Consider the following 115,343-nt stretch of genomic DNA (forward strand, 5'->3'; position numbering starts at 1 on the left):
TGCTGCCACCAAAGCAGCACTGCGTGGCTTTGCCAAAGGTGTCGCACGTGACCTGGGCCCACGCGACATTACAGCCAACGTGGTTGAACCCGGCCCCATCAACACCGAACTGAACCCCGATGAAGGCGAAACCGCCGACATTATCCGCAGCTTTGTGGCCAACGGCACCTACGGCACCGTGCAGGACATTGCCGCCATGGTCACCTTCCTGGCCAGCCCGCAGGCCAGCTACATCAACGGTGCCGCCCTGCCGGTGGACGGTGGTCTGGAAGCCTGACCCCTCCGCACCACTCGGCATAAGATGTGGTGGATAGTCCCGCTTAGGGAATATCCACCACAATCCGCCCTTTTGTTCTGCCGTCCAGCAGGTCGGCCGCAGTCTCTGCCGCCGCCGACAGCGGCACCGTGCGCGAGACAGCCTGTAGTTTTTCAGTATCAATCAACTCTGCCAGCCTGGCCCATGCGACAACCCGCTGGGCACGTGGACACATGACACTGTCGATCCCAACCAATGTCACCCCCCGCAGGATAAACGGCGCAACCGTGGTGGGAAAATCCATGCCACCCGCAAGCCCGCAGGCCGTCACAACCCCCTGAGGCTTCATGGAGGCACAGACGGCTGCCAGAACCGCCCCACCGGCAACATCCACCGCGCCAGCCCAGCGGGCTTTTTCCAGCGGCCTGGGGGGGGCCTCAAAATGCGCACGCGACAATACTTCGTGTGCGCCAAGGGCGGTCAGATAGGCCTGCTCCTCCAACCGGCCTGTCACGGCCACAACCTCATACCCAAGCCGGGCCAGCAGCATGACAGCAATACTGCCCACGCCACCCGTAGCCCCGGTCACCAGCACCGGACCGCTGGACGGGCGCAGGCCTTCACGCTCCAGAGCCTGCACACACAACATGGCTGTAAAACCCGCAGTCCCCAGCGCCATGGCATGATACGCGCTCAATCCTTCAGGCAACGGCACCAGCCAGTCGGCAGGCACACGGGCACGCTGGGCCAGACCGCCCCAATGCAGTTCCCCCGCGCCGCAGCCGTTCAAAATCACCTCCTGCCCGGGCTGAAAAAGCGGGCTATCCGATGCCTCCACAACGCCCACGCAATCCACCCCCGGCACCATGGGCCAGGCCCGCACAACCGGCCCCCGCCCTGTCAGGGCCAGGGCATCCTTGTAATTCAGGGTGGACCAGCGGACACGCAGTGTGACCTCCCCAGGGGGCAGGGCCTCGTCAGCCAGTTGCCGCAGGGAGACCTGCTGCCCTCCGGTTGCGGTTTTTTCCACATACATCGCGTCAAACATGGTCTGTCTCCACAAGAGGCTATCATCTGGGGCAAAGGCTGGGGCCACAACGGGCCACCCCACTGTCAGTAACGGGCGACAGGCAGCCTGTTTCCCCACCCGCAACAGGGGCGGAGGCTTCTGGCCTCAATGAATAATTCTTCAACGGCTGACAAATAAATTCAAAGAGAACGCAGCAAAAGCACAGTGCCGCACAACAAAGCCAGGTGGCAGACACCACTGCTTGACAAGTGTACGCTCCCTCCCCGAACATCAAAATCGGGAGAGTAGAACTGTCCCCTTGCCCCATTTCCTGTTCCACCCGGATGGCTGCTCATCCTGCAGGCCTGGCGTGCAAGCTTGACGCAGACAGGACCGACAGGGGCCTGAACAGGAACAACAGGAAGACCATGACCAATATCGCCTTTGTCGGGACAGGGTACGTCGCTGATTATTATATGACCACCCTGCAGAACTATCCCGAGCTGACCCTCAAAGGTGTTTGGGACCGTGACCCCAAAAGGTTGCGCCAGTTCTGTGCCTTCTACGCGGTCGAACCCTACAACGGGCTGGAAGACCTGCTGCACGACAGTACGATTGATATTGTCGTTAACCTGACAACGCCCGAAAGCCATTTTACCGTCAACCGTGCGGCGCTGAACGCTGGCAAACATGTTTACTGTGAGAAGCCCCTGGCCCTGTCGGTGGAAGAGGCCGAAACTCTGGCTTTTCTGGCTGAACGCAAAAGCCTCCTGCTCTGTAGCGCCCCTGCCAATGGTCTGAGCGATGCCTTTGCCCTGACACGCGCACTGATGGAAAAAGGGGAAATCGGCCGCCCCAATCTGGTCTATGCGGAAATGGACGACGGACCAGTCTTTAGGGGCAACTGGCAGCAATGGCGCAGCCGCTCGGGCGCACCATGGCCGGGCCTGCATGAATTTGAAGTCGGCTGCACGCTTGAGCACGCGGGATATTCACTCAGCTGGCTGTATGGGTTGTTTGGGCCAATTGTGCATGTTGCCGCATCCTCCGCCCTGACCTTCCGCGACAAGGGCGTTGGTAGCCACCCGCTGGGGCCGGATTTTTCTGTCGGCTGCCTGACCTTCCGCTCCGGTGTGATTGCTCGGCTGACAAGCGGGCTGGCCGCCCCGCGTGACCGCTCCATGACCATCCTGGGGGACAGAGGAGCCATAACAATACGCGACCTGTGGGACAACCGCTCGGCCATCACCCTGCTACGCAACTACCGGCGTACCTTGCTGGATATTCTGACTGATGGGTTAGAGAACAAACTAGGCCGCAAACTGCCGGTACGTTTTGAGCGTGGTCGCTCTGTCCGTTACCCCAAGCAGGAGCAGATTGCCCAGGTGCCGCCCTATCCATCCAAAATCGACTTTGCACGAGGTATTCAGGCACAGGCCGAGGGTATTCGGTCCGGACAGGCTCCTGTCTTCTCCGGTCGTGTTTCCCTGCATCTGACAGAAGTCATTCTGGCCCTGAGCAACGGGCTACACGACCATACCGTTAAAAATTTACCCTGAGAGAGCTGCTCAAAAACAGCGTCTGAAATCTTTTTTCTATTTTTAACAAACGATTATTTTGAAAGCATCTTTAAGAATCTTTACCCCCGGCCACAACCGGGGGCTGAGCCCGCACCTGCTCCAGAATACGCAGGGTTTCTATACTGTCCGCCAATGACATAGCAGGGCACGCCCCCTTGCCTTCGGCCACAGCCTGACTAGCCGCCGCAATTTCAAATTGCAGACCATAACCGTCAAACCCACAGTCATACCGACGGACACCTGGCAGCCAGAGTCTTTTAGCCACTTTGGAAAAGAACCTTAAAGGGCCAGACCCCAATGGCAGCAAAGATACGCCCCACGCAGGCAACGACCCAAGCACCAGCAACTGGCGGCTGGAAATACAATGAGGCTGTACAACCAGCGTCCCCTTGCTGCCTTCGATCATAAACAGGTTCGTACCATCCCGATCAAAGCCGCAGGTCAGATGGGCTTCCACCGCACCAAAGCCGAGCACCATCTCCGCGGCCTTGTCCACGCCGCTTGGTGCTGCCCACCAACGCCCCCGCACCCGATCAGGGTAACCCAGAAACGACAGAGACAGCGAAACCAGATAGACCCCCAGATCAAGCAGGGAGCCACCCCCCTGCGCCGGATCATAAAAACGGCTTTCAGGATCATACGGGTGCACAAATGCCAGATCAGCCCGAATACGCTTTATGCTGCCGATTGATCCTGACTGTATTGTGCTTTTTACCAAATCCATGACTGGCAGAAAACGTGACCACAGGCCTTCCATACAGAATGTGCCCTGCTGCACAGCCAGAGCGGACAGACGTTTGGCATCATCCACCGTATTCACAAGCGGCTTTTCAACCAGAACACCTTTACCACCAGCAAGGGCTGCCTCTGCCATGGCGTAATGCGTTGCATTGGGTGACGCGACGTAAATGGCCTGCACGGCAGGGTCCTGCACCAGCGCAGCAACATCCCGACACACATGGCCACCATGCCAGGCAACAAAAGCCGCAGCCCTGTCGGGCGAGCGAGATGCAACCGCCGCCAGAAATGCACCGGGCACATGGGCCATGTCCTGCGCAAAATGCTCGGCAATTGTGCCCGTGCCAATAATACCCCAGCCAACCTGCGGCACCCCCGGCCTGACACCTTTATGATCCTGCGCGCCCACACTCATGCCCTGAGCCCCGTCTGCTTTGCCACCATACGCCCTACTCCCTTGCCTCAAACCGCTGCATCACTTCCCAGAGAGCCATCGCAGTGGTGGAAACAGCCATACCCATCTAGCAGACAAAACAAAAAATACATTAGCCGCAACAGCGTGAAAGATTTATACTATGGCCTGAAATTCTTAATTCCATACCTGACCGGACACCATCTTGCTCCTGTTTATGATGGGCCTTCTGGGCCTTTTCTTGCTGATAGCCGTCAGCATTCTGATTTCCCTGTCGGAAATTTCCTTTGCTGCCGCCAGGGAGGCACGCCTGCGCACCCAGGCCGAAGGGGGCAACCGCAAGGCTCAGGCGTTTCTGGCCCTCCGCCGCAACAGCGGACAGGTTATGACGGCAATCCAGATCTGTCTGAATGGTGTGGGTATTCTTGGCGGTATCGTCAGTTCCGAGATGTTGACCCCCCCGGTCTCGCAATGGCTGCTGGACTGGCGCTTTACCCCCTGGTGGGCACAAAATCTGGCCTCCACTTTCAGCTTTATTTTTGTCACCAGCGCCTTTGTGCTGTTTGCCGACCTGCTGCCCAAGCGGGTAGCCATGAACAGCCCCGACAAGGTTGCCCTGTCTGTGGGCTGGTTCCCTCGGGTTGCGCTGAAAATCCTGTATCCCTTTGTTCTGATTTTCTCCCATATTTCCGACGCTTTGCTGCGCGCTCTCAAAATCCCTGCGGCATCAGCGGTTGAGCCTGTCACGCCGGAAGACCTGCACGCCATTCTGGCCGCAGGCACGGCCTCGGGTGCCCTGTTGCAGCAGGAGCACCAGATGATCGAGAACGTTCTGGCCTTGCAGGACCGTTCTGTAACATCCGCCATGACCCCGCGGGATGAAATTGTCTTCCTCGATATTCAGGACACCACAGACCATAATTACGACAAGGTCCGTGCCGCCCCGTACTCGCGCTATCCGCTGTGCAACGGTGGGCTTGATAAGGTCATTGGCTCCATCCGTGCGGAGGACGTTCTGGCCTCGGTTGTTGAGCCCTCCCTTGCCAACAACACAGTCCGCAGCCACAGCAACCCCATAGCCCGCATGCGCCGCGAAGTGCTGTCGGTGCCAGAAACCCTGAACCTGTGGGACACACTGGCCCAGTTTGACAGCCATGGCACCGGCTTTGCCCTGATTGTGAACGAATACGGGCTTATGGTCGGGCTGATCACCTTTAAAGATATTATGGGTGTGCTTATGGACGGACTGGCCAGCCCGTTTGAGGACCAGGCCATTGTCCGCCGGGACGAAAACTCCTGGCTGGTCGATGGCGCTGCCCCCATTGGAGATGTCATTCGGGAATTGCAGATTATTGATCTGCCGACCCATGAACTGTTTGACACCATCAGCGGTTTTATTACGCACCGCCTGCGCCGCATGGCCCGCAAGACAGACCGTGTTGATGCCGCTGGCTTCCGGTTTGAAGTTGTGGATGTGGACGGTTTTCGCATCAACCAGCTTCTGGTTACGCGTATGGACAACAAACTCTGATATCCGCACAGGTTTTTATCAGGACACTACACAAACAGGCCCGGCACCCCATGCTGCCGGGCCTGTTTGCTTACTACCTGTTGATCAGCAGGAATACTCTGACACTGACCTGCTCTGTCGCTCGGCCCCTTACCCTGTAGCCTGTGCCAATATGCTCCTTTGCAAAGCATCGTAGGCACAACGTGAACAGCACTTTCTCCCGCACTTGCGTAAAGTCCATTCTGTCAACAGGCTCTATGTTTATGCCGTCATGCTGCGCCCCCCCGCTCACTTCAAATAGAAACAGGCCGACTGCAGTTTTCTGCACGTAAAATACAAGGGAACTGTCATAACGCTGCTGTCAAAGTTCCAGAACCAAGCACCTGAACTTGGCAATCAGGCTTTTACATCAGGGTAATCTTGTCTTTGCGGCATTTGATTGAAATCAAAAACAATCAACTTGAAAAGGAGTTCTTTTTTACAAGGCCTTTTCAAGACAGCTTTTACGGCAAGACCACACAACTTAATCCATAAAAAACGGGCTGCTCCCTGCTGGAAGCAGCCCGCAATCTAGCCGAAGCAACTATGAAATATGGTGTCAGGCTATATTAGAACGCAGCCTGCACACGAGCTGCCAGCGAGTTGCCGGTGCGGCCATAACCATCCAGACCGTTTGCCTGACCATTGCCACTGACGATGAAGTGGTTGAAGTCCAGCATGAAGCGGAAGTGACGGTTGGGGTACCAGTTCAGGCCACCAGACCACACGGTCTGCTGGTTGCCATGCACACCAGCGGCTGTGTCGTTCAGGTTTGCAACGCTGTAACGGCCGGAGATTTCAAGTGCACCCCACTGGCCATGTGCGGGATCGAATTCATGTTCGACACCCGGTGCGCCAAATGCAGCTTCCTTGATGTTGTAAGCACGCGGCTTGCCGAACAGGGTGTAGTTGGCTGCACCATAGTAGCCTTCAAAATTGGCTGTCTGGCGCTGTGCTGCGTTGGCAGCGTCGTTCCCGCGGGTAACACCAATGTGGTAGTATTCACCCTTCAGCACCAGTCGCTTCCAGCGGAAGCCCAGTTCCGGACCAGCAGCCCAGACAGAACCGACGTTGGGGATGGTGCCACTGCCCAGCAGCTTGGTCTGGGTCAGGTTAACTTCAGGCGTATCAGCAAAGGATGTGGTACGGCCACTGGCATTCTTGGCAACCTTGAAAGCCGAAATGGCGGAAATACCGACATGCACGTCGATATCCTTGGAGACATACGGACGACCGGCAACGCGGAAGGTCGCACCCGTCTGGCTGTCGGTGATACCGTAAGGATAGGTGGAGGTGGTGCTGCTACGCGCACCAAAGCTCTGCCCGGTGAAGTAACCGGCAATCCACCAACGCTTGTCGTAATGCAGGCCACCAACGCTAAAGCGGGCGTCACCAGCAGCAATGTTACGAACGATGTTGGTAATGACGGGGCGTTCCATCATTTCAAAGTCGTTCGAGCTTTCGGAATCTTCTTCCGTCACGCGCGGCTGGAAGTAACCAACTGTCAGAATGGTGTTGTGCAGACCAGCGTAGTTCAGGTTTGCTTCATACAGGGTCTGGTCGGTTGTTGCACCGTCTGCACCACCGGCACCAAAGTCGGGAGTCACATTGGCCACCCAGTCTTTGTAGCGGAAGGTGAACGGAATACGCATACGGCGGGAGTTTTCTGTCAGACCAGAAAAGTCACCCTTGTGTTCGCCAGCACGCGGAGACACGCCCATGAAGCCACCAAAGTCTTCATGGAAGGCAAGACCGACGGAGAACGCATATGCGCCGTCTTCAGAAGCAATGGTGAAGCGGCCTTTGGGAAAGCCCACGCGCATACCACCAATCTGCACTTCTTCGTCCTGTGCGGACGCAGCGCGGAAGTCTTTCCAGGACATGGCTTCACCACGATCCGACGGCGGTGTGCCAACGCCAGACAGAGCAGCCACATTCTTACGCGGTGCCTGTTCCCCGAACTGTACGCCAGATTCGTAGGACGAGGACGCAATGCGCGACGCATGCTGGCCATGGCGACCTGCAACTTCGTTCACACGCGTGTTCAGATGCTTCTGGTTGGTTTCGCTCGCAGCCAGCTGGTGCTTCAGGGTCATCATTTCCCGGCGCATCTGCAACATTTCAGAGCGCAGCGCGTTAATCTGTGCGTCGTCCGAAGATGCGGCCTCCGCCACGACAGGAGCAACACCAGCAAGCAAGAACGAAGCTATAGACGGGTATAAAAGTTTGCGACGCATCAGGGCCATTCCACAACAAAAAACGGTGAGCGATGAATACCGTGTCGGCCATTGCCTGCGTGTGACGCTTCAATGATGGTTGCATGACCATCGCATGAAAAAAGCGGCCTTGTTCTGCAGACCGCTTTTTCCAGCGTACACGGTATCTTAATTGTTAAAACAGTCCGTGCTGTCTATTACTTTCCGCTCTTCCAAGCAGAGAGGATGCTGTCCTTGACTGCGCCCGGCAGGGGCACATAGTCCAGCTTGGATGCAATGCTGTCACCGTTCTTGAAGTCCCACGCAAAGAACTTCTGAACAGCGGCATCACGCTCCGGGTTACGGGCGGGCAGCGGCACCAGCACGTAAGTTGCAGACACGATCGGCCAGGCGTTCTTGCCCGGTGTGCCCAGCAGACTTACAGCGAAGTGAGAAGCGTTTTTCCAGTCAGCACTTGCTGCTGCTTCGGAAAAGCTGCTCAGGCCCGCGGCCACATCCGTGCCAGCACGGTTGCGCAGGCGCACGGTCGTCAGGTGGTTGCGGCTGGCATAGGCGTATTCGACATAGCCGATTGCGCCTTCGGTGTTCCGCACGGTTGCAGCAACGCCATCGTTACCACGTGCACCCAGGCCACCCGGCCAGTTGATGGAGGTGCTGGCACCCTGGTTCTGCTTCCAGCTGGCAGAAGAGTCAGCCAGGTAGGAGGTGAACACAAAGGTCGTGCCCGAGCCATCAGCACGGTGGACGGAAGCGATGGCAGCGTCAGGCAGCTTAACACCGGGGTTAAGAGCTGCAATTTTGGGGTCGTTCCATGCCGTGATGTCACCAGCGTAGATACCGGCAACAACTTCACCGCTCAGCACCAGGGCATCAGCCTTGATACCGGGGATGTTCACAACCGGAACAATACCACCCATGACGGTAGGGAACTGGAAGAGCTTGCCCGTTTCCAGCTTGGCGGCGTCCATCGGCGCGTCGGATGCGCCAAAGTCCACGGTGCCAGCAAGGATCTGGTTCTGCCCGGCGCTGGAGCCAACGCTCTGGTAGTTAACGGTTACACCGGTTTCCGCCTTGGCGGCAGCACCCCATGCTTCATAAATGGGAGCAGCAAAGCTGGACCCAGCACCGGTCACACTTTCGGCACGTGATGCCACAGGGAGGGCTGCCAGAAAGCACGTTACTGCTGCCAGACACACTCCGGACCTGACTGAAAGACGCATTGTTGGATTTATCCCTTTAACAATGAAGCTTGCGACCGCATGCCGCGCCCCTGTTCCTTAAAGGAGACAACCCAGGAAAAGTGTGATGATTTCGGGACAGTTACGTTGCTATTTTATTACAATCCCCAGCCGCCAAAGGCAGCCATATCCGGCATGTCGTGCCCTGGCCTACAACACTTTCAATCGCCAGCCTCCCTTCATGCCGGGCGATGACATGTTGTACAATAGCCAGACCCAGCCCACTGCCCTGCACACTGGCCGCCGTGCGGGCCACACGGTAAAAACGCTCTGTAATACGGGGCAGATGGCGGGCGGAAATACCCGGCCCCGTATCAGCAACACTCAGCACGACACCGGATTTGGAAGGCCAGCCCACATCGGGCTTGGCGCGCTCGCACCCGACTGTAATACGCAATGTCTGCTCGGGCTGCCTGTCCTTGGTAGCCAGACCATATTTAAGCGCGTTTTCCAGCAGGTTCATCAACACCTGCAAAAGCTGGGCAATATCCCCTGCCACAGCAAGATTCTGGTCTGCCACAGGCTGGACATCCAGAATGACATCCTTGCCCGCCACCAGTCCCCGCGCTTCATCACTGAAGTGTTGGAACAGTTCAGACACAACAATAGTGTCACGCGGGCGGTGATGTTCCTGCATCTGCACGCGCGACAGATACAGCAGACTATCCAGCAGGCGCTGCATGCGGCGGGCCTGCGCGGCCATAATGTCCAGAAACTCCTTCTGAGCTCCGGGGTCGTCCGCTGCTGGCCCTTGCAGGGTTTCTATAAACCCCAGCAACGCTGCAAGAGGGGTCCGGAGTTCATGGCTGGCAAAGGCGACAAAATCCGTATGCTGCTTTTCCGCAACCACAGCCTCGGTCTCGTCATGCAGGGCGACAAATACCAGTGTGATCTGCCCGCCCGGATTTTTGCTGTATACTTCTGGCAAAAATGCTGCTGGCACAGTCTTTTTCAAAAACAGCGCCCTGACCACACGCGGCTGTGGCACGTCCAGCACCACCACGGCCTCGGTCGGCTGTGTGGTTTCCTGGCTTTGTGCTAGCAGTTTTTCCACCTGACTCTGAAACGCCGGGTGGCGCACAATACTGCCAATGCAGTTTTGAAACTGCCTGTTGGCTTCAGGTGAAATAATGCACGGCAGGCGGGTCTCATTCAGCACCAGAGATGCCGCAGGCAAACAGGCCATTACCTGTTTGAGCAGCATTTCCGGCGCTGTTGTGGGGCGTTTCTGTGCAATGGCAGGTTGCCGCCGGGCAGCCAGCCCCAACAGTCCACGCGACCAGACCAGCCCAGATAGCGCGCAGCCCCCCACAACCCCGTAGGCCGCAGCCAGCCAGGCCTGCATGTCAGATTCCTTCCAGACGTCCCGGAGCCAGATCACTCCTGATCGGCGGTTTTATCCAAAGCATAACCACGGGCACGCACGGTACGGATCAGGTCGCTCTCATCCCCTTCATTCAGGGTCTGGCGCAGCCGACGGATATGCACATCCACTGTCCGCAGTTCAACGTAGGAACTACGCTCCCAAGCATGCTTGAGCAGTTCCTCACGCGAGAACACCTGCCCCGGATGCAGCATCAGAAATTCCAGCAGCCGGTATTCTGTTGGCCCCAGAGACAACAGCCGCCCGTTACGCTCCACCTTGTGGGCCACGCGGTCCATTGTCAGGTCTTCAAACTGGATGGTCTTGTCTGGCGGCGGCAGGCGACGCAGCATGGCTTTGACACGCGCAAACAGCGTTTCCATACCAAACGGCTTGGTCAGATAATCATCCGCGCCGGTATCAAGCCCACGGATGCTATCTGCTTCCTCACCCCGTGCGCTGAGCATGATAATCGGCAGGGTTTCCGTGCGGGCCTGGCCACGCAGCCTGCGGCAGACTTCCAGCCCGGAAATGCCCGGCAGCATCCAGTCAAGCAACACCAGATCGGGCCGACGGTGGCGCACCTGATCGAGCGCTTCCTCCCCATCGGCAGCGTGGCGTACGGTGTAGCCCTGTTTTTCGAGATTATAACAGATCAACCGAGCGAGCGCCGGATCATCCTCTATCACCAGAAGGTCTGGCTTCTGCATTCCTGTTCTGCCTCATTCATATCTTTCCACAGGATATGACTTCCCGATTACAAAAGACAACTCCTCCCTGCCCTGTGGGAGGATACAAAGAGCACGAACAGCTTAAAATCCTGCCAGTTCCAACACTCACAGGCTTTGTGAAATTTTTATGAAGCACAAGGAAGACTTTAAATTGGAGACAAAAAAGCCTCCGCCACAAGGCGGAGGCTTTTTGCACCAAGACCGCTAAAAAGAAGGATCAGCCTTCAAAAGGGTCCTGCATCAGAATGGTATCGTCACGGTCCGGGCTGGTGGACAGCAGGGTGACGGGCGCACCCACCAGTTCCTCAATCCGGCGCACATACTTAATGGCCTGAGCCGGCAGGTCAGCCCAGCGGCGTGCACCGTGGGTGGTTTCCTTCCAGCCTTCCATGGTTTCATAAATCGGGCGGATACGGGCTTGAGCCGCCGGTGCGGACGGAAAACGCTCGGTCGGCTGGCCATCCAGTTCGTAACCAACACAGACACGGATTTCATCCAGCCCGTCCAGCACGTCCAGCTTGGTCAGAGCCAGACCGTTTACCCCCCCGACACGCACGGCATGGCGCACCAGCACGGCGTCAAACCAGCCGCAACGGCGCGGACGCCCCGTCACCGTGCCGAACTCGTGCCCGCGTTCACCCAGCCTGCGGCCGGTGTCATCAAACAGTTCGGTCGGGAACGGGCCTTCACCCACGCGGGTGCAGTATGCCTTGGCAATGCCCAGCACAAACCCGACTGCCGCCGGACCAATACCAGCCCCAGTCCCTGCATTGGCCGCAACCGTGTTGGAACTGGTCACAAACGGATAGGTGCCATGGTCCACATCCAGCATGACGGCCTGTGCGCCTTCAAACAGGATGCGGCGGCCCTGCCTGCGGGCATCGTCCAGAATATCCCACGTCGGGGCCATGAAAGGCAGCACCTTGGGGGCGATTTCCAGCAGGTAGGACAGCAGTTCTTCCTTGCCAAAAACAGGCGCACCCAGACCTGCCAGCAGGGTGTTGTGGTGCAGCAGAAGCTCATCCAGCTTCCAGTCCAGCGTTTCGGGCTCGGCCAGGTCGCACAGGCGGATCGCACGGCGGGCTACCTTGTCCTCATACGCAGGGCCAATGCCACGGCCTGTCGTGCCGATCTTGCGGTCGCCACGTGCGGCCTCACGCGCGCGGTCAAGTGCGCCATGGACAGGCAGGATCAACGGCACGTTTTCCGCAATCCGCAGGGTTTCGGGCGTAACAACCAGCCCCTGTGCCCCAATACGGCTGATTTCAGCCAGCAGTGCCTCTGGGTCCACTACCACGCCGTTGCCGATAATGCCCAGCTTGCCGCTGACAACGCCCGAAGGCAGCAGCGACAGCTTGTAAACCTGATCGCCGACAACCAGCGTATGCCCTGCGTTGTGGCCACCCTGAAAGCGCACCACCACATCCGCGCGGCTGGCCAGCCAGTCCACGATTTTTCCCTTGCCTTCATCACCCCACTGGGTGCCGATCACGGTTACGTTGGACATGGATGGTCTGCTCCTGAAAAGTCTGCCTGCTGGCCGGAAAAAAAGGGGTGTGCGCGGGTTAAGCTGCGCGTCAAGACACGGCGGCGCATGTCGCGCCGGAAAGGATATGGGCGCACCCAAGACGGCGTGCATCCTCCAGCGCCTGCGCGCCGGTGGTAAAACCGCCAATTGTGGCATAGCCCTGCTGGCGCAAACGCGCGGCCTCCGCCTGGTCTGCATCCTGTGCCAGATAAACACGCGGGCGCGCCGGAGCGGGTGGTGTCAGCCTGAACAGCACATTGGGCCGGAAGGTCAGACCACAGGCGGGCTCATCATCATTACACAGGTAGCGCCCACCCCGGCCCAGTTCTTCCGAACGGCCAACGGCAAACAGGGTCACGCATACACCGGTATGATATTTCCAGCCCCGGAACTCCACCGGGTCCACGGTCATGCGCAGGTCGGGGCAACGCTCCCTAAGGGCAGCCACCGTATCAATCAGCCGATCAGCAATGGCACGCGCACCCGGTAGCAGGGTGATCTGTGCCAGTTGAGCAACCGCATATTCCGCCGGGCCACTGGCTTCCAGCAGGGCAATCAATGTGGAGGCTAGCGCCCCGCCGTGTTCGGCCACGGCAGCGGCGTCCTTCCTGTCCAGTGCGCGCAGTACCTTGGTACGCTGGGCATCGGGCAGACCGGCCTCTTCCAACAGGGCGGGAACAAGCGGGGGCATTGTCAGGTCAAAGGAGACATCACGCACGCCAAGGCGGCTCAATGCCTCCGCCCCAACAGACATAACCTCGGCATCAGCTTCGGGCGTGTCCAGGCCGATCAGTTCCATCCCGGCCTGCATGACTTCGCGACCGCTTTCCTCCGCCGCGACGGGGGCCACAACCACACAGGTACCCGCGTAGGAAACACGCAGCGGGCGCACCACGCCCCGGGCACGGGTTGCCGCCATACGGGCGATCTGGGGCGTAATGTCGGGCCGCAGCACCATCATGCGCCTGCTGTCGGGGTCCATGACCCGGAAGCTCTGCTCGGCAAGGGCAGCACCTGTGCCTGCCAGATAGGTTTCCTCAAACTCCATCAGCGGAGGCCGGACGCGGTCATAGCCGTGCGAGGCAAAAACATCCATCAGCGCAGCAACACCCTGTGCCTCGGTGCGGGCATCGGGGGTCAGCAGGTCAACAAAACCGGCCGGCAGCAGGGCCGGGCCAAAGGGCAGGTCTTCGGTCATGCACCGGGCTATAGCATTCCCTGCCCTGCCCGTCATGTCTGCAAAATTATCCTGGCCACCCATTCCGCTGCTCCGCCTCAAACATCATTATGCGTCAGCAACGCCGGGCAGTGTTTCCCACCCCGCGCCAATAACACTCAGTACCCTCCGGCCCACCCCATCGGACCGCAGCACAATCAGATTCCTGTCCTCCAGCCAGCCCAGAAGGCGACGGGCACGGCCGTTGGATGCCGTGCCATAAACACGGGCAATATCAGCATCCGCCGGGCAGGGCTGCTGTTCGATCGCTGCACGGGCGAGGAACAGAAACACCCCTTGCAGGTCCTCCGGCAGGCCAGCAGCCAGGGATTCGGCCTGCTGCCAGTCCGACGATTCTGATAGGTCGCGGCTTACCCCACTGCGGGCCGTTGCCAGCAGGCGGCCAAAGCGGCGCATGTCCAGCGCATTACGCCCCAGGCCCGCAATACGGCACCGCACCAGAAAGTCCTGATACAGGACAGGGGCCGGGCGAAATGCAGCCTCCTCATCACCCAGCATATCGCGCAGGATGGCGGCCATCCCGGCCTCACGCTCAGCCTGCGAGGTCGGGGTCTCTAGCTCGTCCTCCGGCTCGGCCCGGTTCATCTGGGCCTCCCCATGAGCCGCAAGCTGGCTGAGCAGGTCGGGCTGAGGCACGGGGGCTGGTCTGCGGGCGCGGGCTGGCATGTCCTGCGCGGCTACGGGGGCCAGAATAAGATCATGCACCGGGGCTTCCGGCGGGGCAAAGGGGGCCAGCACCGGCCCGGCCGAGCGGCTGTCTGTTTCCACCACCCCGATCCGCACGACCGATGGCCGACGGCACAGGGCCGGGCCAAGGGCGACAAAGGTGCCCCGCTCCAGGTCGCGGAAGGATTCGGCCTGACGGCGCTCCATGCCCAGCAGGTCGGCTGCACGGGCCATGTCGATATCCAGAAAGGTACGACCCATCAGAAAGTTAGAGGCCTCGGCCGCAACATTCTTGGCCAGCTTGGCCAGCCGCTGGGTCGCAATAATCCCGGCCAGACCGCGCTTGCGGCCTCGGCACATCAGGTTGGTCATGGCCCCCAGAGACTGACGCCGCGCCTCGTCCGAGACTTCCCCCGCTGCTGCGGGGGCAAACAACTGGGCCTCGTCCACCACCACCAGCACCGGGTACCAGTGCTGGCGCGGCACCTCGAACATACCGCCCATAAAAGCGGCGGCCCAGCGCATCTGCTGGTCCGCGTCCAGCCCTTCCAGGTTCAGCACGACCGAAGCCCGATGCACCCGCATGCGCTCACCCGCTGCATGCAGGGCCATTTCGGAATGGTCGGCAGCCTCTATCACCAGATGGCCGAATTTTTCGGCCAGGCTGACAAAATCCCCCTCGGGGTCAATAATGGCCTGCTGCACCATGCGGGCCGACTGCTCCAGCAGCCGCCGCAGCAGGTGGGATTTGCCAGAGCCGGAGTTGCCCTGCACCAAAAGTCGTGTGGCGAGCAGTTCGCCAAGGTCCATCTGTGCCGGGCCACCCCCCGGCACATCCCCCATCGTAATCATGCTGTTCATGGTGTGAGGGAATACCGCCTAGCCCCGCCTTCCTGCAACCAGTCCAGCACGCCATGGGCCGCAGCGCGCCCTGTGGCAAGGCAGGCGTGAAGCAGGTAACCGCCGGTCGGGGCTTCCCAGTCCAGCATTTCCCCCGCCACGAATACACCGGGCAATGCACGCAGCATGTAGCCTGGGGTACAGGCCTGCCAAGCCACCCCACCGGCTGAGGAAATAGCCCGCCCGATTGCCGCAGGAGCCCCCAGCACCACCGGAGTGGCTTTGATCCGCGCGGCAAGGGAGTGCGGGTTTTCAGGCAGCAGCCCACCCTCACGCAGCAGACCAATTGCTGCTGGCGACAGGCGGAGCGCCTTGCGGAGGCGGTTTGACAGGCTCTCCCGCGCGCGGGTGCTAGCCAGTCTGCTGGCCAGTTCCCCCACATCCATTTCGGGCCGCAAATCGCACAGCAGCGTAGCCTGTCCATGGGCCTGCACATGTGCCCGCACAGCAGCGGAAAGAGCGTAGAGCGCTCCGCCTTCCAGCCCTGTCTCGGTAACCATCAACTCCCCGCGCACCCGTTGACCACCAAAAGTCACAGCCACAGGTTTAAGGGGAGCACCAGCAAAACGCTGGCTAAAAAGGGACGACCACGCCACCGTAAACCCGCAGTTGGCGGGTTGCAGGGGGGCCACATCCACCCCGCGCGCCTGCAACAAGGACACCCAGCCACCCGTAGCCCCAAGCCGCGGCCAACTGCCGCCCCCCAGAGCCAACACCAGAGCTTCGGCCTCTATATCCTGAGGGGGGCCAGCATCGCGCGTGTTCTGCACGACAGGCTGGCCTTGTGTGTTCCATCCCAGCCAGCGGGTATTGGCCGACAGGTCCACCCCCAAGCCCCGCAGGCGCTCAAGCCACGCACGCAGCAAGGGGGACGCCTTCATGGCAACAGGAAAGACCCTGCCGGAAGACCCTGCAAAACTGTCCTGTCCCAGACCAGCCATCCACTGGCGGATATCCTCCGCCCGCCAGGCATCCAGCGCAGGCCGCAGCCAGTCTGCTGCCGGGCCATATCTGTCACATAAGGATGCATGCGATTCGGAATGGGTAATGTTCAACCCACCCCGCCCGGCCATCAGAAACTTGCGGCCAAAGCTGGGCATGGCGTCGCACACACGCACGGCACACCCTGCCTGAGCCAGAACCTCCGCCGCCGCCAGCCCCGCCGGGCCACCCCCGACGACACAGACGCGCGGAGCCACCATTACACCAGACGCACAGGCAACAGGGTCATGCCCCTGCCCTGCCAGCAGCCCGCACGGCCTGAGCCAGACCTTCGATCTGCTTCAAAACGCTAGGGAGTGTCTGCTCGGTTGCCTGCCCGTTGGCATCCAGCGTGCCTGCCAGAGTCGCCAGCAGGGCAGACGCCACAACAGCGCCATCCGCAATTGTTGCGGCCTCGGCAGCCTGTTCTGGCGTGCGTACACCAAACCCGATGGCAATCGGCAGGGATGTTGCCGCCCGCAAACGGGGGATAGCGGCGGACAGGTCCTGCGCGCTGGCCGAACGTGTACCCGTTATGCCGGTAATACTGACATAATAGACAAAGCCAGATGCATGAGAGAGCACATAGGCCAAGCGCTCATCCGTCGTTGTCGGGGCCACAAGGCGGATGATGTCCAGCCCGGCCTGCGCGGCTGGAGCCTCCAACACATCGGCTTCCTCGGGCGGCAGATCAACAAGGATGATCCCGTCCACACCCGCGGCTACGGCATCCGTGCAAAAACGCTCGTAACCATAGGCCTCCACCGGATTGACGTATCCCATCAGGATAACCGGCGTTGCCTCATCCGTCCGGCGGAACTCCGCCACCATGGACAGGACACCCGCCAGTGTCGCACCAGCCCGCAGACCGCGCAGGGCAGCCGCCTGGATGACCGGACCATCTGCCGATGGGTCGGAAAACGGCATGCCAATTTCGATCAGGTCCGCCCCGGCGGCGGGCATGGCCTGAAACAACGCCTGTGATGTTGCCAGATCGGGGTCAAAAGCTTCCAGATACGGGATAAGGGCACCACGCCCCTGGGCGGCAAGTGCTTGGAAACGCGCGGCGATACGGCTCACAGTTCAACCCCCAGATGGCTGGCGACGGTAAAGATGTCCTTGTCCCCCCGGCCCGAAAGACAGATGACCATGACCGTATCCTTCGAGAGGGTTGGGGCGGTGCGGGCGGCGTAGGCAACGGCGTGGGCCGACTCCAGTGCCGGAATAATCCCTTCCATCTGCGTGCAGAGTTCGAACGCCTTGAGGGCTTCCTCATCCGTGGCACCGACATACTGGGCGCGGCCTACGTCATGCAGCCAGGAGTGTTCCGGCCCGACACCGGGATAATCCAGCCCGGCACTGATGGAATGGGCCTCGTCAATCTGCCCGTCAGCGTCCTGCAACAGATAGGTACGGTTGCCGTGCAGCACACCGGGGCGTCCACGCTCGATGGACGCCGCCGTCTTGCCGCTGTCCAGCCCATGGCCTGCGGCCTCGACCCCCACCAGTTGCACTGACGAATCGTCCAGGAAGGGGTGGAACATGCCCATGGCGTTGGACCCACCCCCGATAGCCGCCACCACAATGTCGGGCAGGCGGCCTTCGGCCTCCAGAATCTGGGCGCGGGTTTCGGTGCCGATCACGCTCTGGAAGTCACGCACCATGGCGGGGTACGGGTGCGGCCCGGCCACAGTCCCGATAAGCATGTAGGTGTTGGCAACATTGGCCACCCAGTCACGCATGGCCTCGTTCATGGCATCCTTGAGAGTGCCTGCCCCTGATGTAACCGGCACAACCTCGGCCCCCAGCAGGCGCATGCGAAACACGTTGGGCTTCTGCCGCTCGACATCGGTCGCACCCATGTAGATGACGCATTCCATGCCAAACAGAGCACAGACCGTAGCCGTAGCAACACCATGCTGACCGGCCCCGGTTTCGGCCACGATCCGTGTCCGCCCCATGCGCCGGGCCAGCAGGATCTGCCCCATGACATTGTTAAGTTTGTGTGACCCTGTGTGGTTCAGTTCCTCACGCTTGAGGTAGATGCGCGCACCCCCCAGGCGTTCGGTCAGGCGGCGGGCAAACCACAATGGGCTGGGGCGGCCCACGTAGTCCTTGAGGTAATAGTCAAGCTCGCTCTGAAAGGTGGGGTCGGCCTTTGCGGCCTCGTAGGCAGTGTCCAGTTCCAGCACCAGTGGCATAAGGGTTTCTGCCACAAAACGCCCGCCGTAGCGGCCACCAAAATGCCCTCTGTCATCCGGCTGGTGCCGGAAGGAATTGCCCTGCCCCTGGGCCGCTGCGGGCTGTGTCAGCTTAGCCATCGCCTGTTTCCGTCGCTCCTCTACCGCCATGCCAGACCCGGCCAGCGGGCCTGGCCAACGGGCTTAACAGATGCAGGACTGGCTTGCACAGCCCCGTTCCCTGCGATCTTGCCAGAATACAACAGCCTGCCGCATAGTCCTGCCCGCGCTGGAGCCCGTACGGCCTGTCTTTACCACGGAGGGGAGGCCGCCGGGCCTGACCTGACAGACCGAGGAGAATCGTATGTTCCTGGCCCACAGGCCCGGCATGACGGCACAGGCCGTTGGTACACCGCAGGACGCCGAAGGCGCGACCTGGCTGGACCTGCTGGACCCCACCCCACAGGAACAGATTCTGGCAGAACAGCTTTGCGGCCAGCCCCTGCCCGCTCTGGCTGACCTGAATGCGATTGAAAGTTCATCACGTATCAGTGTGCGGGGTGGGGCGGCTTTTCTGTCCTCCCCCCTGCTCAAACGGAACGGGCCGGAGTTCCAGACGACACCTGTCGGCTTTATCCTAAGCGAGAACAGGCTGTTCACCATCCGCTTTCAGTCCTATCAGGCGTTTGAAACCGTGGCCCAGCTTGTGGCGGCACATCCTGTTACACCCGCCACACCCCCAGCGCCGCCAGCAACACCCGAAGGGGAGCAACGCCCTGCTGCCCCGCTTGCCCTCAAGGCCGGGGAAATCCTTGTGGCGTTGATCGAAGCCATTGTGGACCGTCTGGCGGACATCCTAGAATCCGTGGGCGACCTGCTGGATACGCTCTCGCGCGATATTTTCCGCCCACCATCCGCCAGCCAGCCTGTCCGCAGCATGGCGCTGCGCCAGAGAGACCTGCTACAACGGGTGGGCAACTCCGGCAGCCTGTGCTCACGCATGCGCGATACATTGCTGGGTTTTGAGCGGATTTCCCTCTTCCTGAGCGAAAGCCGCAAAGTAGCAGCCTCGGCCCCGGCGGCCGGGTTTTCGCTCAGCACACGCCAGATCAGCATGGCCGAGCCCCCGCCTGACCCGCAGGCCAAAGCCGCACCCTACACCCTGCCCGGCGCGTTACGGACGCGCATTGCCACGGTCAGCCGCGATCTGTCATCGCTCGAAGCCTATGTCTCGCAGGCGCAGGACAAGGTTGAGTTCCTGCTTGATGCGACTCTGGGTTTTATCAATATCGAGCAGAACGGTGTCATGAAAATCCTGACCGTTGTCAGCTTCATCGGGGTAGCCCCGACGCTGATTGCGGGGATATATGGCATGAACTTCAAAGACATGCCGGAACTGAACTGGAGCTTTGGCTACTGGTATGCTCTGGGCCTGATGGCCGCGACCATTGCCCTGCCTCTGGCGTGGTTCTGGAAGAAGGGCTGGCTGGGCGGCATCAAATAAGCCACGCCCTACCCCACGCACCAAGCTGGCCTCCTGCGCGGCACTACGTCTTTATCTTGACAGAGGGGGCGCACATCAGCACAATGCGCGCACAAGCGGCTGGCTGACTTCACCTGCCCAGCACTTTTCCTATATGTCTGGTTCTTGCCGTCTTACCACCTGTCTATCGGGTGGCAGAGATGGCCGCTCCATCAGAGCGTGTCGCCACTTTGTCAGGCGCGAAAGACCCCGACCTTCCCCTTCTGAACTTCTTGCCAGTCAGGGCATGTCCATAATGCATCTTGCGGAACTCAAGGCCAAGTCTCCAGCCGACCTTCTGGCCTGCGCTGAAGACCTGAATATCGAAAACGCCTCATCCCTGCGCAAGCAGGACATGATGTTCGCCATCCTCAAGACCCTGGCCGACAACGACCAGGCGATTTATGGCGAAGGCACGCTTGAGATCATGCACGACGGGTTCGGATATCTCCGCTCGCCCGAATCGAATTACCTGCCCGGCCCGGACGACATCTATATTTCCCCCACCCAGGTGCGGCGCTTTGGCCTGCGCACAGGTGATACGGTGGAAGGCCAGATTCGCGCCCCGCGTGATGGCGAACGCTATTTCTCGCTGCTCAAGATCAACACGATCAATTTTGAGTCGCCCGATGCCGTGCGCCACCGCATCAACTTCGACAATCTGACGCCGCTGTACCCCGAGCGCCGCCTCCAGATGGAAGTGGAAAGCCAGGCCACAGCCCCAGAACCCAAGGCTGAAAAAGGCAAGAAGGGCGCACAGAAGGACTTTACCCCGCGGGTTATCGACCTTGTGTCCCCCATCGGCATGGGCCAGCGCGCTTTGATTGTGGCACCGCCCCGCTCGGGTAAGACGGTGATGCTGCAAAGCATTGCGTCCTCCATTGCTGCAAACCACCCCGAAGTCTTCCTGATCGTTCTGCTGATTGACGAACGGCCGGAAGAAGTGACCGACATGGCCCGCTCCGTACGCGGCGAGGTTGTGGCCTCGACCTTTGACGAGCCCGCACACCGGCATGTGCAGGTGACGGAAATGGTGCTGGAAAAAGCTAAACGCCTTGTTGAACACAAGCGCGATGTGGTGATCCTGCTCGACTCCATCACTCGTCTGGCCCGCGCCTACAACACTGTCGTGCCCTCATCGGGCAAGGTGCTGACAGGTGGTGTGGATGCCAACGCCCTGCAGCGCCCCAAGCGCTTCTTCGGTGCGGCACGTAATATTGAGGAAGGCGGCTCGCTGACCATTATCGCCACCGCGCTGATCGACACCGGCAGCCGCATGGACGAAGTGATCTTTGAAGAGTTCAAAGGCACCGGCAACTCCGAACTGGTGCTGGACCGCAAGCTGGCCGACAAGCGTACCTTCCCAGCCATCGACATCACCAAGAGCGGCACCCGTAAGGAAGAACTCCTGGTTGACCGTGCCACCCTGTCCAAAATGTGGGTGCTGCGGCGTATCCTGGCCCCGATGGGCACCATGGACGCCATGGACTTCCTGCTGGACAAGCTGAAATACAGCAAAACCAACAATGACTTCTTTGAAGCCATGAACAACTGAGGACGGTCACACCGTCCACATAACGGGGCCAGATGGCCCCGTTTTTGTATGCAGGCTGTTACGCTTTGAGAATCCGCAGCACCACGCTGCCGTCATCCTGGGCTGCATCTGCCAGCAGGGTGTGCCCCAGCAACTGGACCGAGCGTGTTACATTCCTGTGAGGCTCCTCCCCCATCAGCCTGACAACCAGCACCTGCCCTGCCACCATCTGGTCCAGGGCCAGGCGTACCCGCACAAAGGTCATGGGGCAGCGGTCAGCTGTAATGTCCAGCGCCCTGTCCTTCTGCACGGTGGACACCCCCCCTGAAAGACCACCTGGGCTGGAAAAATCACTGCTGGACATGGGGCAAATAGTCTCCATCGCTTGACCCGCAGGCTCGGGTCTGTCTTTTTTGCACCATAAGCCTGCGTATTTCGCCTTGTAAAATTGGACAAACACGTCCGACTTCGGCTACCTGAAACAGAGAGTGTAAAGTGATAGCATGAGGCAGGGTTTGTGACCTTGAGGGTACAGGCGGCAGAATCCCGGATCGAGCAGCTGTGTATCGAACACGGCCTTAAAATGACCGGACAGCGGCGCGTTATCGCCCGCGTCCTATCGGAAGCCGATGACCATCCCGATGTTGAGGAACTGTACCGCCGTGCGCTGGCGCTCGATTCCCGCATTTCCGTGGCAACAGTGTACCGGACGGTACGCCTGCTGGAAGAAAAAGGGATTCTGGAGCGTCGTGACTTCGGGGGTGGGCGTGCCCGCTACGAAGCCACGGAAAACGGACGGCACCATTACCATCTGATCGACATCAACAACGGTAAGGTTATCGAATTTGAAGACCCGGAGCATGAGGAACTGATGAGAAAAATCGCGGACCGTCTTGGGTTCGAGTTTGTTTCCATGCGTCTGGAACTGTTCGGGCGGAAGAAAGCCCCCGTTGAAAAGGCAGCCCCCGCTGCCTCCACCACAAAGGGTAAAAAGGCATGAGCGCCACCTCCCGCAGTGGTGGCGGACTTTCAGCCCTCGACCTTGACCGCACCAGCTTTCCCGAACTGCACGGCGGCAGCCTGAGTGTCCGTATTGCGGAAACCGATGATGAGCGCGATGCCGCTCAGGCTCTGCGCTACCGGGTGTTCTATGAAGAAATGGGAGCCAGGCCCGACGCCGAAACTCATGCCCTGAAGCGTGATATCGACGAATTCGATGCCGTGGCCGACCATCTGCTGGTCATTGACAACGCCATTGCCTCCGACGCCCGTGGGGTTATTGGCACCTATCGTCTGGTGCAGGGGGATGCAGCGGCCAAGATCGGTCGTTTTTATTCCTCCAGCGAATATGACATTACCCCTTTGCAGGAATTCCCCGGCAGGCTGCTTGAAGTCGGCCGGTCCTGTGTGGACAAGAACTACCGTGGCCGGGCCGCCATGCAGTTGCTGTGGCGGGGCATTGCCTCCTACATCTTCCTGCACCGAATCGACCTGCTATTCGGCTGTGCCAGCCTGCCCGGCACCGACCCGGACCGTATTGCTGGTGAACTGACCTACCTGTACCATAACCACTTGGCCCCACCCGCGCTGCGTGTGCATGCTCTAGGCGACCGCCGTATAGAAATGCTGCGGACCGACCCCCATACGCTCAATGTGCGTAAATGCCTTGCCGGCCTGCCCCCTCTGATCAAGGGTTACCTGCGGCTTGGTGGCTACGTGGGTGATGGTGCGGTCATCGACCCCCAGTTCAACACCACGGATGTTGCCATTCTGGTGAAAAGTGAACTGCTGGCCGACAAATACTACCGCCATTACGAACGCCGCCTGCGCGACGCACTGGACTAAGCACCCGACCAGCCCTGTTTTTCCGCCTGCCGGTGCCAGTCATCCGTATTCAGGCGGATGGTTCGGGGCCAACACAACGAAAACTCCATGACCCTGCCCCGACTCTCCCTGCGTCCGTTCTTGTCCAAGGGCCGGTTACAACGTGCAGGCCGTATGCTGGGGCTCGGGGCGCTCACCGCCCTGGCCCTGCCGCCTGTGCATTGCCTGCTTGTGCTGCTGCTGACCTTTGGTCTGTTCGGCCGCATGCTCAATACAGCACGGGATTGGAAACAGGCTGCATGGGCCGGGGCTTTTTTCGGCTTTGGGTTTTATACAGCCGGGCTGTACTGGCTGGTCAACGCGGTGCTGATCCGGGCTGACCAGTTCTGGTGGTTTGTCCCGTTCCCCTCCATGGGGTGCGCGCTCATTCTGGCACCCAGTGTCGCAGTGCCTGCTGCCCTCAGCCGACTGCTCCCCGCTGGTCTGGCCCGCCTGAGCCTGTTTGCCGCTATGTGGACCCTTGCGGACATGAGCCGGACATTTCTGTTCAGTGGTTTTACCTGGAATGGTCTTGGCACCAGCGTGGCTATCCCCGGCTTGGCGGGCGATATGCTGATACAGCCTGCCGCATGGATCGGGCAGGATGGCCTGACCTTGCTGCTGATGCTGCTGGCCATGCTGGGCGGATCTGCCCTGCTGGACAGTCTGCCTGCTGCATGGGTGCAAAAACTAGGGGCAAACCCGGCACCTGTATCATCCCCCCCAACACGCCGTCTGGTGCTCGGCGGTGGGGTTTGCATTCTCGCGCTCTGGGTCGGGCTGGGAAGTTGGCGCTACCTGAGCGTCAAACCCGTGGGGGAAGCTGGCCCCATTGCCGTAATCGTGCAGGGCAATGTGCCAGAAACCGACAAGGTCGGCCGCCGCAACCCGCGTGACATCTTCATGCGTTATCTGCGCCTGACCCGACAGGGCGTGGACCAGGCACAAACACTCCAGGCCAGCCTGACCCCAGATGGCGGACAATACAGGCCGATTGTTTTCCTCTGGCCGGAAACATCCTTTCCTGGCTACGACCTGTTGCAAGATAGCCCCCGGGCTCGGGCTGTCATTATGGAATGGGCGACAGGGGCCAATGCCGGACTGATCGGTGCGTTGCGGCGCGACACAAACGGTCGCTATCGGAACGCCATGTTCGCCCTTGCCCCCGATGGCGTGGTGGAGGCCATTTACGACAAGGCCCGGCTTGTACCGTTTGGCGAATATCAACCCCCTTTCCTGCCCCTACAGATTGTCCCGCAAGGCGGCATGGCCGCAGGACCGGGCCCGCAGACATGGCATCTGGCGAACGTGCCACCCGTTGGGCCATTGATCTGCTACGAGGTGATTTTTTCAGGCGATGTCACAAACAGGCACGACCGCCCCCGCTGGCTGGCCAATGTGACCAACGACGCCTGGTTTGGAAACAGCGCAGGCCCACGCCAGCATCTGACCTCTGTGCGGCTCCGTGCTGTGGAGGAAGGCCTGCCCGTTGCCCGCGCGGCAAATACTGGCATTTCAGTCAGTTATGATGGCCGGGGCCACCTGCTGGACAGGCTTGGCTGGGGTCAGGCGGGCACACTGGTCACAGCCCTGCCTGCAGCCCTGCCCTGCCCTCCCTTTGGGCGGTATGGCCAGGTAATTCCGCTCCTGTTATGTGCCTTGGTGATCGGGCTGGCTACAGCCACCAGAATCTTTAAGAAAAATTAAATTATGGATATAGACCAAGCACATCAACAATAAAGCCTAACCTGAAAAATAATTCATTCTAAATAACTCAAAGTTTTTTTGTCATAGTAATCTATTGCCTCTATAATTATCGTCTTGTCGGAATCGAATCTTTTCCTTTTCTCTCCACCAAATGAGGAAAAAAGTTCCTGTCGTGGCCTCAACAGAATGATCAGATGACTGAAAGTGTCACGATGTACTCACGCAACAGTTCTGTCGATGCCCATGTTGGCCTGCGCATTCGCCTGCGTCGGCTCCAGCTTGGGCTCTCTCAGGAAAAACTGGGAGAGGCTCTGGGCGTGACATTCCAACAGATCCAGAAATATGAGCGTGGGGCCAATCGGGTTGGGGCATCGCGGCTATACAACATGGCCAACGTGCTGGATGTACCGATCAGCTTCTTTTTTGATGACATGCAGCCCGGCAAACAGGCTCAGCCCATAACACCTTCGGCTGCTGCCTTTGCAGAAAAGCGTAAAGCTTTTGGGGCTGCGCAGCCCTGTGGTGATGAGCAATCCCTGCTGGCGCGCAAGGAAACGCTGGATCTGGTCCGTGCCTACTATCGTATCCAGCAGCCCGCTCTGCGGCAAAAGGTGCTGGAACTCATCCAGTCCATGACGGACGAGACCCAGAGCAAACCTTTCTGAAACCTCTTATGGCAGCACAGTCACTGCACTGCCATAAGAGCCGCATCAGCTAAGGCTGAACTTCATCAGAAGCTCTGATCGTCACCGCCCCAGTCACCACCGCCAAAATCACCACCAGCATCCCCGCCGCCCCAGTCACTGCCAAAGCTGGAATCCGGGGCCGCGCCACCACCTGCAAACGGGTCGGATGCGGCATCACCGTAGTTGTTGATAATGGTGTCCCCACCCGTAGGGGCTGCACCAAAGCCACCCGCCGCAGCATCATGATGGCCGCTGAACAGGCTGGTCAGGGCATTGGCCGCCAGCATACCACCGGCAACACCTGTTGCCGTTGTCAGAGCACTCCCCAGAAAGCCTGAACCACCCTGGAACATGCCAGGGCGCATACCACCGGGCATGGGCTGGGGCTGATACTGCGGTGCGGCTGTGCCGGGGTTGCCGCCCCAACCCGGAGGCGGTGCCGACTGCTGCGGCTGCTGGGCAGACTGCCCGCCCCCAAACAACCCACCGAAAAAGCCGCCGGACTTCTGCTGCCCGGCATTCCCCTGCTGTGCGGCCTGCACAGCCTGCTGGGCCTGCTGCAACTGCATCTGCAACTGCTGGATACGGTTCTGAGCCTGCACCAGAGCAGCCTCCTGCACCACAGCCATCTGGGTAATCCGATAGCGGGCTTCAGGGTATTTCTGGAACTGCTGGGCAATCAGCTGATCAGCCTGCTGGTCAACCGGGGGCAGGCTTGGCTGCGTGCCGGGCACGCTGGCAAAGCTCCCCTGCTGCACACCACCAACGCGGTTGAAAAATTTCTCGATAAGATCGCGTTCCTCGTCGGTCATTGCATACCTTCCTGCCCACACCGGGCGCATGATGTTTCAGCCTGCCTAGCAGGACAGTCTGTCCAACATGTGGCGCGCCTGCCCGCTGATGGCAAGAGCCTACGGTATGACAGTCTCCCTTGCCTGACAGCCTCCCTTCCCCCTGCCGCCATGGAACTGTAAGAGTAAGCGTACAGGTAGGCCCATGCGGGCCTTACTGACCGAACCGATACACATACGCGGAGTTTTTTCCTGACCATGGACCCGGCGTTTCCCCGCCCCACTGGGCGGCCTCTTTCCTTTCAGGACCTGATCCTGACCCTGCACCAGTTCTGGTCCCGTCAGGGGTGCGCCATACTCCAGCCCTATGATCAGGAAGTCGGCGCTGGCACGCTTTCCCCCCACACCACGTTGCGCGCACTGGGCAACAAACCGTGGCGCGCAGCCTATGTGCAACCGTGCCGCCGCCCGTCCGATGGCCGCTATGGGGAAAATCCCAACCGCCTGCAGCATTATTATCAATATCAGGTTCTGCTGAAGCCCACACCGGAAGAAAGCCAGAAGCTGCTGCTGGACAGCTACCGCGCCATCGGGATCGACCCCGACAAGCACGACATCCGCTTTGTGGAAGATGACTGGGAAAACCCGACCATCGGTGCCTGGGGCCTTGGGTGGGAAGTCTGGTGTGACGGGATGGAAGTCACCCAGTTTACCTACTTCCAGCAGGTTGGCGGTATTCCGGTCAGCGTGCCCTCCACCGAGCTGACATACGGGCTGGAACGCCTGGCCATGTATGTGCAGGGCGTGGAAAATGTGTACGATCTGGACTTCAACGGAGCAGGCCTGACCTATGGGGATGTGTTCCTGCGGGCCGAAAAAGACTACTCGCGCCACAACTTTGAATTAGCCAGCACTGAAAAACTGCTGCGCCACTTCGCCGACGCCGAAAAGGAAAGTGTCGCCCTGGCCGAAGCCGGCGTAGCCCAGCCCGCCTACGACCAGTGCCTGAAGGCAAGCCACCTGTTTAACCTGCTGGACGCCCGCGGTGTGATCAGTGTCAGCGAACGGGCATCCTACATCGCCCGCGTACGCACACTGGCAAAACTGTGCTGTGAAACCTGGCTGGCTGGCGAGGACCAATAACACCATGCCTGAACTGCTGATTGAACTCTTCTCTGAAGAAATTCCCGCCCGCATGCAGCAGCAGGCTGGCGAAACCCTGCTGCGCCTACTGGCCGAAGCCCTAGCCCCGCTTGGCCCGACCAACGCCACAGCCTACACCGGCCCGCGCCGCATTGCCGCCAGTCTGACTGTGGCTACCGAAGTCCCGGGCCGCACAGTGTCCGAACGTGGCCCGCGCGAGGGTGCCCCCCCCAAGGCGCTGGAGGGCTTTACCCGCAAGCATGGCGTTACCCAGGAGGCCCTGACCCTCAAGGACGGGTTCTGGCTGCTGGAGCGGGAAGAACCTGCTCTGGCCGCGCCACAGCATATTGCAGCTGTACTGCCCGAACTGCTGCGCCGCTTCCCCTGGCCCAAATCCATGCGCTGGGGCGCTGGCAGCAGCTTTACCTGGGTCCGCCCCCTGCGCCGCATCCTGTGCCTGCTTGATGGGCAGGTTGTGCCCTTTACCCTTGCACAGGGCGACGACACCGGCCATGGCCTGCAAGCCGCAGACCTGACAGAGGGGCACCGCTTCCTCAACCCCGGTGCTGTGGCTGTCACCAGCGCCGCACACTGGCAGGAAACCCTGCGCGCACGCCATGTCATGGTGGATGCCGCAGAACGACGTGAGAGCATTACCTCTGCCCTCAACGCGCTGGCCACCAGCGAAGGACTGAGCATTGTGCCCGATGCCGGGCTGGTGGAGGAAGTTGCCGGGCTGGTAGAATGGCCCGTACCTTTCCTTGGCCAGATTGACGACATCTTCATGGACCTGCCGCCCGAGGTCATGCAGGTGTCCATGCGCGTCAACCAGCGCTATTTTGCACTGCGTCAGGCCGACGGCAGCGCCGCATCCCGCTTTGCCTTTGTTGCCAACATCATCCCCAGTGATGATGGCGCACTGGTCGTAGCCGGGAACGAACGCGTGCTGCGCGCCCGCTTTGCCGATGCCCGGCATTTCTGGGATCTGGACCGCAAGCGGACACTGGAAAGCCGTCTGCCCCTGCTGGACAGCATTACCTTCCACGCCCGTCTTGGGTCTCAGGGTGAACGCGTGCGCCGCACCGTACGCCTTGCCGGACTGATTGCAGGCATGACAGGGGCACCCGTTGCCCTGTGCGAGCGCGCAGCCCTGCTGGCCAAAACCGACCTGACAACCGGCATGGTTGGGGAGTTCCCCGAACTCCAGGGCGTCATGGGCGGCTACTACGCCACGCATGATGGTGAGGCGGCAGAAGTCGCACAGGCCATAGGGGAGCACTACACCCCACGCGGCCCAGGCGACACCGTACCCACAGCCCCTGTTGCTGTCGTGCTGGGTCTGGCCGACCGGCTGGACATGCTGACAGCCTTTTTTGCTGCTGGTGAAAAACCATCAGGCTCGGGCGACCCCTTCGGTCTGCGCCGCGCAGCCCTGGGCATTATCCGCCTGATCCGTGAAAACGGACTGCGGCTTGATCTGGTCAAGCTGTTTACCCTGGCAGCGGAAGCCCTGCCCGCCGACCTGCGTGACGCCCCCGACCTTGCCCTGCTGCCGCAGTTCATGGCCGAACGCCTGCGCGTACAGCTCCGCTCCGAAGGGGCACGGCATGACTGCCTTGCTGCCATCTCGGTTGGCAATACAGACACGGATATCGTCCGTCTGCTGGCCCGCGCACAGGCCCTGCAGGCCATGCTGGAAACGGAAGATGGAGCCAACCTGCTGGCGGCAACCCGCAGGGCCACCAACATCCTGCGAATTGAGGACAAGAAGGACGGGCCGCATGAAGGCAGTCCCGACCCCGCCCTGTTCCAGCAGGAAGAGGAACGCGCCCTGTTTGCAGCCCTTGAGCGGGTTGAACCAGCCGTGGAAGCCGCCTTTGCGGAAGAGAAATTTACCGACGCCATGCGTGAGGCCGCAAGCCTGCGTCAGACGCTGGACAGTTTCTTTGCAGAGGTCACGGTCAACGCGCCAGAGGCTGCCCTGCGCCTGAACAGGCTGCACCTGCTGTTCCGCCTGGTGCGGATGATGCGGCTTATTGCCGACTTCAGCCAGATCGAGGGCTGAAAAACCACTCTGCCCGGTGTTTGAGCACCGGGCAGATGTTTAACATTCCATTCTTGCTACTTATTCAGACCATGACCCGGCACAACGCCATGGTCAGGACGTCGATCGCCCGCCGAAAAAGAGGCTGATCACCAGCAGAATAACAAAAATGAACAGTAAGGCCTTGGCAATTTCCGAAAGCCCGGAGGCCATGCCATGAAACCCGAGCAGGGACGCAACCAGGGCAAGGATCAGAAACAGCAGAACCCAGCGTAAAAAGGCCATTGGTTATCTCCGCTTCGCCACGCCAGAAAGGCGGGTGGCTTTTTGGATAGACCTTGTTAACGCATGAAAGCCGGGGGAGTTCTGCCCCCTTTGCTCATACTGACCATTACGCTGGCATTGGTCACAGAATTTTCAATGTGTGGTGGGCACGCCAATCACATCATAGCCCGCGCTGCCTGCGGCAGGACCGGGTGGGGGCGCATTGCCGACAACAATTGGCACCATGGTTTCCATCGTCGGGCCAAGTTCCCGCGCACTGATTGCCGTGCCCATGGCCCCGTTGCTGCCCGTACCGACAGCATAAAGCTCCTGCCCCGGCTTGAGCATAGCCGCAACACGTGTGGCTTCACCCGGTGCCAGATGAACCAGCGCATGGTTTTTAAGGATAACACCCGCAACCTGCCCGCCCATGGTGTACAGCGGCATCCAGATTTCACCATGCAGTACCAGATCCGACCCTGCGATCATCTCCGGGGAATGCTGGGGCATGCTGATAAACGTGTCACGCACGCTGCGGCCTTGAGCGCTGGTCACTTCAAATGCGCGGATAATGGGCAATGTCGTGCTTTTAAGCCCGCGCACCTGCACGGTATCACCAGGTTTGGCCAGCCCTGCAAAGGCGTGGCCTTCCTCTGGGGTGACAAAAACCTGCTCACCACTCTCCAGCACAAAACCTGTCACCGCACCGTTGGGTGAGAGCAGGAACTGGACAATCTTACCCGTAAAAACACGCAGGGGGCTGAGGTCATAAACCCCCTGGCTGGCAATTTCCCCAGGGCTGAGCGCTGGTGGCTGGCTATGGGCCGCCGGTTTGGGTGCCGCCGCATGGGCCAGAGGGGTAACAGCACAGGAAAACGCCAGCAGGGCTGCTGGCACAAAAGACTGATGGCGCATCACTCAACCGATAACAAAAGCACCGTTCCGCCATCAATAATGGCGGAACGGGCAATGACATGAGATTCGGTTGATATACTCGGCCATGAAAGGCCTTTCCCGCAAGAGCGGGAAAAGCGTGTCAGTGGCGGAAATGGCGCATACCGGTAAAGACCATGGCAATCCCGGCGGCATCGGCTGCGGCAATCACCTCATCATCGCGGATGGAGCCACCGGGCTGGATCACAGCCGTTGCCCCTGCGGCAACAATGGTTTCCAGCCCGTCAGCAAACGGGAAGAACGCATCCGACGCAGCAACGGAGCCCTGTGTCAGCGGGGTATCCAGCCCAGCGGCACGCGCGGCCTCCCCACTTTTGGAGGCAGCAATCCGGGCTGAATCAACGCGGCTCATCTGTCCGGCACCCACACCAACGGTTGCCCCGTTTTTGGCATAGACAATGGCGTTGGACTTCACATGCTTGGCCACACGGAAAGCAAACAGAAGATCATCCATTTCCTGACCGGACGGCGCGCGCTTGGTCACAACCCGCAGGCTTTCGCGCGTAATGCGGCCATTGTCGCGGGTCTGGGCCAGAAAGCCACCCGCAACAGAGCGCACAACCAGCCCCGCTGCTGCCGGGTCCGGCAGGCCGCCTGTCAGCAGCAGCCGCAGGTTTTTCTTGCGGGCCAGAAGTTCACGCGCGGCTTCTTCCGCATCCGGGGCGACAATGACTTCGGTAAACAGGGTCGAAATTTTCTCAGCCGTTTCCGCATCCAGCATGCGGTTCAGGGCGACAATGCCGCCAAAGGCCGACACCGGGTCACACTTCAGAGCCTGATCCCACGCGGCGGACAGCGTCGGGGCAACAGCCACACCACAGGGGTTGGCATGTTTGACAATGACCACCGCCGGGCTGTCAAATTCGGCCACAGCCTCAAAAGCCGCATCAGTATCGTTGATGTTGTTGTAGGACAGGGACTTGCCCTGCAACTGCACAGCCGTAGCCACACCCGGCCGGGTGCTGCCATCGCGGTAGAACGCCGCCTGCTGGTGCGGGTTTTCACCATAGCGCAGGCTTTCGGCCTTCTGCCCGGCCAGAATAAAGCGGTCAGCTAGGGGCTGGCCTGCCTGCTGGGCAAACCAGGCAGCAATGGCGGCATCATACGCAGCCGTGCGGGCATAGGCGGCACCAGCCAGGCTCCTGCGGAAGTCAAGCGACGTGCCACCATCGCCCAGCGCGTCGATCAGACCTTCGTACTGGGCCGGATCGGTCAGAACAACAACATGGCCATGGTTTTTGGCAGCCGCACGGATCAGGGCCGGGCCGCCGATATCAATGTTCTCGATGCAGGTTTCCGCATCCGCGCCAGATGCAACCGTCTTTTCAAAGGGGTAGAGGTTGACGGCAACCAGATCGATCGGGGCAATGCCGTGCTCTTCCATCTGCGCCAGATGGGCTGGCAGGTCGCGGCGGCCAAGAATGCCACCATGGATCTGCGGCACAAGCGTCTTCACCCGCCCGTCGAGAATTTCGGGGAAACCCGTGTGATCAGACACTTCCGTAACCGGCACACCTGCGTCACGCAGGGCCTTGGCGGAACCGCCGGTGGACAGAATTTCCGCACCCTGTGCGCTCAGCGCCCGGGCAAGGTCAAGCAGGCCGGTCTTGTCGGAAACAGAAATAAGAGCGCGCCGGATAGGCAGCGGTGTCTGGCTCATGGGGAGACCTTTCGCACGGCAAAAACGGAATGGGGCTAGCTGGCCACCATGTCATATGCGGGAAAGCAGCCAGAAAACCCAGAAAAACGAAGACACCCGCCTTAGCGGCGGGTGAATGTCCAGTAAAGCGGCTGACGGCCCGCCGCGATGGCCTTGGCCTCGTAACGGGTGGGGAACCACCCTTCCGGCCTGACAGTAGCGGGTTCAGGCGCGTCAAAATACGGTTGATCGGCCATGACCTCACGCACCCAGTTCTGGTAGGTCGGGTCGTCACTGGCCACACGCCAGACAGCACCGGGTTTAAGAACACGGGCAACGAGCGCCACGTTCTGCGGGTGCACAAAGCGCCGTTTGGCGTGCCGGGCCTTGGGCCAGGGATCTGGGAACATCAGAAACAACCGGTCCAGCACGGCATCGGGCAGGGCCCTGAGCACCAGACGGGCGTCATCATCCCATAGCCGCAGCATGCCAGGCACGGGGGCTGTTGCTTCCTGCCCTACCGGCACCAACCGGCTCAGCAGGGAGCACAGACCATTATGGAAAACTTCCGAGGCAACATAGCCAACGTCGGGGTGGGCCTGGGTCTGGGCCAGAACGTGCTCGCCCCCACCAAAACCCACCTCGAACCAGATCTGCTCTGGTGCCTTGTCAAACACCGCCGCGATCTGCGCCGCCCGCTCCAGCGGAAAGCGCATACGGGGCAGTGTTTCGTCCAGCAGTCGCTCCTGACGGGGGCGAAGCGGGTGGCCGCGCTGGCGGCCATACAGGCGCTCCGGTGGGGGTTTGACATCCACCGTATCAGGCTGACCGATAACCGGCTGGCCCTTGTCCTCCGTCATGATCGCTGCCTGCCCTCTATTAGCGCTTCAGCGCGGTACGCAGGGCGTCGACCAGATCGGTACGTTCCCAGGTAAAGTTATCCAGCGCATCATCAGGCGTACGGCCGAAGTGGCCGTAGGCAGATGTCACCGCATAGATCGGGCGGTTCAGGCGCAGGTGCTTACGAATACCGCGCGGCGTCAGGTCCATGACCTCACGCAGGGCTTCACCCAAGCGGGCTTCGTCCACATCCTTGCCGGTCTCGTCCAGGTCAACATAGACAGACAGAGGATGAGACACGCCAATGGCGTAGGAAAGCTGGATGGTGCAACGGTCGGCCAGACCGGCAGCAACTACGTTCTTAGCCAGGTAGCGGCAGGCATAGGCAGCGGAACGGTCCACCTTGGTGGGGTCCTTGCCGGAGAATGCGCCACCACCATGCGGGGCTGCACCACCGTAAGTGTCCACAATGATCTTGCGCCCGGTCAGGCCGCAATCCCCATCGGGGCCACCGATGACGAACACGCCGGTCGGGTTGGCATAAAATTCGTTCTCAGGCGGCATCCAGCCTTCGGGCAGGACTTCACGCGTCACATCCAGCAGGCCGGCGCGCAGGACGGACTGGTCCAGCCCCAGATCATGCTGGGTGGAAATGACGACAGACGTTGCCCCGACCGGGCGGCCGTTGACGTAGCGCAGGGTCACCTGGCTTTTGGCATCGGGCTGCAGGCCTGCCACGCGGGAGTCGCCAGCGCGGCGCAGGTCGCGGATACGGTGCAGAATGCGGTGCGCGTAATACAGCGGCGCAGGCATAAGAGTATCGGTCTCGTTGGACGCGTAACCGAACATGATGCCCTGGTCACCAGCGCCTTCGTCCTTGTCGGAGGTGCTGTCCACGCCAACGGCAATGTCAGCGGACTGAGCATGCAGGTAGTTGGCTGCATCAGCCCGACGCCAGGAAAAGCCTTCCTGGTCGTAGCCAATGTCCTTGACGGCTTCGCGCGCCAGTTCAATCAGCTTTTCGGACGTGACAGAAGCCGGGCCACGCACTTCGCCCGCCAGGACGATACGGTTGGTGGTCACCAGCGTTTCACAGGCGACACGGGCTTCCGGGTCTGCTGCAAGATACGCATCCAGAACAGTATCGCTGATCCGGTCAGCAACCTTATCGGGGTGCCCTTCGGAAACGGATTCCGAAGTAAACAGAAAATCGCCGTCTTTACGCATGGTGGTGCCGTTCGCCTCACGGTGAGTGAAAAAGGAAACAGGTGACCATCCCCACACAACAGGGGACGGCACCGTATGACGGGATACTAGCCAATGGTCAAGGGTGTTCCCACCCCCCTTACCCCACGCCCCGGCGTGCAGGACTCCACACCCGGAACGAGGCCATAACGTAACAATTCCGCCACCAAAACCTTTACAGGGGGGGCAGACCCAGCACGTCTTCCATGCCGTACAGACCAGCCGGACGCCCCGCAACCCAACGGGCTGCCCGGACAGCACCGGTGGCGAAAATGCGCCGGTCAAAGGCCCGATGTGTCAGGGTGATCTGCTCATCCGCAGAGGTGAAAAGCACTTCGTGCTCTCCCACAATCTGGCCACCACGCAGGGCTGCAAAGCCAATGGCACCGGGGCTGCGGGCACCGCAATGACCATCACGCCCGCTCTCGCGCACATCCGCCAGTACCACGCCACGCCCCTGCGCCACGGATTCCCCAATCGCCAGAGCTGTGCCAGACGGGGCATCCACCTTCTGACGATGGTGCATTTCCACAATCTCGGCGTCGTAGGACTCGGCAGGCAGGGCCTGGCCCATCATCAACGCCAGACGACGCACCAGAGTAACGCCGGGTGAAAAATTGGCAGCATGGACCACAGCAATCAGACCAGCCGCGTCCTGCACGGCAGCCTGTTGGGCATCGGATAGGCCGGTTGTACCCAGCACCCAGGCCACGCCTGCGGCCGACAGGTCACGCGCATGGGCCACAACTGTGTCCGCATGAGTGAAGTCAATCACAGCGTCGCTGACCGTTGCCAGTTCCGCCATGGTGGCAAACAGCTTGAGCCCTGCGGGCAGGCCTGACGCCTGCTCCAGCTGGCGAGTGGTCCCACCGGCAACTTCAAGCCCCGCAGCCTGTACTTCCTCGACCAGCAGACGGCCGACACGGCCGGTAATTCCGGCAATACCAATACGCATCGGGCTTATTCCGTCCCTTCAAAGAAATCACGCACGCGGCGGAAAAAACCGGTGTGTTCGGGGCTGTGTTTGACATCCTCCCCGGCTTCTTTCTCAAACTCTTCCAGCAGTTCACGCTGGCGTTTGGTCAGGTGCTGGGGCGTTTCCACCGAGACCTGAATATACATGTCGCCCCGCGCGCTGGAGCGCAGGACCGAGAATCCCTTGCCGCGCAAACGGAAATGCGACCCCGTCTGTGTTCCTGCTGGGATTTTTACCTGAGTGCGGCTGCCATCCACGACGGGCACTTCAATTTCCGTGCCCAGGGCTGCCTGCGCCATCCGCAGCGGCACGCGGCAATACACATTGGCCCCGTCGCGCTGGAAGATGCTGTGCTCGGCCACCGCAACATGCACATACAGGTCACCCGGCGGCACACCATTGCTGCCTGCCTCGCCCTCACCCGACAGGCGGATACGGGTGCCGTCCTCAACCCCGGCGGGGATCTGGACAGGAACCATGCGTTCCTTTTCCACCGTCCCTTCGCCTCGGCAGGCCTTGCAGGGGTCTTTAACGGTACGGCCAGCACCATGGCAGGTCGGACAGGGCCGTTCGACAATAAAGAAGCCCTGCTGGGCCCGCACCTTGCCCGCACCATGGCAGCTTGGGCAGGTCTGCACACCAGCAGCACCATCACTGGAGCCGGAACCCCCGCAGCTTTCGCAGGCGACACGGGTTATGACCCGCACATCCTTCTGCACCCCTGCAAAGGCTTCTTCCAACGTGATTTCAACATGGGCCTGAATGTCGTTGCCACTCCGGGCCTGACCGCCACGGCGGCCACCCATCATGTCACCGAACATCTGCTCAAAAATATCGCCCAGACCGCCGCCACCAAAGCCGCTGAAATCAAATCCGCCTGGCCCTGCACCGCCGCCGCCTTCAAAGGCCGCATGGCCAAACCGGTCGTAGGCTGCACGCTTCTGCTCATCCTTGAGGATGTCGTACGCCTGATTGATTTCCTTGAACTTGGCCTCGGCTGTGTCGTCACCCTGATTGCGGTCTGGGTGATATTTCATGGCCAGCTTGCGATAGGATTTCTTGATTTCTTCTGACGATGCCGTTCGGGAAATCTCAAGAATTTCGTAATAGTCAAGCTGCGTGGCCATTGGTGTCCTCTCGAAGCTGCCCCCGCGCGAGCACAGCATCTGTCCTGAATGTAAAAAGGCGTCCGCCTTCTGGGAAGCACGGACGCCAGAAAATCAAGGCGGGGTGGCCACTCCCGCTGTCATGGCCACCCCGGTTGCGTGCGCCCGATCAGGACTTTTTGCTATCGTTCACGTCTTCAAAGTCTGCGTCAACGATGTCCTTTTCGTCAGCCTTGGCCGCACCGGCTGGCTGGCCTTCACCGGCTGCCTGCTCGGCCTTGTAAGCGGCTTCACCCACTTTCATGGCGGCCTGGGTCAGACGTTCGGTAGCGCTCTTCAGGGCTTCCGCATCGCTGCCTTCCAGAGCTGCCTTGACGGCAGCAATAGCGCCCTCGGCTTCGCTCTTGTCGGCGGCAGGCACCTTGTCGCCCGCATCCGTCAGAGACTTTTCAGTCTGGTGGACAAGAGCTTCGGCACTGTTACGGGCTTCCACCAGTTCGCGCTTGGCCTTGTCGGCTGCTGCGTTGGCTTCGGCGTCCTTCACCATCTTTTCGATGTCGGTGTCGGACAGACCGCCAGAGGCCTGGATCTTGATCTGCTGTTCCTTGCCTGTGGCCTTGTCCTTGGCGGACACGGACACAATGCCGTTGGCGTCGATATCGAAGGTAACTTCGATCTGCGGCACGCCACGCGGTGCGGCAGGAATACCGGTGAGGTCGAAATTGCCCAGCAGCTTGTTGTCTGCCGCCATTTCGCGCTCGCCCTGATAGACCTTGATGGTCACAGCGCCCTGATTGTCTTCCGCCGTGGAGAACACCTGGCTCTTCTTGGTCGGAATGGTGGTGTTACGGTCGATCAGGCGGGTGAACACGCCACCCAGCGTTTCAATCCCGAGGGAAAGCGGGGTCACGTCCAGCAGCAGGACGTCCTTGACATCACCCTTGAGCACAGCGCCCTGAATGGCTGCACCAATGGCCACCACTTCATCAGGGTTGACGTTGCGGGCCGGGTCTTTGCCAAAGAATTCCTTAACGATCTCAATGACCTTGGGCATGCGGGTCATACCGCCGACCAGGATGACTTCGTCAATCTGGGATGCGGACAGGGCGGCATCCTTCAGCGCGGCGCGGCAGGGTTCCAGCGTGCGCTGGATCAGGTCGTCCACCAGGCTTTCCAGCTTGGCGCGGGTCAGCTTGAGCACAAGGTGCTTGGGGCCAGACGCGTCAGCCGTGATGAACGGCAGGTTGATTTCGGTTTCCTTGGAGGAGGAAAGCTCGATCTTTGCCTTTTCAGCGGCTTCCTTCAGACGCTGCAGAGCCAGCTTGTCGGAGCGCAGGTCAATGCCCTGCTCACGCTTGAACTCGTCAGCCAGGAACGCGATGATGCGGTTGTCGAAGTCTTCACCACCCAGGAAGGTGTCACCGTTGGTGGACTTCACTTCGATCACGCCGTCGGAAATTTCCAGCACGGAAACGTCGAAGGTGCCGCCGCCAAGGTCATAAACCGCAACCGTGCCGCCGCTCTTCTTTTCCAGACCATAGGCCAGAGCTGCTGCTGTCGGCTCGTTGATGATACGCAGGACTTCCAGACCGGCAATCTTGCCCGCATCCTTGGTCGCCTGACGCTGTGCGTCATTGAAGTATGCCGGAACGGTAATGACGGCCTGCGTCACTTTCTCGCCCAGGTAAGCCTCGGCGGTTTCCTTCATCTTGCCCAGGACAAAAGCGGAAATCTGCGAGGGGGCGTATTTCGTGCCGCGTGCCTCAACCCATGCGTCGCCGTTGTCGCCGTTGACAATGGCGTAGGGCACCATGTCCTTGTCTTTCTGGACGGTTGCGTCCCCAAAGCGGCGACCGATCAGGCGCTTGACGGCATACAGGGTGTTGGCCGGGTTAGTCACAGCCTGGCGCTTGGCAGCCTGCCCGACGAGCATTTCACCACCTTCGGTGAAAGCGACCATGGACGGCGTTGTGCGTGCGCCTTCGCTGTTTTCAATAACTTTTGTTTCGTTGCCTTCGCGCACGGCCACGCAGGAGTTGGTGGTGCCGAGGTCAATACCAATAACTTTGCTCAATTTAAGCTCCCTTCAGCGACCCTGTCCGGCCCGAAGCACCAGACAGGCCCCTTACTCTATTGTTATTCATGCAGGTTCTGCCCCATGAACCATCAGGGCAACCCCGTAATGACAAATCAGATGTATGGTGGCGTCTGTTCTTTTTCAAGACAATGCAGGCGCCACCGTGGCAGGATTTTTATTCTCCTGCCACACTGCGGTTCAGGCGCCCTCGGACGCCTTGGCCACAACAACCATAGCGGGCTTGAGCAACCGGCCATGGAGGGTCCATGTCGGTGTCCATGCCTGCATGACGGTGCCCGGCGTATGCTCGGTGCTGGGCTGTTCTGCCATGGCCTGGTGCAGGTTGGCGTCAAACGCCTTGCCTGCGGGGTCATCACACTGGATGCCGTGCCGCTCCAGAATGGAGATGAAAGAACGCTCCGTGCTTTCAATGCCTTCGCGCATTTTGGTCAGGACATTGTCCTCACCTTCCTGCGCGGGGGGCAGGCTGGCCAGCGCACGGCGGAGGTTTTCCGCCGCCTCGACCACATCACGTGCGAACTTCTGCACGGCGTACTGGCGGGCGTCCTCCACGTCGCGCTTGGCGCGGGCGAGGAGATTCTGGTTCTCCGCCTCGGCACGCATCCATTTTTCCCTGAACTCCTCAACAGAACGTTCAAGGTCCTGGATATGGGACTGCTGCCCCCCGGCCGTATCTTCCGGGTGAGAGGCGTGCTGCTCGGCCTGGCCCGGCTCCGCCGGGGTCTCGACCTGGGTGGATTCTGTGTCGTTGCTCATACCTTACCAAGTAGGCAACACCACCGCGCGGGGCAAGACCTCTGGCCATTCCGCCACGCAGGATTTTACATCACGCGCTCCACGTGCTGAAAAAAGCGTGCGATACGGGGTCGCAGCTCTTGGCATGCCTGCGTGGCACAGCCTATTTTAGCAAGTTCGCGCCGATGGCAGGGGCAGATTAAAGGAACATATGGATGATGACTGAGCGCACCAAGCAGACAATAGCGCTGGTCGATGATGATCGTAACATCCTGACTTCGGTCCAGATGACGCTGGAAGCCGAAGGCTTCACTGTGCGCACCTACACGGATGGGGAGGCTGCCCTGCAAGGACTGACGGCCTACCCGGTCGATCTGGCCGTGCTGGATATCAAGATGCCCCGTATGGACGGGATGGAACTGCTCCAGCGGCTGCGTACACGTACCAACCTGCCGGTTATTTTCCTGTCATCCAAAAGCGAGGAAGTCGATCAGCTCATGGGCCTGCGCCTTGGAGCGGACGATTATATTACAAAACCGTTTTCGCAGCGGCTGCTGCTGGAACGCATCCGCGCCCTGCTGCGCCGCAATGATGCCAGCCGGGCCGAGGCCTCGGGCACACCCGCTGGTGGCACGCTGGTGCGGGGCGACCTGTCGCTGGATGAAATGCGCCACAAATGCACCTGGAAAGGGCAGGATGTACCGCTGACTGTCACCGAGTTCCTGCTTGTCAAAACCCTGGCCCACAGGCCGGGGCTGGTAAAGTCCCGCGACCAGTTGATAGACGCTGCCTATGGCGACACCGTCTATGTTGATGACAGAACCATCGACAGCCACATCAAGCGCGTGCGCAAAAAGTTCCGCCAGGTTGATGACGACTTCAACCAGATAGAAACCCTGTACGGTATCGGCTACCGCTACCGCGAGGACTGACCCGCAGCCTATGTCCGGCCGCCCCCGCATTCCCTTCCTCGCCCCCCTGTCACGGCAGGCGCTGGCCCTGCGCAACCTGCGTATTCCGGGGCAGCGCCCGCAGCGGAGCGTGGAGGCCACGGCTGCCTACCGGGCATCTCGCACACGGCTGATCTCCCCACTGATGCGCAGGGTGCTGCTGGTCAACATCCTGCCTCTGGCCCTGCTGGGGGTCACGCTGCTGTTCCTCAACCAGTTCCGGAACAGCCTGCTGACAACGGAAGTCACAGCCCTGCGGGAACAGGCCCGTATTTATGCCGGTGCTCTGGGCCAGAGTGCCGTGCGTGTCACCGGCCATACCCGCGGGCTGGACGGGCAGGACAAGACCTACGCGCTGGAAAGTGCGCTGGCACGCCCCCTGCTGCAACGCCTGACCGAGCCCAGCCCCAACGCCCACGCCCGCCTGTTTGGGCCTGATGGTGCATTGGTGGCCGACAACCTGTCGGACCTGTCCGACATTATGGATGCACCGCCCGAGCCACGCCCCCACCCAGCGGTACGCACCATCCCCTTCCCCCCCACCACGCAGCCAGGTCCTTACGAGCGTTTTCTGACCTGGCTCTGGGCCAGCCATAATCCGCGCATTGTCACCCTCGACAGTGATGAGGAGGATATTCCCGACCACCCGCCCGGCCCCCTGCACCAAGGTAATCCGGAAGAGCATGGTGGCCCCCGTCCGCCGCCAGAAACACCCCCCTACATCCGCCGCACAGCGCGCGGTCGGCTGCTGATTACGGTGGCAGAACCGGTCATTCACAACGGGCGGACGGTCGGGATCATCCAGCTCACACGCGTGGCCTCGCAGGTGGACCGCTCGCTCTTTGCCATTCGCTCGACCATTCTTTCGCTGTTCTTCATGGCGCTGGTGCTGACCGTGCTGCTGTCGTGGTACCTGTCGCTGACAATCGCCCGCCCCCTGCTGCGGCTTGCCGCGTCGGCCCAGGTCATGCGTGACAGTTCCGGCCGTACGGGCACCGTGCCTGCGCGCCTGCTGGCCCGACGGGATGAAATAGGGGAAGTGGCCCGCGCCCTACAGGTCAGCGCCCAGGCATTGTGGAAACGCATGGACGCCATTGAACGCTTTGCCGCCGATGTCAGCCACGAGATCAAGAACCCGCTGTCCTCAATCCGCTCCGCCATTGAAACACTGCTAAGGATTGAAGACCTGAACCAGCAGCGCAGGCTGCTGACCATCATCAACGATGATGTCCGGCGGCTGGACCGCCTGATTACGGATATTTCGGACGCCAGCCGCCTGGACGCTGAACTATCCCGCGCCAAAGCAAAACCTGTGGAAATTGCCCCGCTCCTGTCGGTTCTGGCAGAAATCCATCAGGCGACCCGGCAGGAAGGGCAGCCTGTTGTGCTGACCGATATCCGCCAGGACACAGCAGGCACCCCGCTACGGGTACTGGCGGTAGAGGACAGGCTGGTGCAGGTGCTGCGCAACCTGATTGGCAACGCCATTTCTTTTTCCCCGCCCGACGGTCGGATTATTCTCTACGCTGCCCCCAACGGCAAAACCGTGACTATTTCTGTCATGGATGAGGGACCGGGTATTCCCGAAGCCAAGCTGGATTCCATTTTTGACCGTTTCTATTCAGAACGGCCCAAAAGTGAGAATTTTGGCCAGCATTCAGGCCTTGGCCTGTCCATCAGCCGCCAGATTGTCGAGGCGCTGCATGGGGCCATCCGTGTGGAAAACCTGCATGACGAACACGGCCGGGTCACCGGCGCATGCTTTACCATCCAACTTCCCCGCGCCCAGCCACGCTGAGGTTACGGGGCAGTTGCTCAGGCAGCCAGTTCTGCGTCGCCCATGTCTTCATCATAATGGGTGACCAGCAGGTCAAACGTCACACCTGGGGCTGAACGGGGGGTATTTTTAAGCCAGATCAGCCGCATGGCGGGTGAGGCCTCGCCAAAATACTGGCGAAAAACCGGAAAACAGGCGGGAAAATTGTCAGCATCCGCAATCAGGCAGACAAGCTGCGTCACATCGCGCAGGGTAAAGCCGTACTCCTTCAACAGGGCTTCCCCCTGTTCGAACGCAGCCCGGCACTGGTCCGCCACATCCACACCCTTGAATTCGGCGGCATGCAGGTTTTTCAGCAACAGCCCGTCCACAGTCTGGCACACGCGCGGAGCGGTGGAAGCCTGACGGCTGTTACGTTCGTTTTTTCGGTTTTTCATCACAGGCGCCGTGTGTATGGCAAGCAGACCTCAACCGCAAATGGTTTCTGCCCCCCGCTGTAGCAGACCAAGCCGCGCCCTGACGTGCCAAGCCGGAATGTCAGCCCTGATGATAACGGCTTCTCAGAAGCACCGGAACTGCTCTAGACTGCGCTACCACGTTCTGAAGACACACCACCCCGCCACACCACAGGGCTACACGGCAACGCTGCCAGCCACTGAAGGGGGAATAGAGGAAGCTGCTCAATGCTCACGGCGGATGGTACGGCCGCACCGCGTCGCATTCTGCTGGTCACCGGGCTGTCTGGAGCAGGCAAATCATCCATCCTGCGGATTCTGGAAGACCTTGACCACGAGGTCATCGACAATCCGCCCCTAGGCATGCTCGATGATATTGTCGCGCGGGCCGAGCGGCCGGTGGCCATTGGCGTCGATTCCCGCACCCGTGGCTTTGACGCCTCCAGCGTGCTGGACGCAGTCGCCCGGCTACGGGTCAACCCGCACCTGCGGGTGGAACTGATTTACGCCACTGCCGATGAAAACGTGCTGCTGCGCCGCTATACCGCAACCCGGCGGCGGCACCCGCTGGCCCTGCATGGTAGCATCAAGGAAGGGATAGAGGCCGAAACCGCCCTGACAGCCCCCCTGCGGGCTGCGGCCGACCTTGTTATCGACACCACCGACATGCCGCCCCCAGAACTGCGCCAGTTTGTGGAAAGCCGCTTTAGCCCCTGGGAAGGCCATGGCAGCGAAGGGCTGACCGTGGCCCTGATGTCCTTTGCCTACCCGCAAGGGCTGCCGCGGGAGGCAGATATCGTGCTGGATGCGCGCTTTCTGCGAAACCCGCATTACGACCCCGCCCTGGCCCCACGCACCGGGCTGGAGCAGGACGTGGCCGACTATGTGGCGGCGGACCCAGACTACCTGCCGTTTCTGGAGCAGATCCACGGTATCCTGCGGCTGGTGCTGCCCCGCTTTGTGCAGGAAGGCAAAAAATACGCCACCATCGCCATTGGGTGTTCCGGCGGACGGCACCGTTCTGTCACACTGATCGAGGCTCTGGCGCGGCTTTTATGCACACCCGGCGGTATGGGCACACATGACGGAGCAAGCCAGTGGCCGATCATGATTATCCACCGGGAACTGGCCCGACAGGGCATTTACTCCTGGCGCTGGGCCAGACGGCCAGAGGGAAGCAGCCTGCTCTCACCACCTGCTGATGAGGCTGCGGAGCCACCACCCCTCACCTCCCTCTAACCCGTAAACCATCCTCCGCCTGTCAGGCGTGGCCGGTCTGCCCAGTCAGCCGGGCAGGATCAATCCTGATAGACGCCAGCGCCCTGCGCCATTTTGCTGTCTGGTCGGTGCCAAACAGCAGGTCCCGTGTCGCGGGGGCAATCAGCCAGGCATCATGATGCAGGATTTCCTCCTCCACCTGTCCAGCACTCCATCCGGCATGGCCCATGGCCAGCAGTGCATCCTTGGGACCATGACCTGCGGCAATGTCCTTGAGCACATCCGTGCTGGCGGTCAGGGTCACGTTTTCGGTCACGCTCATGCTTTCCTCCCCCTCCCAGTCGGAGGAGTGCAGGACAAGACCGTGGCCCTCGTTCACAGGTCCACCCACGCACAACCCCAAACGCCGCAGGGGTCTTACCGGAGTGATCTGCAACTGCCCCAGCAGTTCTTCCAGGTCCGGGTGGGACAGGCGACGGTTGACCACCAGCCCCATGGCGCCCCCTTCCGCCGTATGCGCACACACGTAAATAACGGCCCGCGCAAAGGGTGTCCCCTCCAGCACAGGCGTTGCAACCAGCAGCATACCCGTCAGGGATACACCGTTTTCCAACATGGCGTTGGCGGAGAAAGCGGAATGCGTGGATGTCATACCTGAAGATATGAGAAATCCTTGTCCCATTGACAAGATTAACGTCATTTTTCGTTCACTGACCGTAAACGTGGTATTTCCGCCCTTTATCCTACGCAGGCCAAAGCTGATGAACACCCTGACCCGATTTTTGAAGATACTCGACGATTACCAGATCACCGATGGCCAGAACTTCAAGCTGGATCAGTATAACCCTGACGAAGACGGGGGTTTCGGGCTGGACAAGCACGACGGCAAACGCCTGCTCAAAAAGGTTAAAACCCTGCTGCAATCCTTGCAGGAGCGCCTTTACGCCAACCAGAACCACTCCTTGCTGATTATTCTGCAAGGCATGGATACGGCGGGCAAGGACAGCACGATCAAGCATGTCATGTCCGGGGTTAACCCGCAGGGTGTGGGTGTAACCTCCTTCAAACAGCCCGGCCCGACAGAACTGCTGCACGGGTTTTTATGGCGTATTCACCTGTCCGCCCCACAGGCCGGACGGATTGTGATTTTCAACCGTAGCCAGTACGAAAACGTCCTGATCTCCCGCGTGCACCCCGATGTGCTGGCCCGCGAACATCTGAGCGGCGACACGCAATCCCCCGAATTCTGGCAGGGGCGATACAGCGACATCCGACATTTTGAGCATTATCTGGCACGGCAGGGCACGATTGTACTCAAATTCTTCCTGCATATCTCGCAGGAGGAGCAGCGCCAGCGCCTTCTGGCCCGCCTGGATACCCCGGAAAAACGCTGGAAATTCTCACCCGACGACCTGCGTGAGCGTGAGTTCTGGGACAATTATACCGAAGCCTATCAGGACGCCATTGCCGAAACTGCCCGCCCTCATGCGCCATGGACCATCGTTCCTGCAAACCATAAATGGTACGCACGGCTTGTAGTCATCGGCACCATTATCCGCGCCCTGCGCCGGTTGCACCAGGTCATGCCCCAGCCGACACCCGAGGTCATGCAGCAGCTTGATGACTACCGCCTGCGCCTGTTGAACGAAAAATAAAACGCACCGCCTGCGCAACAAAAAAGCAGCAAAACAAGGCGCTTCGGCTTTACTATATCGTCACCGCCTGATCACCCCACCAGCACCCATGCTGGTGGCCACCCCGCTATAGGACAACCGCACATGCGCCCCTTTGCATATCGCCTTGCCCTGCCCGGCCTGCTGGCCTGCGCCCTTGTCAGCCTTGCACCATATCAGGCACAGGCCCGCCGGGGCTGGGACTCGCCCCGGCCCGTGCCCGAAACCGTTGCCGCCGACTGCGACAATCAGGGTTTTCTGGCCCAGCAGAAAGACTTTGAAAATGGCGGGCACAAAGCCTCTGTGCCCGTCCATATCTGCGGCACCGTCCTGTCCGTTGCCCATACTACCAAGGAAACCCGCAGTGGCCTGCATGGGTACTTCTACCTTGCTGTCACCTCGTCCATTTCCATCCGCATTGTCACCAATCTGGATGAAATGCACACGCCCGACTGGCCATGGGTGAAAAAAGGCGACCAGGTGGAAGTTGTCGGCCGCTATTACTACGACTCCCCCCGCAAACAGGGGGTGGACTGGACACACCATGGCACAGGCCGGTCATGGCATATTCCGGGTTACGTACGGGTCAACGGCACAAAATACGACTGACCTCACACATAAAAACAAACGGCTGGCCGGAATATTCCGGCCAGCCGCCTGTGTGTGCTGAAAAACCTGAAGAAAAAAGCGCCTGATCAGTCGGCGGCTTCTTCCTCCCGCTCGCTCCCGCGTTCATCCTCGCCCGAAGGTGGCGTTGCAGGGCTGTTGTTTTCGAGAATGTCGAAACTCAGTTCCCCATTCTTCAGACCAATCTTGACGGCACCACCTTTGGCAAGACGGCCAAAGAGGAGTTCCTCCGCCAGCGGCTTCTTGATGGACTCCTGAATAACCCGGCCCAGAGGCCGCGCACCATAGAGCCTGTCGTAGCCACGTTCCGCCAGCCACTCCTTGGCAGCCGAGGACAGTTCGATCGTGACATGCCGGTCTGCCAGCTGGGCTTCGAGCTGGAGGACGAATTTCTCCACCACCTGCCCGACAATTTCCTGGGTCAGATGCACAAAGGGAATAATCGCATCCAGCCTGTTGCGGAATTCAGGCGTGAACAGGCGCTTGATGGCCTCTTCATCCTCACCTTCACGCACCTTGCGGCCAAAGCCCACGGCCTCCTTGCTCATATCCGACGCACCGGCATTGGTGGTCATGATCAGGATGACATTGCGGAAATCGACTGTCTTGCCGTTGTGATCGGTCAGGCGGCCGTTATCCATAACCTGCAACAGCACGTTATAGAGGTCAGGGTGTGCCTTCTCGATTTCATCAAGCAGCAGAACCGCATGGGGGTGCTGGTCGATGGCATCGGTCAGCAGACCACCCTGGTCAAAGCCGACATAACCCGGAGGTGCGCCCAGCAACCGCGAGATTGAGTGCCGCTCCATGTATTCCGACATGTCAAAGCGGATCAGTTCAATCCCAAGGGCTGTGGCAAGCTGGCGGGCCACTTCCGTTTTACCAACCCCGGTGGGGCCGGAGAACAGATAGTTGCCAATCGGCTTTTCCGGGTCACGCAGGCCAGCACGGGCCAGCTTGATGGCGGCGGACAGCGCATCAATCGCCTGATCCTGCCCGAAGACCATGCCCTTGAGGTCACGCTCAAGCGAACGCAGGACTTCCCTGTCATCCGCAGAGATGCTCTTGGGCGGAATGCGGGCAATGCGGGCAATAATGTCTTCCACATCCTTCAGGTTCACCGTCTTGCGGCGGCGGCCTTCGGGTTGCAGCATGCGGGATGCGCCAACCTCATCAATGACATCAATAGCCTTGTCGGGCAGCTTGCGGTCATGGATGTAGCGGGCCGACAGTTCCACCGCCGCACGGATGGCTTCGTCCGTGTAGCGCACCTTGTGGTGCTTTTCGTAACTGCCTTTGAGGCCACGCAGGATTTTAACCGCATCATCAATGGTGGGTTCGGGCACATCAATCTTCTGGAAGCGCCGCACAAGAGCGCGATCCTTCTCGAAGTGCTGGCGGAACTCCTTGTAGGTAGTCGATCCGATGCAGCGCAGTGTGCCAGCCGCCAGCGCGGGCTTGAGCAGGTTGGAGGCATCCATAGCCCCGCCCGACGTTGCCCCCGCACCAATGACGGTGTGGATTTCATCAATAAACAGGATGGCGTGCGGGTCCTGATCCAGCTCCGTCACCACCGCTTTCAGGCGTTCCTCAAAGTCACCCCGGTAGCGGGTGCCAGCCAGCAGCGCGCCCATGTCGAGCGAGTAGATGGTGGATTGCAGCAGCACCTCGGGCACGCTGCCTTCCACAATCCTGCGGGCCAGACCTTCAGCAATGGCGGTCTTGCCCACGCCGGGGTCACCCACATACAGCGGGTTGTTCTTGGTGCGGCGGCACAGAATCTGGATCGTGCGTTCAATTTCGGTATCACGCCCGATCAGCGGGTCCACCTTGCCTGCCAGCGCCTTGTCGTTGAGGTTGACGCAGTAGGTTGACAGGGCGTCCTGGTTTTTCTGCGTCTTGGCTTCCACCCGTTCCGGCTCCTCTCCCTTTTCGGCACCGGGGGCGGCACCTGTGGCGGGGCGGCGCGTGGACCGGTCCGGTGCCTTGGCAATACCGTGCGAGAGAAAATTGACCGCATCCAGCCGGGTCATGTCCTGCAGTTGCAGGAAATACACCGCATGGCTTTCACGCTCGGCAAACAGTGCGACCAGCACATTGGCACCTGTCACCTCGTCCCGCCCGGTGGACTGGACATGGATGGCGGCACGCTGGATCACGCGCTGGAACGCGGCAGTCGGCTTGGGTTCGGTTGGCCGGTCGGATGCCAACCCGGCAAGATCCTTGTCGAGAAACCCCGTCAGGTCTGTCCGCAGGCGTTCGAGATCAACCCCGCACGCCCGGAACACCGTGACGGCGTCGGCATCATCAACCAGAGCGAGGAGCAGATGCTCGAGCGTTGCATATTCATGGTGGCGGTCACCAGCCAGAATAAGCGCCCGATGCAACGTCTGTTCCAGATTGCGAGACAACATGACGAGACGCTCCTTTCCCCGGGCTTTCCAAAGGTGGCAAAGCAAAGCGCCACAGTCGGATGCCCTGTCACCATATTTGGCTGCTTCGGTGGGAAATGCGAGTCATTAAGCGCATAAAAAATGTCACAAACGTTTTTTTATGCAGGACTCGTGGGAAACACTCAGTCTTTTTCGATGGTGCATTGCAGGGGGTGCTGGTTCTGCCGGGCCAGGTCCATCACCTGGGAAACCTTGGTTTCCGCCACTTCGTAGGTAAACACGCCACAGACTCCGACCCCCTTGCGGTGGACGTTGAGCATGATGTCGGTCGCCTCGTCCCGGTTTTTCTGAAAAAAGCGCTCCAGCACATACACGACAAATTCCATAGGCGTGTAATCGTCGTTGAGCATCAGCACTTTGTACATCGCGGGCTTGCGGGTCTTGGGCTTGGCACGCACGACCACGCCAATATCGGCGGTGTCCCCGTCTGAGTCCTGTCCGCCGCCATCATGCCGCGACGGCCCGTTGCCTGTATGCAGTTCAGGATAGTGATGCAAAAGCATGGGGCCGAAACTCCGGGCTACGGGTTGCAGGGAAACAGGCTGTCTGTGGGTGTCATACCGGAAAGCGGCGGACAGACAAAAGGGGATCAGGCAACATACCCGCAGGGTGACGGCCGCAATCCGGCAAAAGCCGCCTTATTTGTGCCACATAGGGCACGAAAATGTCATGAACAAACTGCCATGTCTGAAAACCGGGGACAGATCCGATCTGCCCCAGTGTTTTTAACAGCCGCGGTCTTGCGATTCTGGGCGGCAGGCTGAATAGTGTCCTGCCAGCGAAAAGGCGGGGGTAGCAGTGGCGGAAAGACAGGCGATGCAGCCAAAGGCAGCAGGCGGTAAGGCGGGTTCGGCAAAACGGGTATGGCGGGCGCTGGCCGTCATTGGGGCGACTGTGGGCGGGCTTGCCGCATCTGGCAGCGCCCAGGCCCAGTATGCCGGCCATATCAGCGAAATTGTGATGGACACCAACACGGGTGCCATTCTGTCCCAGAGCGACCCGGACCTGCGCCGCTATCCCGCCAGCCTGACCAAGCTGATGACGCTGTATATGACCTTCAACGCGCTACGGGCGGGGGCCATTACGCTGGATCAGACGGTGCCCGTCTCCATCCACGCGTCCACCATGGAACCGTCCAAGCTGGGCCTTGTGCCCGGCACGCATCTGACCGTTGAGCAGGCGATTCTCGCCCTTGTCACCAAATCCGCCAACGATGCCGCCTGCGCCCTGGGCGAACTGATCGGGGGCGGGAGCGAGCCCCAGTTTGCCTCCATGATGACCCAGCAGGCCCAGTCCCTGGGGATGACCAACACGGTCTTCCGCAATGCCTCTGGCCTGCCCGACCCGGAGCAGATGACAACCGCGCGTGACCTTGCCACCCTGGGCCGCAGGCTTGTTGTCGATTTTCCTGAATACTACCACTACTTCTCCACCCCGGCCTTCCGCTTCCACCGCAGGATGATCCCCAACCATAACCCGATGCTCAAGGCCTATGCCGGAGCCGACGGGATGAAGACGGGCTACACGCAGGAAGCCGGGCGTAACCTTGTTACCTCCGCCATCCGCGACAATGTGCGGCTGGTTGCTGTGGTCATGGGGGCGTCCAGCAATTCCCAGCGCTCGGCACTGATGGCCGACCAGCTTGACCGTGGTTTTGATGCCGAAGGCGTGGCCCCGGTTGCCCGCCCGCTCATTCTCGCCCGTGCAACACCGCAGGACGGTGGCCGTCACAAGCGCCACATGGTGGCTCTGGCTGCGGCCAACCGCCATGCTCCTCTTGAACTTGCAGAAGCCCCTGCCCCCGGCAGCCACCTGCGGCTTGCCCACCACCACGGCCTGACTACCCCTGTGGCGCATGGCCACCATGTGCGCCTGATTGGGGCACGGGTGCACACCATCTCTGCATCCACAGGGCATGTACGCAGCCACAGCACGGGCCACGCCCACAACCGGACCTGAGAACCCGCCTTAATCATGCCCGCACACCGCCGAATGGCAGCCCCTGACATGAATGCGGGTTGCCTTTAGCGTTTGCTGTCTTATCTTTGCCGCTTTGCTGAGCAACAGGCGTCAGTCCAAAAGCACGGAGAAGAGAGAATGGCGGGCAGAGGTGGCATTGTCATCCACACGGAAGAAGACTTCAAAGGTCTGCGGGCAGCAGGCCGTCTGGCGGCACAAACGCTTGACATGATCACCCCCTATGTCCAGCCCGGCGTTACGACTGAAGAGCTTGACCGTATCATCCACGACTACACGCTGGCCCATGGCGCGGTACCCGGCCCGCTGAACTATCGCGGCTATCCCAAGTCGTGCTGTATTTCCATCAACCATGTTGTCTGCCACGGTATTCCGGGCGAGCGCGCGCTGCAGGAAGGCGATATCGTCAACATCGATGTCACCCCGCAGCTTGATGGCTGGTTTGGCGATACCAGCCGCATGTACACAGTTGGCAAGGTTGCCATCAAAGCCGCAAAGCTGGTGACCGTGACTTACGAAAGCCTGATGCGCGGGATTGAAGTCGTGCGCCCCGGCGCCACGCTGGGCGATATTGGCCATGCCATCCAGACCCATGCCCAGAAGCACCGCTACGCGATTGTTGAAGACTTCTGCGGTCATGGTATCGGCCGTACCTTCCATGCCGAACCCAATATCCTGCATTTCGGCCGCCCCGGCGAAGGTATGAAGCTGAAGGCAGGCATGGTGTTTACCATCGAGCCCATGCTCAATATCGGCAAGCCTGAGGTCAAGATCCTTGACGACGGCTGGACAGCCGTGACCCGCGACCGCTCCCTGTCTGCTCAGTTTGAACACATGCTGGCCGTGACGGAAACGGGCTACGAAATCTTCACCCTCTCTCCGGCTGGTTACACCTGCCCCCCCTACGTCACAAAAGGGTAAGTTCCATGACAACCGCGCCCCAGTTCCGCCTTTTCCCTCTCCGCCCTCTGACCTTTGCGCTGGCATTATGCTGCGGGTTGGCGGGCACGGCGGGCGCGGTCCCGACAGACCCCCTGACACTCAACGCCCTACAACCAGACTCGCTGTCCGCCCTGCCCCCGGCGTTTGGGGAGCACGGCATGGCCGTGTCCGCCCAGTCGCTTGCGTCGGAAACGGGGGCGCAGATTCTGGCCAAAGGCGGCAATGCGGCCGATGCCGCTGCCGCCATGGGGTATGCTCTGGCCGTTGTCTATCCTGCGGCGGGCAGTCTGGGCGGGGGTGGCTTTATGCTGCTACGCCCCCCCGGCAAACCGGGTATTTTCCTCGACTTCCGTGAAAAAGCGCCTCTAGCGGCAACAGCCGATATGTATCTGGATGCACAGGGCAATCCGCTGCCCAACCAGTCCACCCTGGGCTGGAAGGCTGTAGCAGTACCGGGCACCGTCGCCGGGCTGGAGGAAATGCACCGCCGCTGGGGCCACCTGACCCGGCAGACTGTCATGGAACCCGCAATCAAACTGGCTCGCGACGGTTTTATCCTGCGTCAGGGTGATGTGGACCTGCTGGCAACATCAACCGAGGCCTTCCGCAAAGACCCCTATGCCCGTGCGGTTTTCCTGCGGCCCGATGGCTCCCCCCTGCGTGTGGGGGACAGGCTGATCCAGAAAGACCTGGCCAACTCGCTTGATCTTATTTCCCGCGATGGGGCAATCGCCTTCTACAAGGGGCCGATTGCGCGGACCCTTGTCAAACTCTCCCACCATAATGGTGGCATCCTCCAGATGGCGGATTTTGAACATTACAAACCACGCGAACTACCGCCACTCAGCTGTGGCTACAGGGGCTTTACGGTAGAAACCGCGCCCCCACCCAGTGCTGGTGGTGTCGCCCTGTGCGAAATTCTGGGCATTCTGTCAGGCTATGACATGCACGCGCTGGGCCTGCACACGGCCCCGGCCCTGCAACGCGAAATTGAAGCCATGCGCCATGCCTATTCCGACAGGCGCAACCTTGGCGACCCGGCCTTTGTGCAAAACCCTGTCACCCATCTGCTTGACCCTGCGTATCTTGACGCCGTGCGGGCCAGTATTCCCACAGACAGGGCTGTCCCTTCCACCAGCCTGAACGCTGGAGAGGTCTCGCCCGAAAAGCCGCAGACCACCCAGTTTTCCGTCATTGACCGCGACGGTTTTGCCATTTCCACCACCTACACACTCAATGGCTGGTTCGGGGCCAAGGTCATGGGCGGCAGGACAGGCATTATCCTGAATGACGAGATGGATGACTTCTCGATCAAACCGGGTGCCCCCAACATGTTTGGCATCCCCGGCAGTCTGGCCAATGCCATTGCACCGGGCAAAACCCCGCTGTCCTCCATGACCCCCACCATCCTGTCCCGCGACGGCAAGCCGGTGCTGGTTATTGGCAGCCCAGGTGGCTCGCGGATTCCCACTATTGTGTTGTCGGTTGTGCTGGGTGTGGTTGATTACGGGCTGGATATCCAACAGGCCATCGACCTGCCACGTGTGCATGAGCAATGGATGCCCGACACGGTGGAAGTGGAGTCGGGGGCAATCAGCCCCGAAGTGCAGCGCACGCTGGAGCACGAGGGCTATCACTTCCGCCCGCACGCCCCATGGGGCATGCCGGAAGGTATTCTGGTGGGTGGTCCCAAGTTGGGCCTACAGGGGGCTGTGCCGTATTACGGGGGCTATGACCGCCGCCATACAGGGGGAGCAGCCGTTGGCCAGTAATACTGGCCACCTACCAACTACTCGCCTCAAACCGAGGTGAACCGCAAAGCTCCAGAAAAAGCCGGTTAAAAGCGGAGAGTTAATCCCCGCTCTCTGAACCAGGCTTTTACAGCGGGGTGAAGACCCCCTGCCCCTCCGGCTATGCAGGCTGCCTTATGTGTGGTGGCCTGCCTTTTTGCCCGGCAAGGTCACCACCCCCTGTCAGCTATAGCCGCGCCAGATCATGCGGGTTGCCTGCGGGGTCACGCACACGCAATGGCCCTTCCACATACTCCGGCCCCAGCGGCACTTTGCCGTGCCCTCCGGGTATGTCCAGCACATACAGGGGCCAGGCCAGACCAGTCACACGCCCACGCAACCCGGCCAGAAGGCGCTGCCCCTCCTGCACAGGCACATGAAAGCGCGCGGTGCCGGGGGCCGGGTCTAGCTGGTGCAGGTAATAGGGCCGCATGCGGCTTTCCACCATGGCGCGGAACAGGTCTTCCAGCGCCTGTTCGCTATCATTCACGCCACGCAGCAGTACCGACTGCCCGAGCAGGGGAATACCACGGCGCATAATACGCCCAAGGCTCTGCCGTGCGGCAGGTGACAGTTCCCGCGCGTGGTTGATATGTACCGCCATCCAGACCGCCTTGTTGCTCTCCAGCGCATCCAGCACGGCATCCGTCACCCGCTCCGGCGCAGCTACAGGCACACGGGTGTGCAGGCGGATGGTGGTCACATGCGCCATGCTCTCCAGCGCCTGCATGATGCTGGCCAGCCTGCGGGCCGACAGCATCAGCGGGTCACCCCCTGTCAGAATCACTTCGCGAATCTGGGTGTGTGTGCGCAACCAGTCCAGCGCCGTGTTTAATGCGACGTCATCCAGCACGCCACCATCCGGCCCCACATGTTCCCGCCGGAAACAGAAGCGGCAGTATAGCGGACAGACAAGCAGGGGCTTAAGCAAGGCGCGGTCGGCATAACGGTGCACAATGCCTGGCACGGGGGACAGGGCGTCGTCCCCGATCGGGTCAGAGCGTTCTGCCTGAGTGACCTCCAATTCCAGCCCCGATGGCACAACCTGCACACCAATGGGATCATCAGGCTGCTCGATCAGGTCCAGAAAGGCTGGCGGGATCGCCGTTGCATACTGCTGGGCAACGGCCTCCAGCATTCTGTGCTGGTCGGCAGGCACCAGCCCTGCCGCCACCAGGTCCTCTGGGGTGCGGAGCGTTCTGCCGGGGGATAATGGGGGCTTGACCGGTAAAGACATATACCGGCTCTACTCTCCCCATGTCGGTATCTGCAACACCCCTTGTCCCCTCCGTCGGGCCAGACCCGCTCCGTATTCGTGACCGTATGCCCCATCTGATACGGCGGGGACTGGTCATGCGCGCCTGCCGCGCCTTTTTGGAAAGCCGTGGCTGCATGGAGGTGGAAACACCCTATGCCGTGCCCACACCGGGGGAGGAGGTCCACCTTCTGCCCTTTGGCACCGAGTATGAAACGCCCGAGGGCACACAGCACCGGCTCTTCCTGCACACCAGCCCGGAATTTGCGATGAAGCGGATTGTCGCCGCAACGGGCCTGCCTGTTTTCCAGTTCGCCCGTGTCTGGCGCAATGCGGAGGGCAGCCGCCTGCATGCCCCGGAATTTACCATGCTGGAATGGTACCGCCCCCACCTAGGACTGGATGGGCTGATGGATGAGACTGAAGCCCTGCTCCGGGCTGTTCTCCCCCCCACCGTGCATTATGGCACCACCACACTGGACCTGACCCAACCCTTTGAGCGGTTAAGCATGGCCGATGCTTTTCAGCGCCACGCCGGGTGTGACCTGCTGGCCACCCAGGGTGATGCCCATAAGCTGGCTCTTGCCGCCCACTGCCCCCTGCGTGAAGGAGAAAGCTGGGAGGACCTGTTTTTCCGCCTGCTGCTGGAACGGATAGAGCCTGCCATAGGCCGCACACGCCCGACATTTCTGACCCACTGGCCTGCAAGCCAGGCAGCTCTGGCCTGCAAAGCCCCCCACGACCCACGCGTGGCCCTGCGGTTTGAACTCTACGCCGCAGGCATGGAACTGGCCAACGCGTTTGAGGAACTGACAGACCCCACCGAACAGCGCACCCGGTTTGAGGCCGACCGTGCTCTACGCCAGCAGCTTTACCCCCAGCGCACCGACTGGCCGATGGACGATGCCCTGCTGGACGCCCTGCCCCATATGCCCCCATGCTCGGGCATTGCTCTGGGGTTTGACCGTCTGGTCATGCTGGCCTGCGCAACCCCACGCATACAGGATGTCTTGTGGATGGGCGGCCACTCTGCAACACTCCTGTAAGATGCCTCATGGCCCTATGCGTCTTTTTCCATCAGGAACCGGTCTGCCATGAAACCAGCCAAGATACTGCCCATTGTCAGCTTTCTCGCCCTTGCCGCCTGTCAGGTGCCATCCCCGCAGGAGCGCAAGCTGCTCGACTCCATGGTCGGTAAGCAGGCCACTGACGTTGTGCGGGCCTTTGGTGTTCCCAACCGTGAATTTGTCACCGGGGACCACACCTTCCTCGCCTATATCCATCAGGAGACAGACTACACCATGCCCATGGGTGGCTGGGGCTGGGGTGGTCCGGGCTGGGGTTGGGGTGGTGGCTGGGGTGGACCCGGTTGGGGTTGGGGCGGCGGCTGGGGTGGACCAGGCTGGGGCGGTGGCGGCATGGCCTATACCTATAGCTGCCAGACAACCTTTGAACTTGTGAACGGCATTGTCAGTGCCTGGACCATGAAGGGTGATGGCTGCTAGCCGCCCCTGACGGCCCCCTGCCGGAGAGACCGCATGCCCCGCTCTATGCCCCCGCTGACCCGCCACAACACCCGCCTTGCTACGGGCCTGTTGCTGGTTCTGTCAGGCATGGCTGCGGGCTGCACACATCAGCCTGACGCCCGGCAGGATATTTACACCACACCCACAGCATCCTGCGCGCGCATGCTGCCAACCGTTACGGGCACCCGCACCTATACCCCGGCCAACCACACCGGGGCGGACGACCTGCGGGCCAGCCCCGACAGTGCCGTGGCCTACCCCAACCCGCAAACACCCGCCTTTTGCGACCGTCCCCTGTCGGAAACCCTGCGTGCCTCCATAGAAATGGCCAACTATAGCCGCGTGCTGGAAAAAGCAGGGCTTTTATCCCTGCTCCAGCAGAATGGGCCGTTTACCGTCTTTGGCATTCCCAACAGCGCGCTGGAAAGCTACGCCGCACCGCAGACCTCGGGCATACCGGACACACTGGTGGCACAGGCCCGCGCCATAGGGGCCTATTCCATTGTGCCGGGCCGGTGGACACAGGCGCGTATTCGGGCCGCAGTGCTGGCAAGCCCCAGCCATCAGGCTCATTTACCTACGCTCGATGGCGCAGGCATTCTGGCAAGGCTGGATGCCACAACCGGGCAGATCATACTGGAAAATGGGCATGGTGTGTCGACACGGCTCTGGGTCGTGGACGTGCCGCAGTCAAACGGCATTCTGTACTTTACGCAGGGGCTTCTGCCGCCCCCCAGCGCCCGCGCAGACCATAGCTGACGACAGGCTGGCGTTTAGCGGTTACGCCGTCAGCCCGGCAGGCTGACAGGGTTATCCCACCACTGGGTATCGGGCATGACAAAATCTGCCCCGCTGCCGACAAGGGCGGCAATCTGTTCCGGGTCGTGGGCACAGGCCACAACCGGCAGTTCCATCATCATCACCCACCACTGGGCCAGAGCGACAACCTGACCCAACCCATCCGCCCCGGCGTCCGCCTCGGGGGCGAAGCAGATATAGTCTGCTCCGTCCTCTCCCGCACGCATGGCGCTGTCGCGGCTTGCACCCACGCCAACGCCCAGTTGCAGGGTATCCCCCAACAGGCGGCGAACCTCGGCCACTGAATGGGCGCGATAGTCGGGGCTCAGATGTACCCCATCGCACCCGGCCTGCCGTGCCAGTTCCGGCCTGTCTTCTAGCATCAGGGCAATGCCCCGGTCCTGAATGATCGGCTGGATCAGGCTGAGCTGGGCCTCGGCCTGGATGTCAGGCATCGGGGCCAGCCGCAGCAGCAGGGCCGCAGGCTGGCAGCACGCCAGAGCGCGCTCCAGCACAGGTATGAAACCCGCTGTATCCTCAAGGAGAGGTGTTGCGGGATAAAGTTCACATACCATACCTGCTCTGTCCCCTGCGCTGCAGCCTGCCCTGTTGCTTAGTTCTTGAAGATGGAAATGATCTGGTCCAGCAGGGCCAGAGCTTCCGGCTTGGAACGCTGAAACACGTTACGGCCAATGATGGAACCAAAGCCGCCACCGTCGTTGATGCCCTTGATGGTGGTCAGCAGGTTATCGGTCCCGGTGTGTTCACCACCCGAGAAAATGACAATCCGGCGGCCAGCAAAGCTGGACTGCACAACATGACGGATCCGGGCCGGCAGGGTGGAAATGTCAATGTCGTTCTTTTCATAGGACGGACGGTTGGCGTCCAGAGCGACAACATCGGTCGGCGGCTTGACCTTGATGATGTGCGCGCCGCACAGCGCCGCCATGTGGGCCGCATAAGCGCACACGTCAACCGCGGTTTCGGCCTTCTTGTCCAGACCGGGGCCACGCGGATAGCTCCACAGGATCACGGCAAGGCCAGCGGCCTTGGCTTCGGACGCCAGTTCGCGCAGTTCTTCCATCTGGTCGAAGCAGTATTCAGACCCCGGATAGATGGTAAACCCAATGCCCGAGCAACCCAGACGCAGCGCATCGGCCACGGTGCCGGTCACGGCCTGGTCTTTCTCGGTCGCAAGGCTGTTGGAGCTGTTGCACTTGAGAATAAGCGGGATTTCCCCAGCGTGGGATGCCGCAGCACATTCGAGCATGCCCAGCGGTGCGGCATAACCGCTCAGCCCGGCTTCGACAGCCAGTTCAATGTGGTAGTGCGGGTCGTATGCAGCGGGGTTCGGCGCGAAGGAGCGGGCCGGGCCATGCTCAAACCCCTGATCGACCGGCAGGATCACGAGCTTGCCGGTGCCACCCAGACGGCCTGCGTTGAGCAGCCGGGCCAGGTTCATTTTGGTGCCGGGGTTATCGCTCTCGTAGTTGTTGAGAATGGCCTTGACCTGAGGGGTAAGTGTCATGCTGAAACTGTCCTTCCTTTGCCCTTGTGTCCGGCATGTTATTTCCCGGACGCTGTCACATGGCAATAAACGTGTGGCAAATGCGCGGCAAGAGAGGGCATGAGCCCAAAATGCGCCTTACAGCCCGATCGTGGGCGGCCTGCAGGCCAGAAGGAGCCCTCCTTCCTGCCTGTATAACGCCCTTACGGCGTCATGCTGCCGCCCCGCCCCTGCCAACACCGCCATACGCTGGCCCTGCGCCAGTGCCATGGCGGCGTGGGGTGCGCTGGCCCCACAATCAAGCACATGCACAAGCGGCTGCCCAGCAGCCTGCTCCAACTCCCGCACAAGAGCCTGCCACCAGGGCACGCCCATAAAACGCCCGGCCCCAACGGCAGACAGCAGGCCGGGTGGTGCAAGACCTGTGGCCGATTCTCCGCCCAGCAGGCCCATAGCGCGCGCCACTTCAAGCCCCCGCAGCCCACCCGCCATATCCGGCACAAGGACAAAGTGCCTAGGTATGCCGGGGAGTGGTAAAAAAGGACGCTTTTCCATGAGCATGCTTGACGCCATCGCATTTGCAGGTGATTCCTGCCCTTAAGAGAGGAAAAAAAATGCAGGATCAAGCCGTGGGCCCGGCCTTTCCATCAGAGAACGAACATAGCCAGCCTCCCTCCGCCGAGGTTGAGAGCCCTGTTGTCCGCCTGGATCGCGCCCTGCAGCGCATTTCCTTCGCTCTGGACAAAGGGCGGCAAAAACAGGGAGGCCAGAGCATGGAACGCCAGGAACTGCTGGCCAACGTGGATGCGCTGATCCTGCGGGTGCGCGATGCGCTGGAGCGGTCAGCCCCCCCGCAGCCCGACACCCCACCCACACCCGGTGAAGGGGCCTGACCATGGCGCTCGTTTCCGTTCAGATTAATGGCCACAGCTACACCGTAGGGTGTGAAAACGGGCAGGAACGCCACGTACAGGCCATGGCCCACCAGGTTGACCGGCGCGTACAACGCGTGCGCGACATGGGCTTTAGCGGCGATTCCCGCGTGCTGGTGCTGGCAGCCCTGATCATGGCTGATGAAATTCAGGATCTTTCCGGCAACAAGGTGCCCGACGCAACAGCCCAGGCTGCGCGCGAAGCCGAACGCCTGCGGGCCGAGCAGGCTTTGCAGAACAGCCGCCTGACCGAACTGGCAGAACGCGCCGAAGCCCTTGCGATGGAACTGGAACAGGCCTACATACAGGATGCGGGGCTGCCCGATACGTGAGGCATGTCATCCCCTGGGCCGATAAGCACTCCTTAGGGAGCTGGCTCTGTTGTGGCCCTGGTCACATTATCCGGCGCCCACCTGCACTCGCAGGTCCTGGAGGTTGAAAAGACCCACGGTCATGGTGGCTCCGCTCCCCCCTGCTACGCAGGGTGATCCCCCCGACATTGCTGCCAGCAAGGTGGCCTTACGCAAGCACTGTGCTGCGGCCCTGCGTGCCCGCGACGTAACGCGCGATTCCGCCATAGCCGACAGGCTGATGCAGCTTTTACAGCCCAGACCCGGCCAGATCATCGCCGGTGTGTGGCCCCTGCCTGACGAGGTGGACCTACGCCCGCTATGCCACAGGCTACATGCCGCCGGAGCTGTGCTGGTGCTGCCAGAAACACCACCCCGTGGTAACCCCCTGATTTTCCGTCGTTGGAGCCCGGACTGCACCATGCTGTCCGGCCGCTTTGGCACCCAGCACCCAGAGGGCGACTGCCTTGCCCCGCAGACTGTTCTGGTCCCTTTGCTGGGGTTTGACAGAGCTGGTAACAGGCTTGGTTATGGCGGCGGCTATTACGACCGCACCCTGGCCACCCTGCCTGACGCTGCGCGAATCGGTTATGCTCCCTCCACGCAGGAAGTCGAGAGCCTGCCCGCAGGCCCGCATGACCAACCCCTGTCGTGCATCGTAACCGAAAAGGAGACATTGCGTTTTGACTAACCAACCCGCCGGACCAACCCGCCCATGAGACTCCTTTTTCTGGGCGACATTGTCGGCCGCAGCGGGCGCGAAGCCGTGATCAGCCGGGTGCCCGACCTGCGCCGGACGCTGGCGCTGGACCTGGTGGTGGTCAACGCTGAAAACGCAAGCCATGGGTTTGGCCTGTCCCCTGCTATTGGCACGTCGCTGCTGGAATGCGGGGTGGATGTGATTACCCTTGGCAACCATGCCTGGGACAGGCGCGACCTGATCGGCCATATTGACACCCAGCCCCGTATTATCCGCCCCATCAACTACCCACCCGGCACACCCGGACAGGGCAGCGTGGTGGTTGAACTGGCTGATGGCCGCAAGACACTTGTGGTCAACGCCATGGGCCGCCTGTTTATGGAACCGCTGGACGACCCCTTCCGCAGCCTGAACGAACTGCTGACCAAGCACCGGCTAGGTGCGACAGTGCAGGCCATTGTGGTAGATATCCACGCCGAAGCCACCAGTGAGAAATGGGCGCTGGGCCATATGCTTGATGGCCGTGTCTCCCTTGTGGTTGGCACGCACACACATACCCCCACGGCAGACCACCGTATTCTGGCGGCTGGCACGGCCTTTCAGACCGATGCAGGCATGTGTGGGGATTATGACAGTGTCATTGGCATGGGCAAGGATGCCGCCGTGACCCGCTTTGTGCGCAAAATGCCCACCGACCGCCTGCAACCTGCTGAAGGGGAGGCAACCGTCTGCGGTCTTATGGTAGAAACAGATGACCGCACCGGGCTGGCACGCCGTATGGCCCCGCTGCGGCTTGGCGGACTGCTGGCGCAGACCCAGCCGGATTTCTGAGCGCTTTTCCAGCCCTTTACGCAGCAGGGCATGCCGCGCTGCGTAAAGGGCCAAGGCGTGCTTTTGGCAAGCCTTGGCTACAAACGTAGTTGGCCTATGGGGCCACCCTTACCACACCAGGCGCGGCACAGCAGCCACGGGGGATAGACCGGCAGAACGGGCCTCGGCATCAGCCAGTGCTGCGTCATTCCCGATCATTTCCTGATGGATGCCACCCAGCACCCACAGGCTGTCCACACCGGCGGCGGCGGCCCCTTTTACATCGGTTTCCAGCGCGTCACCAATGGCCAGGATACGATCACGCGGCACACCAAGCATGGTGAATACGGGCTCGTACACTGTCGGATAGGGCTTGCCGATCCAACGGACGTCCCCGCCCTGTTCCTCATAAAACGCGGCCAATGCCCCGGCACAGATCTGCCGCTGCCCACCCTTGACCACAACCCTGTCCGGGTTGGCGCAGATCATGGGCAGTTGCCGGGCAAGGCTGGCCCGCAGTTCTGGCAGGTACGGGTCCAGCGATGCCACACCCCGCTCCAGATCAGGCCCGGTGTTAACGATAAAGTCGGCCTCTTCGGGGGTGGAAACACGCTGGATGTTCAGCTTTTCATACAAAGCCAGATCATGCGTGCCGCCAATATGCAGTGCCGCCTGACCCAGACGGGCAAACCAGGGGTCGGTCCGCTCCAGCAAAAGCCGATGTGTTTCCTCACCACTGGTCATCACGCCGTCATGCAGGTCGCGGGATACGCCAAAGCCTTCAAGCTGCCCGACCACAACATGGGCCGGACGCGGGGCGTTGGACAGCATGACAATTTTCTTGCCAGCCCGACGCAATGCCTCAAGGCAGGCAATCGCACCCTCAAACGGCACCACGCCGTTATGCACGGTGCCCCATAGATCAACAATATAACCATCATACCTGTCGGCCAGAGCCGACAGGCCGGGCAGAATAGCCAGCGGTGTGTGTGTGCTCATAATGCTGTGCCCCGAATGTCATCCAGGCTCTCAATCCCCTGATGCCGCATGATGGACAGCATCTCGCGCTTGAGACGCCCGACAAGAGCAGGCCCCTCATAGGCAAAAGCCGTGTACACCTGCACCAGATCCGCACCGGAGCGGATACGTTCGAGAATATCGTGCCCGCTTTCAATACCGCCGCAGGCCACCAGAGCAAGCCGCCCGGCTGCCACCTGCGCTACCAGCCGCAGCATGGCAATGGCACGTGGGGCCAGTGGCCGCCCGGACAGGCCGCCAGTCTCACCCTTATTGGAGCTTTGCAGATTAAGCGGGCGGGCCAGCGTGGTGTTGCTGACAATCAGCCCCTGTGCGCCTCCTGCCACTGCGGCTTCAACAATAGCGGGAATGGCATCATCCTCCAGGTCCGGTGCCAGCTTGACCAGCAGGGGCGGACGTTCGGGATGACGGGCAGCAATGGCGTCGAGAATCCCCTTCAGGCGGGCAGCATCCTGCAAGCCGCGCAGACCCGGTGTGTTGGGTGAGGACACATTGAGCACAATATAGTGTACATACGGCTTTACCCGTGCCACCAGAGCCGGGTAATCGCGCTCGGGATCGGCCCCAGTCTTGTTAATACCGATATTGGCCCCCACAGGCACACCAGCGCCACCACCACGCCCCGATGGCAGCGGCCGGGACAACCGGGCCAGACGAACCGCAAAACGGTCGATCCCCTGATTGTTAAAGCCCATGCGGTTGATAACGGCCCTGTCCTCTTCCAGCCGGAACAGGCGGGGCTTTGGATTCCCGGCCTGCGGGCGTGGGGTCACGGTTCCCGCTTCAACAAACCCAAAGCCAATACGCGCCATGGGCCGCAGGACACGGGCATTTTTGTCAAAGCCCGCCGCAATGCCAATGGGGTTGGAAAACCGCAAACCAAGGGCACGCGTTGCCAGGGCGGGGTCGTCCTCCGGGCGGCGCAGCGGAACGGATACGCCCAGGGTCAGGGCATCCAGGGCAAGCTCATGCGCTGCTTCCGGATCTAGGCGGCGCAGCAGCGGCAGGGAAAGGGATGTGAGTGCGGACATGCCGTGAGTACTGCCCCAAGTGCCCCGGCAAGGAAAGAGGAAAACCACGCACCCGGCCTGCGGGAGGATCTGATGAAAAGTTTTTCTTGATATTGATTATTATTCTCATTTAAAACGGAGTTATCAGAGCACATCAAGGGATGGAGGCCAGCCCCCTCCAAAGCGCGCCATGACATCAACTCCTCTCTACCTCACCGATCTGCCCTCCAGCGAACGCCTGACCCTGTGGACCATCCGCCGTCTGGCCGGGCGCGAAACCGGCACCCGCGCCTGCTCCGGCACGGCGGGTGGCCTGTTCATGCCCTGCTTCCGCCAGGAGTTTCTGGCTGTCGCCCAGGCATTCCACAGCGCGCTGACCGATATGGCCGCGCTGGAAATTCCGATGCTGGATATTCGCAGCGGCAGCGCCCTGGCTGTCACGGAAACCGAATATACCCTGCTGCTGGCCACCGAGGCCGCACAGAATGAATGCGAAACCGACATGCACGCCCTGCTACGGTCGCTCCTCCCCTCCGGCGGGCTGCAAACCCGTATGGCCGCAGCCCTGACAACACTGGGGGCATGCCTTGCAGGGGCTGGCTACTGGCTGTCACGCCGGACAGCGCGTGCCCTGTCGCCTTTTACAGGCGGGAGCCAGAGCGGGCCGAGCGTGTCCTACCCTGCCACTGCGGCCCTGTCCCTTGCACGCTGGCATGACCTGAACATGCGCCCCACGCCCTCCCCCATGGCGCGGATGCCTGCTGCGCGCCGCCATTGGGGCTATGTTTCCGCCAGACCCGGCAACATGCTGGGCCGCGCATAAATACGTTTCTGTTTTGTTCCATAATCTCGCGGGGTATGCTAACCTCCCCGCGAGATGACACTCCAGATCCGCCGTATCATCCACATCGACATGGACGCCTTTTATGCGTCGGTTGAGCAGCGCGATGCCCCAGCCCTGAAAGGGCGGCCCGTGGCTGTCGGCCACTGCCGCGAACGTGGCGTTGTAGCCGCTGCCAGTTATGAGGCCCGTATTTTTGGGGTGCGCTCGGCCATGCCATCCCTTCTGGCCCTGCGCCGTTGCCCGCATCTGGTATTTGTCCCTCCACGGTTTGAGGTCTACCGCGCCGTTTCGGCGCATATTCACAGCATTTTTGCCCGCTATACGCCTCTGATCCAGCCGCTTTCCCTCGATGAAGCCTATCTGGATGTCACACGCCCCCTCATACGCCGCCCATCAGCCACGGCCATTGCCGAGGACATCCGCGCCGCGATTCTGGCTGAGACAGGCCTTACGGCTTCGGCCGGTATTTCCTACAACAAGTTTCTGGCCAAGCTGGCGTCTGACCACCGCAAACCCAATGGGCAGTTTGTGATCCCCCCCGGTGCGGGTGAAAATTTTGTCGCAGCCCTCCCTGTCGGCACTTTCCACGGTATTGGCCCTGCAACAGCACGGCGCATGAATGCTCTGGGAATCGAAACCGGGGCCGACCTGCGGGCTTTTCCCCTCGCCACGCTGCAACGGCATTTTGGCAAGGCCGCCGCGTTCTATCACGGCATTGCCCACGGGCAGGACGAGCGCCCTGTCGAGGTCAACCGCCCGCGCAAATCACTGGGCAAGGAAACAACCTTCATCCAGGACCTGCATACCCGTCAGGACCTGGAAACAGCCCTGCAAGAGCTGGCCACAAAGGTCTGGGCCGGATGTGAAAAACGCGAACTGTCCGGCCGCACCATTACGCTCAAACTCCGCCATGCGGATTTTACCCAGATCACACGCGCCAGTTCCATCACCCAGCCACTGACTGACGCGGGCGAACTGCTCCGGGTGAGCATGAGCCTGCTCCGCCCCCTGCTGCCCCTACGAACGGGCGTGCGGTTGCTGGGGATTACAGTCTCCGCCCTGTGCCACCCTCCCGGCCCGGAGGAACCCCGCCAGCTATCGCTGTTGGGGTGAAAAAGAGCTGCGGTTATCGCCCCACCGCCCTCCCCTCTATAATAAAATGGGGTGAAGGGGCCTGAGGCCCCTTCCGGGTTTCAGGGCAGAGCCCTGAGCAAAGAGAGAAAGCAAAACCTATCTCTCATAACCTCTAAACCTGCTTTCTGATGCAGGGATTCCAAAACCCGCCCCAGTGCGCGCGGTACTCTCCTGCAAGAGGCGCCAAATGCCCCCAACGCAAGTACCGCTAACGCTATCCGAAAGCAGAATCGGGCTTCTTAAGCCCTGTCATTTTCTTAAAGAAATGCGCCACTATTGGGCATCCAAAGCACTGCTACGAGACCAAAACCTCGTCATCATCCCGAAGCCAGAACCATCAGATCACGGCGACCGATATCTTCTCAGCGCATGCTGCGCTGGCGCATGTGGGCAAGTCCCAGCGCCAGACCAAAGCCCGTGCAGCCCAGAACCGCAATCCAGAAAACCGCTGGCCAGCCTGTGTACCACGACAGCACCAGCCCCACCCACGACTCAACAACCGCCAGACCGGCCGAGGCCACCATGCCTCCAACAGGCCCCACCCCCAGCCTGACAATCGCAGCCGCAGGGGCGATCATGAGCGTAAACACCAGCAGCACACCTGTTATTTGCGCGCATTCCGCCGTTGCCACGGCCACCAGAGCCAGAAACATGATGTCCATCAGCCGCAGGGGGACACCTCTGGCCTCGGCCACCTCTGGCTGCAAGGTTGCAAACAGTAAAGGCCGGGCCATACAGGCCAGCGCCCCAAGGCAGGCCAGCGACAGCAGCAGCAATGTCCACACCATGCTGGGGCTAATGCCCAGAATGTCACCAAACAGCAGCGTGGTTGCAGCACTGGCCGAGCGGGTAAGAAAGTGCAGGCATAAGGCCCCCGTACCCATGGCAAGCGACAGCACAAGGCCGATCATGACATCGCGCCCCATGACACGCCCGCCCGCAACCCCCATGGCAACACCGCTGACGACAGACCCAGCCCCGAAGCCCAGCAGGGCAGGCTGCCCGGCCAGCAAAGCCGCCGCCGCCCCGGCAAAGCCGACATGGGCCAGCGCATGGCTGGCAAACCCCTGCCCACGCAAAACCAGAAACCAACCAACCGGCCCGCACACAGCAGACACCAGAAAGGCTGCGGCAAACGCCGCCCTCATAAATTCGTAATGCAGCATTACCCGGCCACGCCCCCACAGTCGCAGGAATGCAGGGTATCGCCCCCCCCTTCCGCCACCACAAACAGGCGGCCACCAGCCTGCACAACTTCAACCGGTGCGCCATACAAGGCCGTCAGGGCGTGGGTGGTCATAACCTCATCCACCGTGCCAAGCAGCGCCTTGCCCTGCGCAAGATACAGAACATGATCCATAAAACCCTGCATGGGATTGATGTCATGCGTGGACATGAGCACCGTCAGCCCTCTGGCCTGCGCCAGCGCATGAATACGCCGTACGGTGTCACGCATACGGGCGGGGTCAAGGCTGGCCAGAGGTTCATCCAGCAGCAGAATACGGGGGTCGTTCAGTAGCGCCTGAGCCAGCAAGAGCCGCTGCCTTTCCCCGCCGGACAGGGAGGCAACGGGCCGGTGGGCGAGGTCTTGGGCATCCACCGCCGCCAATGCGGCATCCACCTTGCTGCGAGCCACCTTACCGTACCATGGCAGACCCCAAGCTGCGCCATCAAGCGCTGTTGCCACCATGTGCCAGCCGCTTAACTGGCCCGCAACCAGCCCGCGAATCTGGGGCATATAGCCAACCGGGTTACGCCCTGGCAGACGAATCTGTCCGCCAACCAGCACCTGCCCTCCGGCCAGAGCCTCCAACCCCAGAATCGCCCGAAATAGCGAGGTTTTACCCGCGCCATTACCCCCCAGAACGCCAACAAAACTCCCAGCTGGGATATCAAAGCTGACCGAGTCCAGCACCTTGCGCCCGCCACGCAGCACCGTCAGGCTACAGGCCTGCAACATTGGAGAACTCATGGCGCGGCACCCAGCAAACGTGCCACCTGCGCGACCACACCGCTGACCCATGCCTGCCAATGTTCGCCCGCAGGCAGCATTTCCGTCAGCGGCAGAACAGGCACCCCGGCAGCCCGCGCCTTGGCAACCAGATGCTCAACCGAGGGTTCCTCAACCTGCTGGTTATACGCCAGCAACCGCAACCGATGTGTAGCAAGGTCGGACTCAAAGGCAGCAACCGCAGCCGGGGCAGGCTCAACCCCATTCATAATGGCTATCTGGAAGGCTTCTTCCTCCATCACCAAGCCCAGACGGTCCGCCAGCGGCGTAAACAACGGTTCGGTCGCAGCCACATGCTGGCCTGCAATATGGCCTCGCAGCTTCTGCATATCAGCCGCCACGGCATCGATTGCGGCCAGCAGCCGGGCTGCACGTGCGGCATAAGCCTGTGCATGGGCGGGGTCCACCTGCTGGCAGGCCGCTGTAAAGCGGCGTACAAAATCCGAGACAACCTGCACATCAAACCACAAATGCGGGTTGGCACCATCCTGCCAGCCCGGCCAGTCCGATGCCCGCACCACATGGGCGGCAGGCAGGCCTGCGGCCCCCACAAGCCTGTCCAGCCAGGCATCATACCCAGCACCGTTGCCTACAATCAGGGTAGCATCGGCCACATGCCGGGCATCATCCGGGGTAGGCTCATACACATGGGGGTCCGCCAAGGGGGACTGCAACACGACTGTTACCGTCATGTCCGGCCCGACGACCTGCGACACCAGATCGGCCCATGTATTTTCAGCTACAACAACAGAGAAAGGAGATGCCTGCTCGGCCTGCGCCAGCCCCGGCAGCATGCACAAAGCCGCCAGCGCCAGTCCGGCGACACGCGCACGAACCCGGCCCCCCACGCAATGGCGACCCTGTGCGCCCATGTCTGTCCTGTTTTTCAAAGTGTAATACTATTACATCAGTTCCATGGCCCCGTCACTCCCCTTGGGTGAATTCTGGCCTTCCCCTGACAGCTCGGATAAGCTAGAGGAGACAGAGAACGGAAGATGAACATGCCAAGCACCCAGCAGCACGCCCCTTCGACCGACGACCCCTACGGATTTTCAGCCCGCACACTGAAACAACTGGACCATGCGGCCCAGCTCTGCACCAGTCAGGGCGGACGCATGACCGCACAACGCCGCGATGTGCTGGGGCTTATTCTAAGCTCCAACGCTCCTGTGGGGGCTTATGACCTGCTGGAACAACTGCGTATTTCCGACCGCCGCCCTGCCCCACCCACGGTTTACCGGGCGCTGGATTTTCTGCTCGAACACGGGTTGATCCACCGGATCGAGCGGCTGTCTGCCTTTGTGCCCTGCACGCACCTGCTGCACGAGGCCCATGACAGCCATACCCACGACACAGCCGAGCCATGCCTGCACACGGCCCAGTTTCTCATCTGTCGCGGGTGTGGTGGGGTCACGGAAATTGCCGACACCCCCACCATCCTGAACATGCTCAGGAGCCTGTGTGCTGAAAAGGGGTTTACCATGCACAGCGCATCGGTGGAGGTTGAAGGTCTGTGCGCCACCTGCACCGCCACTGCGGCGGCCAGCCACCCTGCCATCCCCTGACACAGCACCATGCGCGCGCACCCTCCCCCTCATCCCGCGCAGATGCTCTTTCCCAGTCTGGCCACCACCCGTCGGGCTGGAGCGGGGCGAGCCCGCAAAGCGCGCGCCATGCCCCTGTCCACCGCCGCAGGCAACCAGACCGACCTGTTCTCCCTGCCGTTGCAACCCCTGCCCCGCACCCGCTTTCTGCCAGATGAACTCCGCCTGAGCATTGTACCCTCCAGCACGCTTGTGCACGGCAGCGGCCTACGGAGGGAGCGCAGCTCTTGCGATGGTTTTCTGTATCTGGTTGCCCCGCTGGAACAGGCTGAAAATTTTCTGCTGGACGGTTTGCCCCTTAACCGCCGCACCCCACTCATGCTGACAGAACACACGGGTATTCCCCCATGGTTGGCCAAGCTTGCCGAAGACAGGATGGACACGCCCGGCACACAGGACGTGGTGCTGCGCCTGCGCCGGATTATGGTGGAAGACGCATTGGAGCCTGAACCCGACCATTCGGCGGAATTTGCCTCGCCCTGCTACCTGCTCTGCGGGTGCTGACGGTTCAGCGCCCCCACATTCTCAGCCCCCTGAGCCTGCCTGCATAGTGAATGTGGCTCTCTACAACACCCTGCCCGGAGTTGTATGACCATATCGCGCAACAACACATGGCAACAGGCGAACCCAACATGACGGATGATGTGCTTCTGGCCCAAACCCTGCGGGGCGGGCATGTGGAATCGTGCCATTACGGCGCAATCGCGGTTGTGGATGCCGCAGGGGGGCTGGTTTTTACCGCAGGGGATGTCTCAACCCCCATTTTCCCACGCTCGACCGCCAAATCCCTGCAAGCCCTGCCTCTGCTGGCAGATGGCGCGGCAGATCACTTTGACTTACCAGACGCCGCGCTGGTACTGGCCTGTGCCTCACACCAGGGAGAGCCACAACATATTGCCACAGCCTTGGATATGTTGGCCCGCACAGGGCTGGACCAGAACGCACTGGAATGTGGCACTCACTGGCCACTGGACAGTGCTGCCACACGCGCACTGGCCGCTACGGGGGAAGAGGCCTGCGCGCTCCACAACTGCTGTTCGGGCAAGCATGCAGGCTTTATCTGTCTGGCCTGCGCCAGCAACATGCCAGCCGAGGGCTATACCAACCCCCAGCACCCTGTCATGCGCCGCATTGCCCACACGCTCGCCAGCGTGATGGACACCCCCCACACCGACGCCAACCGTGGTGTGGATGGCTGCGCCATTCCCACCTGGGCTGTCCCCCTGACGGCGCTGGCGCTGGGGTTTGCCCGGTTTGCAACCGGGCTCCACCTTACCCCCGACGACGCAGCAGCGGCCAAAAGGCTGCGCACCGCCATAAGCGCCAACCCGTTTATGATTGCAGGCACCGACCAGTTTGACACCCTTGTCATGCAGGAACTCGCCCCCCGCGTGCTGACCAAAATGGGAGCAGAAGGTGTCATGACAGTCGCCCTACCCGAGCAAGGGCTGGGCATTGCCATTAAATGCCGGGATGGTGGCATCCGTGGTGCGGAAGCCGCAGCAGCCGCGATGATCAAACGCTTCGGGAAAATAGAAAGCCCTATTCTGGAACATTTCTTGGCCAGAAAGTTAACCAACTGGAACGGCCAGACAGTGGGAGAAATACGCACGGCACCAAGCCTGCTCCCACGGAATTAATACCCCGGACAATACAATAAAGAGTGTCGTCTTATGGAGGCGATGAGTGTCACCACCCATCGCCTTTTTGACTGGCCCTGTCCCTTAAGCTCGGCAAAGAGCCTGTGTTTCTCTGCCCTGTTTCGACAACAGGAAAACAAGAACAGAAGGGATACAAAGTCGTTATCAAACTGTCAGAAAAACATGAACAGTTTGCAATTTCAGTATCCAGAACCCAATAAAAAGGGCTGGCCACACTCTGTGACCAGCCCTTGCAGGCGCAAAAAACCTAAGGTCTTTTAACGGCTTCTGGTCGCCTTACGCTTACGGGCAGGGGTTGCCTTTTCCTGCTCTGCCGCAGCAGCTTCAGCCGCCAGACGGTCATACCGCTTGCGGCGGCGACGTTCCTGCACGATGCGCAGTTTTTCAACAGCAGACAGCGGGCGTGCGGCTTCTTCCTTTGCCGCTGCGCGTGAACGGGTGCCAGTTGTGCCCCGACCAGTCGTTGCCGCCTTGGGGCTTTCCTTTGTGGCAGCCACAGCTTTTCCCTTGGCGGGTGCTGCGGCAACGGCTTCCACCACGGCGGCCTTGCGGCGGCGCGGCGTGGGGGTTGCAACCACTACGACGTCTTCAACCGCTTTGCGGCGCGGTGTGCGAGCCGGGGCCTTCACTGGCTTTTCAGCCACGGCCTTGTCCTTGGTGGCCAGCTTGGCAGCAGCCGGACGCCCACGGGCCGGAGCCTTGGGGGCTTCAACCTGGACTTCCGCTTTCACGGCCTTCACCTTTGCCGGGCGCCCTACTGCACCACGGGTTACAGCAGGCTTTGCCGGTGCAGGCTCGGCCACAGGGGCGGCAGCGGCCTTCCTGCGGGCAGGAGCAGCAGCTTTCACAGGTTTTTCGGAAGCCTGGGCCTTGCGGGTGGCACGGCGTGCAGGCAGGCTGGACAGCAGGTCTGTGGGCTCCTCAAAAATCTCTTCCGCCACGGCTGCTTTTGCCCGTGTAGACTTACGGACGGCAGCCGGTTTCGGAGCCTGCTCGACCTGCACGCTGTCGACTGCGCGGCCTTTGCGGCGCTTTTTTGTATCGTTCATGACATTCCCCACCCATGCAACTCTTCTTAAACAAGAAGAAATATTAAAGAACTTTAAAATATCCTTGGAAAAGCATCCATCCCCGGCCGCACCCGCAACAACAGATGTCTGTGATATTTTCTTATCTACATAACAAAAACTACCAGAAATGCAAAAAATACTGCATATCCTGCACACTATAATTCAGCCCGCCTGCCCGCGCCCACCTGTTGCCCATGGGCTGAAAGAGCCCGTATTATCCCCCCGCTCTCTGCCCCGAACCCACGTAACCACAAGGACCACAGCGCATGAAAATCAATGGCACCCCGTACCGCAGTGTGTGGGTTGATGAAAACGATGGCTGGTCAGTTCATATTTTCGACCAGACCCGCCTACCTTTCGCACTCGAGGTCATGCGCCTCGTTTCGCAGGATGAGGTTGCCCATGCCATCCGCACCATGCAGGTGCGTGGTGCCCCGCTGATCGGCGCTGTGGCAGCCTACGGGCTGGCACTTGCCCTGCGCACCGACGCCCAGGATGCAGCACTGGAAGACAATGCAGCCATGCTGGCCGCCACACGGCCGACCGCCATAAACCTGCGCTGGGCCATTGAAAGAATGCTGACCCACCTGCGCCCCCTGCCCCCCGCCGAACGTGCCCAGGCCGCCTATGCAGAAGCCGCACGCATCTGCGACGAGGACGCCGCCCAGAACGAAGCCATCGGCCGCCACGGGCTGGAACTGCTGCGCGCCATTGCCGACAGACATGGGCCCGACCGGACCATCAATATCCTGACCCACTGCAACGCAGGCTGGATTGCCACGGTCGACTGGGGCACGGCCCTGGCCCCCATCTACATGGCGCATGATGCCGGGCTGAAAGTGCATGTCTGGGTTGATGAAACACGCCCACGCAATCAGGGTGCTGCCCTGACCGCCTGGGAACTGGGCAGCCATGGCGTGCCGCATACAGTCATTGCTGACAACGCCGGTGGCCATCTGATGCAACATGGGCAGGTGGACATTGTCATTGTCGGAACTGACCGCGTCACCCGGTCGGGAGATGTCGCAAACAAGATTGGCACCTACCTGAAGGCACTGGCCGCACAGGACAATGCCGTGCCGTTCTGGGTTGCCCTGCCCTCCACCACCATTGACTGGACAGTGGATGACGGCATCAAGGAAATTCCGATCGAGGAACGCGCCGCCGGTGAAGTCACGCATGTTGCTGGCCGTGACCCGCAGGGCAAGGTCACGCAGGTGCAGATCACACCTGACGGCACAAACGCCGCCAACCCGGCCTTTGATGTCACACCCGCCCGCCTTGTCACGGGGCTGATTACGGAAAAAGGCCGCTGCCCTGCCAGCCAGGCCGGGCTGCTCTCGCTCTTTCCCGAACTGGGCTGATACAGGCAGGGGAGCCATGCTCCCCGCCGCTTGACCCTACCGGCCAGCAGCCATAAGAGGCAGTCTCAAAAATCCGGGGGCATGGCTGCATGTGTCGGGGCTGCCCAGAACATCCTGACGGCCCGCAGCCACATACACACCGGATGGTTTTTGAAACAGAGCCAGACAACAGCGCACACTATCCCTTACTGTGTTGTAGTCACCCTCGCTGAAAGGAAACAGCCCATGGCCGAAACATCCGCAACCCGTTTCCTGCAAGCCCATGGCATTCCCTTTAGCGAGCACGCGTATGACTACGCCGCAGAGCAGGGCAGAAAAGGTCTGATCGCAGCAGAGGAACTCGGCATTGCCCAGAACCTGGTGTTCAAGACCCTGATGGTCGTTGTTGATAGCAAACAGGTTGTCTGCGTTGCCCTGCCTGTCGCCCAGAAGATGGATCTGGCCAAGGTTGCGGCACTGTTCGGCGGTCGCAATGCCAAAATGATGGGGCCGGACAAAGCCCAGGCCCTGACCGGCTACAAGGTCGGGGGCATAAGCCCCTTTGGCGCACGCACCATCGTGCCTGTCGTTTTTGATGCGACACTCGATGCACTGGAGACCTTCTATATCAACGGTGGGGCACAGGGGTTTATTCTGGGGCTAAGCCCGGCCGACGCCATCCGCTGCACCCAGGCCCGCACGGCCGACATATGCCAGCCTCACGCCTGACGCCACACGCGACAAAAAGGAAACACGCCTGCCCAAATACGCGCAGGCTGTGGCACCCCTGATGCGCGCCCCACGTTCCTGTGGCAGTCTGCCCCGATGCTGCGGAGCATCAGCCCGGCGGCTTCCAAGACCCCGCTCTGGTATGGAGACGAGATGACACGCCTCTTCGCAGCCTCCCTTGCGCTTCCCCTGTGCCTGACAGCCTGCACAGCGCATGTTCCCGCCCCACAGGGCCATACTGCTGTAGGCAGCGCCCCAAGCTGGAACAGTGCTGCCGCCGACAGTGGCCATGTGCCCGATTTTGCCACACGCAACTTCGAGCCCCTGAACCGGCAGGATGTCGTGGCCATAGCCATGCGCGAGTGGCGGCTGTTTGGCAGCCCGGTCAATGATGACGACCCCGAACAAAGGCCCGAACCCCAGACCCCCGCCGTCAAACCCGAGCGCACCCCCGGCCTGTGGCAGCGCGTGGGGGAATACTGGTGGATCGGCATGGACCCCGGCATGACCGAGGCCTCCTGGACCGGCAAGCATGACGCCAACGGCCGTGTAACCGACTTTGTGCATGACGGGTCTTACGCCTGGTCCGCAGCCTTTATCTCCTATGTCATGCGGGTAGCCGGAGCGAATGACCGCTTTCCATACTCCCCCAACCACGCCACTTACATCAACGCGGCAGCGGGTGGGCAATCCCCCATCCTGCGGGCCCACGACCCGGCCAGCTACGCCCCCAAAGCCGGAGACCTGATATGCGTGGCGCGCGGTGCCAGCAAGCAGACCATCCGCTTTGCCAGCCTGCCCACATCTTATGGTTTTCCTGCCCACTGCGGTTATGTTGTCGCCACCGGCCAGAACGGGCCGCCGTTTGGCCACCAGCTCAGCATTGTCGGCGGCAATATTGACGATGCCGTAGCCCTGACCCACGTGCCAACCGACACCAACGGCATGCTGGCCTCCCCCGATGGGCACAGCTACGACCCCCGCTATCCTTGGTGCGCCGTACTGGAAGTGCTATACGATGCGGAGGAAGAACCCAGCGCAGGCCGATAGGCCCGCCCTCCCTTCTCCTGCTGGAGGGCATGCCCCCTATGGGATCAGGCACGCCCTGCGGCACGGTGGCCCGCCGCGGCCCAACACGACGACCACAGCAACCAAGGCATAGAAGATGACCGACAGCGCCGTTTCCGCCTCCCATCCCGGTTGGAGCACTCTCTCCTCCGATATGCCTGCGGCCGTGGGCGGGACACCCCTGATCCTGCTGCGCAAGGCCTCGGAAGCAACCGGCTGCGAGATTTACGGGAAGGCCGAATTCATGAACCCCGGCGGGTCCGTGAAAGACCGGGCAGCTCTGGCCATCATCAACGATGCCGAGCAGCGCGGTGTGCTCAAACCCGGCGGCACCATTGTGGAAGGCACTGCTGGCAACACCGGCATCGGGCTGACCCTGGTGGCCAATGCCCGTGGCTATCGCTGCGTGATTGTTATGCCCGAAACACAGAGCCGTGAAAAAATCGGCTTTCTGCGCATGATCGGTGCCGACCTACGCCTTGTTCCGGCCAAGCCCTATCGTGACCCCGGCAATTATGTGCATGTGTCGCGCAGGCTTGCTGAGGAAAACGGCTGGACATGGGCCAACCAGTTTGACAACACCGCCAACCGCGAAGGCCACCGTACCACAACCGCGCAGGAAATCTGGCAGCAGGCAGGCGGCCGGGTCGATGCCTTTACCTGTGCCTGCGGCACTGGCGGCACGCTGGCAGGTATTGCCCTGGGCCTGCATGATGCCGCACGGCGCGACAACGTGGCCCCACCGCACATTGTGCTGGCCGATCCCGAAGGCTCTGGCCTGTATGGCTGGGTAAAGAACAATGACCTGTCGATTGAAGGCTCATCGATTACTGAAGGCATTGGCCAGTCCCGCGTGACGGGTAACCTGGAGGATGTGCCTATTGATAACGCCGAGCGTATTCCTGACCCCGAGGCGCTGGACATCATCTACAGCCTGCTGGGAGAGGAAGGTCTGTCGGTTGGTGGGTCTTCTGGCATCAATGTTGCTGCTGCCATCCGCACGGCCCGCAAGCTTGGTCCGGGGCATCGGATTGTCACCATCCTGGCCGATGGCGGTGCGCGCTATGAATCCAAGCTGTTCAACCCGGAGTTCCTGCGCGGCAAGAACCTGCCCGTAGCCCCCTGGCTGGACCAGTAAAAGACTACCCCCTCCTGTGCGTTACACGTACAGGAGGGGCATAGTGGCAGCGTCACACGCCGCGATTTCCAAAAATTTTTGATGATGTTGCATCAACAAGCTTCAAAGCATCACCCTTATAATAAAGGGCGAGCCGCAGAGGCTTTTATTTTCTCTGATAGGGCCGTTGGGGAAACTGCCTGTTAGAAATTATTATACATATCAATGCCTTCCTGCACGGTCGCGCAGTCATGCATTTTGCCGTCACGCAGCACGGAGCAGCGATTGCACACCTCCTGCACAAAGCTCATGCTGTGCGAGACGATGATAAGGCTACGGTCTGGCCGTTTCTCAAAAAGCTCATGACTACATTTCTCAGCAAAGCGAGCATCACCAACCATGATGACCTCGTCAATGAGATAGCAGTCGAACTCAATGGCCAGAGAAAGTGCGAACGCCAGTCGCGCCCGCATCCCTGAGGAATAGGTTCTGACAGGCTCCAGCAACTGCTTGCCCAGTTCGGCAAAGTCATCCACGTAATCGCGCATGGTCTGGTAGTCGCGGTCGTAGATGCGGCTGATAAAACGCAGGTTATCCAGCCCGCTCAGACTGCCCTGGAACGCCCCTGTAAAAGCCAGCGGCCAGGAAATGGACATATCCCGCTCGACCCGGCCCGCCGTAGGCAGATCCACCCCACCGATAATACGCAGCAGGGTTGATTTACCGGCCCCGTTATGGCCCAGAATACCCAGCTTTTCGCCGGGCATGACGGTCAGGTTGACACCGTTGAGCACACGCCGCTTGCCACCAGTGGCGTGGAATTCCTTGACGATGTCGATACACTGGAGCACGCGGTATTTCCCTTAGACAACCGTAAGATGCTTGCGGACATTGCGGGTCATCCAGATACCGATCAGCAGCATGAGGGCGGTCATCCAAGTATCGTAGAAAATATCATACTTGGCGTTACCGCTGATCCCGAACTGGCCACCGCGGATCATTTCCACATTGTTGGCCATGGGGGAGAGCTCCAGAATCCACTGGTATTTCATGGGTAGCCACGAAACCATGATGAACGCCCCGGAGAACGGCAGGCTGAGGTAACTGAGAATACCTACCGCCTTTTCCACTAGATCCGAAATCTCACTGAGCGATGCCACAAGCAGGGCTGTCGCAAACGAGAACATGCACTGGAACAACAGCCCCATCAGCAGCAGACCGTAATCCTGCGGCGGGTTCATATACCCCAGCGCGATGGCCCCGATCATGACCAGAAAACCAGCCAGAATGGTGCCGATAATTTCCAGATAGGTACGGGCGGTAATAATATCAAACGGCGTCACCTGCCGGTGGAACAGCAGACTGCCGTTAGCCTCAAACGCCTTGACCGCACGCCCCATGGCATGCCGCCACATGGTCAGCGGCACATAGCCGGTCACAACAATGGCTGTCATGCCCAGCCCATGCTCACGCGCGGGCCGGATGGCGGTCCACACAATGGCGACCCCCAGGCAGAAGAGAATAGGCTCACCAATAACCCATAGAAAGCCCAGGTTCTCACGCCCGTAACGGGTATGGATTTCGCGCAGGGTCAGGGCGTGGATAACTTTGTACTGGATAACAAAGCCATCCCACAGGGTGTTTCTCTTCTTCCTTGGGGGCTGTGTCATGAAATCTTATGCTCCCTGGCCCCGGCGATCAGCAGACGGGCCGATGCATACACGCCATACGTGCAGGCAAGAGAAATGAACATAAACACGATCAGAGGCGGATATTCAGGATAGTCCGGCTTGTTGGGCTTGGACACTTCCTCAAGAAACACCATCTGCCTGTCAGCCTGCGCCTTGGCACTTTCCAGAGACGTCACTTCCGACAGCAGCACTTTTTCCAGCAACTGGCGTTCCACTGTCAGCAGGTCGTATTCACTCAGCTTAGGCACGAGCGAATGGGTCGCACCGGTCAGACGGGCGCTGGCAGTCTTGAGCTCCTGCTGCAGCACGGCAATCTGGTTCTGATAAATGGGAATAGACGGGCTGTCGGGGGCTGTCTTCAACGTCTGGGCCAGCCGCATCTGGGTGGATGTCAGCATGGACTGCAAGGTATATTCCGTGCCCAGCAACGAGACTGACTGCTTGCCCGGGTCAATAATGGCATTGGCATCACGGAAGTTGGCCAGACGGGCCTGAAGCTCTTTCAGCTTCTCCATTGTCTGGCTGACTTCCATCTGCGCCGCACCAATCAGGTTCTGGCGCTGACGAACGTTGATTTCGTTCACCAGATTTTCGGCAGCAGCCACCAGCGCCTGAGCGATCCGCTGGGAATCAGCCGGGCTGAAGGTCCGCACGGTCAGAACCGACAGGGATGTTTCCCCATCAATCTGCGCTTTGACGTGCTTTTTGTAGTATTTGAAGAAGCTTTCCATATCCTGGCGGGAAAACCAGTTTGGATAGCGGGCTATGAAGTCAGCACCATGGGAATCGAAAACCTTGGCCAGACCATCCTGCTTCAACAGCAGTTCCATGGCGTCACGCGACACCATGTAGTCCTGCACCGCATAGGTGTTCTCGCTGGTGATAGCCCCACCGCCCATTTCCATCATCAGGGCAAGGGGGGTGCCGCTCTGGCTCTTTTCACTCCGCACCATAAAGTGCGCCTCGGACACGTACTGGGGCGAGGCAATGCACGACAGGTAGATGAAAAAGATCAGGTTAGGCAGAATGACAAAGAACGTCAGGCCAGGCCGGGCCGCCAGATAGTCCCAGGCAGACTGCAACCACTGCACCAGCCGGGAAGGCTCAGGCGGGGTCGGTACGAACGGGGGCGGCTCCGGCACGATCGGAACATGGTCCTGAATCTGGTCCGACATTCAAAAACCTTTCCGTTCAATCCGAAAGAAAACACGCAGCGTCAAAACCTGCTCCACAGCTACAAAACCTGTCATGTCAGGACTGCCGTTAGCGGGCCATATAACCAGCGGTAATACCCGGCTGGATGATCGTGCTGATCAGGCCAAACAGCTTGTAAAACTCGTTCGCCTTGGCGTTCGAGAAATAGATCACGTCCTTGTCTTTCATAAAGAACCGCTGGGCCAGGAAGTAGCTGCCAGGGTTCATCATGTCGATCTGGTACACAACGGGCGTGACAGGGCTGCCCTCTGCAACGGGAAAACCAAGGCGGCGGACAATGTTGTTGTCCTCAAACCGCAGCAGGAAGACCCCGTTCGGGTCGCCTCGGGAATCAATCGGCCCGCCGGAGCGCGCCAGGGCCTCTGACAAGGTCAGTTCAGGCACCTGGAAGGGCACTTCCGTCACCTTCAGAGCCGCACCGAACACGGTGAACGTACGGGGCTTGAAAATGACCTCAATCCGGTCGCCGGGCTGGATCTGGATATTCTGGGACGGATTGTTTTCCGGCACCGTCATAGGCACGCGCACCACATGGCCGCCGCGTGTCAACTGGATGATGGAGTCCTCAGGCGGATGGGTTGTGCCCTGGGCAATGGCGATAATGTCCAGCAGACATTCCCGGCTGGGGGTCAGCAGCACACGGCCAGGGTGTTTGACATCACCATACACCATGGCGGCGTTGGTCACGCCCTGCACCATACGCACAATAACCTGCGGTGCCTGGGACTTTTTGCTCAGCCCCACACGCACGTCAGAGGCAATCTGCTCCACCGTCTTGCCGGCCACCGGGATCGTGCCAACATAAGGTACTGTAATGGTACCCTGCCCACTGACAACAATCGGCGGCAGGTTAGTGCCAAGGGCTGCACTGCTGCCCTTGGGGTCTGGTGTGCTGTTGCCAAGCATGACATTGGTGGAGCTTGCCCCACCCATGGTCTGGCTGCCCGCCATGGCTTCCATCGTGGAAGTCCCGCTGGCGTTGGCACCACCCCCGCTGAAGAGGGAGTTGCCCAGTTCATAAATCGAGACCTGGAGCGTATCGCCCGGCCCGACCCTGTCATTATGAAGATCACGGCTGGTCACGGTTTCCAGCGTGGAGAGGGGGGTCGGCTGTTCACTGGCGATCAATGTCAGCAGGTCAGCACTGATCTGCACGATGCCAAAGCCCAGAGTGTTCTTCTTGGGGTCTTTCTGGGCCTCGTACACTTCACTCTCGGTGGGGCCACTGTTTGGCAGTGAGCCACAGCCCGACAGTGCCAGAAGACACGCACCCAGCCCTCCAAGAGCAGTCGTGTAATGCTTCAGGGAAGACCGTCTCTCAGTCTTTGTGGAACAGTGCTGCACTGTGAGTAAACGAGTGAACTGACGTAACATTGAGGTGAATACCCCTCCTAGCGGCCCTCGCTGATATGTCAAAGACTGATCGAATTGACAAGATGGCCGCACATATGATGCCGCTCCGTCTCTTACACAGATGGATGATGATCTTCCAGCAGGATATCTCTGGCCACGCGGACATACACCCCTCGGCAGGGGGCAACTGACTGAGCATGCTACACAATCATGGCTCATCCATGGCAGCCTGCCTCTACTCTGCCCCAGCCCGACAACGCGGCAGGGCTACGACCTTCGGCGCCCCTTCTGACGGCATGACTCTGGGTCAGGAAAGGGAAACCCCGACGCAGGACTCCTTCGTACAATAACGACGGCAAAAGTGTTGCCACGGCATCAGCATACCCCCTCCCCCACAATCAAAAGGGCGGTTGCTTACCCGCTTCTGACTGATGGCATGGCTGATCTTCCACGGCGGCAACCGGGATTACCCAATCGGATATCCGCCACGCTGACCACGCTTGACGAGATTTTTCTGCCAGCGCGGACTGCCGACAAAGAAGCAGGAACGCAGCAGACGACTGCTGTGGAGTGTGAGAGCAAAAGCGCCAGTCTCTCGCTTCCAAGCCCCTGACGCAAAACCATAGAGAGGCTTCAGCCTCACCTATACTCACAGTGATAAAAACGAGCCTTCTATATAGTGTCCTGCCAGAAGACAGCCACTCCTCCGCGCGCTACTCCACGGAAATGCTCCCCTCATGGGGTGGCGTGTGAAACCACCCCGAGGCCACTTAGGGAACACCACAGAGCCTAGCAGGCAGCGCAAGCTTTACGCTGCTTCCTGGGCTGCGCGCCGGAAGCGGATAATGCTGCGGGACATCCGGCCGCCACCCCAGTTGGGCATGCAGCGCCAAGGCGTGACCACATTGGCGTGCTCACCATCCAGCGACACAGTGCGGCGCTGCTCGGTGCCTACCCATTCCGGCGCCCATGCTGTTTCCACCTTGGTGATCCACTGATTGCCTTCAACACGATACCGACCGATATATGCCACCAGCGTACGCATCAGCACGGAACGTTCATCATCAGAGCTGGCAGGCTGTCTGCCCGACCCCTCGAGGTTGAACGCAACCCAGTTATCAGGCGTAAACACAACGCGGCCACGCGGCGCATCGCCCATGGCGTCGATCAGGTCTCCGCTTTCCTTGTCTTCCACCTGGTAGGACACAAGCTCCCACGTGCCGACAAGACCTTTTCTGAGCGTATCTTCCGTCTGGACTGATGTATCGGTAGTATTGCAGTTATTGGACATGGTCTCCCCACCTTGTTTTCGCCTCACCAGCCAGAAGCGGGGCAGCGAATTTCCCGCGCTTCATACCCTTGTCGAACCCCGCGCCAGCGCACTCTGGCGCGCAATACGGTTGGGCACAGCCTGACTATGCCCTCGCCCACAAGCGGCCCGGTAGCCTCACCCGGTGAAAATCGCTTTTGCGTGAGGCACAACAATGGAGTGACCAATGCCTTATGACGAAATCAGTGACCTGCGGTTTTTCACCATGCTGATTGAAGCAGGCAGTGTCACAGCCGCAGCCCGCAGCATGGGCACATCGCCTGCTGTGACCTCCCGCCGGTTGTCGCGGATGGAGGAGCGACTGGGTAGCAGCCTTGTCGTACGCACAACACGGCACTTTCGCCCAACCGAGACAGGCCGTGTGCTGTATGAACGCGGGGTTCAGATTGTTTCCGACGTTGACAAGCTGGAAGACGAAATTGCACAGGCCAACCAAAGCCCGCAGGGTAGCCTGAACATAGGCGCGCCGGTGGAACTGGGCCGCCGCCAGATTGCTCCTTTTATTGAAACATTCAGTGAGAAATACCCCAAGCTGAGCCTCAGTCTGGCTCTTGCGGGGGAAGGGCTGCACGATTCAACTGACTGCCTGGATGTGATCCTGCGACTGGGTATGCCCGACACACCGGGTGCCATCGTCACCCTGCTGGCAACAACACGGCGGGTACTGTGTGCCGCTCCATCCTATATTGAGCGCCGGTCACTGCCGCAGACCCCCCATGACCTGTCCAAGCATGACTGCCTTTGCCTGCGCCGCCACAAAACCATGACCGTGCTGAACAAATGGGTCATCGGAGATGATGAGAAGAAAGACATCGTCACCGTTCATTCCCGGCTTTCCAGCACCAGTTGCGAAATCATCCACGACTGGGCGCTGTCTGGCCGGGGCATTGCCTACAAGCTGCTGTGTGACGTGCACCACGATATAGAAAGCGGAAAACTGGCGCGTATTTTCCCTGACCTGTATGGCGAAAAAACCGACCTCTACGCCGTCATGCCGTCCCGCCAGCATGCCAGTGTGAATGTCCGCACCTTCCTGCATGAACTCAGGGAATTTTTGCGTAACACCGGAGGCTTTTGATGCCCTCATAACCACATGATAAAAAAGAATAAAAGTTTTTGATGAAGCTTTTTTCAAAAAGCTTTGAAGAGCATCACCTTTTTGGAAAAAGGTGACACCCAAAACTTTTCAAGAGTTTACAGAGTATCTCGTCAACGGCGGGCAGCACTCAGTTGCAACGCCACCGCTATGGCTGTCAGCCCAGCCCCGAACCAAGAGACCGCAGGCCACCCTCCATAGCCCCAAGCCAGAGAAGCCCCCGCAGCCCCCCCGGCACCGCCCAGAAACATAACCCCCATAAACAAGGTATTCAGCCGTGCCCGCGCCTCTGGCCGCAGGGCGTACACAATATGCTGGTTGGAAACCAGAACACTCTGCACGGCAAAATCCAGCAGGATGCACCCCACTACCAACCCGGTGAGTGACGTGACAAGACCCGCAACAACCCAGGACAGAAATGCCAGCCCTGTGCCCAGCAGAATAACGTAGCGAGGGCCATGAGTATCAGCGATGCGCCCGGCCAAGGGGGCTGCTAGAATACCCACTGCACCGATAATACCAAACAACCCTGCGGCCTCGGCCCCCATGCCAAAGCGGGGCTCCTGCAAATGCAGGGCAAGAATGGACCAGAAGACAGAAAACGCCCCAAACAGGCAGGCCTGTGTCATCGCGGCCAAGCGCAGGGCGGGCAGGCTGCGCCACAGGCCAACGAGTGAGAGCATAAGCGTGCCATAGCCATGCCGCACGACCGGCACGCTACGGGGCAGCACCCATGCCATCAGCCCCCCTGCCCCGGCAGAAAGCGGCACCCCTAGCCAGAACATGGCGCGCCACCCGGCATGATCGGCCACAAAACCCGCCAAAGTCCGGCTAAGCAGGATACCACACAGCAGGCCGGACATAACAACACCCACCGTAGCCCCCCGACGCTCGGGCGATGCCAGATGTGCGGCAAACGGCACAATCTGCTGCGCCACCGTCGCCGCAGCCCCAATACAGAGCGACGTGACAAGCAGCACCCCGATCGTGGGGGCCAACGCTGTTGCCACAAGGGCAAGAGTGAGCAGTATGAACTGCCCCACGATCAGGCTTTTACGTTCCAGCAGATCACCCAGCGGGACCAGAACGAACAGGCCCAAAGCATAGCCAAGCTGGGTTGCGGTGGGGATAAAGGCCGTCAATCGGCCTGGCAAAGCCGCCTCCATAACCCCCAGCATCGGCTGGTTGTAATAGATATTGGCCACGGCAAAACCCGTTGCCGCCGCCATAGCGAGGGTGAGCCCACGCCCTGCGGACGCATCCGGGCCAAGAGAGGGGGGAGTGTCCATATGCTGTATCCTGAGTATCATGCCCGCCCAAGCCATAAGCCAGCAGACCCGGCGCGGCATAGCCCGCAGAGCTTCACATCTGAGGAAGCCCATACGTTACATGCATAAATATTAGCTATTACAGCGTGGTTTTACCAATGAGGGATATTACTCTAGGCTATAACAACCACAAACGCAGCCCGGCCAGAAAATCACCCCGCCTGCCTTCTGCGACCAAATCCACCCTTTGAGCGATAGAGTACGGGCGACCTGCAACCACAGAACACCAATCAGCCCTCAATACTAAAGCCACATCCGTTCACAGAGATGGCTCCAGATCATTGTTTGATCGGGCATCTTTATTCGACCAAAAACGCCCATCCGCTGGGATGGTGCCTTACCTTTGGGGAAACTACTGCTCAGAGATTCTGCTCAGCCATCTTACGGCCGTACCACGGTAAGGCCCGTCATGCCGGTATATGGAAGACGTGGCTCCAAGGCAGGCCAGTGCCCATAAATATGACCCAAGCTGGCACTGTATAAGAGCCGAACAGGAAGACTCTGCCCACGGCACGATAAGGCAAGCACAGCCGGATCGAAGCGCCTGTGAGTGCTTAACTCAGAAGCCTTACGGAGGAGACGGGCAGCATTAATGCACCCGCCCACTCCTGACTGTGTGGTTATTTAGAAGCCTATCGCCTGCCGGGTTTTGCCGCCTTCCAGAAGCGCCATCCCGGACCGGCCAATACCCTGCCCACCGCCATGCCCGATGGTAAACTGTGCCACAAGCCGGGTCAGTTCATTAGCCATGGTTGACAGGTTATGGCTTGCAGCCGCGCTTTCCTCCGCCACGGCCGCATTTTTCTGGGTCGTGAGTTCCATGTCACCCATCGCGATGTTCAGTTCCCCAATACTCGCCGCCTGCCCCTGGGCTGCGGCTGCAATATTGGATACCAGCACATTGATCTGCGTGACCTGCGACACAATGCGTTGCAGGGAACTCCCAGCCTCCAGCACCAAGGACACACCCGCCTTAACCTGCTTGCCCGATGTGCCGATAAGGGTTGCAATTTCCTTTGCAGCCTCGCCCGAACGCTGCGCCAGGATACGGACCTCGTTTGCCACCACGGCAAAACCTCGACCCGAATCCCCAGCCCGTGCGGCTTCGACGCTGGCGTTCAGAGCCAGAATATTGGTCTGGAACGCCAGATCGTTGATGATCCCGACAATACTGGTGATTTCCTTGGAGGATTCATCAATTTTGTTGATCGCTTCAATCGTTGTCTGCACCACAGCACCCGCATGCTCGGCATCAACCCGCGCGGCATTCACAACATCATGGGCCTGCTGGGTTTCGTCCGTGGTCTTACGCACCCGCTGCGTGATCTGTGTCAGCGCTGCGGATGTTTCTTCCAGCGTGGCTGCCTGCTGTTCTGTCCGGCGCGAGAGATCATCAGCACTTTGCTTGATCCCTTCCGCATTGGCCATGACATCCTTGGTGTTGTTCGAAATCTGGCGCATGGCCTGCTCAAGCTGCTCGGCCGTTGCGTTAAAGTTTTGTTGCAAGGCCGCAACACGCTCAGGCAAGCCCTGGACGCGGTGTGTCAGGTCACCCTCCGCCAGCGCCTTGAGTGCCAGGCTGACAGTCTGGATAACGTCCTGATCTTCCTTGGACCGAATTTCACGCTCGGCCTGCGCAGCCGCGCGCGCCTGATCGGCAATACCATTCAGATGTGCAAAGTAATGGTACATGACCACAGCAACATCTGACAGTACAGATCGGGTCAGACTACCAACCAGTTCGCTCATATTGCCACGGAAACGGGGCTTCTTGCTCACAAGTGTCTGGAGGAGCCCGCCCGCATAGCGCGAATAAACCTGGCTCAGATAGCTGACGTAATCAACTTTCTCCGCCAGCCGGTGGGTGATTTTTTCCTGAATACCAAAGTAGGTATCATTGAAATCCCCCCGGCTGATGCAAGCAAATTTCTGGGTTTCTTCCGCCAGCACGTCACGCGGCATCTGCTGCAACGACGGGTCGGCTGCCCTATAGGCCGCAAGCAGGATCTGCTCCAGATCCTTATGTACAATGTCCCAGACAAGCTGTCCGCTTTTCTGGTCCGCGCTGCTCCATGGAAGAAGTGTTTCTTTTATATCAGTCATATTGCTGCGCCTTAGAGTTGCTTGCTCTATATTTCTTCGATCTAATAGTTATATTAACTATATGTCAATCATCCTCACGATCTATAAAAATAAAAAACAAAATTCTTGCTTTTTTATAAAATCATTCACTTGCATGGGGTTTTCCCAAACACTGGCATGAAATGCGGCACCGCGGCACCATAAAAATCATAAAAATATGGCACCAAACGCCATAAATCGTTCAGAAACCGCACAAGAGATGCCAAGAGTTCAAGATATAGAACAGGCTCTTCAAAAGTTTTCCACAGAATTTCATACGTAATATGTCACACAGTGTTACTTCAAACGCATTAAACACGCCTGTCATGTCATTTTACACTCTGAACACAATGGTCGAACCCAGCACAGCATGGTAACTGTCTGACAATCGAAGACAGGCGGCTTGCCGTGGCTATGGCAAGCAACGCACGACAGAACCCTCCATTATGCGGCATCTGGTGTGAAAACTCCTTCCCCCTCCCTATCTCCTGCTCTGGTCTCCCGTGTGCATATCCGCAAGCAGGCACGCAGCCTCCTGCACTATGTCTTGCCCGCAGTGGCCGCCGCCACGTCTGGGGTGGTTATTGAATATAATGAATACGAGCACGCACAGGCCACGGTTGCAGCCAATGCCACGCAGGACAGTATCGCCTACGCAACGCTGATTGCCGGGCGGCTGAACACCCGCTTTACAGAGCTGGAAATTGCCTCTGCCGTCCTCGGCGGAGCGGAAGGTGGGCCTGCCACCCCATCGCCCATGGTGGAACAGTCGCTCCAGAACTATCTGGCCGCCAACGCCCACAACTATACCTTTAATATTCTTTCGGCGGATGGGGAGCACATTCAGTGGTCAACAACGCCCCTGTCGCACGCCACTCCATCCGCGATGCGGGATTTTGCGCCTGTTGAAAAATCATCCCGCTATCTGCTCGGGCCTGTACATTATGTACAAAGCATGGACGCTATCGTGCTGCCCCTGCGCGTTCATGGGGTCAGCAACACCCAGACAGGCTATTTTCTGGCCTCGCCTTACAAGATCAGCCGCCTGCTTGATACGCAGGAACTCCCGCGGGAATATCGTAACTGGGTGTTCACGGTCATGGACACCCGCACCAATGCCCCGCTGCAGGCCCTGCCACCCTCGGACAAACACACCGGGCACACAGCCCCCGACAACACCCGCCTGGTGACGACACCTGTCATCGGCTACCCCTTTACCGTGCAGGTGCGCATAACCCCCCACCATATCTGGACCACTTTTCGTAAACAGGCAGTCAACCGCTGGGGGTCAGAAGGGCTGGTGCTGACCCTGCTCTTTGTCGGAATCGGGTTCATGATCCGCCGACAGGAAAAAAAGCAGAACCGCCAGCAGCAGCGCCTGACCGACTTTAACGCCTTTCTGGCCCAGATCAGCTACTGCATCAGTCAGGCGCAGGAAGAAAGCCGCCTGTTGCAGGATATCTGCGATCTGGCAATCCGCTATGCCCATCTGGACCTTGCCTTTATCGCCCGGCCCGATGCCTCGCAGCAGTTTCAGTTTCTGGCCGTTGGGGGCCAGCACGCCATTACGGACACTCTGTTTATTTCTGCCCGGGCCGACCTGCCAGAAGGGCAAGGTTCCGTAGGGCGGGTCTGGCGTAGTGCGCAGGCGATCTTCAACGCCTCTTTCGTCCAGAACGCGCACCTGGCCCCTTGGAAAAACTGGGCAGAGCAGCACAACCTGCATGCCAATGCGGCCCTGCCTATTATGCGCGATGGCAAGATCTGGGCCGTACTGAGCGTCTACCACAGGCAACCCGATATTTTTGACCACCAGCTACAGGCTCTGTTGCAGGAGGTCGCGACTGATATTTCCCGCGGGCTGGAAAAACTTTACAATAAAAAGCTGCAATCCGCGCTGCTGTACAATTCTGTTGTCGGTATTCTGCTGGTCAAGGACCATATCATTCAGCTTACCAACAGCCGGGTGGAGCATATGTTGGGCCTTCCGGCAGAAGCCCTCGTCAACCAGCCTGCCGAACTGCTGTTTACAGACCCGACAGAATTCGCCCGGGCCATCGCTGTCAACGAGACGCTGCAGCACAAGCACGAAACGCGCATTCCCAACGTCCGCCTAGCCCGTAAGGATGGCCATCTGCTGCTGGCTGATCTGTCAGGTGTGCGCCTGCATGATCTGTCGGGAGATGTCTCGGTCTGGACGATTGAAGATGTAACAACCCACGAGGTAGCCCGCCGCCTTTATCATGCGCTGCTCAACACGGCAGATGCCGTGCTACAGGCAACCGATGAAGCCGAGATGTGCGACCGCACCTGTGCTGACCTTGTGCTGGACACACTGTTCCACGCCGTCTGGATTGGCAGAATTGACAGCCGGGGCCATCTGGAAGTGCTCTCCCGCGCGGGTGAAGGCACGGACAGCATCCATGAGCTGAGTGCCTACATGAAGACCGGCTCCAGCCCTGTCCCTGTCATGCTCCGCGCCTGGAACACCCGGACACTGGTCTATAGTAATGACGAACTGGCCGACATGGCCAAGGCCCCCTATTACGCCTTTATTGAAAAAAGCCGCTGGCGTGCAGTCTTGTCTGCCCCCATCTGGCGGGCGGGCAAGGTATGGGCCATTATCTCCTTTGCCGCAGCACAAACCCAGGTATTTGACGCGCAGAGCATTACACTGTGCCAGCGCGTTGCCGACCTTCTGGGCCATGCACTGGACAAGCTGGATGCTCAAAACCGCATAGAAAGCCTACAGGAAAAAGAAGCCCAACGGGCCAGGCATGACCCGCTGACCGGCCTGCCCAACCGTCTGGCGCTGGAAGAATGCATGCCGCTGGCCCTGACCAGAGCCCGCGAACAAGGGCGTGGGGCAGGCATTTGCATGCTGGACCTGGACGATTTCAAACAGGTCAATGACACCTATGGCCACGAAGCAGGCGACCACCTGCTGCAACAACTGGCCCAACGCCTTGTGCAGAGCCTCCGCCCAACAGATTTTGTCGCCCGCCTGGGTGGGGACGAATTTGTTGTCGTCCTGGAAGAACTGGATGCACTGCTGCCCATTGCACAGGCGACAACAGTACTCAACACCCTGCATACTGCGGTTGAAACGCCTTTCCAGGTCACGCCCGAAGCCACGGCCAGCGTCGGCATGACCCTCGGCATGGCTCTGTACCCACTGGATGGGGAAGACCCAGACACCCTGCTGCGACGGGCTGATGCTGCCATGTATCTGTCCAAGCAGACCAAGGCCACCCGCACCACCTGGTGGCGTCTGGCCAGCGCCCTGCCTGCCCACCCCAGCGCAGAAGAAGTACAGGTCCACACCTTTGATGCCTACGGGCCAGAGGCCCGGGACCTGCTGACCCGCGCCAAAACTTTTCTGCTGCACATCCAGCAGGATTTTGTCGAACAGTTCCACGACAATGTACGTGACCGGGCTGAATGGCAAAAGCTCTTTAGCAGCATGACAGAATCTGAACGTACAGAGCTACGTCATGCCGATATGGAGCACCTGCAACTCCTGCTGGCACCAGAGACACAGGAAGCCGATATCCTCAAGGCTGCTAACCCTCTGGGGGCATCGCGCGCACTCAGCGGCGTCGACCCTGTCATGCTGACTGAAATATACAGCACCTACAGGCGGCAACTAATTGACAGCATGGATAAAGCCATGCTGCGCGCCTACGACCGCTACCACATTTTGCTGACAACCGAGATCCGCCTGCAGGAAGACAAGGCCACCCAGCTTGCCATCGGCCAGAAAATAGAACAGCAGTATTTTGCCCAGCTTTCCGCCCCCATGCCTGACCTGTCCAGCACATGGCCCGATGCCTGTGCTCAGGCAATCAATGCTCTTGGTCAGTTAACTGGTATTCAGGCCGTTATCCTTTACCGGAAAGATGCTGACGGCAAACCGCTGATCGAAGCCAGCGCCGGACCGCTGGCACAAGATTTTGTGCAGATTCTACAAACAAGTTTTGCACAGCCCCCCACGCAGGATACGCTGGATTGCAGTTCTATTACCGCACAGGCCTGGATGTCGGCGCAAATTACCAGCACCCCATCCTATGCTCTGGACCCACGTACTCCAAAATGGCGTGATACCGCCCTGCAACTGGGCTTCCGCTCAGCCCTGAGCATACCGCTAAGGGAGGAAGGCGGACAGGTCAGCGCCGTGCTGACCCTGCTTGGCGGGTATCCCAACCAGTTTGAATCCCTGATGATGCGGCAGTTTGCCCACGGGTTGCAGCAACGATGGGAGCAGATTTCCCAGCGGTACCATCGCCAGCCCGCACCTTCTGTCACACAGGAGCGCTCGCAGCATTTGCGCAGCCTGCTGTTTGCAGGCGGGCTACGCATGTTTGTGCAACCTGTCATAGACTTGCAGTCCGGCGCGCTGCTGGAAGTGGAAGCACTGGCCCGGATAGAAGACACCGACGGGCAGATTATTTCCCCCGCCATGTTCCTGCCCCTGCTAGGCCGCAACGAACTGGACCAGCTTTTCTACAAAGGTCTGGAGCAGGCTCTGACGTCCCTGTCACAATGGGACAAGGACGGGCTGCATACCAACCTTGCCATCAATCTGCCTTCCACCTTCCTCCTGAATAATGATGGGCCGCAGAAAATTGCTGACATGCTGGCCCAGTATCACATAGAGCCGCATCGGCTTGCTGTGGAACTTCTGGAAACGCACAGTCTGGATTACAAAACGCAGGCAAGCACCATCCGCCAGTTCAAGGAACGCGGGATACAACTGGCGATTGATGATCTGGGGTCCGGGCATAGCAGCCTGCTGCGACTGTCCTCCCTTCCCTTTGACATCATCAAGGTGGATCAGGCGCTGCTCCGCCACCTGCACGACATGCCGTTGCAAATTCTCAGCGTGGTGAAATCCATTCTCGATATGGGCAAGGATTTTCACAGCCGCGTTGTGGTGGAGGGACTGTCGGATCAGGAAGTCATGGATGCTGTCAGTCATCTTGGCCACTGCTATGGCCAAGGCTATGGCATTGCCCGCCCCATGCCTGCGGCAGACCTGCCCGGCTGGTATAAGGAACACCAGGCGACATACCAGCAGAAAACCGTGCAGGCTGATATTAACAGTGATCTTGCGGCTCTTGCCTGCCACTGGATCACCCTGCGCAACCAGACGGCAGCAGGGTCAACCGTGCCCGACCAAGACCCCATGATCCGCTGGTTTGCTACGCAGAACCTGCAAAACTCTGACGCGGCACGCTGGCACCAGCAAAGCTGCCAGACCCCACCGGTGCCCGGTGCAGCCGCAAAGCTGACAGCCTGGCTGCTGGAGCGCCTGCGTAAAAACCCGGTATCGTAAGCAAAACCACGCCTGGTGCGTAACACCAGGCATGGCGGTGCCAGTCAGGCGTGGGCTGGCATGCTGTCCATATCAATAACAAAGCGGTATTTAACGTCAGAGCGCAGCATACGCGTATAGGCGGTCTCGATCTCCTCCATACGGATCATCTCGATGTCGGAGGTAATGCCATGTTCACCACAGAAATCGAGCATTTCCTGTGTTTCCGCGATCCCGCCAATCAGCGACCCGGCAAAGTTGCGGCGTTTGAAAATAAGGCTGAACACAGACACAGGCATGGGGTCTTCCGGAGCACCAACCTGCACCAGTGTCCCTTCACGCTTGAGCAGGCCCAGATAGGTATTGATGTCATGGTTGGCCGCCACGGCATCGAGAATAAAGTCAAACCGTCCCTGCTCCTTGGCCATAGCCTCCGGGTCCTTGGACAGAACGACCTCATGCGCGCCCAGACGTTCCCCATCTGCGACCTTGCTGGCCGATGTGGTGAACAGAACAACCTCGGCCCCCAGCGCACGGGCAAATTTGACCCCCATGTGCCCAAGACCGCCCAGACCAACAATACCGACCCGCATACCCGGCCCCACCTTCCAGTGCCGCAGGGGGGACCAAGTGGTAATGCCAGCACACAGCAGTGGTGCCGCAGCGGCCGGGTCCAGTGTTTCGGGAATGGACAGTACAAAACCCTGATCCACCACAACGGCTTTTGAATAGCCGCCAAAGGTCAGACCGCGACCATGTCTGTCCTCACCATTATACGTGCCGACAAAACCTTCCTCGCAGTACTGTTCAAGCCCTTCCTGACAACTGGCACACTCACGGCAGGAATCCACCATACAGCCCACACCGACCAGTTGCCCCGGTTTGAAGCGGGTGACGGAACCGCCGACCTCTGCCACACGGCCCACAATTTCATGCCCCGGCACGCAAGGGTAGAGCGTATTGCGCCATTCATTACGGGCCTGATGAATGTCGGAGTGGCAGACACCGCAGTATAAAATATCAATCCGGACGTCATCAGGCCCGGTATCACGGCGCTCAAAGGACAGGGGCGCCAACGGCGCGTCTGCTGCTGTTGCAGCGTAGCCGACACAGGTAAACATGGTCCGATCCTTTCTGGCTGATATCCAACTTTTCTGCCCTCTTGCCCGCCAGACTTCAAGGCCGGGGGGCCGGACCTGTGCTTTCTCCCTTCAAACACAGGGGCCAGCGCGTTAAACCCCTGAACCCGACAGGGTTGAAAAACCCCGCACCACACCCTCCGGACCAGCCCACACCATGCCCTGACCGCACACATCACAAGCCTGTCATACTCCGCACGACTCTTTGTCGTTACCCTCCACCATGCTGCTGGCACCGTACTTCATCCGTGCAGTGCTGCTATAGGCCCAGCCCTTGCCAACGCCCTTAACAACCTGGATTTCTGGATGACCTCCGACACACACACACCATCGCCTACCCTGACCGCTGTCCAACCGCCCCATGGGGCCGCACTTGCCTTCCTGACCCTGACATTTGGCACTTTTGTTGTCGGGACAGGGGAGTTCGCAATCATGGGCATGCTGCCGCAATTTGCATCGTCCCTGCATGTTTCAACCGCCGATGCAGGATACGCCATTACGGCCTATGCCATGGGGGTTGTGATCGGGGCCCCCGTTATCACCATCCTGGGGGCACGGCTGTCACGCCGGACACTGCTGCTGATCCTGTTCCTGTTTTTCTGCTTCGGCAATTTCCTGAGTGTGCTTATGCCCAGCGCACCCCTTGTTGAAATTGCCCGTTTTGTCACCGGTCTGCCCCATGGGGCATTGTTTGGTATTTCCGCACTGATCGGCGCATCCATGGTGGAACGGGCCAGACGCGGGTGGGCTGTCGGGCGGGTCCTGTCTGGCATTGCCATAGCAACCCTGATCGGCGCGCCATTTTCCACCTTTGCCGCCGACCATCTGGGCTGGCGGCTGGCCTATGCCCTGATCGGCCTTGCGGGGGGCCTCACCTTTCTAGCCGTCAAACGCTATATTCCTGCCGACAAGCCTGACCTGGCAAACTCCCCCCTGCGGGAGGTCAAAGGCCTGCTCAACGCGCAGGTTCTGCTCACCCTGCTCACAGCAGCCATCGGTTTTGGGGGTATGTTTGCCCTGTATACCTTCCTGACCAGTATTTTGCAGAACGTCACCCATGTGCCTGAGTGGATGGTCATGGTCTTTCTGGTCATCTGGGGGTGTGGCATGCTTGTCGGGGCCAATGTGGGGGCATGGGTTGTTGACCGTACCCTGAACACCGCTGTCATACTGGCCCTGGTCGGCAGTGCCGCAACCATGCTGGCGTTTAGTGTGCTGCTACACAGCCCCTGGATGCTGCTACTGGATATCTTCCTTGTACCCAGCTTTGCAAACGCCTTGGGGCCTGCCCTTCAGACACGCCTGATGGATTATGCGGGAGATGCACAGACACTGGCAGCCTCCCTCAACCACTCTGCCTTCAACATTGCCAACGCCCTTGGCGCGTTGCTGGGCAGTGCTCTGCTCGCACAGCATTACAGCTACAGCACGCTGGGACTGGGTGGTGCGTTACTGTCTGCCGGTGGTCTGGTTGTTTACTGTGTGGCGCTTTTGGACCTGAAAATGCAAAAGCAGTAACAAAGACTTTCAAAAGAACGTCGCCTTTTTGAAAAAAAGGCGACACCCAAAAACTTTTATTTTTTTATGAGAATAGCTTTGAAATACGTCTTATATTGTCAGAGCTATTTTTAAAATAAGACACTCTATAAATACACAACCAGAAAACGCGCTTTTATCCCTTTGAATGCAACCGCGCATCGGCCAGAGCCTGCGCGTATAAAGCGCCAATAGCGACAGAAGCCAGCCTGGCCTGCACACTATCCGCCCGGCTGGTCAGAATAATGGGAACCTCCGCCCCCAGAACAAGCCCGGCAGACTCTGCACTGGCCATGAAAATCATATTCTTTGCCAGCATATTTCCCGCCTCCATATCTGGCGCTACAAGAATTTGCGCCCGCCCGGCAACTGGAGACTGCAATCCCTTGATACGGGCAGCCTCGGGGCTAATGGCATTGTCCATAGCCAACGGGCCATCCAGAATGCCACCCTGAATCTGATTGCGCTGGGCCATCATGCACAAGCAGGCCGCATCAAGAGTGCCCTGAATTTTAGGATTTATAACTTCGACTGCCGACAACAACGCTACGCGGGGTGTCCCCAACCCAAGCCCCAGATGCAGGTCGATGGCGTTTTGGACAATGTCCCGTTTGGCGGCAAGGTCCGGGGCGATATTGATGGCGGCATCAGTCACAAACAGCAGGTCGTCATAACCGGGGACAGCCAGAAGGAAAACATGGCTGATACGGCGCGCAGCGCGCAGGCCAGCCTGTTGCGCCACCACAGCGTGCATCAGCGTATCCGTATGCAGGCTGCCCTTCATCAACGCCTGCACATGCCCATCTTTGACAAGGGAAACCGCACGCTGGGCTGCGCTATCCTCCGTAGCCTCATCAACAATGCTTATCTGCCCAAGATCGAGCCCACTGGTAAGGGCCAGAGCTCTGATCTGCTCTTTCGGGCCTATCAGAACAGGGGTCATAAGCCCTTGCCGCGCGGTCAGCACAGCCCCTTCCAGCGCATGCTGCTCACATGGCCAGACCACCCCCACACTGACTGGCTGCGGCAGGTTAGCAGCGCGGGCAACAAGATTTGTAAAAGCCTGATGGCTCTTGCCTGCTCCGGGCAAATCCACCGGATCGTGCGTGTAACTGGTCTGTGTCGTGCTCATGCAGCCCTGCCCGGCAAACCTGCCTGTATCAACACGCCTTGACCGGGCTGTCTGGCAGCCCCCTGAAAATGGGGCGGAACTGTTATTGCCATCGCGCGTGGCTCCTGCTGCACTCTCTTTGTCTTATCCTTGCAGACTTCTGCTTAAGGACAAAGGGAGTGGGCCATCAACACACGCGGAGGCACCGGGCACTGGCAGGGAATACTCCCCCCAATGCCCGGTGCTTTCCATCACGACAGGTGCTTTTTCTGCCTCGCCTCAGGCAGCGTCTGGTTGCCAGCCGAAGCGGGGGGCAATCTCGCGGGCTATAATTTCCAACCGGCCAATGGCATCATCAATGGTGCTACTGGCAGATTGCACAACAACCACAAAATCACTCAGATACTGGAACAGTGCAGGATCATTCCTCAAGCTCTCTTCTATATCATCCGGGCTGCCATGGTGGACATTCAGCAGCCTGATAATGTCTGCCGTGTTCAGTTCCCCCTGGGCAATGTTTTCACGCCGCAACCAATCCCCAAAAGGTGCTAGGTCGGGGGCGAGAACATCCTGCGCGTCCTGCTTGCTTGCCGCCGGGAAAACCGCACGAATAATGCCTAGCCGTGGTGGTACAGCATGTGTCCAGGCATCCAGATAGGCCTCGGCCAGCGGCTTTTGTACACTGGCGGGGTTATGCACAGCCGTGCCCAGCAGCAGCCCATTGGCCTGTTCCGCCGCATAGACAGCCCCTTCCGTTGTAGAGTGGGAATGCCAGAGTCTGTCCCCCAGCCCTGCCCCGACCGGCTCCAGACCTTTGTAACGGCCTGTGCCTTCCAGGCAGGTTTGCAAGCTCTCCTGCCCCCGTTGGAAAAGGGCCGCACGGTTGGCATATTCCACATCAAACGCCGGAAAGGCTGCAATGTTGGCCCCACCGCTACCAAGACCCAACTGCACCCGCCCGTTGCTTAAAACATTCAGGACCGAGGCATCTTCCGCAAGGCGCAGAGGGTGTTCAAAAGGCAGAACCGTGACCCCCGTTGCCAGATGAATACGCTTGGTATGGGCGGCAATAGCCGACAGCAGCACAAGCGGAGACGGCGAAAGCCCTGTCCCTCTGGACAGATGATGCTGGGCAATCCACCCACTTTGAAAACCCAGCTTTTCTGCTGCGACAAAAAGGCGGGTCAGACCATCATAGGTTTGCTGCGGCGTACTGTCCGCGCTCACATGGGTCAGAAACCCTAACCGGAAAGACCGTTTCATGACAGGGCCAGCCCTTTCACCTGCGCGCGCAGGGCCGGGACAATGGTGTCCGTAAAGCTCTGCAACCGTCGGGACGCCTGCTCCGGCGTAGTCGAAAATGTTTGCACCTGCGCCGCAAAGTGGCTGACAAATGGCAAGGATGTATCTGCCAGAAGCTCCTGCACAATATCATCCGGGTGGCCCCAGAGCACCCCCATCTCCCGCAGGTAATGGTGCAGGTCCTGCTGCTGGGCATCGGGCCGAAAGCGCCTGACATAGCGCAGAATATCAGCCCCTATTTCCTGCTCGACTGTCTGTTTGTCAGCACCGGGGATCAGTGCCCGCACCAGTGTAATACGCGGCGGGTGCTCATGCCCCTGTGCAGCCCAGGCCGCCCGATAGGCAGCTATGAGTTCCTGATGGGATGGATGCTCAGGCAATTGCGGGGCGGCTATCAGCCCGTTGCCATTGGCCGCCACAAAAGCAACATCCCGCGTACTTTCCCACACCCTGCCTAGCAGTTGCGGCACGGCGGGTGTCATGGTCAGGCCCGGCGCAACCTCCTGCCCACGCAGGATGGCGTTCAGCCGGGTCAGCCCGCTACGGTACAGCTCTGTCCGATGGTCGGGGGCAATATCAAACCCGGCCAGACTTTCGGTATCAAACCCGCGCCCAAGCCCCAGTTCCAGCCGCCCGTTGCTCAAGACCTCCAGCACGGCGGCATCTTCCGCCAAGCGCAAGACGGGTTCCAATGGCAGGATAATCACGGCCGTACCCAGCCGCAGTTTTCTGACATGCTGCGTGGCGTGGGCCAGAAAAACCAGTGGCGCGGGCAGTGCCCCGGTCTCGGTATGGAAATGATGCTGGGCAACCCACCCCGTATCCAGGCCGCTGTCCTCAGCCTGGCGTAGCAGATCCAGCGCGGTGGCATAGGTCTGCTGGGCCGTGGTCCTGTCTGGAGCATAAAGCCGGTTGAGAAAACCGAATGTCTGCAAAGATTGCTGCTGGGTCATGACGCCACCTGCACGCCTGCGGAATAGGGCGTATCCAGCCCAAAATGGCCACGCAGGGTTGTGCTGTCATACGCCTTACGGAAACGGCCACGCCTTTGCAGTTCGGGCACAACCAGACTGACAAAATCTTCAATCCCGCCCGGATCATGCGGGAAGAAGAGGTTAAAGCCATCGGCTGCTTCGCTGTCGTACCAGTCTTCAAACCTGTCTGCGATGTCGGCTGCAGTGCCTATGACAGCGTTACGCTCGGCCAGATGTTGATAAAGCTGGCGAATGGACAGGTGTTTCTGCTCCGCCAAGGCCACCGCAAAATCGCGCCTGCTGCCCTTGTTACCAGCCGGAATGGGCGGCAAGGGGCCATCGGGGTCATAGCCTGACAGATCGAGGTCATCCCCCAATGTATCAGCCAGCAGGCGCAGGCCAACCACCGGGTCCAGCAGTTCCTGCAACTGGTCAAAGAAATCCTGCGCGTCCTGACGGGTTTTTCCCACAACCGGGGTAATGCCGGGCAGAATACGGATAGCGTGCGCGGGCCTGCCAAAAGCAGCTGCGGCTGCTTTGACCTCAGCATAATACGCCTGTGCCGCGCTAATATCATCATGCGGTGCAAAAATGATTTCCGCTATCCGCGCGGCCAGACGTTTGCCACTGGCCGATGCCCCGGCCTGCACCAGAACAGGCTCGCCCTGCGGTGTGCGGGAAATGTTCAGCGGGCCCCGTACGGAAAAATGCGCGCCTACATGATCAATCGCATGTACTTTTGTGGGGTCAAAATACCGGCCGTGGTCAGCATCCAGCGTGACTGCCCCTTCCTCCCACGAGTTCCAGAGTTTTCTGACAACATCAACAAACTCTTCTGCCCGCTCATAGCGGCCAGAGTGGGAGAAATGCTCTTCCCGCCCGAAATTGCGGGATTCATCCCCCACAACCGATGTCACCACATTCCACCCCGCACGCCCGCCGGATAGATGGTCCAGCGAGGCAAATTTGCGGGCAATATGATAGGGCTCATTATAACTGGTCGTTGCCGTGCCGATAAGACCGATATGCTCGGTCACACCCGCCAGCAGGGACAGCAGGGTCAGAGGTTCGTAATGCTCCCCGCGGGAGGTGCGCGACAGGGCCTCCAGGTCCTTGCCCCACAAAGCAGCAACATCGGCGATAAAGAGGCCGTCCAGCAGCCCCTTTTCCGCAACCTGTGCGTAATGAATATACTGTTTGATATCCAGCCCGGCACCAGCCCGCCCCTTGGGGTGTTTCCACGCGGCAAGATGGTGCCCACCATTATTCAGCATAGCCAGCAGGTTCAAATGCCCTGGTCTTTTGCTCATTGGTTTGTCCCCTGTCGTTTCTCTGTTGGGTGCTGGTCAGTAATTCACACCCAGGCGCACACCCCAGGTGGCAGGCATGCCTGCCAGGGCGACATTGGCGCCATCGACAAAATAATTCCTTTCCACATCATATTTTTTGTCGAAAATGTTTTTCCCGAAGGCGGAAATGGACCACTTTCCACTTTTGGGTGCAAACCCAATATTGGCACCCCACAATGTATAACCCGCCACATTATAGCGTGACCCGAACAGGGAGTTGTACGTGCTGCGCAGGCTGTAATCCATGCCGGTTGTGAGGACATAGTTCCCCAGTTCCCAGTTATAGCTGACAGATCCGTTGACGGTGAATTTCGGAAACGGCAGGGATTCACCCTTACGATTACGGTAATCCCCAACATACAGACCGTTGACGACATGCGCACTGTAAAGCGAGGAGAACTTGTCAAACGCACCCACGGCAAAACCGGCAGACTGCGTAATGACCAGGTTGGGCAGGGGCCGCCATTCGGCCTCGATTTCCCCACCATACATGTGGGAGCGGGGTGCGTTGACAATGGAACCAACAAGGCCCGTCTGCGGGTTGAGGGTCGCGGACTGAATCTGTTGGTTGCTATAATCGTAGTAGAACCCAGCAACGTTAAAGCGCAGATGCTGGTCAGGCAGAGTCAGCTTGTTGCCCACTTCATACGCCAGCAGGGATTCCGGCTTGAAGGGAGACGCAGATACCCCCACCGAGTTGGAGTTGTAGGTTGTAAACCCGCCTGATTTGATACCCCGGGTGAAGGAGGCATACAGCATGTCATTACGGACAGGGTTGTACTGCACCTCAAACTTGCCAGACGGCAGGGTGAAGTCCGTGCTTTCTCCATGCAGCACGTTGCCGGGGTTGGTAATAACCCCATTGATCACCTGGTAAGACCCCAGACTGGAAAGTTTGCGGCTTTCATGTTCGATCCGCAGGCCGCCGGTAAAGCGCAGCTTGCTGGTCAGGTGATAGGTCGCCTGCCCGAACCCGCTGATGGTATTGACGAACTGGGTATAACGCAGGTCACGGTCAAAACCGTACAGGTCGCTAAAGCCGGACTGATAGCGGTCATTCATATACTGGTGGGCATAGTAAATGCCTGCAACCCATGTCAGGCGCTGGTTACCGGGGGAGGTCAGGCGGAGTTCGTTCGCCAGCACATTCGCGCGGGTCTTGAAGGCAACATCGGCCAGCGTTTTCGGCCAGGCGTCAAAGTTCATATATTCCTGACGCTGCATGTTGTCGTAGCTCAGCAGGTTCGTCAGGGTCGCGAAAGAGAACTTCTTATCAGCACGCAGGCTCATGCCCCCGACATCAATATGCGAAAACGGTTTTGTGTTGGGGTTGACCCCGATCTCCTTGGCGAAGGAGGGGGATGTACCCCAGTTGGTCTCGTAACGGTCGGGGCTGTTGGGATAAATGGGGGCGGACGGGTTAAGCGCGTTAAAGGCCGACATGGGTGTGTACAAGTGCAGCCCATTGGCATCAGAACGGTCACGACTGCCGTGCAGATTGAACTCGAACTTCAGGCTGTCGGAGGCATCATAATCCAGCAGCAGGCGGGCAGCGCCCCGGTCGGCATCACCCAGGCTTCGCCCATCGCTGTTATGCTGCCATGCCCCGCCCTGCAAGGTCTCGCCCGACAGGCGATAACGCAGCTTTTGTGTAATGGGGCCAGAGAGATAACCGTCCACCTTGACGCTATCAAAACGCCCGTACTGCACATCCCCGCCCGCATGGAAGGTGGATGTGGGCTTATTGAGAATATAGTTGATCGCACCACCTGTCGTATTACGACCATACAGGGTGCCCTGTGGACCGCGCAGAACCTCAACGCGTTTGATGTCAAACATCAGGCCGTTGGTCGCAAAGGGTACCGGGTTTGCAACTTCATCAACATAAACCCCCACCGTGGGAGCGTTGTTGCTGGCATAGTCATTAAAACCAATGCCACGGATGGCAAAAGCGGGCTGGCCGCTGCCAAACTGAGGCGTGACTTGCAAAGACGGTGTCAGATACTGCAAGTCAAAGACGTTATTAACATTGCGGGTTTCTAGGGTCTTGCCGCTGATCACACTGATGGAGGAGCCAATATTCTGCGGGCTTTCTGCCCTGCGCTCGGACGTGACCAGCACTTCCTCAGTCTGGCGCGAGGCAACGCTGTCCTTTGCGGCTTCCTGCTTCTGTACCTGTGGCTTTGCCGTTACCTGCGGGCCTGGGGTGGCCTTTGTGCTCTGGTGGAGTTTCCTGTCTGTCTGTTTTGCTGTGGTTACGTCCTGCGCCAGTGCGTTCCCCCCGAATGTGAGAACAACAACCCCGGAGGCCAAAAGAAACTGCCGTTGTGACCGAAAACGCCCCTTGAGGCCGCGAAATTCCCTGAACGGAACCATGATGACTCAATACCCCTGAAGAAACTTGGAGATTTCTGTGTGTTTGATACGCTGAGCTGTGCTGGTCAGGTCAACATCGCAGATCAACCGCGCCCATGACCACACCACCGGATACGGGCTGCCCATACAACGCAGGCAGCGGGCTGGCGGACCACAACCGCAGGCGACCAAAGCCAGGAGAGCATTGCAGAATGGACATTATTGTTCCGTAGTTTTTGGTGGTTAATTTATAATAACTTTTTGTATAGTTAATTTTTTCAATACACAACAATCTGCATAAGCCAGACCCCTCAAAACCCGGTTTCTGTCATGTTTTGGCAACACTCTATGAGACTTTAAAATTATCAATTTGACAGAAAAATCATATATTTTTCAGCATGTTAAATATCATTTTTACCTATTTTTCTGATATTTTACGGAGATATGAAAAATAATCATTTTAGATAGTTGTTTTATATGTCCGCAGCTTATATCGTTCCATCTTCTCCCCAACCTCATCCAGTGCAGGCGCAAGGGGAAACACACACAGAGTCTATATAACGAAAAGGTGTCGTTCTATGTCGCGCAAGATGAATCTGGCGGCCTTCCTCCTTCCCACGGGGCACCATGCCGCTGCATGGCGCCACCCGTCATCCGTCCGGGACGCAGGCGTCAATTTTCCACACCATGTGGAACTTGCCCGCACGGCAGAACGTGGCCTGTTTGATGCGGTCTTTATTGCCGATTTTACAAGCGGCATCGATGAAGACGGGATCGAAGGCTTCAGCCGGATGACCTATGCCTCCTCTTTCGAGCCCCTGACCCTTATTTCCGCCCTGTCCGCCGTCACCCAGCGGATTGGTGTTATCGGCACAGTCAGCACCACCTATACGGTTCCTTATCATCTGGCACGGCAGTTTCTCTCTCTCGACCAGATCAACGGTGGCCGGTCCGGCTGGAACCTTGTGACAACCGCCAATGTGCGCGAATCTGTGCATTACGGCCTTCCCGCCCATGTCAAACATGCCGACCGCTATGTGCGGGCGCGGGAGTTTGCGGAACTTGTTGTAAAATTCTGGGACAGTTGGGACGACGGCGCCTTTGTGCGCGACGTTGAAAGCGGTGTTTTCTTCGACCCCGCCCTGCGCCGCGGTGTCACCCATGATGGTGAACTGTTTGCCGCAACCGGGCAGTTGGATATTCCCCGCTCGCCACAAGGCCGCCCTGTTATCGTCCAGGCCGGATCATCCGAACCGGGCCGCCAGCTTGCTGCGGAAACAGCGGAAATGGTCTTTACCGCCCAGCAGGATCTGCAACAGGCCCGCGACTTCCGCGCCGACCTGCACGCCCGCATGGAGCGGATCGGACGGCCAACCTCCTCCATCAAGGTCATGCCCGGCGTCTATCCGCTGGTCGGGCGCACCCAGGCCGAGGCCGAAGACCTGAAAGACCAGTTGGATAACCTGACCCACCCGGAGGTCGGCCTGCTGCTGCTCTCGCGCATGACCGGCACCGACCTGCGTGGCCTGCCGCTGGACGGCCCCCTGCCCGAACCGCCGGAAACCATCAACGGCAACCAGAGCCGTCAGGCCCTGCTGCTGCAAATGGCCCGTAGGCGGAACATGACCCTACGCGAACTGTATCTGGAAGTCAGCGGTGCGCGCGGCCACTGGACCATATGGGGCAGCCCGACCCAGATTGCCGACCAGCTTGAGGAATGGTTTGTGACCGGCGCTGCCGATGGCTTCAACATCATGCCCCCCATCCTGCCCAGAAGCCTGAATGACTTTGTGGACCTGGTGGTGCCGGAACTGCAACGGCGCGGGCTGTTCCGCACCGCCTACCATGGCCATACCCTGCGTGAACATCTGGGCCTGGCACGCCCGGCCCCAGGCGACAATACATAATGCGCCCGTCATCCGTCATATCGGGTTGGCGTCTGCCACGGCCTCTTGCGGCCGTGGCACTCTGCGCCCTTACCCTCGCCCCGCTCAGCATGGCCTGCGCGCAGCCGACAGTGGCCCCCGCAGACCGTGACCGGATGGTTCTTGGGGTCAATATTTCCCCCGCGACACTCGACCCGACAAGCAACCCCTCCGAGGGGATCAGGATCGTGACGTATGACAATATCTTTGAAGGCCTGACACGGCTAGATGAACAGGGCCGCCTACAGCCGCTGCTGGCGCGAAGCTGGACAGTCTCGCCCGATGGGCTGGACTACAGCTTTACCCTGCAACCTGATGTGACATTCCACGACGGGCATGCGTTTGACTGCGAGACCGTCAGGTTCACACTCAACCGCGCTGCCGCTCCGGAAAGCGTAAACCCACAAAAGCAGGTTTTCCAGAACATCGACAGTGTGACCTGCCCCTCGGCACTGGAAGCCCATGTGCGGCTACGCACACCCCATGGCAGCTTTCTGTCAGAACTGGCGTGGGACGATGCCGCCATGCTGTCCCCCACCAGTGCTGCCACCAATGGGCTGCACCCCATTGGCACCGGGCCTTTTGTGTTTTCAAGCTGGAAACGGGGGGAGAGCGTTACCCTGGAGCGCAACGACCACTACTGGGGACAAAAAGCCAAGCTGAAGACAGTAGTCTTCCGCTTTTTTTCCGACCCCATGGCCGCTGCCAACGCCCTTATGGATGGGCAGGTTGATGCGTATCCCAGCTTTCCCGCCCCTGAGATGGCCGAGCACTTTACCACCGACCCACGCTTTGTTGTCACCACAGGGCTGGCTCCGTTCAAAGGTCTGCTGGCCCTGAACAACAGGCGCAAGCCCTTCCGCGACCTGCGGGTGCGCCAGGCACTGGCCTATGCGCTGGACCGCGCAGGCATGGCGGAGGCACTGGATATTCCCGGCTCCCGCGTTCTTGGCTCCCACATGAGCCCGGAGAACAAGGATTACACGGATTTCTCGACCCTTTACTCCTACGACCCGCAAAAGGCGCGCGCACTCCTCAAAGAAGCCGGGGTAGAGCCCGGCACCCGCCTGCGCCTGCTGCTGCCCCCCATTGGCTACGCCCGGGCAACGGGAGAGCTTGTCGCCGCGTATCTGGAGCAGGTGGGTATTACTGTCAGTATTGTGCAGGTTGAGTGGCCTGCGTGGCTGTCACAGGTTTTTGGCCGGCATGATTTTGACATGACCATCATCGCCCATACCGAGCCAGATGATATCGGCATTTATGCCCGGTCAGACTATTATTTTGGCTATAACAGCCCGACCTTCCAGCAGCAGTATGCGGCCTATGAAAACACGGCTGACAGCACAGCCCGGCATAATCTGGCCGTGGCCATGCAGCAGACACTGGCGCATGACGTGCCCAATGTTTTCCTGTTCTTCATCCCACGCACGAACATCATCCGCAGGAACATTACGGGACTGTGGAATAACCTGCCCCTGCCCGCCTGCCCCATGGCGGATGTCCAGTGGAGGCCATGATGCTAAAAAACCAGACCTTCCGCCATTTTCTGCTCTCCCGCCTGGCACTGGTCCTGATCGCCAGCCTGGTGGTGTTTGCCAGCATGGTCCTGCTGCCCGGTGACCCGGCCGAGGTGCTGCTGGGGGTGGATGCAAGGCCCGACACCATAGCCACACTGCACCACAAACTGGGCCTGGACCGGCCCCTGCCCGAGCGTTATCTGCACTGGCTGAAAGACATGGCCACGGGTGATCTGGGCCAGAGCTACAGCTACAGCATACCCGTCAGCCAACTGCTGTCTGACAGGCTTGCAGTGTCAGCCCCGCTGGCAGGGATGGCACTGGGGCTGGCCGTCATTCTGGGAGTGCCTCTGGGCCTGTTTGCAGCCGCCCGCAAAGGCCGCGCGGTCGATGTTATCCTCATGTCGGGCATACAGTTGACCAAGGCCATGCCCGACTTCTGGCTGGCCATGATCCTGACAAGCATTTTTGCCCTGACCCTGCACTGGTTCCCCGCCGGGGGGTTTCCCGGCTGGGGGCAAGGCATAGCCCATGGCGTACAGGCACTGCTTCTGCCCGCATTGGCGCTGGCATTGCCACAGGCCGCCGTGCTGGCGCGTTTCAGCCGGTCATCCGCCCTGCAAACCTTACAGGCTCCTTTTATCCTGACAGCCCGTGCCCATGGGCTATCCCGGCAGGCGGTGCTGTGGCGGCATGTCCTGCCCCATAGCCTGCCCCCGGTGCTGGCCGTGATTTCGCTCCAGATCCCGCTGCTGTTATCCGGCACGATTATTGTCGAAAATGTTTTTGACCTGCACGGCACCGGCTCGCTGCTGCTTGAAGCCGTCAACCAGCGCGACATCCCGGTTGTGCAAGGGTGCGTTCTGCTTGTTGTGCTTGTTGTCATTCTGGAAAAAGGGTTGCTGCAATGGCTGGAAAGCAGGCTAAGCCCATGGGTCAATCACACTCAGGGCGGGCCACGGTCATGACCACACTGCCACAGCCCCCCACCCCGCGCAGGTTCAGGCACCTTACCCTGATCAGCGGTAGCCTGCTGGTTCTGCTTGTGCTGCTGCCGGCCCTTGTCTTGTGGGTTCAACACATAGGCCACGGCTTTGCCATCAACCTGCATGACAGATTAAAGCCTCCCTCCCTCACCCACTGGCTTGGCACCGACCCGCTGGGCCGGGATACCTTGGCCCTGGTGCTGGTGGCGGCCTTTAACAGCCTTGCCATCAGCATCACGGCCATGGCGCTGGCCCTGCTGGTGGGCACGGCGCTGGGCCTTGTCGCGGCCGAGGCCGGGGGCAAAACCGGTATTCTGACAGATGGGCTAAGTGACCTTGGCATTGCCTTTCCCCCGGTCATCACCGCAGCCCTGCTGGTAACGCTGTACGGAGCAGGTGTGGGGGAGGAAATTCTGGCTCTGGCCCTCTTCTTCATCCCCAGTTTTATCCGACTTAGCCAGCAGTCAGCCTCTGCCATTCTGTCACAGGATTACTGCGCCGCAGCCCGTCTGGCCGCACTGAACACCCTGCACATTCACTGGCGGCATGTTCTGCCCAACATGGTGCCCGTGCTGGTGGTGCAATTTTCAGTCAGTGTCGCGCTAGCCCTGCTGGCAGAAACCGGACTGTCCTATCTGGGACTGGGAGCACCCCCTCCCTTGCCTGAACTGGGCCGCCTGCTGGCATCGTATCAGGTGCATATTTTTGACCATCTGCTGCTGGTCGCTGTGCCGGGTCTTGTGGTTGTCATGCTGGTGCTTGGCGTCAACATGCTGGGGGACGGGCTGCGTGACCTGTTTGACATACAGGAGAAGTCAGCATGACCACCCCGCTGTTTGAGGCTGACACCCTGACCGTACGTGCCCGTAATCCGTCGGGCTGGCACGACATCCTGCGTGACATCTCCTTTCATATCAAACCCGGTGATATTCTGGGTGTTGTCGGAGAGTCCGGCAGTGGCAAGTCCACACTGGGGCTGGCCTGCCTGGACCTGCTGGGCAGTGCCTTCCACATTTCCGGCACACGGCGGGTGAAGGGCCACAACATCGACACCATGGCTGAAAAGGCGCGTACCGCCATCCGTGGGCGCACCATTGGCTATGTTCCGCAAGAACCCATGACGGCGCTAAACCCCGGCATGACAGTTACCCAGCATCTGGCAGAAGGACTACGCCACAGCACAGCCCTATCCCGACAGGCCAAGGCAGAACGGATTGGAGAACTGCTACAGGCTGTCGGGCTGGACAGTGGGCCACACCTGCGCCAAGCCTACCCGCACACCCTGTCGGGCGGGCAGCGCCAGAGGATTCTGCTGGCCGCAGCCCTGGCCGGAAAACCAGACCTGCTGATTGCCGATGAAGCAACCACTGCGCTGGACCCTGCAAGCCGGGACACTGTTGTTGCACTGCTCAAGGCGCAGGCGGCAGAGCGGGGCATGGCAACCATTCTTATCTCCCACGATCTGGAACTGGTAGCCCGCCATACCTCATCCCTTCTAGTGCTACGGGGCGGGAGTATTGTTGAACAGGGACAGACCGCCACTGTCATGGCACAGCCTGCGTCCGTGTACCTTCGGTCCCTGCTGGCCCTCTCCCTCCGTTTCACGCCCCGCGCACCGCTGTCACTCTTTCCTGAACAGGCCATACAGGGGGCGGAAGTATGACAACTCTCCTGACCGCACAGGACATTTCAGTGTCATTGTCTCGCACCGCTCCACCCGTGCTGGCGGAATTAACGCTTGAGGTCGCACAGGGGGAAACTCTGGCTGTGCTGGGGGCCTCGGGCACGGGCAAGACCACACTGGCACGCACCCTTGCCGGGCTGCGCCACCCGGACACAGGCCGCGTCACGTTCCGTGGGGTTGATGTCAGGCACCTTGGCGCACGCACACACCGAGCCTTACGCTGCGACCTGCAAATGATTTTTCAGGACCCCTACAGTTCCCTGGACCCACGCCAGACTATCGGACAGGCCCTGGCTGAACCCCTGCTGGCCCGCATACAGGACAGCGCAAGCCGCACATTGCGTATTGAAAGCATCCTGCACGCGCTGGCACTCCCCGCCGACACACAGGCCAGACGCCCGCATGAGTTTTCCGGCGGGCAACGCCAGCGCATTGCCATTGCCCGCGCCCTTGTGGGAGAGCCCGCACTGGTGATCGCGGACGAAGCTGTGTCAGCACTGGATGCCTCCGTGCAGGCACGGGTGCTGAACATTCTGCTGGAGCAACAGCGGCGCACCGGGCTGGCGCTGGTCTTTATCAGCCATGACATGGCGGTTGTCAGGCACATGGCGCACCGGGTTATTGTGCTGGACAAAGGCCATATTGTGGAAGACGGGCCAACCGAAAAGGTTTTTACCGCCCCCCAGGCCGTGGCGACCCGCCGCCTGTTGCAGGCGGCTGCTTGAAGGACAGGATGGATGGACGGGTACCTCAGCGATATAGACGGCATACAGGTTGGCCATGCGCAGGACATGGCCATACGCAGCGGGGTTAGCGTTATCCGCTTTGCACGCCCTGCCGTGGCCTCCATCAGCATTACCGGTGGCGCGCCTGCCCTGCGGGATACAGCGTTGCTGGAGCCTGAGATGATGGTAGAGCGCATTCACGCTATTGTCCTGTCCGGCGGGTCGGTTTACGGGCTGGATGCAACCTCTGGCGTGCAGTCCGTCCTGCGGGATGAGTTCGCCCGCCTCCCGTCTGTCGAAGGCAAGATCCGGGTTCCTATTGTTGTGCAGGCCAGCCTGTTCGACCTTGCCAACGGCGGCGACAAAGCCTGGACAACATCCCCCTACGCCGCATTGGGCCGCGAGGCCGCACTGGCCGCAAGCACCACCCCTGTCCCGCTTGGTACCGTGGGGGCTGGTACAGGGGCAACCACCTCCACCCTACGGGGTGGCCTGGGCAGTGCCAGCCAGATCACGCCCCAGGGCTACACAGTTTCCGCCCTTATTGCCGTCAACGCCATTGGCAGCGGTACAGTTGGGGATGGCCCCCATTTCTGGAGCGCGCCTTTTGAAAAAGAGGCTGAATTTGGCGGCCTGGGCCTCCCCCAGCCCTGCACGGATGATGACATGCGCCTGCGCATCAAGCCCAACCATGTCACCGGTACGACCATAGGCGTTGTGGCGACCGATGCCACACTCACACCCGCACAAGCCAAACGGTTGGCCATTCTGGGGCAGGATGGCGTGGCCAGGGCGATCCTGCCAGCCCACCTGCCGCAGGATGGTGATACGATTTTTGGTGTTTCAACCGAAAGCAAACCTGCCCCCGATCTGGTTGCCTTCTGCGATATCCTGCAAGCGGCAACCCTTGTTGTGGCCCGCGCCATTGCCCGGGGCATCCATCAGGCCACCCCCATGGGCTGGCAGGGCTGTGTACCAAGCTGGGCAGAACGCTTTGGCCCCACCGCGACCGCAAAAGGACACCGGGCATGACCTCCCAACGACAAGATTATGAACTGGCCACTGCTCCGGGTCGGTCCGTGCATGTCACCACCCGACAGGCCCAGTCAGACACAACGCTTTTCTTTATTCATGGTGGAGGGGGCAACAAGGAGCAATGGCGCGAACAAATCCGCCATTTCAGCAACCAACCCTTCAATAGTGTTGCGTGGGATGCGTTCGGTCATGGTCGCAGCCCGACCTCCCGACGGGAGGAGGACTTTCACGCCAGTGCCTTCATCCATGATCTGGCAACGGTTTTTGCGCGGCACAAGACACAGAAAAACATTGTCATTGCCCATTCCTTCGGCTGCCGCCTGTTTCTGGCATGGCTTTTGCAGGAATGGTCGCGCCACCAGACCCTGCCCGTGGACGGTGCCGTCCTGCTTGGCCCGGCCCCGCATGAAACACGACGCAAAGGGCTTTTTGGCAACTGGATGGACAACCTGCCACTCCCCGCCATGGAACTCCTGCGCCCCATGCTGGGCAAACGCTTTGAAAAACTCGCCTGGCATGAAAGCGCAGACCCGGCTCTGCTACGCCACGAGCGCCTGGCAACCCGCGGGAACAGCCTGTTCATGATGCGGGCCATGCTAGAAAACGCACCGGTTTTTCCAGCTTCCGCCCTGCGCGCCCTGCCGGACTTTCCCCTGGCCCTTCTGGGCGGGCAGCATGACGGGCTTGTGCCTGCCACAACGCTTGAGGCCATACAGGCCGCCAGAGCAGGCTCCACCAGCACAATCCTTGCAGACTGCGCCCACCAGATCATGCTGGAAAAGCCTGAGGACACAAACGCAGCGATTGAGCGCATTATCCAGCAAGCAACGGCCAGAGCATGACAGACACCGCACACAAAGCCCTGCGTGACTGCCTTGGCAACACCACCAGCATCCACACGCCTGAAGCTCTGGCGGGGGTCAATGACTTCATTCTGGGCTTTCTGGGCTACAACAAGCGTATCGTAAAAATTCTTGATACCGCAAAAATCTATTCCGATGGTCTGGTACACATCTACGCCGGTCTGTTGTGGATGCTGTCAGAAACGGGGGACACACCCACTGCTGCCCGCCAGCATGCTCATCAGGCCCGCCTGGCCCCGGCACTGAACGACAGGGAGCGCCTGCTCCTGAGCACGCTGGAATACTGGCTGGAGGACGACATGCCAGCCGTGCTCCAGTGTTTGAAAGATATTTTGCAGCTCTGGCCGCATGATTTCATCGCCCTAAAAATTCATCAGTATGATGACTTTAACAACGGCCGCGCTCTGGACATGCTGCGTGTGACAGAACTGTGCTTGCAGGCAGGAGCGCAAAACGCCCATTTCCATGGCATGCGCGCCTTTGCCTATGAGCAATGCCACCAGCTTGACCACGCTGAACGCGCAGCGCGGCGTGCATTGGCGCTAGACCCGCGTGAAGCCTGGGCACAGCACGCACTGGCCCATGTTATGCTGACACAGGGGCGGATAGAGGAAGGGGCAGCTTTTCTCAACGCGCAGGCACAGGGCTGGGAGGATCTGACATCCTTCCTTTACACCCATCTGTGGTGGCACAAGGCGCTCTTTCATATCAGCCTTGGGCAGGCCGAGACCGCACTGCATATCTACGACCAGCACTGCTGGGCACGGGATCGCACATTTTCGCAGGATCAGGCGGGTGCTGTGTCCCTATTGCTCCGGCTTGAATTCGCCGGGGTGGAGACCGCAGCGCGCTGGCAGGATCTTGGTCCGTATCTTGCCCAGCGGAAACACGATGTTTCACAACCGTTTCTCAGCCTGCACTATCTTTACGGGCTCCTCAGGGCAGGCCGTCCGGAAGGGGAGGAACTCCTCCAGACCATTCGCCAGCTTGCCGCAAACCGCAACGGTGGTTCCACAGCCGCAGCATGGCGGGAGGTGGGGCTAGGACTGGCTGAAGCCCTGGCCGCCCACGCCCAGAACCGCCTGCATGATGTGCTACCACAACTTGACCCCGTACTGGGCAGGATCGAGCAGATCGGCGGTAGCCATGCCCAGCGCGACCTGTTTGAACAACTGGCGCTGGATACTCTACTCCGCACCGGCCAGGACGGTCGTGCCCAGCAGGTGCTGGAAGGCAGGCGGCGCTATACACCTGATGATGTGCCTGCCAACCACACCCTGGCGCAGCTTTACCGCCGCAACGGGTTGGAAGAACTGGCGCAGGAAGCTCAAGCACGCCTGCCATAACGCACGGCTGTGCAGGCCGTAATGGGCCTGCACACCACATGCTCAGGACTGGGGGCCAATATCCTTGACGGAGGCATCCGCCTGCCCTTTCAGCCAGTAGCCTGATGCCTTGAGCCAAGCGACCGGGTGCTGGCGCTGTTCCTGCACCACATGCCTGACAGCCTTGGCAACGCTGGCCTCCGCTCCGACCCAGACAAATGTGCCTTCCGGAATAACAATTTTTTCAAGCGCGGCAAGAAGGCCCTCCGCCTGATCTGCCTGTGCCACCGGCCTATGGACCCAATGCGCGGTATGCTGGGCGGCAGTTGCAAAAACCTGTTCATCCTCCGGCCCCGGCACGGCAACAAGCGTTGTCACCGTGGTGTGGGCGGGCAGTTCTTCCACCCGGCGGCCTATGGCTGGCAGGGCTGTCTCGTCCCCGATCAGCAGCCAGTGGCGGATTTCCCCGCCAATAACCTGCGACCCACGTGGCCCACCAATCTGCAATGTGCCACCCGGCACAACACTGCGTGCCCACGCGGCAGCAGGCCCGCCCTCGTGGTCAACAAAGTCCAGCAGCAGGGTGCCGGTCTCCCGGTCATAATGGCGGGGGGTATAGTCCCGGCGGACAATGGTGCCGTCCTGATCAGGCACCATGATCTTGATGTGGTCATCCGGAGCGGCACTGGCAAAACCTTCCAGTTCCGCCCCCCCCAGTGTGACCCGGATCATATGGGGTGTCAGACGTGTGACGGCCAGCACATCCAGAGTGCGAACAGCAAGCTCGTGCCGGACACGGGTAATAACGGGTGTGGAGGAAGCATGTGAAATTGGCATAATCAATGTCTCCCAGCCAAGGACTACGGGCAGACGGCTGCAAAGACACAGGCGCACAGCCCCGCAGCCATTGATGCTGTCAGGTTCTGTGCGTTGTTTCACGTTAACGCGTACGAACAGCACAACCTATAGGCTGCGCGTGTATGGTGTTGAGCAAAGCGTTTCTATCAGTTTCCTGTCAAGGGTTTTCTAGAGCCGATAAAAACATGCCGCCATGGACTTGCCCTGCCGGGCCGATGTGCTGCATCATACGTGCAAGGCAGGTTATCGCTGCCTCCTGAGCAACTGGCTGCGCCCTGCGCAGCACAGCCCCATCATGGTCAGCCAACGCAGAGCGCAGAAACAGCTTCCTGTTGGCCCATGTTTGAGAGTATGACCCTCTGCCTGTCCTTCCCCCGGCCATGACCGGGAACGACACCGAACCCTACCTTACCACAGCAACACGGCGCGTGCGGCAATGGACCCAAGAACCCTTATCTCCGGCATGGCGCTGGCGTTGGGAGCTTACGCTTCCTTTTCGATCAGCGATGCTTTTTCCAAACTTCTTGCCGGGCAGCTTGACCCTTTTGAAGTTGCATTTTCAGGTGGCGTTTTCGGGTTTCTGATCCTGCCGTTCATCTGCAAACCGCATGAATCCTACCTCGACATCGTGCGTCCACAGCAGAAAGCCATGTGGTTCCTGCGGGCAGCCTGTGTGTTTGTGGCCACAGCTGCCAGTGTGGAAGCCTTCATGCTACTACCCATGCCAGAAGCATTGTCGCTGATGTTTCTGATGCCGCTGTTTGTCACCATTCTTTCTGTCGTGCTACTTAAAGAGAAAGTGACAGCCTGGGCATGGCTGGCTGTTGTTCTTGGTTTTGTCGGGGTTCTCATTGTCCTGCGCCCTGGGGTGCGACCGCTCAACCTTGGGCATTTATGCGCTCTGCTTGCCGCTGTCGCCAACGCAGGCAGTGTTATTGCCTACCGGCTTGCCAGCACCGAGGGCGTTCGGCTGTCGCTCTTTGGCTCCAGCCTGATCGGCCCTCTGGTCGGCAATGGTGTGCTTATGGGCCTGCACGCAAGATGGCCTGCCAGTGTGGAAGCATGGGTCTATCTGTTTGGCTATGGTTTTCTGGCCGCATTGGGCCAGTTGCTGATGATGCTGGCCACTGCCCGCGCCCCGGCAAACCGGGTAGCCTTGCCTCAATACACCCAGATGATCTGGGGCGTGGTGCTGAGTTACCTTGTGTTCAAACAGCCTTTGGATAGCTGGACATTCGTTGGTATTTTCGTGCTGACCATTTCGGGCATGCTCAACTGGATCAGACAACGCATCCGCTACGAGCGCATGGCCATGAAGGAACGCATGGAACGCAAAAAAGCGCGCAAGGCTGGTGCCGTCGCGGCCAGCACAGGCTCCTGAGCGCCTGCCTTATGGGCCCTGCTTCCAAGGCGGTAGCCGCTGCGCTACCGCCTTTTTTGTAAGGGCGGCGCCTTATCCCTCAGACCGGCGGGGTCAGCGCAGGGGCATGGCTGGCATTGCCCTGATCGATCGCACCCGTTGCAAACGCAAGACTGGCTGCCGCTATCAGGCTGGCATAATAGGCATCAGCCTGATTGATCTGGGCATCCAGCAGGCCGTTGCAGGCAATTTCCGTCTGCGTCACCGACCCCACACCGCTACGGTAAGATGTTAATGCAGCATCAAAACTGGTCTGGGCGGCTGTGTGCAGGGTCTGGGCCGCACTATAGGCGCTCAGGCTTGTGTGCAGGGCACTCTGCGCCGTGACAATCTGCTGGATGGAGTCATTTACAGCCTGCCGCAATGTTGCATCCGCACTGTCTGACTGGTCCTGCGCCCGTTTGAGAAGGGCCGCACGCAAACCACCATCAAAAATCGGTACCGTAATGCCACCCAGGATAAGGGTGCTGAAACGGTTGCCCGACATATTGAGCGTGCTTGTGGAATCATTGCCAGCCCCTGGCACGGATGTCAGGTTGAGGCCGCCACTCATGTAAGACACGTTCCCGGTCATGAAGATACTGGGCCGGAACGCATCCCGCGCCGCCGTAATCCGGTTGCGGGCAGAGCGGGCCGCAGCATAGGCGGCCAGCACATCCGGCCGCCGGGCGACTGCGCTCTTGATCATATCATCGCTCAGGGTTGCATCCGCCGGGGTCAGGCTGCGGCCCGATACATCCGCCAGAGCAATATGGGCGTTGGCGGAAACACCTGCGGCAGTCAGCAGCGCCAGATAGGTGTCTTCATCATCCCCTTCCGCCTTGACCTGCCGCAAAGTGACCTGGGCAGTCAGCTGGCGGGCCTGGGTAACATCCACAATAGTGCCCTGCCCCTGCTGCAACCGGGCCTCGGCAGCGGCCTGAACCCGGCGGGCATTCCGCACGGCTTCCTGCAACAGGTGGGACCGGGCTGTGGCGGCGGCATGCGTATAGAACGCAATGCTGACACCATAAATGATTTTCTGGTGGGCCCCTGTAAACAGCACATTGGTGGCAAGCTGGGCCTCCTTGGCGCTTCTGACCAAGGCTTCACGACGGCCAAAATCAAAGAGCAGCCACTTCAGGCTCAGTGTTTCCACACTGCCACTGCCACCACCCCGACGCTGGGGCAGACCATCGGCCGAGATCGACCCATAATTACCAGCATCCAGCGTGACGTCGGATGTCTGACTGCTGCTATGAGACCACCCACCAACAACAGTCGCACTCAGATACGGTAGATAGGTAGACTTGATAATCCCCACAGCAAGAGCCGCATCCCGCGCGGTATTCCAGGCCCGTCGGGTTTGCGGGTTGGAGGACTGGGCAACATCGATCAGTTCCGCCAGCGTATAGGCGTGGCCATTCTGCTCCGGCAATGTGGGCGATGCTGCCTGCGCCACCACACTGGGGTCGGACGGCAGGGTAAAGCCCGACGGCAGCACAAGACCATGCCGCCCCGCACCCCCACGGGACAGGGACAGCCCTCCGTCTGTTGTGACCTCCGGCGCCCAGGGCTGGCTGGGGCTGCTGGGGGCTGTTGACAGTTCCGACGTGGCGCAGCCTGCCAAGACAAGCACCCCGGCAAAGACAGGAAAAAACCGATAGGATGTCATGATGCCAAGGCCTCCAGAGTAGCAATCCGCTTTACCA

The 115,343-nt window shown here is 59.9% G+C and carries 101 protein-coding genes, 1 other RNA gene and 1 pseudogene (2 of these 103 cut by a window edge); 49 read left to right on the top strand and 54 right to left on the bottom strand.

Annotation, left to right across the window (positions count from 1 at the left end; all coding sequences use genetic code 11):
- Positions 1–277, top strand: partial view of an SDR family NAD(P)-dependent oxidoreductase gene (locus FLP30_RS02290; RefSeq protein WP_149278166.1) — the final stretch only. The gene continues 455 nt to the left of window position 1, outside the view; 277 of the gene's 732 nt are visible here — the last part of the coding sequence; its start codon lies beyond the left edge, outside the window; its stop codon occupies positions 275–277.
- 43 nt (positions 278–320) lie between these two features.
- Here FLP30_RS02290 and acuI read toward each other — a convergent pair whose 3' ends face one another.
- Entirely contained in the window at positions 321–1,304 is a 984-nt protein-coding gene (acuI, locus tag FLP30_RS02295) for an acrylyl-CoA reductase (NADPH) (RefSeq protein ID WP_149278167.1), read from the bottom strand.
- A 389-nt stretch (positions 1,305–1,693) separates the two neighbouring features.
- Between acuI and FLP30_RS02300 the strand changes: the two genes are divergently transcribed.
- Positions 1,694–2,824 carry a Gfo/Idh/MocA family protein gene (locus FLP30_RS02300; RefSeq protein WP_149278168.1) on the top strand — a complete coding sequence of 377 codons (1,131 nt, stop codon included), beginning with the start codon at positions 1,694–1,696 and terminating at the stop codon, positions 2,822–2,824.
- A gap of 70 nt (positions 2,825–2,894) precedes the next feature.
- Here the strand turns inward: FLP30_RS02300 and FLP30_RS02305 are convergent, their stop codons facing one another.
- Positions 2,895–3,998 carry a Gfo/Idh/MocA family protein gene (locus FLP30_RS02305; RefSeq protein WP_149278169.1) on the bottom strand — a complete coding sequence of 368 codons (1,104 nt, stop codon included), beginning with the start codon at positions 3,996–3,998 and terminating at the stop codon, positions 2,895–2,897.
- A 202-nt stretch (positions 3,999–4,200) separates the two neighbouring features.
- Here FLP30_RS02305 and FLP30_RS02310 point away from each other — a divergent pair, with 202 nt between their 5' ends.
- Positions 4,201–5,526: a hemolysin family protein gene (locus FLP30_RS02310; protein WP_149278170.1), complete on the top strand. Its 1,326-nt coding sequence runs from the start codon at positions 4,201–4,203 to the stop codon at positions 5,524–5,526.
- Between the two features lie 587 nt (positions 5,527–6,113).
- Here FLP30_RS02310 and FLP30_RS02315 read toward each other — a convergent pair.
- The 10 genes from FLP30_RS02315 to trpB all read right to left on the bottom strand — a co-directional run bounded on the left by FLP30_RS02315 (position 6,114) and on the right by trpB (position 18,725).
- On the bottom strand, positions 6,114–7,790 hold the full coding sequence (locus FLP30_RS02315) for an OprO/OprP family phosphate-selective porin (protein WP_149278171.1): 1,677 nt from the start codon (positions 7,788–7,790) through the stop codon (positions 6,114–6,116).
- 167 nt (positions 7,791–7,957) lie between these two features.
- Positions 7,958–8,992: a phosphate ABC transporter substrate-binding protein PstS gene (gene pstS / locus FLP30_RS02320; RefSeq protein ID WP_210419334.1), complete on the bottom strand. Its 1,035-nt coding sequence runs from the start codon at positions 8,990–8,992 to the stop codon at positions 7,958–7,960.
- Positions 8,993–9,080: 88 nt separating this feature from the next.
- Positions 9,081–10,343 carry a sensor histidine kinase gene (locus FLP30_RS02325; protein ID WP_149278173.1) on the bottom strand — a complete coding sequence of 421 codons (1,263 nt, stop codon included), beginning with the start codon at positions 10,341–10,343 and terminating at the stop codon, positions 9,081–9,083.
- A gap of 32 nt (positions 10,344–10,375) precedes the next feature.
- Positions 10,376–11,071, bottom strand: a complete 696-nt coding sequence (gene phoB / locus FLP30_RS02330; RefSeq protein WP_149278174.1) for a phosphate regulon transcriptional regulator PhoB — start codon at positions 11,069–11,071, stop codon at positions 10,376–10,378.
- Between the two features lie 238 nt (positions 11,072–11,309).
- On the bottom strand, positions 11,310–12,599 hold the full coding sequence (locus FLP30_RS02335) for an adenylosuccinate synthase (protein ID WP_149278175.1): 1,290 nt from the start codon (positions 12,597–12,599) through the stop codon (positions 11,310–11,312).
- A gap of 70 nt (positions 12,600–12,669) precedes the next feature.
- Positions 12,670–13,854, bottom strand: coding sequence for an ATP phosphoribosyltransferase regulatory subunit (locus FLP30_RS02340; RefSeq protein ID WP_149278176.1), 1,185 nt, complete (start codon positions 13,852–13,854; stop codon positions 12,670–12,672).
- 51 nt (positions 13,855–13,905) lie between these two features.
- Positions 13,906–15,384 carry an ATP-binding protein gene (locus FLP30_RS02345; protein ID WP_149278177.1) on the bottom strand — a complete coding sequence of 493 codons (1,479 nt, stop codon included), beginning with the start codon at positions 15,382–15,384 and terminating at the stop codon, positions 13,906–13,908.
- The gene (locus FLP30_RS02350) at positions 15,381–16,625 is read right to left on the bottom strand and encodes a TIGR03862 family flavoprotein (protein ID WP_149278178.1); all 1,245 of its coding nucleotides are present in this window, start codon (positions 16,623–16,625) and stop codon (positions 15,381–15,383) included. The genes FLP30_RS02345 and FLP30_RS02350 overlap by 4 nt, the downstream gene beginning before the upstream one ends.
- A gap of 25 nt (positions 16,626–16,650) precedes the next feature.
- Positions 16,651–17,484, bottom strand: a complete 834-nt coding sequence (gene trpA / locus FLP30_RS02355; protein ID WP_149278179.1) for a tryptophan synthase subunit alpha — start codon at positions 17,482–17,484, stop codon at positions 16,651–16,653.
- Positions 17,481–18,725 carry a tryptophan synthase subunit beta gene (trpB, locus tag FLP30_RS02360; RefSeq protein WP_149278180.1) on the bottom strand — a complete coding sequence of 415 codons (1,245 nt, stop codon included), beginning with the start codon at positions 18,723–18,725 and terminating at the stop codon, positions 17,481–17,483. Before trpB ends, trpA begins: the two co-directional genes overlap by 4 nt.
- A gap of 223 nt (positions 18,726–18,948) precedes the next feature.
- Between trpB and FLP30_RS02365 the strand changes: the two genes are divergently transcribed.
- Both FLP30_RS02365 and rho read left to right on the top strand, forming a co-directional pair.
- Positions 18,949–20,088 (top strand): magnesium transporter CorA family protein, encoded by a 1,140-nt coding sequence (locus FLP30_RS02365; RefSeq protein ID WP_246856564.1) that lies wholly within the window; start codon positions 18,949–18,951, stop codon positions 20,086–20,088.
- Between the two features lie 274 nt (positions 20,089–20,362).
- The gene (rho, locus tag FLP30_RS02370; RefSeq protein ID WP_149278181.1) at positions 20,363–21,661 is read left to right on the top strand and encodes a transcription termination factor Rho; all 1,299 of its coding nucleotides are present in this window, start codon (positions 20,363–20,365) and stop codon (positions 21,659–21,661) included.
- A 58-nt stretch (positions 21,662–21,719) separates the two neighbouring features.
- Here the strand turns inward: rho and FLP30_RS02375 are convergent, their stop codons facing one another.
- Positions 21,720–22,004 (bottom strand): sulfurtransferase TusA family protein, encoded by a 285-nt coding sequence (locus FLP30_RS02375; protein WP_149278182.1) that lies wholly within the window; start codon positions 22,002–22,004, stop codon positions 21,720–21,722.
- Positions 22,005–22,223: 219 nt separating this feature from the next.
- Here FLP30_RS02375 and FLP30_RS02380 point away from each other — a divergent pair, with 219 nt between their 5' ends.
- From FLP30_RS02380 to FLP30_RS02395, 4 genes are all read left to right on the top strand, one after another.
- A complete protein-coding gene (locus FLP30_RS02380) occupies positions 22,224–22,640 on the top strand; it encodes a Fur family transcriptional regulator (RefSeq protein ID WP_408834559.1) in 417 nt (138 codons plus the stop codon).
- On the top strand, positions 22,637–23,485 hold the full coding sequence (locus FLP30_RS02385) for a GNAT family N-acetyltransferase (protein ID WP_149278187.1): 849 nt from the start codon (positions 22,637–22,639) through the stop codon (positions 23,483–23,485). The genes FLP30_RS02380 and FLP30_RS02385 overlap by 4 nt, the downstream gene beginning before the upstream one ends.
- Positions 23,486–23,572: 87 nt before the next feature.
- On the top strand, positions 23,573–25,210 hold the full coding sequence (gene lnt / locus FLP30_RS02390) for an apolipoprotein N-acyltransferase (RefSeq protein ID WP_149278196.1): 1,638 nt from the start codon (positions 23,573–23,575) through the stop codon (positions 25,208–25,210).
- A gap of 194 nt (positions 25,211–25,404) precedes the next feature.
- Positions 25,405–25,875, top strand: a complete 471-nt coding sequence (locus tag FLP30_RS02395; RefSeq protein WP_149278202.1) for a helix-turn-helix domain-containing protein — start codon at positions 25,405–25,407, stop codon at positions 25,873–25,875.
- A 65-nt stretch (positions 25,876–25,940) separates the two neighbouring features.
- Here the strand turns inward: FLP30_RS02395 and FLP30_RS02400 are convergent, their stop codons facing one another.
- Complete coding sequence (locus FLP30_RS02400) at positions 25,941–26,708, bottom strand: DUF2076 domain-containing protein (protein WP_149278208.1); 768 nt, start codon at positions 26,706–26,708, stop codon at positions 25,941–25,943.
- A gap of 237 nt (positions 26,709–26,945) precedes the next feature.
- Here FLP30_RS02400 and FLP30_RS02405 point away from each other — a divergent pair, with 237 nt between their 5' ends.
- Positions 26,946–27,830: a glycine--tRNA ligase subunit alpha gene (locus tag FLP30_RS02405; protein ID WP_149278214.1), complete on the top strand. Its 885-nt coding sequence runs from the start codon at positions 26,946–26,948 to the stop codon at positions 27,828–27,830.
- 4 nt (positions 27,831–27,834) lie between these two features.
- Entirely contained in the window at positions 27,835–29,895 is a 2,061-nt protein-coding gene (glyS, locus tag FLP30_RS02410; RefSeq protein WP_149278221.1) for a glycine--tRNA ligase subunit beta, read from the top strand.
- Between the two features lie 93 nt (positions 29,896–29,988).
- On the opposite strand, the gene FLP30_RS02415 is transcribed toward glyS, so the two are convergent.
- The 9 genes from FLP30_RS02415 to FLP30_RS02455 all read right to left on the bottom strand — a co-directional run bounded on the left by FLP30_RS02415 (position 29,989) and on the right by FLP30_RS02455 (position 39,752).
- Positions 29,989–30,159 carry a DUF1328 domain-containing protein gene (locus tag FLP30_RS02415; protein WP_149278228.1) on the bottom strand — a complete coding sequence of 57 codons (171 nt, stop codon included), beginning with the start codon at positions 30,157–30,159 and terminating at the stop codon, positions 29,989–29,991.
- Between the two features lie 132 nt (positions 30,160–30,291).
- Positions 30,292–31,053, bottom strand: coding sequence for a hypothetical protein (locus FLP30_RS02420; protein ID WP_149278233.1), 762 nt, complete (start codon positions 31,051–31,053; stop codon positions 30,292–30,294).
- A 121-nt stretch (positions 31,054–31,174) separates the two neighbouring features.
- Complete coding sequence (gene purH, locus FLP30_RS02425; protein WP_149278240.1) at positions 31,175–32,752, bottom strand: bifunctional phosphoribosylaminoimidazolecarboxamide formyltransferase/IMP cyclohydrolase; 1,578 nt, start codon at positions 32,750–32,752, stop codon at positions 31,175–31,177.
- Positions 32,753–32,853: 101 nt separating this feature from the next.
- The gene (gene trmB / locus FLP30_RS02430) at positions 32,854–33,591 is read right to left on the bottom strand and encodes a tRNA (guanine(46)-N(7))-methyltransferase TrmB (protein ID WP_149278247.1); all 738 of its coding nucleotides are present in this window, start codon (positions 33,589–33,591) and stop codon (positions 32,854–32,856) included.
- A gap of 19 nt (positions 33,592–33,610) precedes the next feature.
- On the bottom strand, positions 33,611–34,798 hold the full coding sequence (gene metK / locus FLP30_RS02435; RefSeq protein ID WP_149278254.1) for a methionine adenosyltransferase: 1,188 nt from the start codon (positions 34,796–34,798) through the stop codon (positions 33,611–33,613).
- A 193-nt stretch (positions 34,799–34,991) separates the two neighbouring features.
- A complete protein-coding gene (gene dapB / locus FLP30_RS02440; protein WP_149278263.1) occupies positions 34,992–35,771 on the bottom strand; it encodes a 4-hydroxy-tetrahydrodipicolinate reductase in 780 nt (259 codons plus the stop codon).
- Positions 35,772–35,776: 5 nt separating this feature from the next.
- Entirely contained in the window at positions 35,777–36,919 is a 1,143-nt protein-coding gene (gene dnaJ, locus FLP30_RS02445) for a molecular chaperone DnaJ (protein ID WP_149278270.1), read from the bottom strand.
- 148 nt (positions 36,920–37,067) lie between these two features.
- Positions 37,068–38,972 (bottom strand): molecular chaperone DnaK, encoded by a 1,905-nt coding sequence (gene dnaK / locus FLP30_RS02450; RefSeq protein WP_149278279.1) that lies wholly within the window; start codon positions 38,970–38,972, stop codon positions 37,068–37,070.
- Positions 38,973–39,173: 201 nt separating this feature from the next.
- Positions 39,174–39,752, bottom strand: a complete 579-nt coding sequence (locus FLP30_RS02455) for a nucleotide exchange factor GrpE (protein ID WP_149278287.1) — start codon at positions 39,750–39,752, stop codon at positions 39,174–39,176.
- A 197-nt stretch (positions 39,753–39,949) separates the two neighbouring features.
- On the opposite strand from FLP30_RS02455, the gene FLP30_RS02460 reads away from it, so the two are divergent.
- The gene (locus tag FLP30_RS02460; RefSeq protein ID WP_149280168.1) at positions 39,950–40,663 is read left to right on the top strand and encodes a response regulator transcription factor; all 714 of its coding nucleotides are present in this window, start codon (positions 39,950–39,952) and stop codon (positions 40,661–40,663) included.
- Positions 40,664–40,673: 10 nt separating this feature from the next.
- Positions 40,674–42,479, top strand: coding sequence for an ATP-binding protein (locus FLP30_RS02465; protein ID WP_149278296.1), 1,806 nt, complete (start codon positions 40,674–40,676; stop codon positions 42,477–42,479).
- 17 nt (positions 42,480–42,496) lie between these two features.
- Here the strand turns inward: FLP30_RS02465 and FLP30_RS02470 are convergent, their stop codons facing one another.
- Positions 42,497–42,895, bottom strand: coding sequence for a RidA family protein (locus FLP30_RS02470; protein WP_149278304.1), 399 nt, complete (start codon positions 42,893–42,895; stop codon positions 42,497–42,499).
- A gap of 246 nt (positions 42,896–43,141) precedes the next feature.
- Here FLP30_RS02470 and rapZ point away from each other — a divergent pair, with 246 nt between their 5' ends.
- Positions 43,142–44,152 carry an RNase adapter RapZ gene (gene rapZ, locus FLP30_RS02475; protein ID WP_149278310.1) on the top strand — a complete coding sequence of 337 codons (1,011 nt, stop codon included), beginning with the start codon at positions 43,142–43,144 and terminating at the stop codon, positions 44,150–44,152.
- Between the two features lie 22 nt (positions 44,153–44,174).
- On the opposite strand, the gene FLP30_RS02480 is transcribed toward rapZ, so the two are convergent.
- Positions 44,175–44,783 carry a YqgE/AlgH family protein gene (locus FLP30_RS02480; RefSeq protein ID WP_149278318.1) on the bottom strand — a complete coding sequence of 203 codons (609 nt, stop codon included), beginning with the start codon at positions 44,781–44,783 and terminating at the stop codon, positions 44,175–44,177.
- A 109-nt stretch (positions 44,784–44,892) separates the two neighbouring features.
- On the opposite strand from FLP30_RS02480, the gene FLP30_RS02485 reads away from it, so the two are divergent.
- Both FLP30_RS02485 and FLP30_RS02490 read left to right on the top strand, forming a co-directional pair.
- Entirely contained in the window at positions 44,893–45,786 is an 894-nt protein-coding gene (locus FLP30_RS02485) for a polyphosphate kinase 2 family protein (RefSeq protein ID WP_149278326.1), read from the top strand.
- Positions 45,787–45,909: 123 nt separating this feature from the next.
- Positions 45,910–46,413, top strand: coding sequence for a DUF3465 domain-containing protein (locus tag FLP30_RS02490; protein WP_149278335.1), 504 nt, complete (start codon positions 45,910–45,912; stop codon positions 46,411–46,413).
- Positions 46,414–46,499: 86 nt separating this feature from the next.
- On the opposite strand, the gene clpA is transcribed toward FLP30_RS02490, so the two are convergent.
- Positions 46,500–48,845, bottom strand: coding sequence for an ATP-dependent Clp protease ATP-binding subunit ClpA (gene clpA / locus FLP30_RS02495; protein ID WP_149278342.1), 2,346 nt, complete (start codon positions 48,843–48,845; stop codon positions 46,500–46,502).
- Between the two features lie 161 nt (positions 48,846–49,006).
- A complete protein-coding gene (clpS, locus tag FLP30_RS02500; protein ID WP_149278356.1) occupies positions 49,007–49,387 on the bottom strand; it encodes an ATP-dependent Clp protease adapter ClpS in 381 nt (126 codons plus the stop codon).
- Positions 49,388–49,700: 313 nt separating this feature from the next.
- Between clpS and FLP30_RS02505 the strand changes: the two genes are divergently transcribed.
- From FLP30_RS02505 to ggt, 3 genes are all read left to right on the top strand, one after another.
- Positions 49,701–50,843 carry a D-alanyl-D-alanine carboxypeptidase family protein gene (locus tag FLP30_RS02505; protein ID WP_149278363.1) on the top strand — a complete coding sequence of 381 codons (1,143 nt, stop codon included), beginning with the start codon at positions 49,701–49,703 and terminating at the stop codon, positions 50,841–50,843.
- A gap of 138 nt (positions 50,844–50,981) precedes the next feature.
- Positions 50,982–51,782 (top strand): type I methionyl aminopeptidase, encoded by an 801-nt coding sequence (map, locus tag FLP30_RS02510; RefSeq protein ID WP_149278372.1) that lies wholly within the window; start codon positions 50,982–50,984, stop codon positions 51,780–51,782.
- 5 nt (positions 51,783–51,787) lie between these two features.
- The gene (gene ggt / locus FLP30_RS02515) at positions 51,788–53,575 is read left to right on the top strand and encodes a gamma-glutamyltransferase (RefSeq protein ID WP_149278378.1); all 1,788 of its coding nucleotides are present in this window, start codon (positions 51,788–51,790) and stop codon (positions 53,573–53,575) included.
- A 205-nt stretch (positions 53,576–53,780) separates the two neighbouring features.
- On the opposite strand, the gene FLP30_RS02520 is transcribed toward ggt, so the two are convergent.
- Positions 53,781–54,830, bottom strand: a complete 1,050-nt coding sequence (locus FLP30_RS02520; protein WP_149278386.1) for a lysine-2,3-aminomutase-like protein — start codon at positions 54,828–54,830, stop codon at positions 53,781–53,783.
- 20 nt (positions 54,831–54,850) lie between these two features.
- Between FLP30_RS02520 and epmA the strand changes: the two genes are divergently transcribed.
- The 3 genes from epmA to FLP30_RS02535 are packed head-to-tail and all read left to right on the top strand — an operon-like array spanning position 54,851 to position 57,133.
- Entirely contained in the window at positions 54,851–55,894 is a 1,044-nt protein-coding gene (gene epmA / locus FLP30_RS02525; protein WP_149278393.1) for an EF-P lysine aminoacylase EpmA, read from the top strand.
- Between the two features lie 48 nt (positions 55,895–55,942).
- A complete protein-coding gene (locus tag FLP30_RS02530; protein WP_149278401.1) occupies positions 55,943–56,353 on the top strand; it encodes a hypothetical protein in 411 nt (136 codons plus the stop codon).
- Positions 56,354–56,386: 33 nt separating this feature from the next.
- Positions 56,387–57,133 (top strand): fasciclin domain-containing protein, encoded by a 747-nt coding sequence (locus FLP30_RS02535; protein WP_149278410.1) that lies wholly within the window; start codon positions 56,387–56,389, stop codon positions 57,131–57,133.
- A gap of 29 nt (positions 57,134–57,162) precedes the next feature.
- Here FLP30_RS02535 and FLP30_RS02540 read toward each other — a convergent pair whose 3' ends face one another.
- From FLP30_RS02540 to FLP30_RS02550, 3 genes are all read right to left on the bottom strand, one after another.
- Complete coding sequence (locus tag FLP30_RS02540) at positions 57,163–57,747, bottom strand: thiamine phosphate synthase (protein WP_149278417.1); 585 nt, start codon at positions 57,745–57,747, stop codon at positions 57,163–57,165.
- 38 nt (positions 57,748–57,785) lie between these two features.
- Positions 57,786–58,700, bottom strand: a complete 915-nt coding sequence (locus tag FLP30_RS02545) for a class I fructose-bisphosphate aldolase (protein ID WP_149278424.1) — start codon at positions 58,698–58,700, stop codon at positions 57,786–57,788.
- Positions 58,701–58,817: 117 nt separating this feature from the next.
- A complete protein-coding gene (locus FLP30_RS02550; protein ID WP_149278432.1) occupies positions 58,818–59,234 on the bottom strand; it encodes a hypothetical protein in 417 nt (138 codons plus the stop codon).
- Between the two features lie 59 nt (positions 59,235–59,293).
- Between FLP30_RS02550 and FLP30_RS02555 the strand changes: the two genes are divergently transcribed.
- The 5 genes and pseudogenes from FLP30_RS02555 (at position 59,294) to FLP30_RS02575 (ending at position 61,492) form a co-directional block, all read left to right on the top strand.
- A complete protein-coding gene (locus FLP30_RS02555) occupies positions 59,294–59,572 on the top strand; it encodes a hypothetical protein (RefSeq protein WP_149278439.1) in 279 nt (92 codons plus the stop codon).
- Between the two features lie 2 nt (positions 59,573–59,574).
- Positions 59,575–59,781: pseudogene (locus tag FLP30_RS02560) on the top strand (cell division protein ZapA); the annotation flags it as partial.
- Positions 59,782–59,922: 141 nt separating this feature from the next.
- Positions 59,923–60,078, top strand: a non-coding RNA gene (gene ssrS / locus FLP30_RS02565) — 6S RNA.
- On the top strand, positions 60,065–60,652 hold the full coding sequence (locus tag FLP30_RS02570; RefSeq protein ID WP_149278446.1) for a 5-formyltetrahydrofolate cyclo-ligase: 588 nt from the start codon (positions 60,065–60,067) through the stop codon (positions 60,650–60,652). Before ssrS ends, FLP30_RS02570 begins: the two co-directional genes overlap by 14 nt.
- A gap of 24 nt (positions 60,653–60,676) precedes the next feature.
- Positions 60,677–61,492 carry a TIGR00282 family metallophosphoesterase gene (locus tag FLP30_RS02575; protein ID WP_149278453.1) on the top strand — a complete coding sequence of 272 codons (816 nt, stop codon included), beginning with the start codon at positions 60,677–60,679 and terminating at the stop codon, positions 61,490–61,492.
- A 108-nt stretch (positions 61,493–61,600) separates the two neighbouring features.
- Here FLP30_RS02575 and FLP30_RS02580 read toward each other — a convergent pair whose 3' ends face one another.
- Together FLP30_RS02580 and FLP30_RS02585 are read right to left on the bottom strand one after the other, a co-directional pair.
- Positions 61,601–62,470 (bottom strand): TIGR01459 family HAD-type hydrolase, encoded by an 870-nt coding sequence (locus FLP30_RS02580; RefSeq protein WP_149278459.1) that lies wholly within the window; start codon positions 62,468–62,470, stop codon positions 61,601–61,603.
- On the bottom strand, positions 62,467–63,540 hold the full coding sequence (locus FLP30_RS02585) for a quinone-dependent dihydroorotate dehydrogenase (protein ID WP_149278460.1): 1,074 nt from the start codon (positions 63,538–63,540) through the stop codon (positions 62,467–62,469). The genes FLP30_RS02580 and FLP30_RS02585 overlap by 4 nt, the downstream gene beginning before the upstream one ends.
- A 169-nt stretch (positions 63,541–63,709) precedes the next feature.
- On the opposite strand from FLP30_RS02585, the gene FLP30_RS02590 reads away from it, so the two are divergent.
- Positions 63,710–64,342: a hypothetical protein gene (locus FLP30_RS02590; protein WP_149278461.1), complete on the top strand. Its 633-nt coding sequence runs from the start codon at positions 63,710–63,712 to the stop codon at positions 64,340–64,342.
- Between the two features lie 54 nt (positions 64,343–64,396).
- Positions 64,397–65,476, top strand: coding sequence for a DNA polymerase IV (gene dinB / locus FLP30_RS02595; RefSeq protein ID WP_149278462.1), 1,080 nt, complete (start codon positions 64,397–64,399; stop codon positions 65,474–65,476).
- Positions 65,477–65,859: 383 nt separating this feature from the next.
- Here the strand turns inward: dinB and FLP30_RS02600 are convergent, their stop codons facing one another.
- Genes FLP30_RS02600 through FLP30_RS02610 form a run of 3 tightly spaced genes read right to left on the bottom strand, consistent with a single transcriptional unit; the run spans position 65,860 to position 68,380 of the window.
- A complete protein-coding gene (locus FLP30_RS02600; RefSeq protein ID WP_149278463.1) occupies positions 65,860–66,663 on the bottom strand; it encodes a metal ABC transporter permease in 804 nt (267 codons plus the stop codon).
- Positions 66,663–67,469: a metal ABC transporter ATP-binding protein gene (locus FLP30_RS02605; protein WP_149278464.1), complete on the bottom strand. Its 807-nt coding sequence runs from the start codon at positions 67,467–67,469 to the stop codon at positions 66,663–66,665. Before FLP30_RS02605 ends, FLP30_RS02600 begins: the two co-directional genes overlap by 1 nt.
- Positions 67,466–68,380, bottom strand: a complete 915-nt coding sequence (locus FLP30_RS02610; protein ID WP_246856565.1) for a metal ABC transporter solute-binding protein, Zn/Mn family — start codon at positions 68,378–68,380, stop codon at positions 67,466–67,468. Before FLP30_RS02610 ends, FLP30_RS02605 begins: the two co-directional genes overlap by 4 nt.
- 123 nt (positions 68,381–68,503) lie before the next feature.
- On the opposite strand from FLP30_RS02610, the gene FLP30_RS02615 reads away from it, so the two are divergent.
- The 3 genes from FLP30_RS02615 to FLP30_RS02625 all read left to right on the top strand — a co-directional run bounded on the left by FLP30_RS02615 (position 68,504) and on the right by FLP30_RS02625 (position 70,752).
- Positions 68,504–69,073: a transcriptional repressor gene (locus tag FLP30_RS02615; protein ID WP_149278465.1), complete on the top strand. Its 570-nt coding sequence runs from the start codon at positions 68,504–68,506 to the stop codon at positions 69,071–69,073.
- A 9-nt stretch (positions 69,074–69,082) separates the two neighbouring features.
- A complete protein-coding gene (locus tag FLP30_RS02620; RefSeq protein WP_246856566.1) occupies positions 69,083–69,616 on the top strand; it encodes a hypothetical protein in 534 nt (177 codons plus the stop codon).
- 128 nt (positions 69,617–69,744) lie between these two features.
- The gene (locus tag FLP30_RS02625; protein ID WP_149278466.1) at positions 69,745–70,752 is read left to right on the top strand and encodes an asparaginase; all 1,008 of its coding nucleotides are present in this window, start codon (positions 69,745–69,747) and stop codon (positions 70,750–70,752) included.
- A 278-nt stretch (positions 70,753–71,030) separates the two neighbouring features.
- Here the strand turns inward: FLP30_RS02625 and FLP30_RS02630 are convergent, their stop codons facing one another.
- Positions 71,031–71,822, bottom strand: a complete 792-nt coding sequence (locus FLP30_RS02630) for a hypothetical protein (protein WP_149278467.1) — start codon at positions 71,820–71,822, stop codon at positions 71,031–71,033.
- A gap of 287 nt (positions 71,823–72,109) precedes the next feature.
- On the opposite strand from FLP30_RS02630, the gene mtnA reads away from it, so the two are divergent.
- The 4 genes from mtnA to FLP30_RS02650 all read left to right on the top strand — a co-directional run bounded on the left by mtnA (position 72,110) and on the right by FLP30_RS02650 (position 76,121).
- Positions 72,110–73,207, top strand: coding sequence for an S-methyl-5-thioribose-1-phosphate isomerase (gene mtnA / locus FLP30_RS02635; protein WP_149278468.1), 1,098 nt, complete (start codon positions 72,110–72,112; stop codon positions 73,205–73,207).
- A 225-nt stretch (positions 73,208–73,432) separates the two neighbouring features.
- Complete coding sequence (locus FLP30_RS02640) at positions 73,433–73,915, top strand: aminoacyl-tRNA deacylase (protein WP_149278469.1); 483 nt, start codon at positions 73,433–73,435, stop codon at positions 73,913–73,915.
- Positions 73,916–74,068: 153 nt separating this feature from the next.
- The gene (locus FLP30_RS02645; protein WP_149278470.1) at positions 74,069–74,965 is read left to right on the top strand and encodes a DUF2272 domain-containing protein; all 897 of its coding nucleotides are present in this window, start codon (positions 74,069–74,071) and stop codon (positions 74,963–74,965) included.
- Between the two features lie 115 nt (positions 74,966–75,080).
- Positions 75,081–76,121, top strand: a complete 1,041-nt coding sequence (locus FLP30_RS02650) for a cysteine synthase A (protein WP_149278471.1) — start codon at positions 75,081–75,083, stop codon at positions 76,119–76,121.
- Between the two features lie 182 nt (positions 76,122–76,303).
- Here FLP30_RS02650 and FLP30_RS02655 read toward each other — a convergent pair whose 3' ends face one another.
- The 5 genes from FLP30_RS02655 to FLP30_RS02675 form a co-directional block, all read right to left on the bottom strand.
- Complete coding sequence (locus tag FLP30_RS02655; RefSeq protein ID WP_149278472.1) at positions 76,304–76,951, bottom strand: ABC transporter ATP-binding protein; 648 nt, start codon at positions 76,949–76,951, stop codon at positions 76,304–76,306.
- A 12-nt stretch (positions 76,952–76,963) separates the two neighbouring features.
- Entirely contained in the window at positions 76,964–77,770 is an 807-nt protein-coding gene (locus tag FLP30_RS02660; RefSeq protein ID WP_149278473.1) for an ABC transporter permease, read from the bottom strand.
- Positions 77,767–78,966 carry a capsule biosynthesis protein gene (locus FLP30_RS02665; protein WP_246856567.1) on the bottom strand — a complete coding sequence of 400 codons (1,200 nt, stop codon included), beginning with the start codon at positions 78,964–78,966 and terminating at the stop codon, positions 77,767–77,769. Before FLP30_RS02665 ends, FLP30_RS02660 begins: the two co-directional genes overlap by 4 nt.
- A gap of 88 nt (positions 78,967–79,054) precedes the next feature.
- A complete protein-coding gene (locus tag FLP30_RS02670; RefSeq protein ID WP_149278474.1) occupies positions 79,055–80,380 on the bottom strand; it encodes a polysaccharide biosynthesis/export family protein in 1,326 nt (441 codons plus the stop codon).
- A gap of 787 nt (positions 80,381–81,167) precedes the next feature.
- Positions 81,168–81,650 carry a lipocalin-like domain-containing protein gene (locus FLP30_RS02675; protein ID WP_149278475.1) on the bottom strand — a complete coding sequence of 161 codons (483 nt, stop codon included), beginning with the start codon at positions 81,648–81,650 and terminating at the stop codon, positions 81,168–81,170.
- A 205-nt stretch (positions 81,651–81,855) separates the two neighbouring features.
- Between FLP30_RS02675 and FLP30_RS02680 the strand changes: the two genes are divergently transcribed.
- Positions 81,856–82,767: a LysR substrate-binding domain-containing protein gene (locus tag FLP30_RS02680; RefSeq protein ID WP_149278476.1), complete on the top strand. Its 912-nt coding sequence runs from the start codon at positions 81,856–81,858 to the stop codon at positions 82,765–82,767.
- A gap of 131 nt (positions 82,768–82,898) precedes the next feature.
- Here FLP30_RS02680 and FLP30_RS02685 read toward each other — a convergent pair whose 3' ends face one another.
- Positions 82,899–84,074, bottom strand: a complete 1,176-nt coding sequence (locus tag FLP30_RS02685) for an MFS transporter (RefSeq protein WP_149278477.1) — start codon at positions 84,072–84,074, stop codon at positions 82,899–82,901.
- A 663-nt stretch (positions 84,075–84,737) separates the two neighbouring features.
- Positions 84,738–86,216: a methyl-accepting chemotaxis protein gene (locus FLP30_RS02690; protein WP_149278478.1), complete on the bottom strand. Its 1,479-nt coding sequence runs from the start codon at positions 86,214–86,216 to the stop codon at positions 84,738–84,740.
- Between the two features lie 478 nt (positions 86,217–86,694).
- Here FLP30_RS02690 and FLP30_RS02695 point away from each other — a divergent pair, with 478 nt between their 5' ends.
- Positions 86,695–91,569 (top strand): EAL domain-containing protein, encoded by a 4,875-nt coding sequence (locus tag FLP30_RS02695; RefSeq protein ID WP_149278479.1) that lies wholly within the window; start codon positions 86,695–86,697, stop codon positions 91,567–91,569.
- A 44-nt stretch (positions 91,570–91,613) separates the two neighbouring features.
- On the opposite strand, the gene FLP30_RS02700 is transcribed toward FLP30_RS02695, so the two are convergent.
- Positions 91,614–92,669 carry an NAD(P)-dependent alcohol dehydrogenase gene (locus tag FLP30_RS02700; RefSeq protein WP_149278480.1) on the bottom strand — a complete coding sequence of 352 codons (1,056 nt, stop codon included), beginning with the start codon at positions 92,667–92,669 and terminating at the stop codon, positions 91,614–91,616.
- Positions 92,670–92,993: 324 nt separating this feature from the next.
- On the opposite strand from FLP30_RS02700, the gene FLP30_RS02705 reads away from it, so the two are divergent.
- The gene (locus FLP30_RS02705) at positions 92,994–94,205 is read left to right on the top strand and encodes an MFS transporter (protein ID WP_149278481.1); all 1,212 of its coding nucleotides are present in this window, start codon (positions 92,994–92,996) and stop codon (positions 94,203–94,205) included.
- Between the two features lie 154 nt (positions 94,206–94,359).
- On the opposite strand, the gene FLP30_RS02710 is transcribed toward FLP30_RS02705, so the two are convergent.
- The 6 genes from FLP30_RS02710 to FLP30_RS14330 form a co-directional block, all read right to left on the bottom strand.
- The gene (locus FLP30_RS02710) at positions 94,360–95,355 is read right to left on the bottom strand and encodes a bifunctional enoyl-CoA hydratase/phosphate acetyltransferase (protein WP_149278482.1); all 996 of its coding nucleotides are present in this window, start codon (positions 95,353–95,355) and stop codon (positions 94,360–94,362) included.
- A gap of 258 nt (positions 95,356–95,613) precedes the next feature.
- Positions 95,614–96,597 carry an LLM class flavin-dependent oxidoreductase gene (locus tag FLP30_RS02715; RefSeq protein WP_149278483.1) on the bottom strand — a complete coding sequence of 328 codons (984 nt, stop codon included), beginning with the start codon at positions 96,595–96,597 and terminating at the stop codon, positions 95,614–95,616.
- On the bottom strand, positions 96,594–97,589 hold the full coding sequence (locus FLP30_RS02720) for an LLM class flavin-dependent oxidoreductase (protein WP_149278484.1): 996 nt from the start codon (positions 97,587–97,589) through the stop codon (positions 96,594–96,596). Before FLP30_RS02720 ends, FLP30_RS02715 begins: the two co-directional genes overlap by 4 nt.
- A complete protein-coding gene (locus tag FLP30_RS02725) occupies positions 97,586–98,920 on the bottom strand; it encodes an LLM class flavin-dependent oxidoreductase (protein WP_149278485.1) in 1,335 nt (444 codons plus the stop codon). The genes FLP30_RS02720 and FLP30_RS02725 overlap by 4 nt, the downstream gene beginning before the upstream one ends.
- Before the next feature lie 36 nt (positions 98,921–98,956).
- Complete coding sequence (locus tag FLP30_RS02730) at positions 98,957–101,335, bottom strand: TonB-dependent receptor (RefSeq protein WP_246856568.1); 2,379 nt, start codon at positions 101,333–101,335, stop codon at positions 98,957–98,959.
- Between the two features lie 70 nt (positions 101,336–101,405).
- A complete protein-coding gene (locus FLP30_RS14330; RefSeq protein ID WP_256366599.1) occupies positions 101,406–101,534 on the bottom strand; it encodes a hypothetical protein in 129 nt (42 codons plus the stop codon).
- Between the two features lie 358 nt (positions 101,535–101,892).
- Here FLP30_RS14330 and FLP30_RS02735 point away from each other — a divergent pair, with 358 nt between their 5' ends.
- From FLP30_RS02735 to FLP30_RS02775, 9 genes are read left to right on the top strand one after another with little or no spacing between them, the layout of a single operon-like run.
- On the top strand, positions 101,893–103,221 hold the full coding sequence (locus FLP30_RS02735) for an LLM class flavin-dependent oxidoreductase (RefSeq protein ID WP_149278486.1): 1,329 nt from the start codon (positions 101,893–101,895) through the stop codon (positions 103,219–103,221).
- Positions 103,221–104,756 carry an ABC transporter substrate-binding protein gene (locus FLP30_RS02740; RefSeq protein WP_246856569.1) on the top strand — a complete coding sequence of 512 codons (1,536 nt, stop codon included), beginning with the start codon at positions 103,221–103,223 and terminating at the stop codon, positions 104,754–104,756. Before FLP30_RS02735 ends, FLP30_RS02740 begins: the two co-directional genes overlap by 1 nt.
- On the top strand, positions 104,753–105,724 hold the full coding sequence (locus FLP30_RS02745; protein WP_246856570.1) for an ABC transporter permease: 972 nt from the start codon (positions 104,753–104,755) through the stop codon (positions 105,722–105,724). The genes FLP30_RS02740 and FLP30_RS02745 overlap by 4 nt, the downstream gene beginning before the upstream one ends.
- Positions 105,721–106,566 carry an ABC transporter permease gene (locus FLP30_RS02750; RefSeq protein ID WP_149278487.1) on the top strand — a complete coding sequence of 282 codons (846 nt, stop codon included), beginning with the start codon at positions 105,721–105,723 and terminating at the stop codon, positions 106,564–106,566. Before FLP30_RS02745 ends, FLP30_RS02750 begins: the two co-directional genes overlap by 4 nt.
- Positions 106,563–107,405 carry an ATP-binding cassette domain-containing protein gene (locus tag FLP30_RS02755; RefSeq protein WP_149278488.1) on the top strand — a complete coding sequence of 281 codons (843 nt, stop codon included), beginning with the start codon at positions 106,563–106,565 and terminating at the stop codon, positions 107,403–107,405. Before FLP30_RS02750 ends, FLP30_RS02755 begins: the two co-directional genes overlap by 4 nt.
- Positions 107,402–108,151, top strand: coding sequence for an ABC transporter ATP-binding protein (locus FLP30_RS02760; protein ID WP_149278489.1), 750 nt, complete (start codon positions 107,402–107,404; stop codon positions 108,149–108,151). Before FLP30_RS02755 ends, FLP30_RS02760 begins: the two co-directional genes overlap by 4 nt.
- 12 nt (positions 108,152–108,163) lie before the next feature.
- Complete coding sequence (locus FLP30_RS02765) at positions 108,164–109,183, top strand: P1 family peptidase (RefSeq protein ID WP_149278490.1); 1,020 nt, start codon at positions 108,164–108,166, stop codon at positions 109,181–109,183.
- On the top strand, positions 109,180–110,028 hold the full coding sequence (locus FLP30_RS02770) for an alpha/beta fold hydrolase (protein ID WP_149278491.1): 849 nt from the start codon (positions 109,180–109,182) through the stop codon (positions 110,026–110,028). Before FLP30_RS02765 ends, FLP30_RS02770 begins: the two co-directional genes overlap by 4 nt.
- Positions 110,025–111,395: a tetratricopeptide repeat protein gene (locus tag FLP30_RS02775; RefSeq protein ID WP_210419296.1), complete on the top strand. Its 1,371-nt coding sequence runs from the start codon at positions 110,025–110,027 to the stop codon at positions 111,393–111,395. The genes FLP30_RS02770 and FLP30_RS02775 overlap by 4 nt, the downstream gene beginning before the upstream one ends.
- 42 nt (positions 111,396–111,437) lie before the next feature.
- Here the strand turns inward: FLP30_RS02775 and FLP30_RS02780 are convergent, their stop codons facing one another.
- Positions 111,438–112,211, bottom strand: coding sequence for a siderophore-interacting protein (locus FLP30_RS02780; RefSeq protein ID WP_149278492.1), 774 nt, complete (start codon positions 112,209–112,211; stop codon positions 111,438–111,440).
- 457 nt (positions 112,212–112,668) lie between these two features.
- Between FLP30_RS02780 and FLP30_RS02785 the strand changes: the two genes are divergently transcribed.
- Entirely contained in the window at positions 112,669–113,613 is a 945-nt protein-coding gene (locus FLP30_RS02785) for a DMT family transporter (RefSeq protein WP_246856571.1), read from the top strand.
- Between the two features lie 79 nt (positions 113,614–113,692).
- Here FLP30_RS02785 and FLP30_RS02790 read toward each other — a convergent pair whose 3' ends face one another.
- Both FLP30_RS02790 and FLP30_RS02795 read right to left on the bottom strand, forming a co-directional pair.
- Positions 113,693–115,306, bottom strand: a complete 1,614-nt coding sequence (locus FLP30_RS02790; protein WP_149278493.1) for a TolC family protein — start codon at positions 115,304–115,306, stop codon at positions 113,693–113,695.
- Positions 115,303–115,343: the 3' end of an FUSC family protein gene (locus FLP30_RS02795; RefSeq protein ID WP_149278494.1), read on the bottom strand. 1,762 nt of this gene lie beyond the right edge of the window; only the last 41 of its 1,803 coding nucleotides appear in the window; its start codon lies off the right edge, out of view — the gene reads right to left on this strand; it ends in the stop codon at positions 115,303–115,305. Before FLP30_RS02795 ends, FLP30_RS02790 begins: the two co-directional genes overlap by 4 nt.

This window comes from Acetobacter vaccinii (assembly GCF_008365315.1).
Lineage (GTDB): Bacteria > Pseudomonadota > Alphaproteobacteria > Acetobacterales > Acetobacteraceae > Acetobacter > Acetobacter vaccinii.

Excerpts from the sequence above, each read along its gene's own strand:
- acuI (WP_149278167.1), bottom strand. The coding sequence starts at position 1,304 with ATGTTTGACGCGATGTATGTGGAAAAAACCGCAACCGGAGGGCAGCAG.
- FLP30_RS02300 (WP_149278168.1), top strand. The coding sequence starts at position 1,694 with ATGACCAATATCGCCTTTGTCGGGACAGGGTACGTCGCTGATTATTAT.
- FLP30_RS02305 (WP_149278169.1), bottom strand. The coding sequence starts at position 3,998 with ATGAGTGTGGGCGCGCAGGATCATAAAGGTGTCAGGCCGGGGGTGCCG.
- FLP30_RS02315 (WP_149278171.1), bottom strand. The coding sequence starts at position 7,790 with ATGGCCCTGATGCGTCGCAAACTTTTATACCCGTCTATAGCTTCGTTC.
- FLP30_RS02325 (WP_149278173.1), bottom strand. The coding sequence starts at position 10,343 with ATGCAGGCCTGGCTGGCTGCGGCCTACGGGGTTGTGGGGGGCTGCGCG.
- phoB (WP_149278174.1), bottom strand. The coding sequence starts at position 11,071 with ATGCAGAAGCCAGACCTTCTGGTGATAGAGGATGATCCGGCGCTCGCT.
- FLP30_RS02335 (WP_149278175.1), bottom strand. The coding sequence starts at position 12,599 with ATGTCCAACGTAACCGTGATCGGCACCCAGTGGGGTGATGAAGGCAAG.
- FLP30_RS02340 (WP_149278176.1), bottom strand. The coding sequence starts at position 13,854 with ATGACGGGCAGGGCAGGGAATGCTATAGCCCGGTGCATGACCGAAGAC.
- FLP30_RS02345 (WP_149278177.1), bottom strand. The coding sequence starts at position 15,384 with ATGAACAGCATGATTACGATGGGGGATGTGCCGGGGGGTGGCCCGGCA.
- FLP30_RS02350 (WP_149278178.1), bottom strand. The coding sequence starts at position 16,625 with ATGGTGGCTCCGCGCGTCTGTGTCGTCGGGGGTGGCCCGGCGGGGCTG.
- trpB (WP_149278180.1), bottom strand. The coding sequence starts at position 18,725 with ATGGCTAAGCTGACACAGCCCGCAGCGGCCCAGGGGCAGGGCAATTCC.
- FLP30_RS02365 (WP_246856564.1), top strand. The coding sequence starts at position 18,949 with ATGTTCCTGGCCCACAGGCCCGGCATGACGGCACAGGCCGTTGGTACA.
- rho (WP_149278181.1), top strand. The coding sequence starts at position 20,363 with ATGCATCTTGCGGAACTCAAGGCCAAGTCTCCAGCCGACCTTCTGGCC.
- FLP30_RS02375 (WP_149278182.1), bottom strand. The coding sequence starts at position 22,004 with ATGTCCAGCAGTGATTTTTCCAGCCCAGGTGGTCTTTCAGGGGGGGTG.
- FLP30_RS02380 (WP_408834559.1), top strand. The coding sequence starts at position 22,224 with ATGACCGGACAGCGGCGCGTTATCGCCCGCGTCCTATCGGAAGCCGAT.
- FLP30_RS02385 (WP_149278187.1), top strand. The coding sequence starts at position 22,637 with ATGAGCGCCACCTCCCGCAGTGGTGGCGGACTTTCAGCCCTCGACCTT.
- lnt (WP_149278196.1), top strand. The coding sequence starts at position 23,573 with ATGACCCTGCCCCGACTCTCCCTGCGTCCGTTCTTGTCCAAGGGCCGG.
- FLP30_RS02395 (WP_149278202.1), top strand. The coding sequence starts at position 25,405 with ATGACTGAAAGTGTCACGATGTACTCACGCAACAGTTCTGTCGATGCC.
- FLP30_RS02400 (WP_149278208.1), bottom strand. The coding sequence starts at position 26,708 with ATGACCGACGAGGAACGCGATCTTATCGAGAAATTTTTCAACCGCGTT.
- FLP30_RS02405 (WP_149278214.1), top strand. The coding sequence starts at position 26,946 with ATGGACCCGGCGTTTCCCCGCCCCACTGGGCGGCCTCTTTCCTTTCAG.
- glyS (WP_149278221.1), top strand. The coding sequence starts at position 27,835 with ATGCCTGAACTGCTGATTGAACTCTTCTCTGAAGAAATTCCCGCCCGC.
- FLP30_RS02415 (WP_149278228.1), bottom strand. The coding sequence starts at position 30,159 with ATGGCCTTTTTACGCTGGGTTCTGCTGTTTCTGATCCTTGCCCTGGTT.
- FLP30_RS02420 (WP_149278233.1), bottom strand. The coding sequence starts at position 31,053 with ATGCGCCATCAGTCTTTTGTGCCAGCAGCCCTGCTGGCGTTTTCCTGT.
- purH (WP_149278240.1), bottom strand. The coding sequence starts at position 32,752 with ATGAGCCAGACACCGCTGCCTATCCGGCGCGCTCTTATTTCTGTTTCC.
- trmB (WP_149278247.1), bottom strand. The coding sequence starts at position 33,591 with ATGACGGAGGACAAGGGCCAGCCGGTTATCGGTCAGCCTGATACGGTG.
- metK (WP_149278254.1), bottom strand. The coding sequence starts at position 34,798 with ATGCGTAAAGACGGCGATTTTCTGTTTACTTCGGAATCCGTTTCCGAA.
- dapB (WP_149278263.1), bottom strand. The coding sequence starts at position 35,771 with ATGCGTATTGGTATTGCCGGAATTACCGGCCGTGTCGGCCGTCTGCTG.
- dnaJ (WP_149278270.1), bottom strand. The coding sequence starts at position 36,919 with ATGGCCACGCAGCTTGACTATTACGAAATTCTTGAGATTTCCCGAACG.
- FLP30_RS02455 (WP_149278287.1), bottom strand. The coding sequence starts at position 39,752 with ATGAGCAACGACACAGAATCCACCCAGGTCGAGACCCCGGCGGAGCCG.
- FLP30_RS02460 (WP_149280168.1), top strand. The coding sequence starts at position 39,950 with ATGACTGAGCGCACCAAGCAGACAATAGCGCTGGTCGATGATGATCGT.
- FLP30_RS02465 (WP_149278296.1), top strand. The coding sequence starts at position 40,674 with ATGTCCGGCCGCCCCCGCATTCCCTTCCTCGCCCCCCTGTCACGGCAG.
- FLP30_RS02470 (WP_149278304.1), bottom strand. The coding sequence starts at position 42,895 with ATGAAAAACCGAAAAAACGAACGTAACAGCCGTCAGGCTTCCACCGCT.
- rapZ (WP_149278310.1), top strand. The coding sequence starts at position 43,142 with ATGCTCACGGCGGATGGTACGGCCGCACCGCGTCGCATTCTGCTGGTC.
- FLP30_RS02480 (WP_149278318.1), bottom strand. The coding sequence starts at position 44,783 with ATGACATCCACGCATTCCGCTTTCTCCGCCAACGCCATGTTGGAAAAC.
- FLP30_RS02485 (WP_149278326.1), top strand. The coding sequence starts at position 44,893 with ATGAACACCCTGACCCGATTTTTGAAGATACTCGACGATTACCAGATC.
- FLP30_RS02490 (WP_149278335.1), top strand. The coding sequence starts at position 45,910 with ATGCGCCCCTTTGCATATCGCCTTGCCCTGCCCGGCCTGCTGGCCTGC.
- clpA (WP_149278342.1), bottom strand. The coding sequence starts at position 48,845 with ATGTTGTCTCGCAATCTGGAACAGACGTTGCATCGGGCGCTTATTCTG.
- clpS (WP_149278356.1), bottom strand. The coding sequence starts at position 49,387 with ATGCTTTTGCATCACTATCCTGAACTGCATACAGGCAACGGGCCGTCG.
- FLP30_RS02505 (WP_149278363.1), top strand. The coding sequence starts at position 49,701 with ATGCAGCCAAAGGCAGCAGGCGGTAAGGCGGGTTCGGCAAAACGGGTA.
- map (WP_149278372.1), top strand. The coding sequence starts at position 50,982 with ATGGCGGGCAGAGGTGGCATTGTCATCCACACGGAAGAAGACTTCAAA.
- ggt (WP_149278378.1), top strand. The coding sequence starts at position 51,788 with ATGACAACCGCGCCCCAGTTCCGCCTTTTCCCTCTCCGCCCTCTGACC.
- FLP30_RS02520 (WP_149278386.1), bottom strand. The coding sequence starts at position 54,830 with ATGTCTTTACCGGTCAAGCCCCCATTATCCCCCGGCAGAACGCTCCGC.
- epmA (WP_149278393.1), top strand. The coding sequence starts at position 54,851 with ATGTCGGTATCTGCAACACCCCTTGTCCCCTCCGTCGGGCCAGACCCG.
- FLP30_RS02530 (WP_149278401.1), top strand. The coding sequence starts at position 55,943 with ATGAAACCAGCCAAGATACTGCCCATTGTCAGCTTTCTCGCCCTTGCC.
- FLP30_RS02535 (WP_149278410.1), top strand. The coding sequence starts at position 56,387 with ATGCCCCGCTCTATGCCCCCGCTGACCCGCCACAACACCCGCCTTGCT.
- FLP30_RS02540 (WP_149278417.1), bottom strand. The coding sequence starts at position 57,747 with ATGGTATGTGAACTTTATCCCGCAACACCTCTCCTTGAGGATACAGCG.
- FLP30_RS02545 (WP_149278424.1), bottom strand. The coding sequence starts at position 58,700 with ATGACACTTACCCCTCAGGTCAAGGCCATTCTCAACAACTACGAGAGC.
- FLP30_RS02550 (WP_149278432.1), bottom strand. The coding sequence starts at position 59,234 with ATGGAAAAGCGTCCTTTTTTACCACTCCCCGGCATACCTAGGCACTTT.
- FLP30_RS02555 (WP_149278439.1), top strand. The coding sequence starts at position 59,294 with ATGCAGGATCAAGCCGTGGGCCCGGCCTTTCCATCAGAGAACGAACAT.
- FLP30_RS02570 (WP_149278446.1), top strand. The coding sequence starts at position 60,065 with ATGGTGGCTCCGCTCCCCCCTGCTACGCAGGGTGATCCCCCCGACATT.
- FLP30_RS02575 (WP_149278453.1), top strand. The coding sequence starts at position 60,677 with ATGAGACTCCTTTTTCTGGGCGACATTGTCGGCCGCAGCGGGCGCGAA.
- FLP30_RS02580 (WP_149278459.1), bottom strand. The coding sequence starts at position 62,470 with ATGAGCACACACACACCGCTGGCTATTCTGCCCGGCCTGTCGGCTCTG.
- FLP30_RS02585 (WP_149278460.1), bottom strand. The coding sequence starts at position 63,540 with ATGTCCGCACTCACATCCCTTTCCCTGCCGCTGCTGCGCCGCCTAGAT.
- FLP30_RS02590 (WP_149278461.1), top strand. The coding sequence starts at position 63,710 with ATGACATCAACTCCTCTCTACCTCACCGATCTGCCCTCCAGCGAACGC.
- dinB (WP_149278462.1), top strand. The coding sequence starts at position 64,397 with ATGACACTCCAGATCCGCCGTATCATCCACATCGACATGGACGCCTTT.
- FLP30_RS02600 (WP_149278463.1), bottom strand. The coding sequence starts at position 66,663 with ATGCTGCATTACGAATTTATGAGGGCGGCGTTTGCCGCAGCCTTTCTG.
- FLP30_RS02605 (WP_149278464.1), bottom strand. The coding sequence starts at position 67,469 with ATGAGTTCTCCAATGTTGCAGGCCTGTAGCCTGACGGTGCTGCGTGGC.
- FLP30_RS02610 (WP_246856565.1), bottom strand. The coding sequence starts at position 68,380 with ATGGGCGCACAGGGTCGCCATTGCGTGGGGGGCCGGGTTCGTGCGCGT.
- FLP30_RS02615 (WP_149278465.1), top strand. The coding sequence starts at position 68,504 with ATGAACATGCCAAGCACCCAGCAGCACGCCCCTTCGACCGACGACCCC.
- FLP30_RS02620 (WP_246856566.1), top strand. The coding sequence starts at position 69,083 with ATGCGCGCGCACCCTCCCCCTCATCCCGCGCAGATGCTCTTTCCCAGT.
- FLP30_RS02625 (WP_149278466.1), top strand. The coding sequence starts at position 69,745 with ATGACGGATGATGTGCTTCTGGCCCAAACCCTGCGGGGCGGGCATGTG.
- FLP30_RS02630 (WP_149278467.1), bottom strand. The coding sequence starts at position 71,822 with ATGAACGATACAAAAAAGCGCCGCAAAGGCCGCGCAGTCGACAGCGTG.
- mtnA (WP_149278468.1), top strand. The coding sequence starts at position 72,110 with ATGAAAATCAATGGCACCCCGTACCGCAGTGTGTGGGTTGATGAAAAC.
- FLP30_RS02640 (WP_149278469.1), top strand. The coding sequence starts at position 73,433 with ATGGCCGAAACATCCGCAACCCGTTTCCTGCAAGCCCATGGCATTCCC.
- FLP30_RS02645 (WP_149278470.1), top strand. The coding sequence starts at position 74,069 with ATGACACGCCTCTTCGCAGCCTCCCTTGCGCTTCCCCTGTGCCTGACA.
- FLP30_RS02650 (WP_149278471.1), top strand. The coding sequence starts at position 75,081 with ATGACCGACAGCGCCGTTTCCGCCTCCCATCCCGGTTGGAGCACTCTC.
- FLP30_RS02660 (WP_149278473.1), bottom strand. The coding sequence starts at position 77,770 with ATGACACAGCCCCCAAGGAAGAAGAGAAACACCCTGTGGGATGGCTTT.
- FLP30_RS02665 (WP_246856567.1), bottom strand. The coding sequence starts at position 78,966 with ATGTCGGACCAGATTCAGGACCATGTTCCGATCGTGCCGGAGCCGCCC.
- FLP30_RS02670 (WP_149278474.1), bottom strand. The coding sequence starts at position 80,380 with ATGTTACGTCAGTTCACTCGTTTACTCACAGTGCAGCACTGTTCCACA.
- FLP30_RS02675 (WP_149278475.1), bottom strand. The coding sequence starts at position 81,650 with ATGTCCAATAACTGCAATACTACCGATACATCAGTCCAGACGGAAGAT.
- FLP30_RS02680 (WP_149278476.1), top strand. The coding sequence starts at position 81,856 with ATGCCTTATGACGAAATCAGTGACCTGCGGTTTTTCACCATGCTGATT.
- FLP30_RS02685 (WP_149278477.1), bottom strand. The coding sequence starts at position 84,074 with ATGGACACTCCCCCCTCTCTTGGCCCGGATGCGTCCGCAGGGCGTGGG.
- FLP30_RS02690 (WP_149278478.1), bottom strand. The coding sequence starts at position 86,216 with ATGACTGATATAAAAGAAACACTTCTTCCATGGAGCAGCGCGGACCAG.
- FLP30_RS02700 (WP_149278480.1), bottom strand. The coding sequence starts at position 92,669 with ATGTTTACCTGTGTCGGCTACGCTGCAACAGCAGCAGACGCGCCGTTG.
- FLP30_RS02705 (WP_149278481.1), top strand. The coding sequence starts at position 92,994 with ATGACCTCCGACACACACACACCATCGCCTACCCTGACCGCTGTCCAA.
- FLP30_RS02710 (WP_149278482.1), bottom strand. The coding sequence starts at position 95,355 with ATGAGCACGACACAGACCAGTTACACGCACGATCCGGTGGATTTGCCC.
- FLP30_RS02715 (WP_149278483.1), bottom strand. The coding sequence starts at position 96,597 with ATGAAACGGTCTTTCCGGTTAGGGTTTCTGACCCATGTGAGCGCGGAC.
- FLP30_RS02720 (WP_149278484.1), bottom strand. The coding sequence starts at position 97,589 with ATGACCCAGCAGCAATCTTTGCAGACATTCGGTTTTCTCAACCGGCTT.
- FLP30_RS02725 (WP_149278485.1), bottom strand. The coding sequence starts at position 98,920 with ATGAGCAAAAGACCAGGGCATTTGAACCTGCTGGCTATGCTGAATAAT.
- FLP30_RS02730 (WP_246856568.1), bottom strand. The coding sequence starts at position 101,335 with ATGGTTCCGTTCAGGGAATTTCGCGGCCTCAAGGGGCGTTTTCGGTCA.
- FLP30_RS14330 (WP_256366599.1), bottom strand. The coding sequence starts at position 101,534 with ATGTCCATTCTGCAATGCTCTCCTGGCTTTGGTCGCCTGCGGTTGTGG.
- FLP30_RS02735 (WP_149278486.1), top strand. The coding sequence starts at position 101,893 with ATGTCGCGCAAGATGAATCTGGCGGCCTTCCTCCTTCCCACGGGGCAC.
- FLP30_RS02740 (WP_246856569.1), top strand. The coding sequence starts at position 103,221 with ATGCGCCCGTCATCCGTCATATCGGGTTGGCGTCTGCCACGGCCTCTT.
- FLP30_RS02745 (WP_246856570.1), top strand. The coding sequence starts at position 104,753 with ATGATGCTAAAAAACCAGACCTTCCGCCATTTTCTGCTCTCCCGCCTG.
- FLP30_RS02750 (WP_149278487.1), top strand. The coding sequence starts at position 105,721 with ATGACCACACTGCCACAGCCCCCCACCCCGCGCAGGTTCAGGCACCTT.
- FLP30_RS02755 (WP_149278488.1), top strand. The coding sequence starts at position 106,563 with ATGACCACCCCGCTGTTTGAGGCTGACACCCTGACCGTACGTGCCCGT.
- FLP30_RS02760 (WP_149278489.1), top strand. The coding sequence starts at position 107,402 with ATGACAACTCTCCTGACCGCACAGGACATTTCAGTGTCATTGTCTCGC.
- FLP30_RS02765 (WP_149278490.1), top strand. The coding sequence starts at position 108,164 with ATGGACGGGTACCTCAGCGATATAGACGGCATACAGGTTGGCCATGCG.
- FLP30_RS02770 (WP_149278491.1), top strand. The coding sequence starts at position 109,180 with ATGACCTCCCAACGACAAGATTATGAACTGGCCACTGCTCCGGGTCGG.
- FLP30_RS02775 (WP_210419296.1), top strand. The coding sequence starts at position 110,025 with ATGACAGACACCGCACACAAAGCCCTGCGTGACTGCCTTGGCAACACC.
- FLP30_RS02780 (WP_149278492.1), bottom strand. The coding sequence starts at position 112,211 with ATGCCAATTTCACATGCTTCCTCCACACCCGTTATTACCCGTGTCCGG.
- FLP30_RS02785 (WP_246856571.1), top strand. The coding sequence starts at position 112,669 with ATGGACCCAAGAACCCTTATCTCCGGCATGGCGCTGGCGTTGGGAGCT.
- FLP30_RS02790 (WP_149278493.1), bottom strand. The coding sequence starts at position 115,306 with ATGACATCCTATCGGTTTTTTCCTGTCTTTGCCGGGGTGCTTGTCTTG.